The 115,343-nt window shown below is 49.1% G+C and carries 84 protein-coding genes, 9 tRNA genes and 1 pseudogene (2 of these 94 only partly in view); 10 read left to right on the plus strand and 84 right to left on the minus strand.

Annotation, left to right across the window (positions count from 1 at the left end; translation table 11 throughout):
- The 15 genes from AC58P5_RS21725 to AC58P5_RS21795 form a co-directional block, all read right to left on the minus strand.
- A protein-coding gene (locus tag AC58P5_RS21725; RefSeq protein ID WP_497390247.1) for a sulfurtransferase TusA family protein crosses the window boundary here: on the minus strand, positions 1-292 show its 5' portion. It extends 287 nt beyond the left edge of the window; the window shows 292 of its 579 coding nt (coding positions 1-292); its start codon is at positions 290-292; its stop codon lies beyond the left edge, outside the window.
- A gap of 416 nt (positions 293-708) precedes the next feature.
- Positions 709-1,683 carry a ring-cleaving dioxygenase gene (locus tag AC58P5_RS21730; RefSeq protein ID WP_497390249.1) on the minus strand — a complete coding sequence of 325 codons (975 nt, stop codon included), beginning with the start codon at positions 1,681-1,683 and terminating at the stop codon, positions 709-711.
- A 25-nt stretch (positions 1,684-1,708) separates the two neighbouring features.
- Positions 1,709-2,158, minus strand: coding sequence for a MarR family winged helix-turn-helix transcriptional regulator (locus tag AC58P5_RS21735; protein ID WP_497390251.1), 450 nt, complete (start codon positions 2,156-2,158; stop codon positions 1,709-1,711).
- Positions 2,159-2,359: 201 nt separating this feature from the next.
- Positions 2,360-3,394 carry a hypothetical protein gene (locus tag AC58P5_RS21740; protein WP_497390253.1) on the minus strand — a complete coding sequence of 345 codons (1,035 nt, stop codon included), beginning with the start codon at positions 3,392-3,394 and terminating at the stop codon, positions 2,360-2,362.
- A 191-nt stretch (positions 3,395-3,585) separates the two neighbouring features.
- Complete coding sequence (locus tag AC58P5_RS21745; protein WP_497390255.1) at positions 3,586-5,364, minus strand: hypothetical protein; 1,779 nt, start codon at positions 5,362-5,364, stop codon at positions 3,586-3,588.
- A gap of 343 nt (positions 5,365-5,707) precedes the next feature.
- Positions 5,708-6,601 carry a Vgb family protein gene (locus AC58P5_RS21750; RefSeq protein ID WP_497390257.1) on the minus strand — a complete coding sequence of 298 codons (894 nt, stop codon included), beginning with the start codon at positions 6,599-6,601 and terminating at the stop codon, positions 5,708-5,710.
- A 272-nt stretch (positions 6,602-6,873) separates the two neighbouring features.
- A complete protein-coding gene (locus AC58P5_RS21755; RefSeq protein ID WP_497390259.1) occupies positions 6,874-8,256 on the minus strand; it encodes an MFS transporter in 1,383 nt (460 codons plus the stop codon).
- Between the two features lie 107 nt (positions 8,257-8,363).
- The gene (locus tag AC58P5_RS21760; protein ID WP_497390261.1) at positions 8,364-8,960 is read right to left on the minus strand and encodes a TetR/AcrR family transcriptional regulator; all 597 of its coding nucleotides are present in this window, start codon (positions 8,958-8,960) and stop codon (positions 8,364-8,366) included.
- A gap of 292 nt (positions 8,961-9,252) precedes the next feature.
- Positions 9,253-10,554 (minus strand): pyrimidine-nucleoside phosphorylase, encoded by a 1,302-nt coding sequence (locus AC58P5_RS21765; RefSeq protein ID WP_497390263.1) that lies wholly within the window; start codon positions 10,552-10,554, stop codon positions 9,253-9,255.
- A gap of 205 nt (positions 10,555-10,759) precedes the next feature.
- The gene (gene deoD / locus AC58P5_RS21770) at positions 10,760-11,467 is read right to left on the minus strand and encodes a purine-nucleoside phosphorylase (protein ID WP_497390265.1); all 708 of its coding nucleotides are present in this window, start codon (positions 11,465-11,467) and stop codon (positions 10,760-10,762) included.
- Positions 11,468-11,522: 55 nt separating this feature from the next.
- A complete protein-coding gene (gene deoB, locus AC58P5_RS21775) occupies positions 11,523-12,704 on the minus strand; it encodes a phosphopentomutase (protein ID WP_497390267.1) in 1,182 nt (393 codons plus the stop codon).
- Between the two features lie 26 nt (positions 12,705-12,730).
- Positions 12,731-13,909: a NupC/NupG family nucleoside CNT transporter gene (locus tag AC58P5_RS21780; protein ID WP_497390269.1), complete on the minus strand. Its 1,179-nt coding sequence runs from the start codon at positions 13,907-13,909 to the stop codon at positions 12,731-12,733.
- Positions 13,910-14,031: 122 nt separating this feature from the next.
- On the minus strand, positions 14,032-14,433 hold the full coding sequence (locus AC58P5_RS21785; RefSeq protein ID WP_497390271.1) for a cytidine deaminase: 402 nt from the start codon (positions 14,431-14,433) through the stop codon (positions 14,032-14,034).
- Between the two features lie 27 nt (positions 14,434-14,460).
- Positions 14,461-15,126 (minus strand): deoxyribose-phosphate aldolase, encoded by a 666-nt coding sequence (gene deoC, locus AC58P5_RS21790; protein ID WP_497390273.1) that lies wholly within the window; start codon positions 15,124-15,126, stop codon positions 14,461-14,463.
- A 266-nt stretch (positions 15,127-15,392) separates the two neighbouring features.
- Positions 15,393-15,974, minus strand: coding sequence for an LOG family protein (locus AC58P5_RS21795; RefSeq protein ID WP_497390275.1), 582 nt, complete (start codon positions 15,972-15,974; stop codon positions 15,393-15,395).
- Positions 15,975-16,200: 226 nt separating this feature from the next.
- Between AC58P5_RS21795 and AC58P5_RS21800 the strand changes: the two genes are divergently transcribed.
- The 3 genes from AC58P5_RS21800 (at position 16,201) to AC58P5_RS21810 (ending at position 18,386) form a co-directional block, all read left to right on the plus strand.
- A complete protein-coding gene (locus tag AC58P5_RS21800) occupies positions 16,201-16,770 on the plus strand; it encodes a bifunctional transcriptional activator/DNA repair enzyme AdaA (protein ID WP_497390277.1) in 570 nt (189 codons plus the stop codon).
- A 97-nt stretch (positions 16,771-16,867) separates the two neighbouring features.
- Positions 16,868-17,434: a methylated-DNA--[protein]-cysteine S-methyltransferase gene (locus tag AC58P5_RS21805; protein ID WP_497390279.1), complete on the plus strand. Its 567-nt coding sequence runs from the start codon at positions 16,868-16,870 to the stop codon at positions 17,432-17,434.
- Positions 17,394-18,386 (plus strand): DNA-3-methyladenine glycosylase family protein, encoded by a 993-nt coding sequence (locus tag AC58P5_RS21810; protein ID WP_497390281.1) that lies wholly within the window; start codon positions 17,394-17,396, stop codon positions 18,384-18,386. Before AC58P5_RS21805 ends, AC58P5_RS21810 begins: the two co-directional genes overlap by 41 nt.
- Here the strand turns inward: AC58P5_RS21810 and AC58P5_RS21815 are convergent.
- The 12 genes from AC58P5_RS21815 to deoR all read right to left on the minus strand — a co-directional run bounded on the left by AC58P5_RS21815 (position 18,349) and on the right by deoR (position 28,971).
- Entirely contained in the window at positions 18,349-19,029 is a 681-nt protein-coding gene (locus AC58P5_RS21815) for a 4'-phosphopantetheinyl transferase family protein (protein ID WP_497390283.1), read from the minus strand. The genes AC58P5_RS21810 and AC58P5_RS21815 overlap by 38 nt on opposite strands.
- Before the next feature lie 535 nt (positions 19,030-19,564).
- A complete protein-coding gene (locus AC58P5_RS21820; protein ID WP_497390285.1) occupies positions 19,565-20,221 on the minus strand; it encodes a GAP family protein in 657 nt (218 codons plus the stop codon).
- Complete coding sequence (locus AC58P5_RS21825) at positions 20,218-20,991, minus strand: MerR family transcriptional regulator (RefSeq protein WP_497390287.1); 774 nt, start codon at positions 20,989-20,991, stop codon at positions 20,218-20,220. Before AC58P5_RS21825 ends, AC58P5_RS21820 begins: the two co-directional genes overlap by 4 nt.
- Positions 20,992-21,017: 26 nt before the next feature.
- Positions 21,018-21,167, minus strand: coding sequence for a hypothetical protein (locus AC58P5_RS21830; protein WP_497390289.1), 150 nt, complete (start codon positions 21,165-21,167; stop codon positions 21,018-21,020).
- A gap of 294 nt (positions 21,168-21,461) precedes the next feature.
- A complete protein-coding gene (locus tag AC58P5_RS21835; protein WP_497390291.1) occupies positions 21,462-21,701 on the minus strand; it encodes a hypothetical protein in 240 nt (79 codons plus the stop codon).
- Positions 21,702-21,714: 13 nt separating this feature from the next.
- Positions 21,715-22,068: a winged helix-turn-helix domain-containing protein gene (locus AC58P5_RS21840; RefSeq protein ID WP_497390431.1), complete on the minus strand. Its 354-nt coding sequence runs from the start codon at positions 22,066-22,068 to the stop codon at positions 21,715-21,717.
- Between the two features lie 20 nt (positions 22,069-22,088).
- Complete coding sequence (locus AC58P5_RS21845) at positions 22,089-22,463, minus strand: VOC family protein (RefSeq protein WP_497390293.1); 375 nt, start codon at positions 22,461-22,463, stop codon at positions 22,089-22,091.
- A 65-nt stretch (positions 22,464-22,528) separates the two neighbouring features.
- The gene (locus AC58P5_RS21850) at positions 22,529-23,287 is read right to left on the minus strand and encodes a DUF3891 family protein (RefSeq protein ID WP_497390295.1); all 759 of its coding nucleotides are present in this window, start codon (positions 23,285-23,287) and stop codon (positions 22,529-22,531) included.
- Positions 23,288-23,869: 582 nt separating this feature from the next.
- Positions 23,870-25,156: an NCS2 family permease gene (locus AC58P5_RS21855; protein WP_497390297.1), complete on the minus strand. Its 1,287-nt coding sequence runs from the start codon at positions 25,154-25,156 to the stop codon at positions 23,870-23,872.
- 352 nt (positions 25,157-25,508) lie between these two features.
- Positions 25,509-26,822 carry an amidohydrolase family protein gene (locus AC58P5_RS21860; protein WP_497390299.1) on the minus strand — a complete coding sequence of 438 codons (1,314 nt, stop codon included), beginning with the start codon at positions 26,820-26,822 and terminating at the stop codon, positions 25,509-25,511.
- A 273-nt stretch (positions 26,823-27,095) separates the two neighbouring features.
- The gene (locus tag AC58P5_RS21865) at positions 27,096-27,929 is read right to left on the minus strand and encodes a purine-nucleoside phosphorylase (protein ID WP_497390301.1); all 834 of its coding nucleotides are present in this window, start codon (positions 27,927-27,929) and stop codon (positions 27,096-27,098) included.
- Positions 27,930-28,005: 76 nt separating this feature from the next.
- Positions 28,006-28,971: a DNA-binding transcriptional repressor DeoR gene (gene deoR / locus AC58P5_RS21870; RefSeq protein ID WP_413006276.1), complete on the minus strand. Its 966-nt coding sequence runs from the start codon at positions 28,969-28,971 to the stop codon at positions 28,006-28,008.
- 286 nt (positions 28,972-29,257) lie between these two features.
- On the opposite strand from deoR, the gene AC58P5_RS21875 reads away from it, so the two are divergent.
- Positions 29,258-31,135, plus strand: a complete 1,878-nt coding sequence (locus tag AC58P5_RS21875) for a bifunctional metallophosphatase/5'-nucleotidase (protein WP_497390303.1) — start codon at positions 29,258-29,260, stop codon at positions 31,133-31,135.
- Positions 31,136-31,479: 344 nt separating this feature from the next.
- On the opposite strand, the gene AC58P5_RS21880 is transcribed toward AC58P5_RS21875, so the two are convergent.
- From AC58P5_RS21880 to AC58P5_RS21900, 5 genes are all read right to left on the minus strand, one after another.
- Complete coding sequence (locus AC58P5_RS21880; protein WP_497390305.1) at positions 31,480-31,884, minus strand: VOC family protein; 405 nt, start codon at positions 31,882-31,884, stop codon at positions 31,480-31,482.
- Between the two features lie 166 nt (positions 31,885-32,050).
- Positions 32,051-32,347: a putative quinol monooxygenase gene (locus AC58P5_RS21885; protein ID WP_497390307.1), complete on the minus strand. Its 297-nt coding sequence runs from the start codon at positions 32,345-32,347 to the stop codon at positions 32,051-32,053.
- A gap of 205 nt (positions 32,348-32,552) precedes the next feature.
- Positions 32,553-34,010 carry a 4-hydroxyphenylacetate 3-monooxygenase, oxygenase component gene (gene hpaB / locus AC58P5_RS21890; RefSeq protein ID WP_497390309.1) on the minus strand — a complete coding sequence of 486 codons (1,458 nt, stop codon included), beginning with the start codon at positions 34,008-34,010 and terminating at the stop codon, positions 32,553-32,555.
- Positions 34,011-34,216: 206 nt separating this feature from the next.
- A complete protein-coding gene (locus AC58P5_RS21895) occupies positions 34,217-36,058 on the minus strand; it encodes a response regulator (protein WP_497390311.1) in 1,842 nt (613 codons plus the stop codon).
- Positions 36,059-36,139: 81 nt separating this feature from the next.
- The gene (locus AC58P5_RS21900) at positions 36,140-36,727 is read right to left on the minus strand and encodes a sensor domain-containing protein (protein ID WP_497390313.1); all 588 of its coding nucleotides are present in this window, start codon (positions 36,725-36,727) and stop codon (positions 36,140-36,142) included.
- A 291-nt stretch (positions 36,728-37,018) separates the two neighbouring features.
- On the opposite strand from AC58P5_RS21900, the gene AC58P5_RS21905 reads away from it, so the two are divergent.
- The gene (locus AC58P5_RS21905) at positions 37,019-39,016 is read left to right on the plus strand and encodes a serine hydrolase domain-containing protein (RefSeq protein WP_497390315.1); all 1,998 of its coding nucleotides are present in this window, start codon (positions 37,019-37,021) and stop codon (positions 39,014-39,016) included.
- A 722-nt stretch (positions 39,017-39,738) separates the two neighbouring features.
- On the opposite strand, the gene AC58P5_RS21910 is transcribed toward AC58P5_RS21905, so the two are convergent.
- The gene (locus tag AC58P5_RS21910) at positions 39,739-43,314 is read right to left on the minus strand and encodes an OmpL47-type beta-barrel domain-containing protein (protein WP_497390317.1); all 3,576 of its coding nucleotides are present in this window, start codon (positions 43,312-43,314) and stop codon (positions 39,739-39,741) included.
- Positions 43,315-43,568: 254 nt separating this feature from the next.
- Positions 43,569-45,242 (minus strand): family 14 glycosylhydrolase, encoded by a 1,674-nt coding sequence (locus AC58P5_RS21915; RefSeq protein WP_497390319.1) that lies wholly within the window; start codon positions 45,240-45,242, stop codon positions 43,569-43,571.
- Between the two features lie 494 nt (positions 45,243-45,736).
- On the opposite strand from AC58P5_RS21915, the gene AC58P5_RS21920 reads away from it, so the two are divergent.
- From AC58P5_RS21920 to AC58P5_RS21930, 3 genes are all read left to right on the plus strand, one after another.
- Entirely contained in the window at positions 45,737-46,741 is a 1,005-nt protein-coding gene (locus AC58P5_RS21920) for a metallophosphoesterase family protein (RefSeq protein ID WP_497390321.1), read from the plus strand.
- A 199-nt stretch (positions 46,742-46,940) separates the two neighbouring features.
- Positions 46,941-47,684 carry a spermidine synthase gene (locus tag AC58P5_RS21925; RefSeq protein ID WP_497390323.1) on the plus strand — a complete coding sequence of 248 codons (744 nt, stop codon included), beginning with the start codon at positions 46,941-46,943 and terminating at the stop codon, positions 47,682-47,684.
- A 136-nt stretch (positions 47,685-47,820) separates the two neighbouring features.
- Complete coding sequence (locus AC58P5_RS21930; protein WP_497390325.1) at positions 47,821-48,333, plus strand: hypothetical protein; 513 nt, start codon at positions 47,821-47,823, stop codon at positions 48,331-48,333.
- Between the two features lie 119 nt (positions 48,334-48,452).
- Here AC58P5_RS21930 and AC58P5_RS21935 read toward each other — a convergent pair whose 3' ends face one another.
- The 20 genes from AC58P5_RS21935 to AC58P5_RS22030 all read right to left on the minus strand — a co-directional run bounded on the left by AC58P5_RS21935 (position 48,453) and on the right by AC58P5_RS22030 (position 88,354).
- Positions 48,453-49,124 (minus strand): MBL fold metallo-hydrolase, encoded by a 672-nt coding sequence (locus AC58P5_RS21935; RefSeq protein ID WP_497390327.1) that lies wholly within the window; start codon positions 49,122-49,124, stop codon positions 48,453-48,455.
- 47 nt (positions 49,125-49,171) lie between these two features.
- Entirely contained in the window at positions 49,172-50,449 is a 1,278-nt protein-coding gene (locus AC58P5_RS21940; RefSeq protein WP_497390329.1) for an MFS transporter, read from the minus strand.
- 57 nt (positions 50,450-50,506) lie between these two features.
- A complete protein-coding gene (locus AC58P5_RS21945) occupies positions 50,507-51,721 on the minus strand; it encodes an LLM class flavin-dependent oxidoreductase (RefSeq protein WP_497390331.1) in 1,215 nt (404 codons plus the stop codon).
- A gap of 39 nt (positions 51,722-51,760) precedes the next feature.
- Positions 51,761-52,270: a sterol desaturase family protein gene (locus AC58P5_RS21950; RefSeq protein WP_497390333.1), complete on the minus strand. Its 510-nt coding sequence runs from the start codon at positions 52,268-52,270 to the stop codon at positions 51,761-51,763.
- Between the two features lies 1 nt (position 52,271).
- Positions 52,272-56,309 (minus strand): non-ribosomal peptide synthetase, encoded by a 4,038-nt coding sequence (locus AC58P5_RS21955; protein WP_497390335.1) that lies wholly within the window; start codon positions 56,307-56,309, stop codon positions 52,272-52,274.
- A 139-nt stretch (positions 56,310-56,448) separates the two neighbouring features.
- Positions 56,449-56,922, minus strand: coding sequence for a GNAT family N-acetyltransferase (locus tag AC58P5_RS21960; RefSeq protein WP_497390433.1), 474 nt, complete (start codon positions 56,920-56,922; stop codon positions 56,449-56,451).
- A gap of 32 nt (positions 56,923-56,954) precedes the next feature.
- Positions 56,955-60,071, minus strand: a complete 3,117-nt coding sequence (locus AC58P5_RS21965; RefSeq protein ID WP_497390337.1) for a type I polyketide synthase — start codon at positions 60,069-60,071, stop codon at positions 56,955-56,957.
- A 10-nt stretch (positions 60,072-60,081) separates the two neighbouring features.
- Positions 60,082-68,322, minus strand: coding sequence for an amino acid adenylation domain-containing protein (locus AC58P5_RS21970; protein WP_497390339.1), 8,241 nt, complete (start codon positions 68,320-68,322; stop codon positions 60,082-60,084).
- Positions 68,323-68,360: 38 nt separating this feature from the next.
- Complete coding sequence (locus AC58P5_RS21975) at positions 68,361-73,760, minus strand: amino acid adenylation domain-containing protein (RefSeq protein ID WP_497390341.1); 5,400 nt, start codon at positions 73,758-73,760, stop codon at positions 68,361-68,363.
- A gap of 645 nt (positions 73,761-74,405) precedes the next feature.
- Positions 74,406-75,371: a formylglycine-generating enzyme family protein gene (locus AC58P5_RS21980; protein ID WP_497390343.1), complete on the minus strand. Its 966-nt coding sequence runs from the start codon at positions 75,369-75,371 to the stop codon at positions 74,406-74,408.
- Between the two features lie 288 nt (positions 75,372-75,659).
- Positions 75,660-77,408, minus strand: a complete 1,749-nt coding sequence (locus AC58P5_RS21985) for a sulfatase (protein WP_497390345.1) — start codon at positions 77,406-77,408, stop codon at positions 75,660-75,662.
- A gap of 63 nt (positions 77,409-77,471) precedes the next feature.
- Positions 77,472-79,106 carry a sulfatase family protein gene (locus AC58P5_RS21990; RefSeq protein ID WP_497390347.1) on the minus strand — a complete coding sequence of 545 codons (1,635 nt, stop codon included), beginning with the start codon at positions 79,104-79,106 and terminating at the stop codon, positions 77,472-77,474.
- Positions 79,106-79,762, minus strand: a complete 657-nt coding sequence (pgmB, locus tag AC58P5_RS21995; protein WP_497390349.1) for a beta-phosphoglucomutase — start codon at positions 79,760-79,762, stop codon at positions 79,106-79,108. Before pgmB ends, AC58P5_RS21990 begins: the two co-directional genes overlap by 1 nt.
- A 26-nt stretch (positions 79,763-79,788) precedes the next feature.
- Complete coding sequence (locus AC58P5_RS22000) at positions 79,789-81,486, minus strand: glycoside hydrolase family 3 protein (RefSeq protein WP_497390351.1); 1,698 nt, start codon at positions 81,484-81,486, stop codon at positions 79,789-79,791.
- Between the two features lie 14 nt (positions 81,487-81,500).
- On the minus strand, positions 81,501-82,307 hold the full coding sequence (locus tag AC58P5_RS22005) for a tyrosine-protein phosphatase (protein ID WP_497390353.1): 807 nt from the start codon (positions 82,305-82,307) through the stop codon (positions 81,501-81,503).
- A 144-nt stretch (positions 82,308-82,451) separates the two neighbouring features.
- A complete protein-coding gene (locus AC58P5_RS22010; RefSeq protein ID WP_497390355.1) occupies positions 82,452-83,996 on the minus strand; it encodes a sulfatase family protein in 1,545 nt (514 codons plus the stop codon).
- A gap of 90 nt (positions 83,997-84,086) precedes the next feature.
- On the minus strand, positions 84,087-85,589 hold the full coding sequence (locus tag AC58P5_RS22015) for an ABC transporter substrate-binding protein (RefSeq protein WP_497390357.1): 1,503 nt from the start codon (positions 85,587-85,589) through the stop codon (positions 84,087-84,089).
- A gap of 80 nt (positions 85,590-85,669) precedes the next feature.
- Positions 85,670-86,557, minus strand: coding sequence for a carbohydrate ABC transporter permease (locus AC58P5_RS22020; RefSeq protein ID WP_497390359.1), 888 nt, complete (start codon positions 86,555-86,557; stop codon positions 85,670-85,672).
- Positions 86,558-86,572: 15 nt separating this feature from the next.
- On the minus strand, positions 86,573-87,505 hold the full coding sequence (locus AC58P5_RS22025; protein WP_497390361.1) for an ABC transporter permease: 933 nt from the start codon (positions 87,503-87,505) through the stop codon (positions 86,573-86,575).
- Positions 87,506-87,700: 195 nt separating this feature from the next.
- A complete protein-coding gene (locus AC58P5_RS22030) occupies positions 87,701-88,354 on the minus strand; it encodes a TetR/AcrR family transcriptional regulator (protein ID WP_497390363.1) in 654 nt (217 codons plus the stop codon).
- A 427-nt stretch (positions 88,355-88,781) separates the two neighbouring features.
- Between AC58P5_RS22030 and AC58P5_RS22035 the strand changes: the two genes are divergently transcribed.
- Together AC58P5_RS22035 and AC58P5_RS22040 are read left to right on the plus strand one after the other, a co-directional pair.
- Complete coding sequence (locus AC58P5_RS22035; protein WP_497390365.1) at positions 88,782-89,486, plus strand: IS3 family transposase; 705 nt, start codon at positions 88,782-88,784, stop codon at positions 89,484-89,486.
- A 44-nt stretch (positions 89,487-89,530) separates the two neighbouring features.
- The gene (locus tag AC58P5_RS22040; protein ID WP_497390435.1) at positions 89,531-89,638 is read left to right on the plus strand and encodes an IS3 family transposase; all 108 of its coding nucleotides are present in this window, start codon (positions 89,531-89,533) and stop codon (positions 89,636-89,638) included.
- 804 nt (positions 89,639-90,442) lie between these two features.
- Here AC58P5_RS22040 and AC58P5_RS22045 read toward each other — a convergent pair.
- From AC58P5_RS22045 to AC58P5_RS22190, 30 genes and pseudogenes are all read right to left on the minus strand, one after another.
- Positions 90,443-91,261, minus strand: a complete 819-nt coding sequence (locus AC58P5_RS22045) for an ABC transporter permease (RefSeq protein ID WP_497390367.1) — start codon at positions 91,259-91,261, stop codon at positions 90,443-90,445.
- Between the two features lie 3 nt (positions 91,262-91,264).
- Positions 91,265-92,245, minus strand: coding sequence for an ABC transporter ATP-binding protein (locus tag AC58P5_RS22050; RefSeq protein ID WP_497390369.1), 981 nt, complete (start codon positions 92,243-92,245; stop codon positions 91,265-91,267).
- A 15-nt stretch (positions 92,246-92,260) separates the two neighbouring features.
- On the minus strand, positions 92,261-93,061 hold the full coding sequence (locus tag AC58P5_RS22055) for an ABC transporter permease (RefSeq protein ID WP_497390371.1): 801 nt from the start codon (positions 93,059-93,061) through the stop codon (positions 92,261-92,263).
- 18 nt (positions 93,062-93,079) lie between these two features.
- Complete coding sequence (locus AC58P5_RS22060; RefSeq protein WP_497390437.1) at positions 93,080-93,421, minus strand: CPBP family intramembrane glutamic endopeptidase; 342 nt, start codon at positions 93,419-93,421, stop codon at positions 93,080-93,082.
- Between the two features lie 488 nt (positions 93,422-93,909).
- Positions 93,910-94,164 carry a PqqD family protein gene (locus AC58P5_RS22065; protein ID WP_497390373.1) on the minus strand — a complete coding sequence of 85 codons (255 nt, stop codon included), beginning with the start codon at positions 94,162-94,164 and terminating at the stop codon, positions 93,910-93,912.
- Positions 94,165-94,178: 14 nt separating this feature from the next.
- Entirely contained in the window at positions 94,179-94,985 is an 807-nt protein-coding gene (locus AC58P5_RS22070) for a hypothetical protein (protein ID WP_497390375.1), read from the minus strand.
- 41 nt (positions 94,986-95,026) lie between these two features.
- Positions 95,027-95,623: an adenylyl-sulfate kinase gene (gene cysC, locus AC58P5_RS22075; RefSeq protein ID WP_497390377.1), complete on the minus strand. Its 597-nt coding sequence runs from the start codon at positions 95,621-95,623 to the stop codon at positions 95,027-95,029.
- Positions 95,624-95,640: 17 nt separating this feature from the next.
- The gene (locus AC58P5_RS22080) at positions 95,641-96,300 is read right to left on the minus strand and encodes a hypothetical protein (RefSeq protein ID WP_497390379.1); all 660 of its coding nucleotides are present in this window, start codon (positions 96,298-96,300) and stop codon (positions 95,641-95,643) included.
- Positions 96,301-96,322: 22 nt separating this feature from the next.
- The gene (locus tag AC58P5_RS22085) at positions 96,323-97,579 is read right to left on the minus strand and encodes a DegT/DnrJ/EryC1/StrS family aminotransferase (RefSeq protein WP_497390381.1); all 1,257 of its coding nucleotides are present in this window, start codon (positions 97,577-97,579) and stop codon (positions 96,323-96,325) included.
- Positions 97,576-98,292, minus strand: coding sequence for a sulfotransferase family 2 domain-containing protein (locus AC58P5_RS22090; protein ID WP_497390383.1), 717 nt, complete (start codon positions 98,290-98,292; stop codon positions 97,576-97,578). The genes AC58P5_RS22085 and AC58P5_RS22090 overlap by 4 nt, the downstream gene beginning before the upstream one ends.
- Before the next feature lie 13 nt (positions 98,293-98,305).
- The gene (aroA, locus tag AC58P5_RS22095) at positions 98,306-99,598 is read right to left on the minus strand and encodes a 3-phosphoshikimate 1-carboxyvinyltransferase (RefSeq protein WP_497390385.1); all 1,293 of its coding nucleotides are present in this window, start codon (positions 99,596-99,598) and stop codon (positions 98,306-98,308) included.
- A 113-nt stretch (positions 99,599-99,711) separates the two neighbouring features.
- On the minus strand, positions 99,712-100,821 hold the full coding sequence (locus AC58P5_RS22100) for an NADH:flavin oxidoreductase/NADH oxidase (RefSeq protein ID WP_497390387.1): 1,110 nt from the start codon (positions 100,819-100,821) through the stop codon (positions 99,712-99,714).
- A complete protein-coding gene (locus AC58P5_RS22105) occupies positions 100,818-101,732 on the minus strand; it encodes an ATP-grasp domain-containing protein (RefSeq protein ID WP_497390389.1) in 915 nt (304 codons plus the stop codon). The genes AC58P5_RS22100 and AC58P5_RS22105 overlap by 4 nt, the downstream gene beginning before the upstream one ends.
- 463 nt (positions 101,733-102,195) lie before the next feature.
- Positions 102,196-102,363 (minus strand): annotated as a pseudogene (locus AC58P5_RS22110) (IS1595 family transposase); the annotation flags it as partial.
- An 833-nt stretch (positions 102,364-103,196) separates the two neighbouring features.
- Complete coding sequence (gene glmS / locus AC58P5_RS22115; protein ID WP_497390391.1) at positions 103,197-105,026, minus strand: glutamine--fructose-6-phosphate transaminase (isomerizing); 1,830 nt, start codon at positions 105,024-105,026, stop codon at positions 103,197-103,199.
- A gap of 1,439 nt (positions 105,027-106,465) precedes the next feature.
- Positions 106,466-107,806 carry a phosphoglucosamine mutase gene (gene glmM / locus AC58P5_RS22120; protein WP_497390393.1) on the minus strand — a complete coding sequence of 447 codons (1,341 nt, stop codon included), beginning with the start codon at positions 107,804-107,806 and terminating at the stop codon, positions 106,466-106,468.
- 127 nt (positions 107,807-107,933) lie between these two features.
- On the minus strand, positions 107,934-109,256 hold the full coding sequence (locus AC58P5_RS22125) for a CdaR family protein (RefSeq protein WP_497390395.1): 1,323 nt from the start codon (positions 109,254-109,256) through the stop codon (positions 107,934-107,936).
- Entirely contained in the window at positions 109,249-110,064 is an 816-nt protein-coding gene (cdaA, locus tag AC58P5_RS22130; protein WP_497390397.1) for a diadenylate cyclase CdaA, read from the minus strand. Before cdaA ends, AC58P5_RS22125 begins: the two co-directional genes overlap by 8 nt.
- Before the next feature lie 195 nt (positions 110,065-110,259).
- On the minus strand, positions 110,260-110,859 hold the full coding sequence (locus AC58P5_RS22135) for a zf-HC2 domain-containing protein (RefSeq protein ID WP_497390399.1): 600 nt from the start codon (positions 110,857-110,859) through the stop codon (positions 110,260-110,262).
- Between the two features lie 81 nt (positions 110,860-110,940).
- Complete coding sequence (gene sigW / locus AC58P5_RS22140) at positions 110,941-111,519, minus strand: RNA polymerase sigma factor SigW (RefSeq protein WP_497390401.1); 579 nt, start codon at positions 111,517-111,519, stop codon at positions 110,941-110,943.
- A 128-nt stretch (positions 111,520-111,647) separates the two neighbouring features.
- A complete protein-coding gene (ppc, locus tag AC58P5_RS22145; protein ID WP_497390403.1) occupies positions 111,648-114,434 on the minus strand; it encodes a phosphoenolpyruvate carboxylase in 2,787 nt (928 codons plus the stop codon).
- A 210-nt stretch (positions 114,435-114,644) separates the two neighbouring features.
- Positions 114,645-114,718: transfer RNA gene (locus AC58P5_RS22150), tRNA-Gly, on the minus strand.
- A 7-nt stretch (positions 114,719-114,725) separates the two neighbouring features.
- Positions 114,726-114,802, minus strand: a tRNA-Pro gene (locus AC58P5_RS22155).
- 9 nt (positions 114,803-114,811) lie between these two features.
- A tRNA-Arg gene (locus AC58P5_RS22160) sits at positions 114,812-114,888 on the minus strand.
- Between the two features lie 11 nt (positions 114,889-114,899).
- Positions 114,900-114,974, minus strand: a tRNA-Gly gene (locus tag AC58P5_RS22165).
- A gap of 10 nt (positions 114,975-114,984) precedes the next feature.
- Positions 114,985-115,065 (minus strand) — tRNA-Leu (locus AC58P5_RS22170).
- Between the two features lie 12 nt (positions 115,066-115,077).
- Positions 115,078-115,153 (minus strand) — tRNA-Lys (locus AC58P5_RS22175).
- Between the two features lie 9 nt (positions 115,154-115,162).
- Positions 115,163-115,237 (minus strand) — tRNA-Gln (locus AC58P5_RS22180).
- Positions 115,238-115,245: 8 nt separating this feature from the next.
- Positions 115,246-115,321, minus strand: a tRNA-Thr gene (locus AC58P5_RS22185).
- 4 nt (positions 115,322-115,325) lie between these two features.
- A tRNA-Val gene (locus AC58P5_RS22190) sits at positions 115,326-115,343 on the minus strand; it runs 58 nt beyond the window's last position.

The raw sequence follows: 115,343 nt of genomic DNA on the forward strand, positions 1-115,343 counted from the left end.
CCAGTTCATCGTTGGTTGCGGTATGCGGAAATTGCCGCTCTTCTTTGACCTCGGCAGGATCGGATTTGCGGATAAAATGGTGCAGCACCTTCCCTTCTTCGGTGGAGCCCAGGTACTGGTGGCCCGTCGTTTTGGCCCAGCTCCGGATATCGGCCAAAGAACCTTTGTCCGTAGCCAGAATCTCCAGCACCTGGCCGGAAGCCATCTGCTCCAGAGCTTGCTTCGTCCGTACGATCGGCATCGGACAGGCCAGTCCTTTAGCGTCCAGTATTTGATGAGTTTGAATATTCATAACGTTGAGTACCTCCCTGATGTTATTCCGCGGCGGCATAGCCTCCGCCGTTTTGTCCTCCCCGAGTTCATTCGGGATTTTTTATCGGCGGATCGGGATTCGCTTTATACTTATACCCGTATAGGTATATTGATACTATAACTTCTTTACAATAGTTCGTCAATCACCGTGTCCCTGGTTATGTTTGTAAACGGCAAAACCACGTCTGTCCGCTAAGTATGATGGCGTAAGAACTGCGGTGTTTGCAAGACATCAAGATTCATTTTCACTTAAATGTCGTTGTCGTGCTCGTACATCGCTCCCCCAAAAAACCTAAAGCGCGTACCAGCCGACTGAACTAAAAAAGCCTCCCGATGAACCTTTCGGTCCAAAGAGAGGCTTACACAAGCATTCACAGCGATGTCAAACGGGCGCGCTTAGTCCGTTTTCGTGTTGAGCGGCTTCAAACCCGCTTCAATCTGCGGACGCTTGGATTCCAGAAACGGCGGAAGCGCCAGCGACTCGCCCAGATGACGGATATCCTCGTCCGTATCGAAGCCCGGACCGTCCGTCGCAAGCTCGAACAGAATACCGTTCGGCTCGCGGAAGTACAAGGACCGGAAATAAAACCGGTCCACGAAGCCGGAATTCGGAAACCGGACCTGCCGGACCCGGTTGATCCAGGCGCGCAGCTCTTCCTCGTTATCCACACGGAAAGCGACATGGTGTACGCCGCCGCGGCCGAGCTGTTCACGGGAGAGATCGTTCCTCTGCTCGATATGAACCTCGGCCCCGCTGCCGCCTTCGCCGGTTTCGTACACGACGATGTCTGGCTGTCCCGGCACGTCGGCCGCGTAGCGGCCTTTTTCGCGGAAGCCCAAAAGCTCCGTCAGCACAATTACCGTCGGTTCCGGGTCCTGTACCGTCAATTTGACAGGGCCGAGTCCGAGGATGCCGTATTCGGCGGGAACCGGGCTTCTGTCCCATGGCGTGCCGCCCGGGACCCCTTTGTTGTCTTGGTCGGACACCAGGATCAGGCGCTGGCCCTCGAAATCACGGAATGCCAGTGTTGCGCGTCCCGCACGGTCTTGAATCTCGTCGTGATCGACGCCGAATTCGTTGAACCGTTTTTTCCACCAGCTCAGAGCTTCATCGCTGGCAACACGCAGGGACGCGGCCGAAATGCTGCTGACCCCCTCGCGGTTCCGTGCGGCCATCGGAATTTCGAAGAACGTCAATTCCGTCCCCGGGCTGCCCTTCTCGTCCCCGTAAAACAAGTGATACACGCTAATATCGTCCTGATTGACCGTCTTCTTCACCAGACGGAGTCCCAGAACCTTCGTGTAAAATTCGAAATTTTCCGGTGCCTGTGCGGTAATGGCCGATACGTGGTGGATGCCTTTAAGTTCCATGATGATGCCCTCCCCGGTTGTGTGTTCAGGATTGTTTCTGGACTTTTTTCAGCAGCTCCAGAAGCTGCTTCTTCTCTTCCCGGTCCAAAGCCTCAAATTGGGAAGCCTGAAACTGTTCCTGCTGCGGAACGACTTCGTCAAACAAAGCTTGTCCTTCCGCCGTCAGGGAAATATATTTGGTCTTCCATTCCTGCTCACGCCTGATCCAGCCCAGCTCCTCCATTTTACCCAGCAGCTGCGTAATATTTCCCTTGGTGACCAGCAGCTTGTCCGCCAATTCCTGCTGAGTCAGCCGCTCGTGCGCGCCGACCTGAGCCAACACATCGAACTGCGCGGCCGATAAGTTCCAGCCTTTCAAATGCTGGTTGGACTGCCGGATGCTCTGATTGTACACGCGCGACAGCCGGAACCAGATCAGCACCCCGAGCTTTTCCTCCTGCTTGGAGAGAAGCGGCTCCTTCTGATTCTTTTCCATGGGCTCACCCCGCTTCCGTTGATGACTTAAGTTTAGTACTAAACTGATAAAAAGTCAACGGCTCACTGCCGTCTCTGGGCAAACTAAAAACCGTTCCGGGTTGGAACGGTTTTTAAGGGAATAGGGCCGCCAGTGTCTTCGCCGATTTTCCCGCTCCCTACTTTGGGCTTCCTTTCGGATTTAGCCATTCCCGCGCTTCTCCTAGCCGTTTTTCTTGCCGCGCTTTTGCTTCTTGGATTCCTGCTGTTCCGGGTATGACGAGGTAACTATCACCTTCACTTGATCATCGTGATCGGAAGCCGGCCTGGTTTTAACGATCGGGTCGATGCTTGCCGCCATACGATGGATGGCATCGAACACAAGCCCCTTGTCCATCAGCCTTTTTACTTCATCCAGATCAATTGGCTCCGCAGAATCTTGCCGTGTTACGTGTACCGAAGACGTTTGCGCGTCATCTTTGTTGTCTCGGGGCTCTTCTTCCTTTTTCAGCCCGGACGCCCTCATCGCCCGTTCCATTTGAGCACGCACCGCCTCGACTTGATCTTCGATCTCTTCTCCCGGCTGGTCTTGTCCCGTCTCGGAATCGGGAGGAAGCGAATCGAGAAGAAGCTCGATTTCGTCCATTTGTGCACGGATCGGCATAAGCGTATCGTGTACGTTGATCAGATCGGTCAGTTGCTTTTCGTCGATGGCTTCGATTAATGCCAGTTGGGCGGCCAGTCCTTTCTGGACCTCTGCGAATTGATAGCTGCCCGACAATGCTTCAAGACGATTCATTAACTGATTTCCCTTTGTCTGGAGCTGTGAAAGAATGCTTTCGTTCTCGTGCTCCATCGCAATCAGCTTCTCTATCTTCTCTTTAAGAGAGTCGTAGCTTGTCTTAAGAGCTTCTATCTCTTCCCGCAATGCTTTTATAAGGATGCGGCTATCCCTCATTAATCTATTCGTAGGAATATCCGCTATTCGGTGTTTAAGTTCCTCCAGCTTTGCCCCGGCTGTATTCATTTCTTCTTTTACCGGACGCAAATTTTTCTCCGTTGCACGGCCTTTATACAAATCTACAAGAGGACTTATCATCTCTTCTAATTGAAAATACTCAAAGTGGAGTTCTTCCGCTCTCTGTGCAAATTTCTTTTTGTTGGATCTTTGAGAAAAAAAGGCAGGCCAGAAAATGCTGGAGTAAAAACCAACAAGAATGACAAAAATCCAGAGTATCCAATCTACTATAATAGACATTCTACTTCCTATCTGCTCCTTTTATCGGCATCGATTTCACAATCGCCATTCCCCGGCACGGAAATGGGCTCGGATTGATATATACGGGCTTCTTCTGCCGCCTTGTCCTGCCCTATTGGATGCGGCGGTCCTTCGGACAGCAGAATCAATATAACCCGTCACAGCACCCAGCCCTCACCCGCCCGCAAAAACTATTTAAAATTCACGTTGATCACAACGTTTTTTCTGTCCTCTTCGTCCTCGTATTCCTCCTGCTGGCCGGCGATTTGCTCGACGCGCGCGCGGTAAGCCTGGACATCGGTAGCCATCGCTTCCGTATCTCGTCTGAGACGATCAAGCTGGATAGGAGGACTGCTCATCCGGCGGTCGATCAGGTCCTTCTGCTCGTGAATTTTGTATTTCAAATCTCCGAGATCACGGGAATGCAGCGCTTCTTCCAAACCTTCCGACGAAATAAACGACACCGTCTCCTGAAAATCCATCCAGCAAGTGTGCACGCTCTCTCTCAGACCGTTCAGTTCCTTATTGGCCGCTTCATACGCCTGAAGGCGGGCATGTTTCTTTTCGGCCAGCTCGTACTGCTCCATCAGAGCGATGAGTTTTTTGCCTCCTTCGTTAAAACGCCCTTGCGCCAGCAGGTTTTCCACTTCGGGAAGCTTTTGAGTGATTTCGCGGAACAAAACTGTAAATTGATCGAATTCGCCGCGCATAAACGACCAGACGGATTCCGCAAAATACGCTTTTACCCGCTTCAGCTCTTCCTTAAAGGCCGGTTCGGGATAATCCAGCTCCCGCATGCCGCTTTTAAGAAGCCGGAGCGTCTTGGACAAGCTTTCCCTGAGCTCAGCCAGTTCTCCCGCAGCGATTATCGAATGCTTGATCAGGCCCGTCACGTCCGAAGAGATACGTGCAGCTTCCCGGATTCTGCCTGCGTTAAGCGCCTCAAGCATAGAGACCGAGACCGCCTCCGCACGATCCAAACTCGCAAAGGAAGTCAAATCCGATGACTCCAGCCCGTGCTCCAGTATGGAACGGTTCACTTCATCCCGCGCGTTCCCGATCTGTCCTTTGAATTTCTGCTGCCGGTTATGCAGCTCAGGCAGGTCCGCAAGCAGCCGTTCGATCTCGGCCAGCTGTTCCCGTTCCGGCGCAAGGTGCTCCTGCACATCAATAAAATCGCTCATCTGCTCCCGGTCGATGATCCCGATCCGCTTTTGCAGACCGAACAGTTCCTCTTCCAGATCGTCCACCCGGTATGAGGCCGAACGGTCCTTCGCCCGGGCCAGAAGGGACTCGATTTTCGCCTGAAGCTCCGCTACGACTTTGTCGTTCTGCTTCTCCAGCTCACAGAGCCTGTCGATGCTGCCTTTCAGACTGCCGTATACCCCTTGATACTGCCTCAACAGCACCCGGCATTCTCCCATCGTTTCTTCCAGCGTTTTGACATTGCCGATAAAAGAAATCTTGATGCCCGAGATCATCCCCGTCATCTCATCCAGAATGGAAGAAACATCTTTCAATTCGGCTTCTACGGGGCAGATGCGTTTTTCGGACGAAGGCCCTTTGTACAAATCGGCCAGCAGCCCGAGGCGCTCGCTGTCCCGATACAGATCCGTGGAATAAGCCTGCGCTTCACGGAGCAGCTTTTCCTTCCTCTTTCGCTGCCGGAAAACACGAATCGATTGATAGATAACGAAAAGGATACCCGCAAAAATCCCGAGTTCCTTAAGCCCTATGTGATTCACGTTCTCATCCTTTTCGTGTGACGCCAGATTCATACCGTCCGCCCAGAAAGGAGCGGCCGAATTCATCTCTCCCGCTTCCCTTATCTTGCCTGACTGTACGGTATAACCGTGAACGGCCGAAGTCCGGGAAGACTCTGCCGCAGCTTCCGGGGTCATAAACGATGTATAGACCATTCCGGTCAAAAGGGAGAACGCAATCAGATTGCGTATCCATATATTTTTCATGATAAACCTCCGCAAATGTGGGATGAACCCTCTATCCTCTGAAATTCCGTATAACTATCCCAAAACAGCGTCCTATCAAGTCTTAACGTTTTAGGCAATCGGTACATTTCCAGATCAGGGCCCGTATGTGAGAAAAAGGCTCATTTTGTCATCTCTATTCATTAAACCATAGGACACAAGCATAAATGCAGTAAATAAATTCCATAATACGAAACCTTTTTATAAAAAAATCCACCTCTAACCAACCTGAATTCAGGGACTTTAGCCCTTATTTCAACAGCAAAAAAAGAGATCACCGCTTACGCGCAGTGATCTCCTTTTCCCGTGCTTCGTCTTTACGAATTTAGAACGAATGGACCGTTAACCGGCCGATCTGGCCGCTCTCCTGTGCAAACCAAACGGTTCCGTCAGGTCCGACGGCAAGTCCGTGCGGCTCCGCCTTCTCTCTGGGGATCGCATATTCCGAGATTTCACCGGCTGTAGTGATCCGGCCGATCTTGTTGCTTCCCCATTCCGTAAACCACAAGTCCCCCTGCGTGCCTGCTGTAATCGCATGCGGCTTTGCTCCCGGCTCCGGAAGAGGGTACTCGGTAATCTCGCCCGTTGTCGAGATCCTCCCGATCCGGTTGCCGTTAATCTCGACAAACCATAGGGCGCCGTCAGGGCCTCCCGTAATCCCCACCGGACCAGCCTGTCCGGACGGGAGCGGATATCCGGTTATCTCTCCCGCAGAAGTAATGCGGCCAATCCGGTTTCCCTGATTTTCCGTAAACCACATCGCTCCGTCCGAACCCCGTGCAATAAAGGAAGGAAAACCCCCAGGCAGGGGCAGTCCGAATTCCGTAATCGTACCGTCCGGTGTGATCCGGCCGATTTTATTTCCCGTCAATTCGGTGAACCACACAGCTCCGTCCGGTCCCTCGGCAAGGCCGAACGGCCCTGAATCCTGCGCGGGCAGCGCAAACTCCGTGATTTCTCCCGTTAAACGGATCCGCCCGACTATACCGGCTTTATAACCGCTGAACCATACCGCACCGTCCGCTGCCGATAGGATCACGGAGAGGCCGGCTTCTTCCGCGGTTACCGGGAACTCCGTCACCGACCCGTCCGGTGCCATGCGGCCGATCCGGTTTCCTTTCTGCTGGGTAAACCAGATCGCTCCGTCTTTGCCGTACGTCAAACCGTACGGGCCCGAGCCCTCATCGGGCAGCGCAAATTCCTCAAACGTATAAGACATATGAGAACCTCCTACATAGACATGATAGGCGTGGCTTTGCATAAGTTGCTTAGGTGCTTCTCCTCCACTATACCGTTTTCCGCAAGGACAAGGTCAGCTAAAAAACAAATTCAACTGTTTTTTCTGAGTTTCTGCACAAAATGATCTGCGCAAGGCCCCTGACCTCGGTGCTTGGCGCCACACGAAAGTGATAAACCACGGGGCTAACGCAAAAAACCGGAATCCCCCTCTAAAGGGCCAATTCCGGTTTTTTCAACACTGCCATACAGCTCTCAAGCTTCCGCTTTTCTGGGAGCTGCATTTGCCGGAGCTCTGCCGAACCGGTAGAAATAAATACCCGCCGCCGCCAGAACGAGAACAGCAAGCCCCAAGTAAATGTTGCTGTACACGGAAGCTCCCTGGTAAAGATTAAAGGGATTCCACGTCACTGTCGCCCCGTTGTCGAGAAGTTTGCTGTAAATAGCCGACGAGGACGCGATTCCGATAAAATTCATCATGGCCATCAGCCCCATCCCCACGCCGACCTGGTCTCTTGCCAGAGATCGCGAAATGGTGTTGGACAGCGCAATCTGCATGAATGTCATGCCTACGTTGCCGAAGATGAGCAGAGCCGACACGAGCACGGGAAGAGCGCCGGACAAGGAGGACAGCAGAACAAAGCTGATAAACAGCAGGAAGGACGCGAGATACACAAGAAAGGAATTGCCCTTCTCATCCGCCAGCCTGCCGCCTCTGAGACCCATCATTGCGGACGCGGCCGCTCCCGGCACCATCATAAAGCCGATCATACCGGGCTCTATATGATTCACGTGCGACATAAGCTGAGGGATCAGGAACGATAAGGAAAAACCGAGGCCGACAATGATCAGGGAAACGATCAGCCCCGTTACATAATGTTTGTTCAAAAACAGCCGGGGCTGGATAAAAGGCTCCTCCGCCTTCAAGATGCGGAGAATAAATAGTCCGAGCAGCACAACTCCGCTGATTACAGTGATCCAGCCGCCGTTCGTAATGCTCAGCAGCAGCAGGCTGACGGTTCCCGCCAGCAGGGCTCCGCCCCACGCATCGATTTTACCGGCCGCCCCGCGCTTGTCGTCCAGCAATTTGCGGTAGGAGGGCAACGTCAGCAGTGTGAGCAGGGACAGACAGAACAGCCAGTGCCAGTCCGCCACGCTCATGATAAAGCCCGATAGCACCGGTCCGAGCGCATTGCCGAGCGCCATGCCGATAGCCGAGATGCCCAGGGCTCTGCCGCGGGTCTCCGGCGGAAAAAACCGGATCGGGATAATCATCGCGGCGGCGGGAATGACCGAGGACCCCACGGCCTGGAATCCCCTTGCCAGAATGACCATCCAATAGGCGGAAGCCGACAGGCCGATAACGGACCCGAGCGCAAAAACGGTAAGCCCGAACGTGATAAGCCGTTTTAACGGATATTTATCCGCGAGCTTGCCGTAAATGACCGATCCGATGGCGTAGACCAGCATGTAAATGGAAGCCACCCAGCTGACCTGGGCCGAATTCAGATGAAACTCCGCACTGATCTGCGGCAGCACGATGTTGAAAATAGAGGCGTTCATAACCGAAATGACCAGAGTGAACGCCAGAACCCGCATAAGTTTATCGCCGGTTGTTTTTTGTACAGCGGTTGACACGGCTTTCGCCTCCTAGCATGCAATTGATATCCGAATACTTCGGTTAATCTCGTTAATCATTAAAGCTTTGTATGGTTGTACTCCCTAACATAACGGGCCGAAAAAAACTAGGGAGCAAGCGCCCTAGTAAAAACCTTTACGCTTTCCCGGATAAAATCATCAAGCGGAATATCGGCGAATGTCCCCTCTCCCCAACCGTCCCGGTTATTCATAAACGCGCCGTAATTCATCCACATGAACGAGACCGCATGGAGCTCGGGATTCGTCGTTGCCATTTTTCCCTGCTCCGCCATCTTCACGAAATAATCCGTCAAAAACTCTCTTAATTGGCGGGGATGCCTCTGCGTCTTTTCCCGGAAACCGGGCAGGCTTCCCGATTCTCTCAGGCTGATCTGGATCATTTTGCGGTTGCGGTTCATGATATCGTGGTAGGTCCGGCTGATCAGAAGAAGATCGGTTTCCAGTTCCCATACCAGCTTTTCCGCAAAAAGCTTCTGCATCTCCCCAGCGTAATGAAACCGGTCGAAAGCGGATTCAATCAAATTCTGCTTACTTCCGAAGTGCCGGAACAGCGTCATTTCACTTAGTCCCGCGGCAGCGGCGATTTCTTTGGTGGTGACGCATTTGTAGCCTTTATCCGCTATAAGATCGATGGCTGCCAGCAGCAGTTTGTCCGAACTGTTTGAAGATGAGCTGCCGCTCATACTTTCCCCTCCTCATGTATCTGTACGTTTCTCTCCATTAAGGAAAGCAAACGAATAATGTTTGTTAGTACTCACTATCATTTTGTTTATTCTATTCCCCTTTCCAATTGCTGTCAACCCCCAAACAAGGAAGCCAAACCGCTCTCTATTTAAGACCGCCCGCAACTCAGCCGCTCAAATGCAAAAAACCGCCGCATTCCCGATGCGACGGTTTCTTCGGCCTGCGGCCGGACTGAAGCCGATTTTTTTCAATCAGCCGTAATTCTGTAAAATTCCAGGCTTCTCGCGGACCCTACTCTGTCACGATGTCGTGAATGAGGACAGGCGCTTCAGCGTGGTCGGAAATACGGATGTTGTCGTAAATCATGGCGATAACATCCTCCACGTTTTCGCGGTTGGCGTGGATGGTTACGAGGGATTCGCCCGACTTGACACTCTCGCCGATCTTCTTGTTCAGCATGAGACCGACGGCCAGATCGATCTCCGACTCCTTCGTGGCGCGTCCCGCTCCGAGCAGCATAGCCGCCGTACCGATTTCATCGGCAACGATCTCGGCTACGACACCGTCTTCGCGCGCCGGCACTTCGATCAGGAACTTCGCTTTAGGCAGCTTCTCGGGATCGTCCACAACCGACGCGTCCCCGCCCTGGTTCGCGATGAATTCCTTGAACTTCTCCAGCGCTTTGCCGTTGCGGATCACTTCTTTGAGCTTCTCTTCCGCTTCTTCCAGGGAAGAAGCTTTGTTTGCCAGGAAGACCATTTGTCTTCCCAGGGCGAGGCAGAGATCTTCCAGATCCTTCGGCCCTTGGCCGCGAAGCGTATCGATGGCCTCCCGCACTTCCAGCGCGTTGCCGATGGCGGCGCCGAGCGGCTGGCTCATATCGGAAATGACGGCCATCGTCTTGCGGCCCACGTTGTTTCCGATGCTGACCATGGCATGCGCCAGTTCCTTCGCGTCCTCGGGAGTTTTCATAAACGCGCCTGCGCCCGTTTTAACGTCGAGCACGATGGCGTCGGAGCCTGCGGCGATTTTCTTGCTCATGATGGAGCTGGCGATAAGCGCGATGGAATCTACGGTCGCCGTTACGTCGCGAAGAGCGTACAGCTTCTTGTCGGCAGGCGTCAGGTTGCCGGTCTGCCCGATCACGGCGATTTTGTGTTCGTTTACCAGGCTTACGAACTCATCCTTGGAAATCTCCACGTGGAAGCCTTCGATCGCTTCCAGCTTGTCGATCGTACCGCCGGTGTGGCCCAGGCCGCGTCCGGACATTTTCGCAACGGGAATATCGAGCGCGGCTACGAGCGGAGCCAGTACCAGGGTCGTCGTGTCGCCCACTCCGCCCGTGGAGTGCTTGTCTACCTTAACCCCTTCGATAGCGGACAGATCAATCGTTTCGCCGGAGTTGACGATTGCCATCGTCAGATCGGCCCGCTCGCGCGCCGTCATGTCCTTGAAGTAGATCGCCATCGCCAGTGCGCTGACCTGATAGTCCGGAATATCCCCTTTCGTGTAGCCTTCGATAATAAAGTTGATTTCTTCCGTCGTCAGTTCCTTGCCGTCACGCTTCTTCGCAATCAAATCGACCATTCTCATCGTCTTTTCTCCTCGCTTTACCAGTAAGTACTCTTAATTAATTCCTATTCACGGGGGTAACCGATCAAAACCTGTGTCCCGTTTATCCGTTATCCGTTTGTTGTTGTCTTACTTGTCTTGTCTGTCTTGTCTGTCTTTTCTGCATATTGTCCAGCAACTATCTTATAGCCCAGCTGTATCTGAGGTCCTCGGCGACTATCCGGTCTTACAGCGAAATCGCCGTATCCAAGGCCACTTCCATCATCTCGTTGAAGGTAGTCTGCCGCTCTTCCGACGAGGTTTCCTCGCCTGTCAGAAGGTGGTCGCTCACGGTCAGAATCGTCAGAGCGTTCGCGCCGAATTTAGCCGCCAGGGTATAAAGGGCGGTCGTCTCCATCTCGACGCCGAGCACGCCGTAATCCATCAGCTTCTGCACGACCGTCTTGTCGTCGCGGTAGAAGATGTCGGAGCTGAAAATGTTGCCGACATGAAGCTTAAGCCCCTTCTCCACGCCGCGCTCGTAAGCGGCCTTAAGCAGCGGGAAGCTCGCGATCGGGGAGTAATCGAAGCCGCCGAAAACATGGCGGTTCGCACTCGAATCCGTGCAGGACGCCTGGGCCAGGATCACATCGCGGACCCGGACATGTTCCTGCATGGCTCCGCACGTGCCGACGCGGAGCAAGTTTTTGACGCCGTACTGGCTGATCAGCTCGTTGACGTAAATGCTGATCGACGGAATCCCCATGCCCGATCCCTGTACCGAAACCCGCTTGCCCCGATACGTGCCCGTAAAGCCCAGCATGCCGCGGACTTCGTTGTAGCAGATTACGTCGGACAAGTAAGTTTCCGCAATGTACTTCGCTCTCAGCGGGTCGCCCGGCAGCAGGATCGTTTCGGCGATATCGCCGGGTTTTGCACCAATATGAACGCTCATGAACGTGTACCTCCGTTATAAATAAGATAGAGCAGGACGGCTTACCGTCCCCGCTTTATTTCAAGTCCGCCAGGAAGCTTGCGCCGTGGGCGGGCAGTGCAACGCCGAAGTTGTCCGCTACGGTAGCGCCGATATCGGCGAACGTGCGGCGCAGCGGCAGCTCTTTGCCGCCATCCGCAAAACGCGGCGAGTAAACGAGCAGCGGCACGTATTCCCGCGTATGGTCCGTCCCGCGATAGGTCGGATCGTTGCCGTGGTCGGCCGTGACAATCAGGAGGTCCTCATCCGTTAATTTGGCGAACACTTCCGGCAGGCGGGCGTCGTACTCCTCCAGCGCTTGTCCGTATCCTTGCGGATCGCGGCGGTGGCCGAAGAGGGCGTCGAAGTCGACGAGATTCAAGAAGCTGAGTCCGGTGAAGGACTCGCCGAGCGTGTCCACCAGTTTGTCCATGCCGTCCATGTTGGAGACGGTCCGGACCGCTTTCGTCACGCCTTCGCCATCGTAGATGTCGGAGATTTTGCCGAGCGCGATCACGTCGAAGCCTTTGTCTTTCAGCTCGTTCATCGTCGTGCGCCCGAAAGGCTTCAAGGCGTAATCGTGACGGTTAGCCGTCCGTTTGAAGCTGCCGGCTTCTCCGATGAACGGACGAGCGATGATACGGCCCAGCATATACGGATCTTCCAGCGTAATTTCGCGGCAGAACTCGCAAATTTCGTAAAGCTCCTTAAGCGGCACCACGTCTTCATGGGCGGCAATCTGCAGCACGGAGTCCGCGGACGTGTAAATGATGAGCGCGCCGGTTTTCACGTGCTCTTCGCCGAGCTCGTCGATGATTTCGGTGCCGCTGGCCGGCTTATTGCCGATCACCTTGCGGCCGGTCTTCTCTTCGATGCGCCCGATTAGTTCATCCGGGAAGCCGTCCGGAAATACACGGAACGGCGTTTCGATGTTAAGGCCCATGATCTCCCAGTGCCCGGTCATCGTATCTTTCCCGTTCGACGCCTCCTGCATCTTCGTAAAGTAAGCCAGCGGCTTGTCCGCCGCAGCCACGCCTTCGATCGGACGGATATTGGAGAGACCCAGCTTGGCCATGTTCGGCATGTTAAGGCCGCCCCTCTCCCGGGCGATATGTCCGAGGGTATCGACATCGAAGTCGTCGAATTTAGCGGCGTCCGGCGCCTCGCCGATACCGACCGAGTCCAGTACAATCAGGTGAATCCGTTTAAACGTAGTCATGTTTCACGCTTCCTTTCCTATTCAGCTTACAGGAACAGCCCCGCAATCGTAGCCGACAGGACGCTGACCAATGTAGCTCCATACAGTAATTTTAAACCAAAACGGGCCACAACGTTGCCCTGCTTTTCGTGAAGCCCTTTGACCGCACCGGCGATGATCCCGATGGAAGAGAAATTCGCGAAGGAAACGAGGAACACCGATACGATTCCGACGGTCCGCGGGGACATGGTCGTATGCTTGGCAAGGTCGAGCATGGCGACGAATTCGTTGGATACCATCTTGGTTGCCATAATGCTTCCGGCTTCGACGGCTTCGGCCCAAGGCACGCCCATTACAAACGCGAACGGAGCGAAAATATACCCGAGCAGGGACTGGAACGAAATGCCGAAAATGCCGCTGAAAATACCGTTGATCAAGGCGATCAGGGCTACGAAACCGATCAGCATGGCCGCCACGATTATGGCGACTTTAAAACCGTCGAGAATATATTCTCCCAGCATTTCGAAGAAAGACTGCTTCTCTTCTTCCTGTACTTCAAGAATATCTTCTTCTTTCGTAACCACGTAAGGGTTAAGAATCGACGAGATAATAAAACCGCCAAACAGGTTCAGCACCAGCGCCGTTACGACAAACTTCGGCTCGATCATCTGCATGTAAGCTCCGACGATGGACATCGAAACCGTGGACATGGCCGAAGCACAAAGCGTGTACAGACGGTGTTTCGGCAGCAGGCCGATTTGCTTCTTCACCGAAATGAATACTTCCGATTGACCCAGAATAGCGGATGCCACGGCGTTGTAAGATTCAAGCTTACCCATGCCGTTGACCTTGCTGAGCACCAGACCGATGTATTTGACGATAAACGGCAAAATTTTAGTATACTGCAAAATCCCGATCAATGCGGAAATAAATACGATAGGGAGCAGCACGTTCAGGAAGAACGGAGACGTCTTGTCGTTCGCTATACCGCCGAACACAAAATTGATCCCTTCAGACGCATAAGCGAGAAGCGATTCGAATACACCCGCGAAGCCGCGGATCAGAAATTCGCCCGCGCTCGTATTCAGAAGGGCGAACGCCAGGACTACCTGCAGGGCGATCATGACGAACAGCGGACGGTACCGGATTTTGTGACGGTTGTTGCTGGCGGCGTAAGTAAGCCCGAACACGACAAGCACGCCCAGAATAGCAACTAAATATTTCATGTTAGTGTTTCCCCCAATGGTTGCTCGGCATTAGCAGATTTGAATGCTGGTACAGGTCTCTGAACCTGCAAATCTATTAAGCGCTTACATTCAGTTTACAAAAAGAAGTTTCATAACCGTTTTTACTTTTTCTCCATATCATCGGCTTGAAAGGCTCCCGGGAGCAGCCGGTCGATCGTCCACTCTTCCGTATTGCCATGAAGATTGGTCAGGTATACTTTCGTGTTGCGGTCGCTGAACTCGGCGATAACCTGTCTGCATGCGCCGCATGGCGATACCGGTCCTTCCGTGTCCGCCACGATGGCGATAGCTTCGATCTTGTGCCCGCCCTCGCCTTCCGAAACTGCTTTAAAAATAGCCGTTCGCTCCGCGCAGTTGGTTAAACCGTAGGATGCATTCTCAACGTTGCATCCCCGGTATACCTTCCCGCCCGTGAGCACGGCCGCTCCGACCTGGAAGCCCGAATAAGGCACATAGGCCTGCTTGCGGGCTTCAATCGCTTCTTGAATCAGCTGGTCTTTCATGGATCCGTCCTCCTTGAAGGTCAGGGTTTAGTAAGAAGAAGCGGACTGGCCGCCTTCCATGATTTTAACGCCCGAGCTCGCCCCGATACGGGTTGCCCCGGCTTCGATCATGCCGTTCATGTCTTCGAGGCTGCGTACGCCGCCCGATGCTTTGACGCCTACGTCGGGACCGACGGTTTTACGCATAAGCGCTACATCCGCAGGTGTCGCTCCGCCGGTCGAGAACCCGGTGGACGTCTTCACGAAGTCCGCTCCCGCTTTAACTGCCAGCTCGCTTGCGCGTACTTTTTCTTCGTCCGTAAGAAGGCTGGTTTCGATGATGACTTTCACAAGTGCCTTGCCCGCGGCCGCGTCGACAACAGCTTTGATGTCGCTTTCGACCCGTGCGTCGTCCCCGGCTTTCAGGGCGCCGATGTTGATGACCATGTCGACTTCCCCGGCTCCGTTTGCGATTGCATCTTTCGTTTCAAACGCTTTCACGGCAGACGTTGTGGCACCTAGAGGGAATCCGATGACCGTACAAACTTTCACGGGCGTTCCCGCGAGCTGTTCGGCCGCATAAACGACCCAGGTCGGATTTACGCAGACGGATGCGAATTCATACTTCTTGGCCTCTTCCGTCAACTTCGTGATTTCAGCCTTTGTCGCATCTGCGCGAAGCAGCGTGTGATCGATTATTCCGGCTATGCTCATGTGTTTACACTCCTTGATTATGAGTTATCATGCCCTTTAAAAAGACAGTGTTCTGTAGGAATTCCATGCCTTCATGATAGCACATGCGTGAACATATGTAAAACACATCGTAAAATTATGTTCATGTCATTTTTGTGTCTTAAGGGCTTCTTACGTTCTTTTTCCGGGCATAAAAAAGAGCCCTTCACAACCTTCTTCACCAAGAAGGCCGTAAACGACTCTAGTATGCTTCTTTTCGGTACGTTTTACTAAGGATACCTGAAATTTCAGGTCTGATCGTTCTTTATGTACGTTTTGACTTCCGGAGCTTTGTAGGAAGCAAACTGTTCCAGCAGCTTGGCCGGGTCTTCGTTCACCAGCACCATCGAGCGGTATTTGTCCTGCATAAACTGCTCCTGATTCATCCGGTCGAAGAGAGCGACGAGGGGATCGTAATACTTGTTGAGATTGACAAGCCCGAACGGCTTCCGGTGAAGACCGAGCTGTCCCCACGTGTAAATTTCCACAAACTCCTCCAGCGTGCCCGGTCCTCCCGGAAGGGCCATAAATCCGTCCGCAAGGTCAGCCATTTTCGCTTTGCGCTCATGCATGGACTCGACGACGATCAGTTCGGTCAGCCCGTGATGGGAAATTTCCCGGTTCTCCAGCATTTTCGGGATCACCCCGATAACTTCACCGCCGGCCTCCAGAACCGCATCGGCCACAGCACCCATCAGCCCGACACTGGCGCCTCCGTATACGAGTGCGAGGCCCCGCTCCGCAAGCTCGCGTCCGAGCCTTACGGCCCCTTCCCTGTAAACCTCGGATGCTCCGTTACTTGATCCGCAGAAAACCGCTATGCGTTTCATTGTCTGATCTCCTCCATCCTTTTTGTACAAAATCTTCCTTCATTATAGTGGAAAGCGGGGCGGAGGAAAACCGAGCGGCACAGCCGCTCATTGTCCTTTTATTCCTTTTGCTTCCATATTCTCGTGTATTCTAGGTCTTAGCGAATTTTTGCTGTCCTATTTCACTCCTATTATCAAGCACCGGGCGGAAGTTTATAATGGGTAGAGAAGGAGGTGCGGTTAACGGATGAACGAGGACGCTATTTTCAAATCCGTCTATGAGACGATTTTAAGCAGAGATACCCGCCATGACGGGCAGTATTATGTGGGCATTACGTCTACGGGCATATTTTGCAGGCCATCCTGCCGGTCCCGGACTCCCAAGCCCGAAAATGTGAGGGTATACGAAAGCATCGAAGGAGCTCTGGCAGCCGGTTTCCGCCCCTGTAAAAGGTGCAAGCCCGAGAATCCGAGTCCCCACGGACCCGATGCGGAGCTGGCGGAAACCGTATTGGGCCTGATCCGCACCCGCTACGGCGAAAATCTGACGCTGCACGGGCTTGCCTCCGAGCTGAACATGAGCCCTTATCATCTGCAGCGTACGTTCAAACGGACGACCGGAATCAGCCCCTCGCGCCAGCTTCTTCTTACCCGCATGGAGGAGGCGAAGCGGCGGCTGTCCCGGAGTGAAGAGGCCATCGGCGAAATCGCGGCATCGGTAGGCTTCCGCAGCGCTTCGCATTTCTCCTCCGCCTTTCAGAAAGCTGCCGGCTGTACGCCGAATGAATATAGGGAACGGAACGCGCGGAACTCCTGAGCGAGAACCGATGCCGAAATAAAGCCAATTCAATTCAATTCATGTTAGTTCAATTCAATTCAAACCAAGAAACCGAGATATACAGGAGGCAAATATAATGAATACTCTTCCAGCGACAGTCGAAATTTATTGGGCGGCCCTGGTGCATCCCCTTTTCCGGAACAAACCTTTATATATAGCCGCCACAGACCGTGGATTGTGCCGCATTACGTGGCCGACCGAGAGTCTGGACACCCTGAAAAGCTGGGCCGCCAGGCAGATTCCCGGAGCCGTGCTGATTGAAGACCAAGAACGGATGGCCGGCTATCTCCTTCAACTGAAAGAGTATCTCGAAGGAACCCGGCAGCAATTCGACGTTCCGCTCGATATGCGGGGTACGGCTTTTCAGACTTCCGTCTGGAACGCTCTTGCCGAAATTCCGTTCGGGGAAACGCGCAGCTACTCCGACATTGCCGCAAGCGTAGGCAGTCCCGCAGCCGTAAGAGCGGTCGGTACGGCCAACGGAGCCAATCCCGTCCCCATCATCGTGCCTTGCCACCGCGTTATCGGCAAGAATGCGGCGCTTACCGGTTTCAGAGGTGGCCTCCAGGTCAAAGAAGAGCTGCTCAGACTGGAGGGATTCCATGACTATACGGCAGAAGGACACGCCCGTTTTCAGTTTTGACGAACACACGGGAATCGCGCAAATCGAAACTCCGGCGGCGTTCAGTTATCCGGAAACGCTCCTGTACCTGACGCGCTCCCCCCTGGAGTGCCTTCACAGCGTGGAGGACCGCCGCATTTACAAGCTTCTTGAGGCGGGAAAGGAGATGCTCCCGGTCGAAATCAGCGAGCCGGGTCCCGGCCGGCTGCAGCTGCGGTTTATGCAGGGCCCGCCCGTCAACCCGGACGCTGTCCGGGAAGCGGCGGCCTACACGGCGGAATGGCTGGACCTCGCCAGAAATATGACGCCCTTCTATGCGCTGGCACAGTCCGACCCGCTGCTCGGGCCGTTAGCTTCCGGGTATTACGGGCTCCGCATTATCGGCGTGCCGCATTTGTTCGAAGCCCTCTGCTGGGCTATCGCCGGGCAGCAGATCAATTTGACGTTCGCTTATACGCTCAAGCGCAGGCTTGTGGAGAATTACGGAAAGAAGTTGGACTGGGAAGGCCGCACATACTGGCTGTTCCCGAAACCGCGGGATTTGGCGGACGTGACCGTGGACGAGCTGAGGCAGCTCCAGTTCACCGGCAAAAAGGCCGAATACATCCTCCATGTGGCGGGTCTGATGGACAGCGGCACGCTGTCGAAGGAAGCGCTTCTCGCCTCCGGTTCCTATGAGGACGCCGAGCGCACCCTGCTCGCCATACGCGGCATCGGTCCGTGGACCGCGCATTATGTGCTGATGCGCTGCCTGCGGAACCCGGCCGCTTTCCCTATCGGGGACGCGGGACTTCACAACGCGCTGAAACAGCTGCTGCACCGCACGCAAAAGCCGGCTCTCGAAGAGATCCGGCGGCTTTTCGCTCCCTGGCGGGGATGGGAGGCTTATGCGGTGTTTTATTTATGGAGAAGCCTCATGCCGGAAGGTTCTCTTTCTATTGAAACACCAGATCTTCCAGACGCAAAAACGTAACCCGATTCGGAAATGCATCCGAAGTCGAGCAAACCGACAATTTGTAAGGCCCCTCAAGCTCATACTGCTTGAAAACATGGGTCGGCTGCGGCTCCAGCCCGAACACGCCGCTTCCCCTCTTGCGGATGGAAAAAGAGTCCAGCGGAATCGACAACCCTTTGCCGACCGCTTTGATGTAGCTCTCCTTCAGCGTCCACAGATCGAAGAAATAATCCAGCCGCTCCTCCGGAGGTAGGCTGAAGAGGTCGTCTTTCTCCGCGGCAGAAAAAAAGCGCTCGGCAATATCCAGATCCACCTGCTGGATCTGCTCTACATCGATGCCAACCTCTTCTTCCGAAACGGCCGCCGCGACCCAGCAGCCCGAATGCGTCACGTTGTAATGGACGCCGGTACGGGGAGCAGTCACGTGGGGCTTGCCGTAGGCATTCGTCCCGAAGCGCAGCTCCGGGTTAGCGGCGGCCAGTTTCCGGCACAGGCACCATCTCGCGAGAGCATCCGCGGCAACCGCCCTTATGCGGTCCTCTTGCCGGTAAAACTTTCGAGCTTTGGCCCGCTTCTCCTCTGACAGATAGACCATCAGCCGGTCCGCATGTTGTACAATCTCTTCTTCGTCGAAACGTATGTTTATCGCAAAAATATCCATCTTCTATCCCCAATAATCGAAGTTGTTGGCTTAACCGAGGCAGACAGGGCTTTATTTTCAAGGGTACCTGTCCTTTCTTCCTTATTGTACCAAATGTAAGAGCTTGTGTGGGACATTCCCCTACGCTCACCATTTCTTTTATAAGGCACGGGTAAAATGTCGCCCGTGACTACTCCCGGCGCGTAATGAGGTGGCATGACAGAGATCACCGAGTGCGATCGACAACGCCTTCTATGCTCCGCGGCCCGGGCCTGGGTCCGGATGCTTCATCGCATGCCAAAAAAGCCTGGCGATACCAAGTATCGTCAGGCTTTTTTTGGTGCCTCCCCTATCGACGCGGCACCTCCCGGAGCGTAGTCCTGCTGTTACTAAAAATGACAGTTCTTCTTTAGCTTTTGATTGAAAAAGTAGATTGTTATGAAACAGCGGCGACCTAAGACCTGATAATAAAGTCTTAGACTGCCGCTGTTATTATTTAACTAACGAACCCGTTAGCTTAACATCTTTAGATAGCAAGCTGAATACATTAAATTCTTTACAGATAATCCAAACTATTAAAAATCAAAATCAGACCAACGATACACATGATCCACGAAATAGCCGATCCTGAATACTTTGAAATCTTGATTTGAAGCTTTTCCAATGGTCTTTGCATCACACGCCCTAATATTAAATGCAAGGAAAACACAATTAATGGCGGAAGTACCATTATGAAATTATAACCGGCTAAAATCGGGAGCCACTGAAAAACTGCTAAATTGGAGGTTGTCATAAGACCAATCGCAGCAAAATATGGAAATGCTGTACCCACTTCAATCAATGATGTCGAAAACCCGAGTGCAATCATGGATGTCTTACTTTTGGACTTCGACCTTGGCAAATCCGTTTTTTTACTCTCTGGGTAGTAAAAGCTGGCTATAAACAGAATTCCCCCAATGATCAGCGTAACCCAACTCACAATCCGATTTTGAAAGATAGAGGAGAACACAGCTAGTAACATATCCATGCCTAACATGAAAGTTACACCTACCAAAAAATAAAATGCCGCTACTGTAACTAAGTAAATCATTAAGCGTGAACATAATCGCTCCTTTTCAGTTAACAGCAAATATACCGTCACCCCTAATGTTGTAGGACTCAGCGTATCTAATAAGGCTAATCCCCCTACCGAAACAAGGAGTTCCGGACTCATGATTCTCCTCCTTGCTCGAAGGAATAGTCCTGTAGGCAAGAAATGTGAATGTCATAGGCTCGTTCCATAAAATCAAGAACTTCCTTATCTATAGGATAAAGTCCGAGTTTCTCAGATTGCTTTGAGGATTTCCTCAAATCCCATAATTTATTTATAAATTCGTTTTCGTCTTTGAATTCTTCCATTTGTTTTTCCAGCATACGGCGTATTATGTTTTGCACTCTTGATGAAGCAGGATCATCTTTCGTATATCGTTTTATCTGACCTAACAAAGCAATCCACTCCAGAGAATCAGGGTCTTCTCCCTTCATTTTGGGGAGCTTTGTCCACAGCTTAATTTCCTTATCGTTAAACATATTTTCCTTAAAGGTTAGCAATCTTTTTTTATTTTGACTCGATAAATGAATAAGTTTCTGTACCGCAAGCCATTCATCCCCGCCTTCGACTGAAATCCCATTTATCAATTCCCTTACAGACGATTCTATTTCTCTTAATCTTTCCTGTTCTTCAAGGATATAAGCTAACTGGCTTTTCAAACTGTTCGACCAATTCCAATTAGAGTCAGATAATATATCTTTAATATATTGCAACTTGTAACCCATTCCTTTGAAGAATTGGATATATTGAAGCTTCTTCATTTCCTCATCAGAATATAGACGATGTCCCCCTTCTGTTTTGGATGAAGCCGTCAATAATCCGATCTGATCATAGTACCGAAGTGTTCTGACCGTGATTTCAGTTTGTTTCGCTACTTCTTTGATATGAATCAAGCTGACACCTCCAACGATGGACAATTCTAGTTTTCTTTATCTTTATATACAGCAGATTTGATTAGATACCCCAATCCTAATCCGACTAATACTCCTGGAAATGCTTGATCCAACATAAGTCCAATTCCTGCTCCTATAATGACACATGCATAAATAATGATATCTCCTTGTTTCATTTTTACACATCCCTTTTGTATAAATCTCTTTTCCCCTGACTTAATGAACATAACTTAAGAGGAGCCTCATCATTTGCTTGATTATACAAGATGACGCAACGTCACTTTCAAGTTTTTTATCATTAGAATATTCTTTGCACAAGTAAGCTTGATGTTGACGCAACGTAATCTTATAGAATCATTTTCACAATATGAAGAAAACGAAGATCTGCAAACTATTTCACTCACAGAAGATCAACAAAAGAAGCCTGCTTTCCATCTTTCTAATGGAACCAGGCTTCTGATATTCTTGATTCATCTGTTAGATGTCGTTGGATGCGGGATGAGCGGCGATACGGTTCCCCTCTCTTCTTGCTTTGGTAAAGCATTGAACACACCTTTTCCATCGTCTTCCGTAAACCAGAAGACGATGTTTTTTATACTCTTGCGATCAGCTTCAACATGAATTTCCTTTATTAGCGCCCGAAGCAACATCCGTTTCTCTTCGTTCGTTGCATCTTCGAACAAGCTGTCAAAGTTCATCAATGCTTCCAAAATGATTTCTTTGTTATTTGCGAAATAATGCTTGGGCATCCGCATCGGCTTTGGCCAGCGAATAGGTCGCTTTGGTAAAACTGAAGTTCATTCGTTTAAGCATCGCGCTGACGCCACGGACACTCATAGTGACGCCAAACGTCAGTTTGATCCACTCGGCTACCAGCGGAAGCGTCCAGGTGTAACGCGCTTCAAAGCCTACATCGGCTGGGGTCTTTTGCTCCAGCCTGGCACCCAATTGACTGCGTTGCTCATCCGTGAGCTTCGTCGGTTGTCCGGGGGAATGATCCATTTCCAGTCCAACAAGTTCTCTAAGCTCCCTACGACAAATAAACCACCTCAGAGTACGGTGGTTTATTTGAATTATCGTTCTTCTTTAGCGTAGTCTTAACCTTTAGATGTAACCCTTATGTAATAACCATCAGGATCTATTATTCTGAAATCCTTTGTCCCCCACGGTCTTTTGGTTAATTCAGAATGAATCGGGTAATTGCAATTTTCGATTCTTTTAAGATATTCTTCAATTTCATCAACTTCTAATACTATTTCAACACAAACACCCTTGCGTTCCGATGCCGTTTTGGGTTTTAAGTAATGACTGTCCCCAAGTTGGGTCATCGCACCAAGACCAATAACGGCATTACCATTCCTCAATGATATATACCTTTCAGATTCTTTTTCTTTTGTAAAACCCAACACGTAATTATAAAATTTTGCTGATTCAGTTAAATTTTCAACGAACAATTCCATTCTCATAAACATAAATGTATTCCCCTTAAATGATTTTAATTTCTTTTTATTTAAACTGCCTGTTATTTCAACCTCACTTACTTACAAAACTTTATTGTATGATCCATGAAATCTACTTTTTTGTAAGCATTGTCAATTCCCTGATTTTTTATTAATTCTTTAGAAACAGTCTTGTATCTTAGCTTTGTTTGAAACTCTTTATCGAAAGGGAAATTACTAACACTAATTTGCTCTTCATCAATCCATTTAGTAAATATTAGACTTTTTTCTTTATTATCAAAGAACTCTGAGTGCCTTATTCCTTCTCTATACCAAAGGTGTTCTCCATTCTTTTCGACTCCTGGTTCATTCAAACAAACATACAACGATAAACGATCACAAAATTGTAATATCCTAAGATGTAATGATATTGTTTCTTGATTTACATTTATTGAATCTAAAATGCTCTTCTGCCGTAAGTTTTCTCTCTCTAGAAACGCTAAACATTCAGGTTGTAGCCCATCTTTAAAAAAAGATGAATAGTGTAAACTACTTAGTAAACACGCATACTTACTGATCTTCTCGATTTCATCTAGCCCTAATTGATATAGGGCTAATTTAGGTAATAAGGGATAATCCATAAACGAATAAGGAACATGTTTCTGATCATTCCACAAGGCTGTATCATCCAGAGAAATCCAACTAGGATCATGCTCATAGGCAACTATTATTAGTTCGTCAATATTATTATCAATATAGAATTCTCCCCGTAAATGCTTCGCTATATCTCCAAAAATAGAAGCATGATCATGTTGCTGTATTATTACAAATTCATCTTTTCTTTCTCGAATTATCAAATAATCACTTGCTACTTCCTAGTAATAGACTCTATAAATACTTAAAACGTCGAACCTCATAAAATCTCTTTTCATTTAAGTATACCATAATTATCCTATTTCATTTTCTTCTTGTTTTAACAATTCCGTCCGTTAGCTTAATTATTGTTTGTGAATTACAAAGGACCGGATATAGCGTCTCTGGTACTTTGTAATTCGCATAATTATATTATTTTAAACTCACCATTAACTCCACTCTCCGCTTTACCACTATTTGTGATACGGTTCACCGTAATTGATCTTATACTAAGAGAACGTGAGTTATTGTGTCTATTAGTTGCTCAATATGCCATTTTGGATAGCCGAACATTGTCTAAGCCCCAAGAGATTGACAATTTGATCAACCAGTCTAATAAATGTGTCGTTCAAAATAAAAAGCCGATTGCTGCGGGGGCAATCGACGCTTGAAGCGAGAAACTTTCCAGGTCACTCACCTTAATATCGTAGCATAGGTACCCGACTCGGACTCTAGTGGATGGCCGCCCGTTTTGCGACGCCGATTATCGGGCTCCGGGAGCTGCATCCCCGTGCGGATTCCCCTTTTTAATGAACGAACAGAGCGGAAGCCACGAAGTTCAGAACAAAGAGCGCGGCAATTGCATACAGCAAAGGCGAGCATTTTCTCCACTGGCCGATGGCCACCTTCGTCAGAGGATACGCAATGAAGCCGAAAGCGAGGCCGTCCGCGATGCTGGACGTCAGCGGAATACACACCACGATCAGAAACGCGGGCAAATATTCCGAGAAATCGTGGAACGGAATGTCCTTCACGCTCATCATCATCAGCGCTCCGATGATAATGAGCACCGGCGCGACGGCGTTGCCGGGAATCAGCCCGATGACGGGCAGCGCCAGAGCGGAGAGCAGGAACAGAACCGCCGTTACGAGCGGAGGGATGCCTGTCCGGCCGCCTTCGGAAATGCCGGAGGTGCTTTCGGCGGAAGCGATGGTCGGGCTGGTCCCGAAAAAGCCGGATACGATCGTGGACACCGCCACGACCCGGTAAGCTTTCGGGAACTTTTGCTTGTCCGGCAGCATCCCGCTGAGCAGCCCCATATTCTCGAACAGGACGATCATCGTCATGGAAAAGACCGCGATCCAGAACGGAATCTGCATGACGCTGAAATCGGCGGCTCCCAGAACCTGCCCGTAAGCCTTAAGATCGACCGCTTTGTCGGCCAGGTCTCCTTTGCCTGCGAGTCCGAGCGTCAAGACGCTCGTAAACCCGATCCCGATGAGCAGGCTTCCTTTTATGTTGCGGACAAACAGCATAAAGGTGACCGCAAGCCCGATAAGCGTCGCCAGCGTAACCGGACTCGTAAAGCTGCCGAGCGCCACGTAGTTGACGGAATCGGGCTGAACGATCTGGCCTTTCTGCAGGCCGATAAACGTAAGCATGAGGCCGATCCCCGCGGTAATCCCGTGCTTCAGCGACGCGGGCACCGCCGATAAAATTTTGCTGCCGAATGAAGACACGCTCGCAAGCAGGAAAATGACACCCGACACGACGACAACGGCAAGCGCCTGCTGCCAGGAAAGTCCCAGCGACTGGACGATCGTGTAGGTAAAGAACGCGTTCAGCCCCATGCCGGGGATGACGATAATGGGCGCATTCGCCCACAGGGCCATCAACAGACAGCCGATAATGGTCGCCGCAATGGTGGCAAGTACTCCCGCGCTCAGCGGCATTCCCGTATCCTGCAGGATGAGGGGATTGACGAGCATAATATACGCACTCGTAAAGAACGAGGTGAGCCCCGCCATCAGCTCTCTTTTCCACGTCGTCCCGTGGGCTTCCAATTGAAAATACCGGTTAAGACCCCGAATCACTTCTATTCCTCCACTCTGCCCCGGACCCGCCCGTTATACCGGATGCTTAATCAAGCTCGGGTATAACCGTAATTGAACGTTCTCTATGATAATAAAAATAACGGGTACCGGCTGTGCGTTCGCTCAACCGGTCGATCGTTACTGAGGTTCTATTATGAAAACTGACGCTGCCCGCTAAACGCTTATCGCATCGAGCACGCTGCCAGCGCGCAGTGCGTGCGCGGCGCATAACCGTGGTCAACCGCACAGCCTCCGAACGCATTGGGCCTCTTTTCAACCCTTTCGCGTCCGGGCGTCTAAAATTCTTGCTTCATTAATATAGCTTCCGCTTTTCGTAGTCCGCGCAGCGGGTTTATTGAAACTCAGCCTGTAAACGGTTGGCTTCCGCAAGGATCTTCTCTTCGTCGATCGTCAGGCAGCTTCCGCCGCGCACAACGGCCGCTCCGCCGACATACACATCGCAGACGTCACGTCCGCTTGCGGCATAGAGCAGATGCGAAAACGCCTGCTCCAGCGGCTGAAGGTGCGGCTTATCCGACGGATCGATGGTGATAAAATCCGCCTTTTTCCCCGGCTCCAGCGATCCCGTATGGCCCATGCCGATAGCCTCGGCACCGACGCGCGTGGCCAGAGACAGCACTGTTTCGGCGGGAAGCTTGCTCGCGTCTTTGTAGATCCCCTTCTGCAGCAGGGCCGCGGTCCTCATCTCCTCGAACATATCGAGGTTGTTGTTGGAGGCCGTGCTGTCCGTGGCGATGCCGACCTTGACTCCCGCATCGAGAAGCGCGGCAACGTCCGCCACACCCGATCCCAGCTTCAAGTTGCTGATGGGATTATGGGCCACCCGCACATCGTATTGATGAAGAATCGATCTTTCTTCATCGTTAAGAACGACCCCGTGGGCCATCACGGTCGGCTGGCCGAACAGGCCGAGGCGGCGAAGGTGCTCCACGGGGCGCACGCCGTAGCGGCTCTCGATGTCGCGGATCTCCAGATCCGTCTCCGACACGTGGATATGCACCATAAGGCCGTTCTCGGCCGCGATTCGCGCACTTTCCTCCAGCGCCGCGGGCGTGCACGCATACGGGCTGTGGGGCGCAACCATCGTCGTCAGACGTCCGTCCGCGAACGTGCGGAAATGTTTCGCGAACCGCTCCGCGCTGGCGATGTTATCCCGCTGCTGCCGCTCCGTGCCCAGGCTGAAAATCGTATGCGAGAACGCGCCGCGTATGCCCGTATCGGCGATTTCCTGCATGATGCCGTCCAGGTCGATGCCGTTCGGATTGAACATATCCGAGAAGGTCGTCGTACCCGACTTCAGCATCTCCAGAATGCCGAGCCGGGTGCTGACAGACGCGATCTCCGGCGTAAATTTTGCTTCCATCGGCCAGATCTTCGTCTCCAGCCAAGGCTTCAGCAGCATATCGTCGCCGATCCCCCGCAGGATGGTCATCACGATATGGGAGTGGACATTGACGAGCCCGGGCATAACCCATTTGCCGCCCAGATCGACGACCCGGTCCGCCGCGGCCAGCCGCTCTCCGGAATGAGCGCCGATGTAATCGATCGCGTCGCCGCTGACGACCATCATTCCGTTTTTGTACTGCCGGCTGTTTTCATCTATCGTAAAAAAGTGACCGTTTACATAAGCTGTATTCAAAACCATCTCTCCAGACTTATCTAAGTTGTAGAAAAAGGTAATGCATCGAAGCCCGTTATGTCAGGGCTAGTATCTGTGAAACCCGAATACATTACACCTATTATAGGTATGATATGAACATATGTAAATATTAATTTGAAATTTATTTTATGTCTGTCTATTCTATTTTATGCCGTCCTTCTTGCAAATCGTTCCACTCCCTTATCCGGGCGCAAAAAAAGAACCCTGGACGGCAATATCCAGGATTCATTGGGTACCGGGCAGGCGGCCGGACTGCCGCTACAGGTCGCTGCGACCGATGATGCCTTTGATCAGCGCCACGAAGTTAGCGCGCACCATCTCAGTCGTCTCCATGACTTCCGCATGGGAAAGCGGCTGCTCCAGGATGCCCGCGGCCATGTTGGAAATGCAGGAGATGCCCAGCACCTCCAGCCCCGCATAGCTTGCGGCGATAGCTTCCGGCACGGTGGACATGCCTACCGCGTCTCCGCCGAGCGCACGCACCATGCGGATTTCGGCCGGCGTTTCGTACGAAGGGCCCGTGAGGCCCGCGTATACGCCTTCTTTCAGGTTCATGTTCAGCGAACCGGCTGTTTCGCGCACCTTTTCGCGCAGCCTTTTCGAGTAAGCCTCCGACATATCCGGAAAACGCGGACCGAGCTGCGCGTCGTTGGGTCCGATCAGCGGGTTGGACGCCATCAGGTTGATGTGATCGGAGATCAGCATGAGATCCCCCGGCTCCAGGCTTACGTCTACTCCGCCTGCGGCATTGGTCAGAAGAAGCGTCTTTACGCCGAGCTGCTTCATAACGAATACGGGAAAAACGACCTTATTCATGGCGTATCCCTCGTAATAGTGAAAACGTCCCTGCATGGCGACAACCGGCTTGCCCTGAAGCATCCCGCAGACGAGCCGTCCGGCATGCCCTTCCACCGTCGATACCGGGAAGCCGGGAATCTCGTGATAAGGAATCACGACCGGATTCTCGATTTCATCGGCGAGAACGCCTAGGCCCGAACCGAGAATAAGGCCGACCTGCGGCGTGAACGTCAGCTTGTCCTTAATAAAGGCAGCCGCCTGCGATACGTGGTTAGTCTGTTTAGTCTGTGTCATCTCATGAAGTCCCCCTGGTATGGTACGGTACAAGACAGCTCGGCCGGGGCACGCCGCGTATCCTGCAGGCCCGCCGTCAGGCTGTTGCCGTCTGCCCGCCGTCATGTTTGGCGATGAGCGCTTTGGCCGTCATCTGGTCGGTTATAAGCGTATTCGCATATCCGCCGCGGAGCGCGCCGTAGATGGCGTTTACCTTTCCCATTCCGCCGGCTACGAGAATCGCTTGTTCTTTCTCCTTTAAATCTTCCAGCTCGATTCCGATGGTGCGGTCGTTCAGGCTGGTATGGCAGATCTGCCCTTTATCGTCGAAATATCGGGAGCAAATGTCGCCCACGGCTCTACTCTGAATAATCTCCAAATCTTCCTCGGTCATGTAATTGGACTGGATCAGCACCGATTCGGCATCCGGCAGCCCGACCGTAAAGATTGCGATATTGGCAAGCTTCCCGAGATCCAGCACGCGGCGGATATGCCGGTCGGACTGAATCGCCTGCTTGACCAGACTGTGATCGACGATAGCCGGAAGATAGAGAAAATACGGCGTGACATGAAACGCCCGGCTGAACAGATAGATGATTTCGGACGGAGAGATCGTAATGTCCGCATGGCTCACGCCCCCGTTCAGCTGCACGACGCGCGAATCCGTCAGCCCCTTCTGCTGGAGGTTCGCCGCCACCTGGTACATCGTGGTTCCCCACGAAGCCCCGATGATATCTTTGTCTTTGACCGTCGTCATCAAGTACTGCGCGGCCGCCTCGCCGATAAATTTCTTGACGATTTCGTCGTCGTAAGTCGGCACGAAAGCGACGACCGCTTTTTTCAGATGGAACTTCTCCCGTAAGGTAACCGCAAGAGCTTCGCAATCTTCCGAAGGGTCCGCGATATGAATCTTCACGATTCCTTCTGTCTTCGCCTGCTGCAGCAAACGCGACACGGTCGGACGGGATAAGCCGAGCATTTGCGCGATCTGGTTCTGATTATAGTCCAGCTGGTAGTATAGTTTGGCTACCTCGATAATCTTTCTGAGCTTTTCATCTTCCATTGGGGCTTTTCCCTGCCTCGCATCATGAAATTATGTTCAATATAAAAGTGACATCATTTCATTCCCTGAGTATAAAACATCCTATTATGAAAATCAATCCAATCCAGGCCGGAAATGAATGAAGATGAGCGTGAATTCAATAAGCACTTCTCTTCATTATACCATTTTTGAGAGCGTTTACGGCGGCATCCGTGCACAAATTGACAAACTATGTTCGCTATACCTCTATTGTTGCCCCGAAAGGCTCATGTTACAATGAGTCTACTTTTGTTAAGGGGGAATTCTTTTGTTCAAAGGCAAATTTGTTTCGGCTATATCTGTAAGCGCAATCATTTCTTCCATTCTGGCAACGTCGATTTACGCCCAGACTGCACCACAGATCACTCATACCGACTGGATGCAAAAGAAAGCGATCATCGAAGGCTACGAAGGCGGCGGCCTGGCACTGGACCGCAGTGTTTCGACAGCGGAGCTTGCGACTATTCTCGCCCGTTCCAAAGGAGCTTCCCTGACGGCGGATGCTTCGATTTCCCACTGGGCTTCGGCTTCCCTGTCCTGGGCCAAAAAGCAGGGACTCCTGAGCGAAACGGAAGCAACTAAGCCGGACGCCGTTCTAAACGCCGCAGCCGTTACCGAAATCGCCAAAAAAGCCGGCTATGACGTCAAACTGACGGCAGGTGCCGACTCCGTATCCCGGAAAGATTTTCTGCAGGCGCTCGGTCAAGCCCTCACCCTACATATTACGATCGGACATACCAACGACGTTCACGGACATATCGAAGAAAACAAATCCCTGAAAGAGTTCGGCTACGCCAAAATCGCAACACTCGTTAAAGAAATGCGGGCGGAAAACCCTAATTTCATGCTGATGGATGCGGGCGACACTTTCCAAGGGACCGTTTTCGCCAACCTGTTCAAAGGCGAGTCCATCGTGCCGCTTCTGAACTACCTCAATTACGACGCGCAGGCGGCGGGCAACCATGAATTCGACTTCGGCTACGAGCAGCTGCTCAAGCTCAAAGGCATGGTCGATCACCCGATCATTTCTTCCAACGTGTTCAAAAAAGAAGACGGCACGGAGCTGCTCCAGCCGGTACATTATGCCGAAATCGGCGGCAAAAAATTCGCCATCCTCGGCTTTACTACCGCAGACACACCTATCGTGACTCATCCGGACAACGTGAAAGCGCTGGAGTTCAAGGACCCGATCGAAGTAGCGAAGCAGCTTGTGCCCGAGCTGAAAAAGAAAGTCGATCACGTCATCGTCGTTTGCCATAACGGCATCGAAGTCGACCGCGAAATGGCCAAGACGGTGCCCGGCATCGACCTGATCATCGGCGGCCACTCTCATACGCAGCTGACGAAGCCGGAGCTCGTGAACGGCACGTACATCGTACAGGACTGGGAATACGGCAAGTCGATGGGCCGGGCGGACTTGTACTATTACAACAAGGAGCTTGTCGGCTTTACCGGCGGCCTGATCGAGTACGACGAGAAAGTAGAGCCCGATGCCGAGATGGCGAAGCTGGTGAAAGATATCGTCGGCCGTGTAGACGGACAGCTTGATGTGAAAATCGCCAAAACCGACGTTCAGCTCGACGGGGAACGCACCCTCGTACGCGCGAAGGAAACCAATCTCGGCAACCTGATCGCCGATGCCATGCTCGCCAAAACCAAGACGATCGGCGGACAGGAAGCCGATGTTGCGCTTATTAACGGCGGCGGTATCCGGACCCAGGTGAATGCCGGAGACATCACGAAGAAAAATCTGTACGACGTTCTCCCGTTCCCGAACACCCTGGTCGTACTGGAACTCAAAGGCAGCGAGCTGAAAGCGGCACTCGAAAACGGAGTCGGCAAAGTGGAGAGCGGCGAAGGGCGCTTCCCGCAAATCGGCGGCATGACGTTCACCTACAACCGCAGCAAGCCTGCAGGCGAACGAGTAGTCGAGCTGAAAGTGAAAGGCGAGCCGGTTGATCCCGACAAGACCTACAAGCTCGCTACGAATGACTTTATCGCGGCCGGCGGTGACGGCTACGCCATGATGAAGGATAAGAAAGTGTTCAACTCCGGCTTCACGCTTTATGATGTCGTGGAAGAAGCCCTAATGAAGCAGGGAACCGTTAATCCGAAGGTTGAAGGACGTATTGTCGAAGTAAAATAAGAACCGAACGCCGCCCCTATCAGGGCCGGCACGTACAAAAAATAGAAAACCCGCAGACAAAGTGTTCTGCGGGTTTTCCTTTTTTCCGGGGCGGCGCGTTCGCCGCCAGATCCGTTGTCCGCAAGGCTCCTTGCGTAACCCGCCTCCGGCGCTATTGCAGGGACCGCCGACGTGAGGCGGCCCGCCTGCGGCGCCATCGAAGGGACCATCGGCGATGAGGCGGCTTCCCCTTGCAAGCATCCGACCCGGCGGTTCAAAATACAGGCCCGCGGACGACCGCGAAGGCTCCGCCAGCGTGAGCCTTCGCATGTCCACCGCGCGTCCCCCGTTAACGGCCGCACCGGTCAGAGCCCTTTTGTATCCCTCAGTTCGATGATCGTCCCTTCGGGCGCCATCAGCTTGCACAGCTTCCCGTTCTCGACGGTGTATATTTCTCCGCCGTTTTTGAGCCTGAATTCCGCTCCCGAATCCTTCAAACGGCGCACCTCTTCTTCAAGATCCCCGGTCCATAAACAAAAATGAACGATTCCCCGCGAACTCGTATTCACCGGTTGAAGCTCTTCACCCGCCTTGCCGGTTTGCAGCTCGATATAGAACTCGCCGAGCCGCAGCCAGGAATTATAAGCCCGTGTATGAAAATCGGGCGTTTCCTGTACAACTTCGAAGCCGAGCGCATCCCGGTAAAATGCCAGAGATTGTTCATAACAGTTCGTCTGAATGCAGATATGGTGGATAACTTTTGCGGTCATGACGCGATTCTCCTTTGCCGCCTGCTTATGAATGTGCGTATGTGTACAGGCTGTGCACAAACCCGATGATAATCCATCTTCAGGACCGCCGCAATGTTTGATCCCCGGTAAAAAGAACAAGCCGCCGTCTGTAAACTACAGACGACAGCTTGTTTTGCAGCATCTTCTAGGCCTTAACCGCTTCGGCCGAGTAAACTTTCACATCGAGCGGTGCGGCGAGAAATTCGCCCGCTTTGCCGGTAAAAGCCGTGAAATGAGCGCTGGAATTATGGCTGGCAACCGCCTGCTGATCTTTCCAGACCTCCACCATTGTGTAAGCATTCTCCTTTTCCGCATGTTTGTACAAATCATACGAAACATTGCCGTTCTCGCCTCTCGAAGCTTCCACGAGCGGAAGAATCTCTTTCAGGAATACCTCATCTTTACCCGGCTGAAGCTGCATGGCCGCGTGAATAATAATCATGACTCGTCATCCTCCTCTTATGTTAGACAGCCTCTCCCGGCAGGGGGCTCTCTTGTATGCTTTCCAAACGCAAGTCTTCTTAATTACTTCAATAATAAAATATTTATCTATAAATAATATAAAAGAAAAAAAACCGAAAAGCAAAAAAGGCCCCGGCCCGCGCCGAAGCTTTTTCAACTTTACCGGCAGTCTTAAACCCTTCCGCTCAGTCGTGTCCCGACAAGAAATCCTGTACCCGGCGTCCCAGCGTTTCCCGTTCTTTGTAGCCTTTGTACAGACGTCCGTTAACCACCGATGAATCTCCGAAGAAAAACCGCTCGTAAACCGCCTGCCTGCCGCCGAACGCGCTGACGCCAAGCTCCCACGCAAGCCGGGATAATTTCACGTTTTCCTCGGCGCTCAGATCAATGCCCTTCAAATAGCGGTTCAGTTGGCCGCCGATTTCGGTTCTAAAATCCGCTTCGTCCGGAATCATGATCAATCCGCTCGCTCCGATCAACTGGATGATTTCCACAAAACGCGGATACACTTTCGGGAAGTAAACGTTAGCCGCAAGCAGAGGCTTCGGATCGGGCAGCATGCTCCCCCATTTATCCCGGGACGCCCCTTTCTCGGCCGCAAGCTGCAGCGCCTTCAGCGTCTCCAAGGCTACGATAACCTCCGTTACTTTCTCGGTCACATGGCTGTGGCTGTCAAGCCCGCCCGCCTCGACCAATCGTTGGAGCGTCCCTAGGATGAACTCCGTTTTGGCGATGTTTTTGCACATAATCTGCATACCGGCGTGGGTATGAAACCGGCTTTCCTCCACAAGCCGCCAGGCCATCCTTTCGTCCCCGCATATAAACACCCGATCCCACGGCACGAGCGCATCCTCGAAAAGAACGAGCGTATCCATTTCCTCATACCGGGAGCTCAGAGGATAGTTGTACGCCGACTCGCCCCCGACGAAGCTCTCTCTGCATACGAAGCTCACGCCGGCCAGATTGCTGGGCACCGCAAAAGCGAACGCATATGGGCTCTCCTCGCTGCCCGCGTACGGAAAAGGGGCCGGAAAAACGAGAATTTCATCCGACGTCGCCCCCTGCGTATCCAGCAGGAACGCGCCCCGTACCACGATCCCCTCTTTATTCTTTTCGACCACCCGGGCGGCGGCGGGTTCCTCGAAGGTCCGCAGAAAAGTGGACATTCTCGCTACTTTCGGCTGAATGAACACGTGAGAGAGCGTCACGTCGTTTTCCCGGCAGTATTCGTAATACCGCCTCAAGTTATCCGCGTACTCGGGATTTTCCTTCTCGATCAGTCCCGCCGCTGCGGAGAACGCCATCAAGGCGGTGTTCATATAATCGGGAGCACGCCCCAGGAAGCCGTGATGCCTGGCTGCCCACGCCTGCATCATCTGCCTGCGCAGCGCAAGATCCTTCTTCGTCTTCGGCTGCAGGAAGGACAATCCGACCGGGTCCCCAGTCAAAGGGGAAGAATACGTCATTTTCGCTTGCCATTCCTCCGCCTGCTGCATATCATACATGGAAGCTTGAGTCGCCATCAGTCCTTTGAAAGCTCTATGCTCCGAAATCAATCCCTGCACCCGTCCCCCCGCAATCCAGACGCCGGGAAGATGCCGGTTAATCCGTTCTATATAGTCGCTGCCATTTTTAACGGGCATTGGAATCGCCTCCTCGCTCTATGGTTACTGTATTCGGACAAAGGCGGTTTGGTATAAACGCATACCTACAGGGCAGGTAACGGAGAAGATTTCCGTCCCTGGACGAGATCGCCGAAAACCTGACGGACAAGCCTGATTCCGTGTAAGCGAAAAAAAGGCTCCCTGTTCCTCACGGAACCGAGAGCCTTTCCTTTCTGAATGCGGCCTTAAAGAAGTCCAGCTTCCGCCGCCTTCTCCACCGCCTCGTCCCGGTTGCGCACGCCGAGCTTGGCGTACACCGTGGACGCATAGTTTCGGACCGTTCCGTCCGACAAGTACAGCTTGGAAGCGATAGCCTTGTAGCGGAGCCCTTTGGACAGCATCCGCAAAATCTCGACTTCGCGCGGAGTGAGGCCGCAGCTCTCTCCGGCAGAGACCGCCGTCTCCGGCAGTCCGGCCGCCTCCGAAGTCCCGGAGGCACCGGACGCCCCCTTAGCTTTGGCCGCTTCCCCGAGCTCGCCGAACAGCCTTGTCGAGAGATCCTGCGCGATCATCGTGCCTCCGCGATGCACGAGGCGGATCGTCTCGGCCAGTTCCCTCGGCTCAATCGACTTGAACAGGTAGCCGTCGGCGCCGCTGCGCAGCACCTCAAGCGCTTTGTCCGGCGCCTGGAAAGTCGTCAGGATGACGACCCGGACATGCGGCCATTTCTGCTTGATCGTCCGGGTAGCGGCGGTGCCGTCCATATTCGGCATATCCAGATCCATCAGCACGAGATGGGGTTCCAGTTCCGCACAAAGCTCGACCGCCTGCTCACCGTCACCGGCAAGTCCCGCAACGGTCATATCCTTCTGTCCCTCGAGGATGGTCCGGAGGCTTTCGCGGATGAACGCCTGGTCGTCGGCGATCAGCAGACGGATCATCTCGCCTCCCGGCTCGGCCTGACGGGGCAGGGTACACGTCACGGTTGTCCCCGCGCCCTTCTCCGAGTAGACGGAGACCTGTCCCTGGAGGCTTGCGGCCCGCTCCTTCATCGCCTTCAGGCCGAAGCCCTCCGTCAGGATCTCGCTGCCCTCGCCGTTATCCCGCACCTCCAGCCGGATCTGCCGGGGTTCGAACTGGAGCGCCGCCTGAACTTCCGTGGCCTTGCCGTGCCTCACCGCATTCGTGAGCGCTTCCTGCAAGCAGCGGTAGAAGGTCATCTTCGCCTGCTGTGGCAGGGTCGTCTCTTCTCCCAGCACCCGCAGACGCACGGTCACCCCGGCGCTGGCCTCGAATTCGCGCACCAGCTGCTCCAGCTCCTCCCGGAGCGAAGACAGCTTCTGCGAAGCGCCCATCTCGTGCAGGAACTCCCGCACATCGCCCATGCTTTTGCGCGTCACCGCCAGAAGAGCCTCCAGCTTGTTCTCGCCTTCCTCAGTCGCGATATCCGGCCGCAGTGTTTCAAGTCCCATAAGGAGCGAAGTGTACGAATGACCCATCGTATCGTGCAGATCCTTCGCGAGCCGGTTCCGCTCTTCAAGCAGGGTGACCCGCTCCACTTGGGACATGTACTGCTCCAGAACGCTGTTCTGGCTGCGGATGATTTCATTTTGCCGGTAATTCACCACCAACAGATGGAACGCGTACCCGATCGCATAAGCCAGCCCGATTTGAGTCATCATTTCCCAAAACGGCTTCGCTTGTTCGGATAATTCATACATCATGAGGGGCACCAGCAGAACGGCGGCCGGTCCCGACCAGCGGTATGTTTTGTCCGCACTGTTGGCTGCGATCAGGGCGGCGGGCACGAGAAAAGTCAAATAGGCCTCGGGAAATAACGAAGTTAAATAAACGCTGACTCCCCCGGACAAAATGAGCTCGGGAATCAAATATGCCGTCGTATTCACCTGCAGCAAAATCCATGGAACCGAGAAAGCGGAGATTTGCCAGCACAGAACCAGCCACAGGGGAAGGTTTAAATCATTTTGAAACTGGATGGTCGTAAGTATGGTGGAAATAAAAATCAACAGACGGATGATAAAGAGCGCCCACTCGTACCAGAACCACTGCTTGACCGCATCGAACATGTCTGTCACCTCTCTGTCTGGCTGCCCGGCTTGTCGCCCGGCTGTTCTTGTTCTTACTATGCCACGGCAAGCTTCGGCTGTCTATGTGTGAAGCCGTTTGAACATATGCCGGATATAGTTTCCGGCCAGCAAAGCCGAGCTCCGGCCGAGTTTTGCTCCCGCATAAGCGAGCAGAACGCCGCCGGCCATCACGAAGAGGGATTTTACAAACGTGTCCACCGGCATTCCCGCAACGTTGATATCCAGGTATGGAACCGCAAGCGGAACCAGAATGAAGATGACAGGCGCGATGTAGCACAAGAAAGCCAATAGAAGGGCAAGCAGGCCAAGCGGGAATTTCAGCATCAGCCAGCCGATGATCGTCCAGTTGCGCCGATCCGCAAGCTCTTCTTTCGCCTGCTGCCATACGGAGCTTCTGTTTTTTTCCGGCCGCTCGTAAGGTTCTATGGAAATATCCGTATAAATTTTGGTTTGTATCCTTTCATAACGGGCAAACGTCCGCGTACTGCGCATAACGTAGGTGATCATCGGCAGCCCGATTAATGTAAAGGCCATGCTTAAGCTGAACACCAGGCTGACTAAATAGAAGCAAAAGTAAAACACTCCTGTAGCGAAAGTAAGCAGCAAAAAGTAAAAAGTTTGAAGACTTTGCACCATTTCTTTTTTCATGGGAATCCCGGTCCTTTCGTGTACGTTCTTTTGATTTTGTTATTCACGCTGACTTATCTATCTGCATCCTAAACCGCCCGCTGTCAGCTGCGCCAGTGAGCAAATGTCATATGACACTCACATCCGAGTAAATGATGGTTTCGTGACGGAAGATCACTGGCTGATTTGACGGGAAGTCTGCGATGCTGGGGATACCACGGCAGGAGACACCCTTTTTTAACGGCACTCCTTGCCTGAACTCAAGCACACAGCGTTCACACAAAAAACAGTACGCGAAAAGGAGAATATACTATGAAAAATACGGTACGCCACGCAAGTCTTGCTCTGCTCGTCCTGTCTTCCTCTATCTTTACGGCCTGTACGCCGGACACGCCTGCCGCCAAGCCGCCCGAAGCGTCGCAGCCCAATAAAGGCGCCTCGCAGGGACCTGTCGACACCAAGGAGGTTGAAGCGTTTGCCGATCCTATATTTGCCGAGAAAATGAAAAAGTTCAGCGTCAACGGTTCCAGCTTCGTGGTCGTCAAAGACGGCAAGGTCGTGTTGAATAAAGGGTACGGCTATGCGGACAAGGAAAAGAACATCCCCGTCGACAAAGACACCGTATTCCAGATCGCCTCGGTCACCAAAACGTTTACCGCCCTGGCCGCCCTGCAGCTTGTGGACGAGGGAAAAATGGAACTGAAGGGTGACATCGAGCCCTACCTGGGCGGCCTGAAGGTGCCCAACAAAACGGGAACGCCGCTCACGTTATTCGATCTTCTCACCTATACAAGCGGGATCGATTATCCGGATATAGCGAATTATGTAGGACCCGATCTCGTCTATCAGGATATCCCCACGAAACCTTTTCTCGCCGAGCACATGCCTACGGTTGTGCGCAAGCCGGGAGAAGCCTACACTTACGACAACTACGCCTTTCTGCTGGCCGGGCATGCCGTTGAGAACGTGAGCGGGCTGCGTTATGACAAATACATGCAGGAAAAGGTGTTTAAACCGCTCGGCATGACTTCCACCAGCGCCCGCTTTACACCCGAGCTGCTTGCGAGAATGGCGGCTCATTACGATCCGAGCGGCAAGCCTGTGCCGACAGACGGGCATGCGCCGACGGACGGACCGCAGGGAAGTATCATCTCGACGGCCGAAGATATGTCCAAATATATGATCATGCAGCTTCAAGAGGGCAAATACGACGGCAAACAGCTCGTCAGTCCCAAGAGCGTGGATCTTATGCACAACTATCAGGTTTTCTCGGAAAAGTCGCTGCCCATGACAACCGTCGGCTTTGAGGGGTATTTTAGGGATCTCATGAACGGCCACCACGTGATAATGAAAGGCGGCAGTATGACGGGACACCAGTCTTTGATGGTTCTGCTTCCCGATAAAAATACGGGATTTTTCATGTCCTATAACAATGACTCCATGATGAGTATCGACGTATTTGAGGAATTCATGGATCACTATTTCCCTGCCGAGAAAGAACCCGAGAAACCGACTTACCTTCCTTTGAATGAAAAAGATGCGCAGCAGTACACGGGCATGTACCAGAATACACGCCTGCTGTTCCTGAAATCTAAATTTTCGTACGATAACGGCAACCTGATCATGGAAACCAATTCTTCGGGCAAGCATACCCTGAAAATGATCAATCCGCTGCTTTTCGAAGACGAGTCCGGAAACAAGTTAGCATTCAAGAAAGACAGCCACGGGCAGATCGAGTACTACTATTACACGAACCGGGCCAGTATGGAGTTCATTTCCGATGCCCAAAAAGTGCATGAGAAAACTCCGTTTGATGATGTCGCTAAAGACAGCCCCTACAAACCTCACATCGATAACTTGAATACGTGGGGAATTATGGGCGCGTCTACAGGAAATTCGTTCCAGCCCCAGAACACGATGACCCAGGGTGAATTTGCGGATGTGCTTCTGAAAGCCCACGGCTGGTACGGCTTTGCATACGCGATCGCAGACAACAAAAAATTGATGGTCGCGGATATCCCGGGCTTCGACCGGAACGCTCCGGTCACACGGCAGATCGCCGCCGCCATGATCCAGAACATGAAGCAGCTTGAGCCTGCGTCGGAAATCAAGCTGACCGGGACGACCGACGAGTGGGCGGTTAAAGCCGTCACCGCTCTTGTGTCGCAGGGTATCGTAGATCCGGGCGCCTCCGTTAAACCGGACGGCTCGGTCGATTTCCGCTCCAAGCAGCCGCTGCTGCGCCAGGAAGCCGCCGTTCTGCTGGATAAAGCGTTCGGCTACTATACGCTGCCGCTTAAAGTGCAGTAAACCCGCAGTTGGAGGCGACGTCCGGTCCGCCGAACCGAGGCCGAGACCGACGCGCCGTGAGGAGCATGGAGCCGCTTTTTCTTGAAAAAGCCCCCCTGTTGCTCTTGTTGAAACCGGTCCTCCGGAGCTTGCGGCTTCTCGCCTCCGAATCCGCAGCGGACCGGACACGCTCGGTTCCCGGCAGACGGAAACAGCATAAGGTCGAGCCCGCACAAGGCTTCCGGTGCGGCGGACTTGGCGTTACAGACCATGGTCATTCACTTTTTTTCTTGTCGCCGGAGGTCTGACGCCGCTCTCTCTCTCTCTCTTAAATGTCCGCCGTCCTGTGTTCTGCCGATATCCTTTGATTCTCAGGCTTCTCCGTGCATGTTCATTGTCTGCCGCCACCCTTAGCATATGACCGTTCTCCTGCGTAATCACCGGACGCGGGACGGAATTCACTCTTCTTCTCCGGCAGATGTCAGCTTCCAAAAAAAGAAAACCCTCCATTTCCGCTTAAGCGGAGTGGAGGGTTTTTGACTTTATGTGCCGGTATACTTGTCCCGAAACTGACGGCTTTCCGCCGTAACCTCTACAGCCTTTCAGCCTCGCAACCTTGCTTGAGCCCGGCGGACAAGGCCGGGAACAGCCGATCCGACGCAAAATCTTCCCGTGTTCGGCCGTTCTTAACAGCTCGTCGATACGGGAACTCACTTGAATGCAGCGTTCGCGGATATACGCATTCAACGGGTTACTTTTACAACCATTTGCTCGCTGGCGGTAACACCCGAAGCATTAATAAGCTCCGCGCGGTATTCATACGTTCCGGGAATCCGGCCCGTAAGGCTGGTTGCAGCGCTCTGGGCACCCGGAGTCGCTTCTTTCAGCGCTTTCGTCTCGATAAGCTGGCCGTTTTCATACAGCCGGTATTCGGAAGCGTTGGTGCCCCACCACATATTCATCGTTACCTTGTAGGCGCCGTCGCCGTCCCAGTTATCCTGGGAAAGAACCGGCTTGCCGGGTGCGGCGTTCGTTACCTTAACGACGAGTGGAGAACTTACCGTCGTCCCGTAAGCGTTGATCAGCTCGGCCGTATACGTGTACGATCCGTTAGCCTTGCCTTGGATGCCGGTTCTGACCGTCTGGGCGGACGGGGAAGCGTCCTTCAGCGTTTGTGTGCCGATCAGCACGCCGTCCTCGTACAGCTTGTACACGGAGCCGTTGGCGCCCCACCACATGTTCATCGTCACGGTAAAGCTGCCGGCCTTAAGACCGTTGTACCCGTTGTCGGACGACAGCACCGGTTTGCCCGGAACGCCCGTTGCCAAAGGCTTGGCGGACGTAACGGTAAACGCGCCCGACACGACGGTGACGCCGCCCAGCGTTACCGATGCCGTCAAGTCGGCGCTTCCTTCGCCGACAGCCGTCAGCCTTCCCTGCGCGTCTACCGTAACCGCCGCTTCATTGCTGCTGCGGTATACCACTTGCGCCACGGTTAAATCGGCTGCGGTGCCGTTGCTCCATGTGCCGCTCACACGGAGGTCGGTCGTTTCACCGGGTTTCAAAACGGTTTTACCCGCCGTAAGCTCGACCTTGCTGAGCGTCAGGCTCGCCTTTACATTGAAGCTGTATGTATCTTCCGCCGTATTGCCGGCAAGATCCGTCACGCGGTACTGGACGGTATGCGGGCCGACAGCCAGCACGCCTGCTTTCAACGTCTCGCCGTCGGCGATTTCCTTGCCGTCCAGAAGCAGCTTCCGGTCTGCAATGCCCGATCCCGCATCCGTACTCAGCAGACGGAAGATTAAGGAATCTTTGTCTGTCACATCGGAGACAGCCTGTCCGTTCAGCGTAAGAGACGCGGCCGGAGCCGTTTTATCCAGCTTAATGCGGAGGGCTTGGGCTTCCTCCTTATTGCCCGCAGCGTCCGTGGAATAGTAACGGATGATGTTCGAGCCTTCGGTTTCGACGGTGAACGGCTCCGAATAGCCTTTTGCCTCTCCGCCGTTGATATCGTACTGTGTCAGAACCGCAGCTCCCTCATTATCCTGAGCCGTTAAAGTAACGGTAACGTTCTTGTTAAACCAGCCCTCCGCGTTAGCCGTTTCGGACAGGCTGGCCACCGTTACGGGAGCCGTCGTATCCGCTTGTGCCGAGAAATCGGACAGTCCTCTCGGTTTCAGTTGGAAAGCTCCTTTGAAAATCGCCGCTGCCCCGCGGATATCCACGGTTTGTCCTTCTTTATAAGGAAAAGAAGCCAGCGTAAGCCCCGTGCGCGCGTCGATGCGGATGTGGTTCACCACGTCTCCTTTGACGGCGTCAAACTCGAAGGAGCCTTCCGGCACCGCGCTTTTGATGGCGCCGATTGTCACCCCGCTCAGCTCGATGAGCTGTCCCTGGTTGACGGCCGTAACGGCATCGGCCTTCACAGGCGCAGGAACGGCCGAAGTACCCGTTTTGGCGACTTCGACCGGATCGGTTAATTCCAGTTCCGAATTGTAGACGGCCGTAGAGGCCGTCACCTTCACTATATCCCCGGCGTGAAATCCGCCGAGGTTCTGGTACACATAAATACCGCCGGTTGCGTCCTGCAGGTAGAAGGACTGGCCGCCGAAGATGCCCGGCTCTGTCGTAACGACGCCTTCCAGCGTCACCAGAGCCCCTTCGCCTTTACCGCGCGCTTCGGCAACGGTAATCTTGGCCGGAATCGGCCCCTGCTCATCCGGCAGTGGCTCGGCCGGCACGTTCGCGATCGACACGGCTTCCGTCTTCAGGTTGGAGCCGTTCTGGCGGAGCCGGAGGTTTGCCGCGCCGGTCGTGCCCGGCTTAATACGGACGGTAAGATCCTTGTAAGCATGACCCTTGCTGTCGGATGTCAGGCTGAAAGCCGCGCTGTATCCGTAAGAGGCGGGCCATGTGCCGTCCGCATTCCGGACCTGCGCCACCTGCGTGCCTCCCGTGGCCATATACACGCCTACGCTGAAGCCCGAAACGGTCGTGTTCGCAGGAAGATTATCCACCACGACGCGGATCTGGAAGTCCGCCGCGTTCGGCAGAGTCGCCTGGCGGACGAAGCTGTACGCCGGGTTGGAAGGCACCGTCGTACCGCCGCCGCTGCCGTAGGAGCCGGACTTGAACGTGCCGCGGTCATACCACTTGTAGCCCGCGGTCGGCGCCGCCCAAGGCTCGGGCTGCGGCTCGGTCGAAGCGGCCGGGGCCTCGAAAGGCAGCAGAGCCGTCGGCTGGTCGAGCTGAAGGCCGCTCACCTGAGACAGGCTCGTGTAGCTTTCTTTCTTCGCCAGCCAGTTGATCGTATTGACGAGCAGCACGCCGTCATTCGCTTCTTTGAAGCCGTCGTAGGTCGTCTTCTTCGCGCCCGTATCCTCGCGCAGATACTTCGGCGTGGCGTCCTCGACCGGAGAGGAATCGCCGATGAAGGCCGCTTTCCCCGCGCCCTTCTTGGCTACGGCCACATAAGGGCCTTCCGCCACTCCGCCGCCGTTGTAGACGCCCTGATCGACCGCGTTGCCCCAAGCCGCTTTCGTCTGCGGCAGATACACGATGCCCTTCGCCTTGGCCGGATCGATAATAGCCAGCGTGGAGCCGGCGTGCATCGCCACCGAGGATACGCCCTTCGTGATGCCGAAGGCCTGCTCCGGAGCTACAATGTTGTTGGCGGTAATATCGCCGAGCGCATTGTAGCGGAAGCGGACGCCGAACTGGGAGCCGAGCCAGTCGGAGCTCACGACGTTCTGCATAGCCTCTGAGCCCGCTTCATCCGCGCTCATGCCTTTCGCCGGATTGTCCCAGGCGCCGCGGCGGTAGCCGTTGAATACTTCGGAGCCGTCCCAGCGGTTCTTGTTGCGGTCCGCGTTGTAGTGGTCGCCGACGAAGAAGATGCTTCCGCCGCCTTCCACATAGGCCGCCATGGCCGCCTGTTCGCTCGCCTTGTATGGAATATTCGCTTCCGCGACTACAAAAACATCGTATCCGCTCAAGTCGGCCAGCGTAATCGGCGTCGTTTTGCGGAGTTCTTTCACGTAGTAGCCGTTACTCGCCAAAGCATTGCCGAAATCGGAGAACCCGCCGTCGATAACCCAGTCCGCGGCTCCCGCCGTTTGGGCGTGGGTGTTGTCGAAAAGCACCTTTTTGCCGGCGTTCTCATTGACGACTTTCGCTTCAATGTAGGGAGCCGGATCGGCCGGCCCTTCCGCCTTTACCTGCCAACCATCGGTCAATACTTGCACGGAAAGCGCCGCGGATAGGGCGAGTGAAGACTTGAACACCTTTGCCTTCCACCCTGCGAATCTCTTCTTCATGAATTTCCTCCTTTATACTGGAAGCTAGTGAAACTTTCGACCTCATTCTACCATGGATAAGTCAGGAGAAGTGGTATTTTTTTGTAAAGATAAACCGCTTTTCTTGCACTTCCTTTCACGGACAAAATATAGAATTTTACCGCATTCCACCCCCTGTTTTCCGCAAAAAACGGCCGATCAGCCTGGGGCTGGCGGCCGCTAAAGAACCATCGGACGGTCCTCTCCTGCTTGTGTTTGCGGGTGCAGGCGGGAAGTTATACGGGCCCTCCGGCTTTAACCGTTCCTGCCGCTCCGCCCGTGCCGGGCGTGTACGTGGAGGTACCGGTGCCGAAGAAATAGTTGTTCATGCCGTTGCTGTCCCAATTGTTGTTCCCGTCGTTAAAAGCCGCTTCCAATTGGGTCGCCGCGCCGATATTGACCGTTATTTTGGCATAGCCGCTACTTTCGGAATCGGCCATTTTCACGCCGGGTACGGCCGTCCAGGTTCCGCCTGCAGGACGGTAATGGATGTACGGACTCGCGTAACCTTTCTTGTAGTACACGGTTACGGTATTGTTCGTCCCGCCGGAACCCGTTCCCGCATGGCTGATGACATACTTCTTGAAGTTCGCCAGCTCGCCGGTTGCGGAACCGTCCGCATTCACGACGTTAGCGAGACGCAGAAGCGTAAAGCCGCTGAATCCGAAGCGGGTCAGCTTTTCCTCGATCTTCTGGAACGCGGCCGTTCCCGAAGCCGGAAGCGCATTTTCCCCGTTGAGGCGGACGCCTTTGGCGCCCGCGATACCCGCGACGGTGTCGACAAGAGTGGATGGCATGGAATAATTCGGCGCGCTTCCGCCGTCGAACATTTCCAGGCAGGTGAACGTCAGATCCAAATTACTGTCCTTGAACTTCTGCAGCAGACGGTTGTAATCGTAATACCCCGCGGCCTGCTCCGCACTGTGCGGCATGGACGGATTCGTCATCTGCCAGTGGACGCCGGATATTTTGGCTCCGATCGGCACAGCGAACACGGGGTCGAAATTTTTGTGCGCGGCACTGCCGATTACGCCCAGATGATTTTCCAGTACGCTCTGGTACCAGGACAGAAAGTCTTTGCCGTAAGCGGTCTTGTAGCCTCCGTTCGTATAGAAGCCGTCTCCGTCATTAGGAGGACTGATCTGATCCACTGAAGTCAGGCTCAGGCCCCACGCGCTGTTGACTCCGCTCAAAGAACCGTATTTGGCCGTCATGGCCGTGCGGAACGCCTTTTTCGCGGTATCCGTGTAAGCCTGAAACTTGCCCCGGGACGGGTAGCTCCATCCGGCAGCCGGATAATAAGAAGGAAATCTCAATTCTCCGGACGGGCCTCCGCTTAAATAGATCTTCGGAATCATATCCCTATAGGAAGCGAAATTAGCCGCAAAAGAAGCGTAAAGCTCGCTGTACTGCGTGCCCAGTCCGCTCCAGAAAGGCGACACGGCTTCATTGTTCACAAAGCCGGTTTCGCTCTTGAACTGCATCTGGTCCGCCGTCCCTTTGGCCCAGAGCCAGCTCGGCAGCGGTATGTTGCAGTCGTCTCCGACATTGCCGCCGCATTTGTGCGTGGACAGGATCGGAACCCACTTAAGCCCCGCTTCCCGCACGGCGCCCGCGTATGTCTGGTAATAGCTCCAGTCGAATTGGTTATCGCCCGCGCTTTCCACCATTCCCCACCAGACATCCGTCGTGACGGCGTAGACTCCGTTGCTTATCAGCGTGCGAAGCTGGTTCTTGAAGGCGTTCCAGTCCGTAACCTTCGTCAGCGGCCCCATCACCGAAGCCTGAAAATCACCGGCGACCGCAGCACCGGCCTTGGCTGGCCCCCAGCCCAGAACCGTAGTAAGTACCAGAATGAAACCGAGCAGCTGCAGGGCCGCTTTTTTCAAGCTTTTGTTCGTCAAACTCATCCCATACACCCTTCCTTTATCGTGCATTTTATCGAGAGTACAAGGGTCCCCGTGCCGCAGCCGGCTGCCTTTTTCCCTCATTCGCTTATCCTTCGTCTTATGTAGTCCGGTTAAGCTGCGGCTTTTCGTATGCGCTGTTTCATAAGGCTCGGTCGGTTATAGAATGTTATTTTCCTCCTTTAAATGAAATCGTTTACAATTTGTATTATAAAGAACGTACAGGCTGCAAAACGACCCCAAAGATTGTCAATAGGGTGGACTATATTGTCTGTTACGAGCCTCACGGCAAAACAAAGACGAGAAAGGCTACCTCTCCCGCCTGCTTTTGCCTGGTCTCATTCCCTATATCGGATCGCCGCGGCTTCCGTAACCTCTTTATTAAAGTAAATGAACGGGCCGCTTTCACAAAACTTATACATAACGACGATCTTCCTCTGACAAATGACAGGTATGGTAAGGAATGTAAAACACATTCCGATAACTGAGGAGGCTCTATGTTACGTAAAACGTTCCTCTCCGCAGCCCTGTCGTTGTCTCTTCTGGCAGCCGCAGTGATTCCTTCCGCAGTCGGCGCGAAACCCGGGAAAGAGAAACCGCTTCTCGCTTTTCCCGTCATCAGCGACATACACATCCAATCCTGGGACCCGCAGTCGCATCAAAAGTTTAAAGCGGCCCTGGCCGATCTCCAAACGCTCGGGCCCGATGCGGACGCGCTCGTCATCAACGGAGATCTTACGAACGGCATGCCGGATGATTACGCTAAACTAAGCGAGCTGATGGAGCAGAATCCCCATCCCCGCAAAGTGTTTTACACGATGGGCAATCATGAATATTACAAAGCCTGGATCGATGGCAATGGCTCCTGGAATGCGGACGCGTTTCCGAACGGGGAGACGGAGCAAGCGTCTATCGGCCGGTTTCTTCGTTTCTCCGACGGCAAAAAAGTCTACGGTGACCGGGTAGTGAACGGCTTCCGCTTCATCTTCCTGGGTTCGGAGCAGTATCGGCAGTCGGATCCGAGCAACTTGGAGGATGCCTGGCTTTCGGCGGAACAGCTTGAATTTCTGAAAGCTTCCCTGCGAAAAGGAGCCGCCAGCGGCAAGCCCGTCTTCGTCTTCCTGCATCAGCCGCTTCCCGGCACCGTATCCGGTACGAGCTTCTGCTGCGTCAATAACCGGGCCATCGTTCAGCATGAGGAACTGAGAAAAATCCTCTCGGCCTATCCCCAGGCGATCTTCTTCTCGGGCCATACCCACTGGGAGCTCAAACTGCCGGGCACCCTCGTCCAAGACAAGTTTACGATGGTGAATTCGTCCTCCGTCATCCAGCCCTGGACCGACAACGGAAACGGCGGCGAAATGCTTACGGGCCCGGATGAAAGCGAAGGCCTCTATGTCGAAGTGTACAAGGACAAAGTCAGCATCAAAGGGCGTGACTTTTACCGGCAGCGCTGGATTCCGGAAGCCCAATTTACCTTGCCCCGGAGCGTACGCGATTAAAAAAACAAAACCGCGGTTCTCCTATCCGCGGTTTTGTTCCGGTTGCGAAGCCTACCGTCCCGGCCGGACTTTCTCGTTATCCATCCCCCGAAAGTAAAAGCACCCGAAGTCCCCAACCAAACCTGAAAGCCCGCCGGAATGGTATACTGGTTAGGACATTTCCGGCGCTTCACGCGTACCGCAAAGGAGAACGAGCATTTTGCAGCTGCTTTATGAAGAAACCGGCCCCTGCCAAGGGATCCGGGTTTACGATACCAACGAACTGTACGGCGAGAAAGGCCGCTTCCGCGTCCTCCAATTCGCGAATGAGGCCATACAAGGGGCGCTCGATCTGAACAATCCCGGACGCATCCTGTTCGAATATCCCAGAGCGATCATCCATCTCATGGAGACGAACCGGCCCGCCTTCGAGAACGTGTTTATGATCGGCCACGGAATCGGCACTTTATCGGGCCACTATCCGCAGAAGCGGTTTACCATAGTGGAATACGATCCTACAGTCGTGGAGCTCAGCAGAACCTATTTCGGATCCGAGCGGGAAAATATTATCCTCGGCGATGGCCGTGAGATTCTGAATGAGGAGCCGCCGGAGGCGTACGATTACGTGATCCTGGATGCCTTTACCGAGAAAGGAACTCCCCGGCACCTGATCACCCGGGAATTCTTCGAGCTCAGCCGCAGCAAACTTCATACAGACGGTGCCTTCTTTATGAATCTGTTCGGCAAAAGCGAGCACGACAATCATATCAGCGCCATTTACACGACGCTCGGCGAAGTTTTTTCTTACAGAAAAGCTTTTTATCTGCCTTCGGAAGGCTCCCGGGATACGCTGAACATCCTTCTGGCTGGCGGCGGCAGCCCCCTGATGTATCAAGCCCGCCACATGGCCGGCTTTGTGGAATTTGAACCGGGACAAGGTTATGTGATTACGGATCGTTTGTAACTACATTGTGACCTTTCCATGCGCATTTTGGTTTATGATGAGAGTAACAGCCCGACAGAGCGTTTTAAACCGGCCCAGCCGGGTAAAGAATCTGTAAGAGCATCCTAACCATTTTTCCGCAAAGGGGTTTACACACATGAAAAAGATGGTTTTTTTCACTACACTCATGATATCTATGCTGGCTTTCGTCACTTCCGCCAATGCAGTCGATTCCGAATATACGCCCGTTCCCAAGAGCGAGGACACCGTAACCGTAATGATTTCTTCCCTGGAGCAGAAGAACGGCGCACTTTACCTCCAAGGAGACCAAATCGAGTGGTACGAAGGCGCAGAAGCCGATCGAAAATTCCTTGAACATGAAACGGACATCGACGATATGACGCACGCTCCCGACGGCTACTATATCGTTAACGATCAAGAGAAGCTCGAAAGCTTCGAAATCGATCCCAACGCGCAGGTCCTCATGCAGCTTTACGATCATGACGGTACTTTCAAAGGCGTGGACATCAAGTGGAACGAAGAAGTTTCGCTCACCAAGTTCCTGGCCATTTATCACAATAATAACCTGCTCGATGTGAGCACATTCCCGTTCCATATAACGATCAAGGACCATAAGGTCGTGAAAATCGTTCAGCAATACATTCCCTAATAAAAGCGCGTTCGACTGAACACATGCTATGAGCTTGCCGTTGCAAAAAAGGACCCGATCAAGATCGGGTCCTTTTTGTATAGAATTGCACTCACGCACCGGATCTCATACCTGGTAAATCATTGAAAAGCCATCGGATTACTTTGATTTTTCCTCATACGAAAACGAACGAAAGGATCTAATGAGTCAATGTTAAAGTAAGCGTTGTTTTTTTCGAGATAGCAGATGGTTTGTCCAGGTTTTTCTCCGAATGAATGTCCCGGATACACCTTTACATGCGAAGAAACCATGTTCTGAATTCTCTTCACGCTATGATACAACTGTACCGGGTCACTTCCGTCTGAGCTGCACATACCGCAACCTTCCGTGAAAATGGTATCTCCGGTAAATAAACTGCCGGAAAGTAGATAACAACACCCCCCTGCCGTATGTCCGGGAGTGAGTAGGCACGTAACGACTGTATCTCCTATGTGCAGCTCTTCCATATCTTCTACAACATACAGACAGGGACAATGATAATCATAATATTCCTTTTCTACTCGCGTCATGTATACCTTGGGATGAAACAAGCTGCACAGTTGGGGGACTAAATGAACATGATCCTTATGTGAATGCGTCAATAGTATGGTTGTCAATTTCGCTTTATGGTAAGCCAGAGCCCGTAAAATAATTTCCAGCTCCCAGGCAGGATCAACAACTGCCGCCATTTTAGTAGTTTGATCAATGATCAGATAGCTGTAGTTGATATATGGTTGGCAGCAGACTCTCATGGATTCAACATAATAAGTCATAAGTCAAACTTCCCCTCAATCGTTTGCTACTTACATGGCTATCGCGTTCAGGCTGCCGTCTTCTTCCCCATATCTACGGTTTTTAAAGGGGATACTACCACCCATAAGAACGAAAAAACTCCTCCACATGCGGCAACGACTATCGTCGGATACAGACCAATTCCTGTACCAAGGATGCCTCCCATCAAGGCCCCCAAAGGAATGATGCCCCATACGACAAAACGCATCGTAGCATTCATTCTTCCGAGCATCTCAGGCTCCGTGATGGATTGCCGAAAGCTGAGTTGCGCTACATTGTATACCGTGGTGGCTAGCGACACGATAAACATGGATACAAAGATCATGCCAAAAGACAATCCCTTACTGCCGACGGCCCCGATCATGAACAGTAAACCTATTCCTTGACCAAAAGAAGATCCCACTATCACCGGGCCAAAACCAAACCTCGCGATTAACCGGTAACCGAACGCGATGCTCAGTATAGCACCGATAGAGCCCAATGTAATGACCAGTCCAATCTCCGCCGGACTGAATCCCAGAATCCTTGTTGTGTACAGGATCATGACAGCCTGGATCATATTGTAAAAGAAATTGAACGTGGCTGAGCACGCGGCGATGGATCGAAGATAAACGCTAGTAAAAACCAAGCGAATCCCTTCCCCTATTTCCTTCCTCATGCCGGACGTGAGCTTCTTTTCTTTATTTCGTTCCGTCTCATTAACAGATACCGTGCAAGTCAGCATTCCTGAAATGAGATACGAGATCGAGTCCAGGATAATGGAAATAACCCCAGTCAACCATTGCACCATCATGCCCGCAAGTCCAGGACCGGAGACTCCCGCTACGGATCGGCTGAATTCCATTTTGGCATTCCCGTCAATCAAGAGATCTTGCTTTAACATGTAAGGAAGAATCGATTGGTACCCAATCGAATAGAAGGTAGTTAATATTCCAACCAGAAACGAAACCAAGCATAAATAAAAGAAGTTCAGCAATCCCATCCAGGCTAGAAGCGGAATCGTGATCAACAAGGCTGCCCGCCCAAAGTCCGCTGTAATAAGAAGGATTCGTTTGGGCATCCTATCTACCCACACTCCCGCCAATAGACCGAATAACAGGAAAGGGGCATATTCGACTGCATGCAGCACTCCCATTTCAAACGGTGTGGCATTCAAAGTCATTGCAGCGATGAGCGGAAGTGCAATCATTGTAATTTGTGAACCGAACATGGATAAGGATTGTCCCGTCCATAATTTCAGAAAATTCCTTTCTCCCCATACTCCACGCGCCTTTCGAGTTGGTTCTACTTCTTGTTGTAATTCCATAATCTCACCTACTCTATATGTGCGGACCCTCTAACCTTTATAACTTGAACAAGGGATCTATACTAAAATCTCTTCCTCAACAGGGGTAAACCATGCTCGTAATTGATTCAAATGCTCCAGCCCATCCATTACCTGCTGAAAATCCAGGCCAAAATCAAGCAGACAGGAAACTTCATCCACTCCAATCCGGTGAAGCCGCTCAATCATGGACGCACATTTTTTCTTGGAACCCATTAATGAACTCATTTGAAAATATTTTTCAAAGGCAAACGTGATGAGCGATTCCCTGCTATTTGTCAGCATGCTGCTCACTTCGGAATTGTCGTCTTTCAACGGATTTAACGTTTCATATTGGTCCAAGAAGGTATCCAAATAATCGCGAAGGGGACCGCGTACAAGTTCTTTCACTTCACTATCCTTCTCCCCTACACAGGTATGCAGCATGACTGATACCATACCGGCTCCTGGATCATGTCCATGCTCTTTACGCTTTTCACGGTAGAGGCGAATCCGATCCTCTAGTGCCTCTATCGTATGCGTGGCCATCGAACATAGAACATTAAATCCCCGCTCCCCTGCCTTGCTCCATGTCGCAGGATTGCCTGAAGCGGTAAGAAAGACGGGAAGCTCAGGCTGTACGGGTTTAGGCAATATGTTTACTCTCGCCTCGTTGCCGGAAATATCTTTGCAAGACACCGATTCACCCCGCCATAGCCTCTGAATGAGATCCAAATGCTCAAGCATGATTTCTTTTCGGTTTTCGTAATGTTCCGGATTTAAAATGAAATCTGCAGGATGCCAACCGGTTGCTACCGAAATGGCCGCTCGTCCTTGTGACAAATTATCAACCACCGACCATTCCTCAGCAACACGCAGAGGATGATGCAGCGGCAAGACGACGCTTCCTGCCCGCAGCTGAATGCGGCTGGTTACAGTAGCAAGCGCGGCACTCAATACCGACGGATTGGGGTACAACCCTCCCACCGCCTGGAAATGGCGCTCTGGGGTCCATACGGCACTAAATCCGTTTCGGTCAGCAAATTTTGCACTTTCGATCAATAGACGGTACTTGTCCAGACTATCTGTAGAACCATCTCCTGAAAAAAAGATCAACGAGAACTTCATCCCTTTTTTCTTTAAGCTTTCCGAAATCTCTACGTGTTCTTTCTGATCAGCAGAAGCATCTGATGATGTTTTTTGCTTTAAGCGTTGTTCCAGCAATAGGCGCTGCTGCGGAGAGAGCGCGGAGAGTCTTTTTTGCAAATCATTCATCGCGTTACCACCATTTCCCGAATTTTTAAATCCCATACGTCACATGGTTTTTCTCCGCTGCTTCAACTTGTTCGTCACGTGGTCATGGTTCGTCTGGAATAAAAAGTCCCACAATGAAATAAAAAACGAGTAATTGCATTTATAGAGCTTATGATGCTTGAGGTGAAATACGCCCACCGGGATATAATTCGTAAACTTGCCCGTAAGATTAGGATTATGATCCAGCACGTTTCGAGACAGAAAAATTTCATAGAAGTAATGGAATACAAAGAGGATTATCCCGTATAGGGGATCAAAGAAAATCAAGACAACGATAGGTAGGGTAAAAGTAAGCCAGACGTCCAGAGTTTCCTTCCATCCTCCGAACCAGAAGAAAAAGTCATGTAAAGGAGGCCATTTGGACTCCCCGTAATCGTACTGATGATGTGCCATATGAATTTTATTCAGGAAGTTTTTCTTGTGCGGGATATGAGCAAGTACATGCATCGTATACGAATAGAGGGTCCATAACAGGAAATACACTACCAACTTACCAGCGAAAATTAACATATTACCCCTCCAATACCACGGGTAAAAGATTTTGATGAATATCGATCCATCTGCCTACTTCCGCATGGTGCACGATAGAAAAATGATCGGCCTGGACGGGATGAATGGATAGATTGGCTACTAGACGTCTCCATTCACCTTCTTCTTCATGAGAATCCTCTGCACGGAACAACTGCACATGCTCAATGTCCAGCGTAGGTCGGGGGCCTGGATTGTACGCTTGAAAAGCATGTACGGTATTCATATAAACGGTAAACAGTCGGTTCAACTCTTCGGTAGTCGTGCCAAGTGGGAGTAACTCCAATGACTGAAGCTCTGCACACAGGGCATCCCTACTCAGATCCAGGGACCTCCAAGACATCAGCATCGTGTCGGAAATATGGCGTCCCGGGACGGCTGCTAACTGCTTGATAAAGTGGTACATGATCGTTTCTTCCGTCGCATCACTCGTCTTGGACAAATAGCTATCAATTAAAGCGAGCTGAATCACGTCATGCCCTGCCTCTTTCAACATTCTGGCTGCCTCGTAGGCAATAAAGCCTCCCATCGACCAGCCGCCTAACCTATACGGCCCCTTAGGCTGTATGGCTACGACTTCTTCGATATAGGCTTCCGCCATCTTTTCAATGGTATCCGGCTCGAGTTGCTCGTTTACCCTATCCTGACATTGGAAGGCGTAGAAAGGCTGATCATTTCCCAGTTGCCGCGAGAGTGTGAAGTAGCAGCTAATGCTTCCTCCCACCGGATGGAAAAAGAAGAGCGGTGTTTTTTCACCCTTTTGCTGAATTTTTACCATGTATTGGCCCAATTCCATAGGGTAGTCTTGCTGCGCTGCTTGATCTTTCAAATTTTCTATTTGCTCAACCCAATCGGCGAGTACAGGGTACTCAAACAAATATTTCAAAGGGATTTGACACTCAAATTGCACCTTTGCCTGAGACATCACTTGAGTGGCCAGCAGCGAATTCCCGCCGATCTCAAAAAAGCTATCCGAAGCGCCCACCGCTGGAACATCCAGCACTTTAGCCCAGATGGCGGCGGCTTTATCTTCCGATTGTGTTCGCGGTGCAATAAATTGTCTATCCCTCCTAGCAATAAGTTCAGGCTTCGGAAGTGCGGCCGTATCCACTTTTCCATTTACGGTCAGCGGAATCTGATCCATTACCACATAATGAGAAGGAAGCATATAGTCGGGCAGCCTGCTCTGTAGGAAACTTTTCAAATCTTCGATGGTGACCGATGGTTCGCTTACTACTATATAGGCGGCAAGCCTGGTTTCCCCATTCGAGCCTTTACAAGGTACGACCACGGACTGTGCGAGTTTGCCGTATTGCTCCAACTGGGAATCGATTTCTCCAATTTCAATGCGGTATCCCCGTACCTTGATCTGATGATCCAAACGGCCCATAAACTCCACATTTCCATCCGGTAAAAACCGAGCCATATCCCCGGTTCTGAACATTTTTCCGTATGGTTCCCCGCAGAATGGATGGAGTACAAACCGTTCTGCTGTACGTTCAGCCTGTCCCCAGTAACCCTGCGCCACTCCAAACCCACCGATGAACAATTCTCCATATACCCCTGTAGGAACCGGCTCCTGTCTATCATTCAGGATATATATCTCTACATTGTCCAAGGGCTGTCCGATGGGCAAGATGTGAGAACTCACTTCCCACTTGATAGGCGGTTCAAACATTGTTGCTGTGATGGTCGTTTCCGTCAATCCGTAGTCATTAATCCACCTCACTTTTCCTTCCGTTATCTTGCTCCAGGTCTGGTAGGTTTCATAAGAAACCTTCTCACCGCCGACAATCACCAATTTCAGTCTGGATGGCAAGCTTGCCCGCTGGTACTTAAGATCAGAAACCAAATTGCTCCAGTGAGCAGTCGTTAAATTGAGTACCGAGATGCTTTCCTGCTCCATCCATTCTAGGAATTCCCCACCTTCGGAAATGTACTTGTCTTTCCAGAGTACCAGTACAGCGCCTGCCAACAAGGTTGGAAATATCTCTTGCACCGCGACATCGAATCCAACGGAAGTAAACTGCAGCACATGATCCTGCGGATCAAGTTGAAAACGTTCAATAATATTGAAACAATGATTTACCACTCCTTGATGAGACACCATGACTCCCTTCGGCTTTCCGGTAGAACCCGAGGTGTAAATGATATACATCAGGTCATCCCGCTGGGTTTTAACGCCGGGCGTTGTGCATGGCTCCTGTAGGATCTCATCCCATACCTTATCGAACGAAATGATCTTGCATGTATCATTTTTCGTAAAGCTTACCGACTCTTTTCTGGCAATCAGCATATGAGCCTGGGAATCCTGCATCATATGCGCCAAGCGATCCGGCGGATAAGACGGGTCTAGAGGAATATAGGCACATCCCGCTTTCAGGACTCCGAGTATCCCAATCACCATTTCAAGCGACCGTTCAAGACAGATACCCACCCGCTTATTCTGCACAAGACCCTTTCGAATCAAGTAGTGGGCCAAGCGATTAGATATTTCATCTAACTCTCGGTATGTGTACTGTTTATCTTTAAACTTGACGGCAATAGCATCCGGTGTACGTTCGGCTTGTCTGGAGAACAACTCGTGTACAGAGGCTTCCGGCAGCTCCCTCACTCTGTTTTTGCCGCTCCATACATCGAGAATCTGGTGTTTCTCCGCCTCCGACATGATAGGCAGTTCAAGTATGCTGCGGTGCGGGTCCAACACCACCTCCTGCAGAAGATTTTCAAAATGTTGAAGCATCCGGCGGATGGTCTCTCCGTTGAAAAGATCCGTATTGTAATCCATGACCGCTTCCATAATGTCTCCGCGCTCTGTAAGGGTGAAAGACAACTCCAACGCACTCGGCTTCTTATTAAACTCAAAGCGTTGGATCGTTACTCCCGGAAGCGCCTGAACATCCACTGTCGGGGCATTAAGGAACGTCAACATCGTCTGGAAGAACGGATTCCGGCTCATGTCTCGGTCCGTCTGCAGTTCATCAATCAGTCTTTCATAAGGAATATCTTGATGGGCAAATGCTCCGAAAGCGGTTTTGCGTGCAAGCTTCAGCACATCAGCAAAGGTGGGTTCTCCAGACAAATTCATGCGTAATATCAGATTATTGACCAACATGCCGATCATATCCTGCAGCTCCGGTTTACTACGCGCACTAATAGATGTGCCTACACAGATGTCCTCTTGACCCGTATAGCGGTATAAAAGGGTTTGATAAGTCGCGAGCAAAGTATTAAAAAGCGTGACACCGTTCTTGCGGCTCAGCTCCTTGAGGTTGGCTGTCAATTCCGAGGAGATAGTCATTCTTATTCTTTCCCCATTATGGGTCATCACAGGTGGACGGGGGCGATCTAGAGGCATTCTTAGTACAGGAAGTTCTCCGCCAAGTTTGTCCCTCCAGTAATTCAGCTGCTTTTCATATACGGAACCTTGCATTTTCATTTTTTGCCAAGAAGCATAATCAGCAAAATGATAAGAAAGCGGTGGAATCTCCGGTATATTTCCTTGAATATAAGCGGTATAGAAGAGTCCTAATTCCTGAATGATTTTCCCTAACGAATCGAAGTCCGCAATAATATGATGAATCGTAAATAACAGAATACGCTCTTCTTCCGCTAATCGGTATATTCTTGCACGCAGAAGGGGTCCCGACTCAAGAGAGAACGGCTGCTGAATTTCTTCATTCATAAGGGAGATGGCTTGAGGTTCACGCCCTTCTTCCTCTAGCATCCTTAAATCCGTTCGAGCAATTGGAATATATACTTCATCGAGAATCACCTGTTCCGGCGCTTGGTCTTTAACTTGAAAAACGGTCCGTAAGGATTCGTGACGGCATACCATCCCATTAAGACTCTTTTCAAAAAGCTCTTCGTTCAAGGTGCCCTGGATGCGGAAAGCCATATTAATATTAAAATGGGTACTGGTGGAATCCAATTGACTGAGGAACCAAAGTCTATACTGCTCGACTGAAAGAGGCAACGGTTGATCGCGTGATACACGCTCTAACACTATTTCCGGTTTCATTTTCCTACACCCTTTCCGCCAAGGAAGCAGCGCTGGTTTCATAAGCTTCTTCGCCTTTAAGCTTTAAGACTTCTACACTCTTTTCTTTCAAAAAGGGTCTGCGGCAGTGGAGCCCTCTGTAAACATGTCACTTTCAAACTCAGATTTCTTTGTAAAAGATAAGGGTCGCATCCAAGTCACCATTGGCTGACTTGGCATATCGGGGAATAGCTCCTACTTCTACATACCCCTCGGATCTGTACAGCCTATTGGACGGGTCGCCCTCGCGGGTATCCAATACCAAAAGAGTTCTGCCTTCCGAGTAGGCTCTAGACTCTACCGTCTTTATCAATGCCCTGCCAATGCCCTTCTGGCGCTGATCGGGATGGACCATTAATTTTGCAATTTCGGCTCTATGCATCCCATTTTCTTTTTGAGACAAGTGCAACTGGATGGTCCCGCATAAACGGTCGTTTTCCTTGGCAATCCATAGAAGGACACCCTCCCCCAATACACCTTCCCAATATTTCTGCGCAGTGTCCTTCCTAAGCGGAGGCAAAAAACCAATGGAGGCCCCTTCGTCAACAACCGCAAGCAGCAAATGGCTCAAATCCTGAAGCAGCGCGGCATCCATACCGTCCACTTCTATCAATTGCAGATTCAAACTCACGACGGACTCACTCCTTCCGCTTTTAATTTCTCAAGCTCCTTCTGGATGTCTTCCAGCGATTGTCCTTCAAGCTCTTTAAGCAGGTCTTCCACGTCTTCCTGATTCTCATCCATGTCTGTTAATGCTTCTTCTACCTGCTTTGAAAGTCCCTGGATCGTCGGTTCGTCAAACATATTTTCTAACTGCAGTTCAATATTGTAGGTAGTACGGATACGGGTCATGAGTTGAATAGCGAGCATCGAATTACCGCCCAGTACAAAGAAGTCTTCGTCAGGGCTGATCGGATGAATTCCGAATAAATCTTCCCAAATCAATGTTATATCCTGGATTATTCCTTGCGGACCTTGTTGTACATTCTTCGCAATTGCCGGCTCCTCGTCATTGTCCCTGGTGATCAACGATTGTTCAGGTACTGCATGTGGTCGCGCTGCCGGTGCACCGGACAGAAAATCCAACGATCCCTTCTCAATCCAATAGCGCTGACGCTGAAACGGGTACGTAGGCAATGGAATGCGGTTTGGTTGCCTTGAGCCATAAAGAGCCTTCCAATCTACAACCACTCCTTCTAGCCATATGCGTCCGATACCTTGAAGCAGGAACAAACGATCAGACTGCCTGTCCTTCGGATGCTTGATCAACGGGATAACTGCCGTTTTACTTCCTTCTATGGTATGCTGCCTGATGAGACTGCTGAGCGTATGCCCCGGGCCAACTTCTATCATGAGGAGGTTCGGATCTGACAACAAAACTTGTGCTCCATCCATAAATCGCACCGTTTGTCTTAAATGTGTTGACCAGTATTTTGGATTAGTCGCCTCTTCCGGCTCGATCCAGCGTCCTGTGACATTCGAGAGATATGGCTTGGATGGAGCTTTCAGATCGACTTGAGATACGATCTCAGCAAATTCATCCAGAATAGGATCCATCATGGCCGAATGGAAGGCGTGTGAGGTATGCAGCATGTAGGTTTCAATGCCTTCGGATTGGAATAGGTTACGCAACTGTTCAATGTCCGTCTTCGATCCTGCTACAACTGTCATCCCCGGAGCGTTGACGGCGGCTATTGCCAATGTGCCGGATACGTACTTACTGACTTGGGCTTCAGACAAGTGTACAGACAACATACTCCCCGGCGGCATGCTCTGCATCAGTCTGCCTCGAGCAGCAACGATATGCAAAGCGTCCTCCAATCCAAACACACCGGCGAGACAAGCCGCTGCATACTCGCCTATGCTGTGGCCAAGCATACAGGAGGGCTCAATGCCGTAAGATTCCAACAGCTTCGCAAGGGAATATTCGATAACGAACAAGGCTGGCTGTGCCATCGCCGTTGCCTGAAGTTGTACCCCAGCCTCTTCCGGGTTCTCCGGATCAAGCCAAAGTGTGCGCAAATCCAGCCCTATCATAGGCTGCAAAATAGCACAGCAGGCATCCATCGTTTCTCGAAATACGGACTCTGTCACGTATAGCCCCTGCGCCATCCCCACATACTGAGCCCCCTGCCCCGGGAACAGGAAAGCGATGCGCCGTCCGTTAGCGGCATATCCCTGGTGCAGTTGCCGGCTTTCTCGATTTTTCAATACCTCAATAGCCTCAGCAGCCGTAGGTACGGTCAGTATCGTGCGATAGGGAAATTCCCGCCTGCCTGCTTGTAAGGTGTAGGCAGCATCGGCCAGGCAAGTATTCGGGTTCTGTTCCAAATAGGACTGTAAGCGGTCCGTTGCCTGATCCAATGCATCTTCAGTGAGAGCAGAGAGAACCAACAGCTCCCCATCCGTTGATTTTGGTGCTTTCTGTTCCATATACTCCAAGCTTTCTTCCAAAATGACATGAGCATTCGTACCGCCCATGCCGAAACTGCTCACACCTGCACGGCGCGGGCAGCCCTCTGGCTCCGACCACTTTCTGGCTGCAGTATTAACAAAGAAGGGGCTGTCATCCAAATTAAGATTAGGATTCGGTTCTTCAAAGTTAAGACTTGGAGGGATCATTTGGTGCTTGAGTGAAAGTGCCGTCTTGATGAGCCCTGCTATGCCGGATGCAGCCCCCAGATGGCCAATATTTGATTTTACAGAGCCTACGGCACAGTAATTTTTGCGGTTCGTTTCTGAGCGGTATACATTGCTCAAAGCGGAGATTTCAATCGGATCCCCCAGCGGTGTGCCCGTGCCATGCGCTTCGACCATTCCGATTGTACTCGGCGGCACATCGGCCATTGCCATCGCATCAGCAATCACATCCGCCTGTCCGTTAACGCTTGGCGCAGTGAAGCTGACCTTGTCCGATCCGTCATTATTTATGGCGCTTCCCTTAATGACCGCATAAAGGGTATCTCCGTCTTCCAGGGCATCATCCAACCGTTTTAACACCACGACTCCTACGCCATTCCCGAAGATAGTTCCGTTAGCTTTGGAGTCAAAAGGACGGCAGTGACCATCAGACGTTAAAATATCGCCTTCCTGATACAAATAGCCTGTTTTCTGTTGAGCTACAATGGACGTGCCTCCTGCGATTGCCATGTCACATTCACCCCCCAACAGATTCTGTACGGCGAGATGAACGGCAACCAGCGATGTAGAGCATGAAGTTTGTACCGTCACACTTGGCCCCTGCAGATTAAACTTGTAGGACATCCGGGTTGCGAAGTAATCCTTCTCATTGCCGTGACGAATAGCAAGCTCCCCTACGGATTCTACTAACCCTGGAGTTGAATAAAGGTTAAACAGGTAGCTGCTTGAGAATACCCCGGCGAATACGCCTATGCGCCCCTTATATTTCTCTGGAGCATACCCTGCAATCTCAAGCGCTTCCCAGCCATTCTCCAGAAAGAGCCGGTGCTGGGGATCAAGTATTTCCGCTTCCCTTGGAGTAAATCCAAAAAACGAAGCATCGAACTTATCAATATTTTCAATAATCGATCCTGCTTTTACATAATTGTGCCTGTTTATTAAAGCTGAACTGACACCCGATTGCTCCAGCTCCTCATCGCTAAAAAAGGTAATGCTTTCTTTTCCTTCCACCAAGTTACTCCAGAACTCCTCCACATTTCGGGCTCCTGGGAAACGGCAGTTCATGCCGACAATCGCAATTTCGGATCCATTCCGTACCTGCATAGACACACCTCTATTTCTTAAGTTTGTTGTCCGTTTTCAACCGCTGCTGCCGGCGCATCTCAAGTGCTTTTTGCCGCATATTTGCCCGGTCACGGTGCAATTCGGTGGAAGGAATCATTTCATTGCCATCTTTACTAAAGTGTTTGGCGAGGGAGGAAATCGTCGGGTACTGAAACAGTTCCACTACGGAAATATCCCGATCCAATGCTTCAGTCAGCATGGTTTTGGCTTGCAGCAGCAGAAGGGAGTGGCCCCCCAAGTCAAAAAAATTATCATGTACACTCACCTGGTGAACGCCGAGCAATTCCGTCCATATCTTTCCTACCGTTTGTTCCAACTCCGTTTCTGGCCGTGCATAAGCAAGCGTAAAACCTTCCGCAAATGCCGCAGTGGGATTAGGGAGCCTGCGCCGGTCTACCTTCCCGTTGGGTGTGAGTGGAATCTGCTTCAATTTAATGAAAGCCCCGGGTACCATATAAGCTGCTAATTTGCTTTTCGCATAGGCCCGCAATTCTGAAACCTCCAAGGTTTCGTCGTCTGAAACGAAGTAGGCAGCCAGTCGTTTGCTTCCATTGGACTCGGGACTGGCTATGACAACCACCTCACGAACCATAGAAAATTTGGAAAGTACGGTTTGTATGTCCCCAAGTTCCACCCGCATACCCCTTATTTTGATTTGATCGTCAAGCCGGCCGGCAATATTCACTAATCCATCCGAACGGTAATGGCCCAGATCTCCACTGTAATACACCTTATCTTCGATCTCATCGGTGAAAGGGTTTGGAGAAAACCGAGCAGTCCCCTGTTCCTCTTCCTTTATATAACCAAGGGTACAGAATGGCGTACGGATGACAATTTCACCCATCTCACCTATACCGCAAAGCTTACGATCTGCGTTCAGAATCAAAATCTGTGTGTCTGGCAAGGGGCTTCCCACGGGCTGAACCGAGGGCAACGTCCCCGTCTTCGGAACACGGTAATAACATTTAGCCAGCGTCGTTTCTGTCGGACCGTAGAAATTAATCATTTCCGCAGAGTTACCAAATGAATTGCGCCATGCTTCCACCATCGATCCTGTGAGGGGTTCTCCGGCAAAAAAGATATAGTTCAAAGTTGCCAGTGACACTTGATTCACCTTGCTCCCAAGCCAAGAATGTGCCAATGCCGGTACGGTGTGCAGATAAGTAATCCGTTCTCTCTCCATCCACGGAAGAATATTGGATGCAGACAAATCCGACTCCTCATCCGGTAGACAAACCGCAGCCCCAGAGGTAAGAGGAAGAAGGATATCCCGGAGAACCACGTCGAAAGCAAGTCCTGTAAGCTGAGCACCTCGGTCTCCAGGCCCTATACCAAAGGTCTCCCGCTGCCAGCAAAGAAAATGGGAAAGTCCCTTATGACAGCCAATGACTCCTTTAGGCGTACCCGTTGTTCCCGAGGTGAAAAAGATATAGGCTGGGTCATTCGGATTCAGATCCGGGAAAGAAATCGACTCCGGCTCTCCCTCATTTGTTGCAACTACCAGGTGGGCCGACATTAGCTCGTCAACAAAATGTACATGTGACCCTTCGAAATTTGAAAGCAGCCACTCGTCCTCAATTCGACGGTTTCCGGCATACATAAGCCGTTTTGCCCCCGACACTTCCAGCATCTGTGCAGCACGCTCCGGCATCACCTTGTGATCCAGCGTCATGATAACACCGCCTGCCTTTAATACACCCAACATGGCAGACATAAGCCCAAAGCTTCGCGGCCCGAAGATTACGACGACTTCACCCTGCTTAATATTTGTCGATAATTGACTATAAGCGATCCTGTTTACAGCCCGCCCCAGTTCCAAATATGTCATCTTCGCTCCCATATGAACAATGGCTTCCGCATCAGGATGCCGTGCAATCACCGTCTCCATCATTTTCGTAACAGACGGATATACAGGTTCTTTCAGCGGTGCGGAAGGATCCGGCAGAACTTTCAAACTTTCCGGTGTAATCAAGGAATAAGAAGAAAGGGGCGCCAATGGATTCATAGACAATTGTTCGAGTAAGACTACGTATTGCTTAGAAATCTCATCGATTCTAGTATCGCTAAACAGGTCTTTTTGATAAACGAATTCCAGCTCTAGTTCTTCTTTCTCACGAATATACAGAGTCAGTGCGAATTTCGACTGCGGCTCGCCTATATCCATCGGCGTTATCTCGATTCCTTGCAATTCAGCTTCGATGCTTGGCGTGTTCACATGATTAATCATGACATCAAAAATTGGATTACGGCTCAGACTGCGCTCTGGCTGCAGCATTTCAACCAGCTTTTCAAAGGGTAGTTCTTGATGCGCGTAAGCCTCCAAACATACCGTACGGGTACGTTGAAGCACCTCGACAAACGACGGCTTTCCTGACGTATCCATGCGGAGCGCCAGCGTGTTGAGGAAACAGCCGATCAGCGGCTCTGTCTCCATGTAGTTTCGACCCGCAATAGGAGTGCCTATTATCAAATCCTCCTGCTGGCTCAGGCGATTCAACAGCAGGCCAAACGCCGAGAGCAGTGTCATAAAGAGTGTCGCGTTTTCCTTTTGACTGATATGTTTCAATCGTCTATTCACTTGTTGGGATACATGCTGCGTGCGGCGGCCGCCCCGGTAGGTCGGATTTTCGGGCCTCGGGTAATCGGAAGGCAGCTCCAATACGGGAAGTTCCCCGCCCAACTGCTTCAGCCAATAGGCCTGCTGACGCTTCAGATTTTCCCCGTTCAGCATGTGGTTCTGCCAGAGCGCATAATCCGCGTACTGAACAGCCGGCTCCGGTAAATTTGCAGGCATCCCTTTCATACTTGCGGCATACAGCTCGCCCAGCTCCTTCACCAATATACCGATGGACCACGCGTCGGAGATAATATGATGCATGGTAATCAAGAGATCGTATTCCCGTTCATCAATTCGCAGCAGCATGGTGGATAATAACGGACCTTGCTCCAAATCAAAGGACTGCTGTATTTCGGCATGCGCCAATCTTTCTACTTCCGCCGCCCGTACGTCTTGTGCCCTATCGCGCAAATCGATCACGGGCATCTGCAAGTCTACAGCGGCCGCAATCCGCTGAACCGGAGTACGCTCCTCTCCAAAGGTTGTACGAAGCGTTTCATGACGATCAACCAGTTGATAGAGGCAGAGTTTTAAACGTTCCGGCTCCAACGCTCCTCTCATCTTTACCGCTCCAAATATGTTGTAAGCCGAGCTTCCCGGCTGCATCCGATCCAGGAACCATAACCGATGCTGCGCAAACGAAAGCGGCATCCCCCCCTCCCGCGGCACCTTTTCCATTACCGTGCTCTTGACCATTGGTTGAATGATTTTAGCAGCTTTCCCGCTTTCGGCGATCAACTCGGCAAGTTCAGCAATTGTCGGGTTTTCAAATAGGCTGCGAAGAGGGAAATCTATTTGGAATGCGGAACGAATTCTAGAGGCCCCTTGTGTAGCAAGGAGAGAATGACCTCCGATCTCGAAGAAATGATCGTGAATACCGATCGGCTTTATTGCCAGAATGTCCTGCCATATATCTACCAGCAGCCTCTCCGCTTTATTGCGTGGAGCGGCGTATCCTTTGGGGCGCCGGGCCCCAGCATCCGTCCGAAGCTTGTCCGCCGTGACTTCTCCTACTGCTTCCAAACGGTGTAGATCAACCGGAGAGCCCTTTGTTTCCAAGCGTTCCCTTTCCTCTAAACTCATGATTTCCAGATCACGCAGAGCTTGGGATGGATAGTGTGCCATAACTTCAAGCAGTCGCTTGAAATGCAGGGACATGCTTTCAACCGTTTCCTTTATAAATAAGGAAGTGTTGTATTCCAATTGAAGCATCAATCCCGACAGCACTTCCGTAACTTCCAACGTTAAATCGAACTTGGCTGTACCATGATCCATCAAACGGAACCGCACCGGCATGCCGTCCAATAAAAGCTGCTCCGACTCCATATTTTGCATAACGAACATGGTATCAAACAGCGGATTACGGCTTAAGTCACGTTGTACATTGATCTTTCTGACTAGTTCCTCGAAGGGATAAGCCGCGTGCTCAAGGGCTTGGAGTATCGTGGTTCTAACCTTTTTTACGAACTCGATAACGCTCAGCTCTCCCTGTGGCTGGCTGCGGATGGCGAGTGTATTAACGAACATTCCAATCGTACCTTCGGTATCAACATGATTTCTATTTGCAACGGCTGTCCCGACGATAATATCTTCCTGACCAGAATATTTGGCTAGAAGGATATTGTAAGCAGCCATCAAGACCATGAACAATGTGCTTCCTGTCTGCTCCCCCAACTGACGGAGACCTGAAGTGACTTCCGAGGACACCTCGAAGCTTATCCGATCACCGGCGAATGTAAAAATCGAAGGGCGCACCCATGCATCGCTCAAAGAAAGAGAAGGAATATCCCCTTGCAGTTGATTGAGCCAGTAAGCTTCACTTACCTGCATCTCCATCCCTTTTAAATGATCCAGATACCAGATCGTGTAATCCTTATACTGGATATTCAGATTCGGTAATGACTTCTCCTCGTACAAGTGCATGAAATCTTTCATTAACAAAGACATGGAAACACCATCAGATACGATGTGGTGCATGTCGAACAGAATCCGGATTTCCCCATTATCCAATTCAATCATGACGATTCGCATCAACGGAGCATGGGTGAGTTCAAATGGTCGTATCCATGACTGGATGAATTGCTCCGCCTCTTCCGCTGTCGCACACTCCATCACATCAATGTTCAATATGACTTCATCATCAATCCGCTGTATCAACTCGCCTTCAACCATTACAAAAGAGGTTCGCAGACTTTCATGACGCTCCATCAAGCGTGTAAAGGCGAACCGAAGGCGGGACCTATCAAGAGAACCAGATACCTCCAGAACCATAGGCATGTTATACACGGTAGCCTGAGGATCCAGTTCATGCAGCACATATAGACGTTTTTGAGCCGGCGACAACGGATAATAGGCGCTTTCCTCTGCTTTTTGAATAGGTTCAAAGGCTGTCCTTTCACCCTGTTCCAGAACTTTAGCGAACCCGGCAATGGATGGTTGGGCAAAAAACTGACTCAGCGTTACTTGTGCTTCCAGCGACTTGTTCATTTTGCTGAGAAGACTCATAGCCGTAAGTGAATGACCTCCACGTTCAAAAAAGTTATCATGAATCCCTATCTTCTCCACCTGTAGAACCTCTGCCCAGATTTGGGCCATAGCCGTCTCCATGCTATTGCGCGGAGCCACATACGTCGATTCCGGCTGGCCAGAATCTTCCCGAGCCTGGAGCGCCTTTCGATCCACCTTGCCGTTGGGCGACAGCGGAAGCTCCGACAGCAGAACGAACGACCAAGGCACCATATATTCCGGCAGCTTCTGACGGAGTTCTTCCCGCCAGTTCATCTTTTGTTCTTCCGGGACACCTTCGGCTTCCGGCACCACATAGGCCGCCAGCTTCTTCTCACCCGCCCGGTCTTCCCTTGCCAGTACTACGGCGTCTTTCACTTCTCTACAGTCCCGAAGAGCAGCTTCAACCTCGCCTAGCTCGATACGATATCCCCGAATTTTCACCTGATGGTCCATCCGCCCTAAATACACAACGGTTCCATCCGGTAAATATTTGGCCAAATCCCCTGTCCGGTACAGAACCGGTGCTTCCCCGTTTCCGTAAGGATTGCTCACGAATTTCTCTGCGGTCCGCTCGGCATCCCCCACATAGCCACCGCCGACCTGCGCCCCGGCAATACACAACTCTCCCGGCACCCCCGCAGGAACTAGCCCAAGCCCTTCATTCAAAATGTAAAGTTTCGTGTTCGGCGTCGGTCGCCCGATCGGTACTGGTCCCGACTCCAGTGCGCGCATGTCCGGCATTCTGTTGTAGACCGTTACATCCGTACACTCTGTCGGACCATAGGTGTTCACCACCACTGCTTGACAAGCCTCCGCTTCTGTCCAAGACACCAGCCTGTCCGGTGCAATCGGCTCGCCTCCCAGAAAGACATGCCGCAAGGTACTCAGCTGGATATAACCAAGCGGCTCCGTCTCGTCGAGCAGGGGGTAGAAGGCACTGGGCGTTCCATTCAATAGGGTAATGGTGTGCCGCTCAATTAGCCCTGTCACTTCCCGGGGGTCATAGTAGCCTGTCGGCAGCAGCACCAGCTGCCCTCCTGTCATAAGCGGAGCAAAGATGTTTTTCTGCGTCAGGTCAAAGCTTGGCGAAGTGATCAGCAGCACTCGATCGGATTCCGTCATGGCGAATTCTTCGGTGTACCACTGCATCAGACTATTAAAGCCATGCCGGAAAACACTTGCTCCTTTCGGCACTCCCGTTGATCCTGACGTGAAGATCACATACATCAGCTGCCGCGCATCCATCTCCACTTTAGGATTCGCTTCGCTCTCTTCCTCCAGCCTCGCATCCACGTCATCCAAGCACAGAATTCTCCTGCCTGCCTCCGTGTTCATGCCTTTAGCCCAAGCTTGTTTGGTCGCCAGCACGTTGACATTCGCTCGCTCCATCATGTACTGGAGCCGATCCTGCGGCAGCGCCGGGTCCAAAGGCACATACGCACCACCCGCCTTAAGAACCGCCAACAAGCTGATCACTAGCTCTGGACTTCGGTCCAAGCATACCCCGACGAGACGACCCGGCCGGGTGCCCAGTGCCATAAGCCGGTGAGCCAATTGGTTGGACTGCCGGTTTAGCTCCCCGTACGTTAGTCTCTCTTCTCCGTACAGAAGCGCTGTTGCCTCCGGTACCCGGGCTGCCTGCTCTTCGAAGCGTGCAAGAATATCGTCCGGAGGAAGGGACAGCCCCGTCTCATTCCAGTCCCCGATCTGCTGCCGGACTTCGTCTTTACTCAGCATATCAAGACGCCCTACACTCTGATCCGGATTCTCGGCGGCGCTTATCAGAAGCTGCTGAAAGTGCACGGCCATGCGCTCGATCGCCTCTTGAGTGAATAGGTCGGTACGATATTCCAAAGTCCCGACAAATTCTTCACCCGAATCAACCAGCTCCATTAGCAGGTCGAATTTGGATGTTCCCCGTTCGATGCAAACAATTTCCGATTCCAGTCCATCTAGTTTTACCGTTATAGCTTGTTGCTGAAAAGCGAACATCGACTGAAAAATCGGTGTGATCCCAGTACCCCGGTTCGGCTGGACAGCTTCCACTACTTTTTCAAATGGCACCTCCTGATGAGGATACGCCTCCACTACCGTTTTCTTAACCTGCTCAAGAAAACGGCTGAACGACGCTGTGGCATCCATAGAACTGCGAATAACCAGGTTATTAACGAAGAACCCGATAAGCCCCTCCACTTCTTCTGAATCCCGTCCTGCCACTGGCGTACCTACCAACAGATCCATCTGGCTGGAATATCGGTACATCCACACCTTAAACAGGGCCAGTAAAGCCATGAAAGGCGTTACGCCTTGTTTCTGGCTTAGTTCTTTTATAGCTTGGCTTGCCCCACTATTCACCGTGAACTTATACGTGCGCCCTTCATTCCCCGTTTGTTCGGGGCGCAGCGGAGAAGTATGCAGTTCCAGCACCGGTAGTTCCCCGGATAACTTCTCTTTCCAGTATTCCAGATGCTCATGGAGCATTTCACCCTGCATCCACTCTTTCTGGTAGTGGGAGTAATCCGCATATTGGACAGGAAGCTCTGGGAGCTCGGCCTCAATTCCATTGATAAACGCCCTGTAAAATTCAGATAGCTCGCTGACCAGAATCCCCGTCGACCATCCATCCGAAATAATATGATGCAGGTTGATCAGAAGAAGATGATCGCTCTCGGCAAGGTGAATCAAGGAAATGCGAAATAAGGGGCCGGCTTCTAAATCAAACGGTGTTGCTGCTTCCATTTCAGCAATCCCTACAGCTCGCATCCAGCGTATAGGTTCGGGAAATACGGATAAATCGACAACCGGAAGCTTCCATCCCAGCCCTTCCTCAACAATTTGTGTAACTTCTCCATCTGATTCTTTGAAGGTCGTCCTCAAGGTATCATGCCGATTAATCATGCACTGAAAGGCTCTCTCAAGTGCTTCGTACTGAAGAGAACCCTTGAGTCTGATCGCCGCCGGAATGTTGTATACAGATTTGTCTGTGAGTAATTGATGGACAAGCCATAATCTCTGCTGGGCAAATGAAGCTTCGAAGGCATACCTCGCAAGGCTGGAATCCTCGCTCGAAACTTTTATCGGTGAACTTGACTCTGAATTGTTCATTCTAATCCTCCTCTAACCCATGCCCAGAATTAATGAAATCAGTTTATCCGATGCTTGCCACGAGAAAGTTTAGTCATCTTCGGTCTGGAAGCTGCACCCGCAGGTATCGATTGCAGTTGTTCAGTTAAGTAAGCGATGGTAGGACTTTCAAAAAAATGTTGAATCGGTAATTCCACTTCAAGTTGAGAACGAACTTTGGAGGCTACCTGTACAGCCAAAATCGAATGGCCTCCACGTTCAAAAAAGTTATCATGAATCCCTATCTTCTCTACCTGTAGAACCTCTGCCCAGATTTGGGCCATAGCCGTCTCCATGCTATTGCGCGGAGCCACGTACGTCGATTCCGGCTGGCCAGAATCTTCTCGAGCCTGGAGCGCTTTTCGATCCACCTTGCCGTTGGGTGACAGCGGAAGCTCCGACAGCAGAACGAACGACCAAGGCACCATATATTCCGGCAGCTTCTGACGGAGTTCTTCCCGCCAGTTCATCTTTTGTTCTTCCGGGACACCTTCGGCTTCCGGCACCACATAGGCCGCCAGCTTCTTCTCACCCGCCCGGTCTTCCCTTGCCAGTACTACGGCGTCTTTCACTTCTCTACAATCCCGAAGAGCAGCTTCAATCTCGCCCAGCTCGATACGATATCCCCGAATCTTCACCTGATGGTCCATCCGTCCTAAATACACAACGGTTCCATCTGGTAAATATTTGGCCAAATCCCCCGTCCGGTACAGAATCGATGCTTCCCCGTTTCCGTAAGGATTGCTCACGAATTTCTCTGTGGTCCGCTCGGCATCCCCCACATAGCCACCGCCGACCTGCGCCCCGGCAATACACAACTCTCCCGGCACCCCCGCAGGGACCAGCCCAAACCCTTCATTCAAAATGTAGAGTTTCGTGTTCGGCGTCGGTCGCCCGATCGGTACTGGTCCCGACTCCAGTGCACGCATGTCCGGCATTCTGCCGTAGACCGTTACATCCGTACACTCTGTCGGACCATAGGTGTTCACCACCTCTGCATGACAAGCTTCCGATTCTGTCCAAGACACCAGCCTGTCCGGTGCAATCGGCTCGCCTCCCAGAAAGACATGCCGCAAGGTACTCAGCTGGATATAACCAAGCGGCTCCGTCTCGTCGAGCAGGGGGTAGAAGGCACTGGGCGTTCCATTCAATAGGGTAATGGTGTGCTGCTCAATTAGCCCTGTCACTTCCCGGGGGTCATAGTAGCCTGTCGGCAGCAGCACCAGCTGCCCTCCTGTCATAAGCGGAGCAAAGATATTTTTCTGCGTCAGGTCAAAGCTTGGCGAAGTGATCAGCAGCACTCGATCGGATTCCGTCATGGCGAATTCTCCGGTGTACCACTGCATCAGACTATTAAAGCCATGCCGGAAAACACTTGCCCCTTTCGGCACTCCCGTTGATCCTGACGTGAAGATCACATACATCAACTGCCGCGCATCCATGTCCGCTTTAGGATTCGCTTCGCTCTCTTCTTCCAGCCTCGCATCCACGTCATCCAAGCATAGGATTCTCCTGCCTGCCTCCGTGTTCATGCCTTTAGCCCAAGCTTGTTTAGTCACCAGCACGTTGACATTCGCTCGCTCCATCATGTACTGGAGCCGGTCCTGCGGCAGCGCGGGGTCCAAAGGCACATACGCACCACCCGCCTTAAGAACCGCCAACAAGCTGATCACTAGCTCTGGACTTCGGTCCAAGCATACCCCGACGAGACGACCCGGCCGGGTGCCCAGTGCGATAAGCCGGTGAGCCAATTGGTTGGACTGCCGGTTTAGCTCCCCGTACGTTAGTCTCTCTTCTCCGTACAGAAGCGCTGTTGCCTCCGGTATCCGGGCTGCCTGCTCTTCGAAGCGTGCAAGAATGTCGTCCGGAGGAAGGGACAGCCCCGTCTCATTCCAGTCCCCGATCTGCTGCCGGACTTCGTTTTTACTCAACATATCAAGACGCCCTACACTCTGATCCGGATTCTCGGCGGCGCTTATCAGAAGCTGCCGGAACAACGCTGATATCCGTTTTACGGTCTCATCATCAAGCTGGAACGAATCGTATTCCATACAGGCATGAAGTTCGTCTCCAACTTGGCCCATCGTTAAGGCAAGGTCAAATTGAGGCATAGAATCAACGACATCCAAAAGCTCCATCTCCAGCGTCCCCAACTTGATCTTAGTCCCCGGGACACCAATCGCCGCAGCCACCAACGCATCACTTTGATCCAATACAGATGAATGTACAGAAAACATAACGTTAAACAACGGGTTGCCCTGCCCTCGCTTGGACTGCAGACGTTCCACAATATAAGAGAACGGATACTCTTGGTGCTTCAACGCGTCCGTAACTCCTTGCTGAACCCGCTTCATCAAATTCCGGAATGACTCCTCTGGAACAAAAGCATTCGATAGGACGATCGGGTTTGCAAAGTAACCGAAAGTTCCCATGAAATGATTATGTAATCTGCCTGATGTCGGACTTCCGAGCGATACATGTTCCTGAGGCAAGCAGCGGTGAAATACTGTAAGTAAAGCAGAAAGCAAACAAGTGTATAAGGAAACCTCTGAACTCCTAGCTAATTGCCGGATTTGCCCGAAGGAACTTGACGGTATATGAAAAATCATCTTTTTGCTAGTAACACCGTTCCCGTTCTCTAACGGCGGCTTGCCCAGTACAAGTGGCTCCAGATTTGTTAACCGCTCTTTCCAAAATAAATATAATTGCTCACCTTCGTGCTCCAGAGCCTTTTGTTGTCTATACACAAATTCTTTGTATTCGCTTCGTATCGCAGGCAAAGAATAGGACTTACCTTCCGATAAGGAAACATAAATCTCACTGAATTCTCTAGCAAATATAGCAAATGACCAAAAGTCGCTGATGATATGATGGAACGTAAACGAAAGGATGTATTCAGCATCGTCGCATACCATCAACTGAATCCGGTACAGGGGGCCTTTTTCGAAATCAAATGGCCTTCCCATATCCCTCCTGATTTGTTCCCACCTGTGCTCCTTAGACCACCCTTGGGTATTTATAATAGCAATCTCAGCTTCCAACTGTTCTTCAATTCGAAAAACAGGTCTTTCATCGGTCTCTTTGATAGAAGCCCGAAGCAGAGAATGACGGTTCTGGAAGATATTCATGGAGCGGATAAATATATCTTGATTGAAATTTCGCAGTATCCGAAAGGTCTTCGTAATCTGATACATTCGGCTTTCCGGATGTAACTTTTGGATAAACCAAAGCGCTTGTTGACCCGCCGAGAGTGAAAACTCCACATCCGTTGTGGTCTTTTTGATAGATACATCCAACATTGGAGTATGAGTAAGGGGAGATAGGATTAACCGTTCCACGATCAGTGACAGTTCTTGCACCGTCGGCCCATCCAGCAAGCAGTCCAGTGATAAGCTGATTTGAAAAGCATCTTCAATCTCGGCTTTAAGCTCCACAATTTTCATTGAATCTAATCCGAGAGCCTGCAGTGGAAGATCCTGATCCCATGGAATAGAGAGATTTAATAACCTGGAGATTTTGGAGTTCAACAGATCGGCGATGTATTGCATCCGCTCCACTTCTGTTAGTTGCCTAAGTGAAACACCGTCTAGCGGGGAGACTTCCTTGCTTGAAATGCGTTCCTGCTGATCATCTCTTTCTTGCCCGGTTGAAGCATTCCCTTCGCTTAGGGACGAGATGCCAGCATCCTGTGTTTGATAGACTGCAACCGATTCAAGCGTTCCATCCAGATAGGACTGCCTGCACAAGCTTCGTTGAATTTTTCCACTCGATGTTTTGTGAATGGAGGCTGGTTTAATAAGTACAATAGCGTATACCTCTAACTCGAAATATTCTGAGGTAGCTTGTCTGATCGATTGAAACACTTCGTAAGGATCTGTTTTACGATACGTGCGCTCCAGCTCACATACAATAACCAAACGTTCACTGCCCTGTACATCGACAGAGAATGCGGCACTGTTTCCCGAACTTACCGCAAGATGGCTCTTGGTTATCGTATACTCTATGTCTTGGGGATAGTAATTCCGTCCGCGGATAATAATCAAATCTTTCATTCGTCCTGTAATATAAAGTTCTTCGGAAGAAATGAATCCTAGGTCTCCTGTCCTAAGAAACGGGCCTTCTCCTGTATCAGACAAGTAGGCACCAAACGTTTTTTGGGTCTGTTCCTCCTTATTCCAATAGCCTTGAGCGACGCTAATCCCCGATATCCAAATCTCACCGATCTTATTCGGTTCTTGCCTGGTTGCACTCACCGGATCTGCGATGACAACAGCGGGATCCGAATACATGAGCCTTCCCGAACTGATCAAGCTGCGGGTATCAGATGACAAGGAAGCCGCTCCATCCACTTCCCCCTCCTCTAATAATTTACTATCAAAACTATTTTCTACAGGTCCGGTATCTCTCTTCGTTCCCGATACAAACAGCGTTGCCTCTGCCAAACCGTAGCAAGGATAAAAGGATGAATATCGGAATCCGCTGGAATGGAAGGCATCTGCAAAACGTCTCAACGTTTCAGCCTGTATCGGTTCAGCCCCCGTAAACGCGCAAGTCCACCCGCTCAAATCGAGCTTATCACTCTCTTCCTTCGATATTCTCTTAAGGCAATGCTCATACGCAAAGTTTGAGCCTCCACTGACGGTAGCTCCCGTATCAGCGATAGCTTTCAACCAATGTATAGGATGTTGGATAAAATGAGCGGGGGACATCAGAACAACAGGATATCCGGTGTATAATGGCTGAAGAATGCCGCCTATCAATCCCATATCATGATAAGGAGGCAACCAGATGACACTTCTATCGTTAGGGCTCAATTGGAATGATTGCTGGATTAGCTGGAGATTGTGCAAAATATTTTGATGGCTCAACATTACCCCTTTGGGTGCTGAAGTCGAACCAGAGGTGTATTGGAGAAATGCTAGACGTTTACTATCTATCGGGGTAGGTTCTTGCCAGTCGTGTGTGCTCTGCGATATCCAAGAATCGGTTACAACCCATTGTAGCCGGGAAAGTATAGGATGTTCCGGGAATTTAGCTTGAAGCCGGGACAGGATTATAGCGTCTGTTAGGGCAAAGCTAGCGTCACAGTCGGCAATAATAGATTCGACACGAAGAAGATTGGCGTTGAGACGTGGTGGGTAAGCCGGTACAGCAACAACCCCGGCATACAGACATCCGAAAAAAGCTACAATATAGTCTAGACCTGGGGGGTACAACAGCAAAGCTCGTCTTCCTTGAGCCTGGTGCTGGGTTAGCCAAGCTGCTAGCAAGCGTGCTCTGCTGTCCAATTCACCATAAGTTAGCCAATCTTCTTCTCCACTCTCTGTCAGAAAGCGATAGACCACGCTATCTCTTTGACTTTTTGCTCGCCATGAAAGCAAATCTGTTAACGTGTTAATCTCCTTTAAGCTATGTATCACAAGCTATCCCCCCATCCTATTTACCACAAGATTTATAGGTGCTGTTTCATTTTGAATCAGCCAAAACCTTGTTACGGACTAAACTTGTTATGCGGAATTCCTTTTTGTTATTCTACCTTCCAAAGGATCTCCGCCAACAAACACACTAGCTTGACGTATTATAGCCCTATGCGATTAACTCACAAATTTTATCCATGGATATCTCACTTTAACTTAACGGAGTCATGTACAATGAACTAAAAGATATAGGTATATATTCGATATCCATTAAGGAAATCCTGCACATTTAACATAATTCTTCCAAAAAAGACAAAACCTAGTACAAAACTGAAAAGGATGCACAGGGCGATTAGATCTCGCTCTGTGCATCCTTTTTTATAAAAGATCATTTAGCTATGGTTTTACCGTGTCCCCGGCTTATGCATGGCAACGTACATTAACATGGTTTTCCAATAAGCTGGAAGCTTCCCGATAAAGCTCCATAAACGATTCTCATTCATGTAAGGGTGTCTCTAGAATTTAGAAACTTAAATTTAGCCTAAAGATTTAATACTCTACCACACTTTGTTTGCTGACATAACTCAATAGCTTCGCAAAATCCATTTTCAATAGATTGATCGGAACTTTTAGTCCTTCTCGAATATCTTAAGCATCCGCAACACAGCGAAATCCCATATTTCCTGCCGAGCTATCCGGCGTATTCTTACTTCTTGCCGCTACGCGGTATCGGTTACAATATGACCTATGGCATAAATAGGAGCCCCCACGCATCACGCGTGCTTCTCCCGTCGGCGGCCCGGTTGGATTATCTTTTGTCGCATGGATATTATAGGTGGGGTGAAACCAATCGGCACACCATTCCCACACATTGCCTACAACGTTATATAATCCGAAGCCATTCGGCTCAAACGACTTGACCGGCGCAGTACCGGCATATCCATCACTCTGATTGTTTTTCTCGGGAAACTTTCCCTGCCAAATATTGCAGCGATGCTGCCCCCCCGGCTTAAGCTCGTCCCCCCAAGGATATCTTTTTTGGCCTAGACCGCCACGAGCCGCATATTCCCATTCCGCTTCGGTAGGAAGCCGCTTTCCCGACCATGAACAGTAAGCCATAGCATCGTTCCACGATATATGGATGACCGGGTGATCCATCCGATCCCTTATATCGGAATCAGGACCTTCCGGGTGCCTCCAATCCGCCCCATCAACGATCCACCACCAAGGAGTGCCCATAGGGGAATTTTTCACGTGCAATGAAGTTTCCTTCGAAACAAATAGATGAAACACATAAGACCATCCGAATTTCTCCGCTTCCGTCAAATACCCCGTCTGGTTGACAAACGTGCTGAACTCTTCGTTGGAAACAGCACAAGCGTCTATATAAAAAGGTTTTACGGAAACAGTGCGGATCGGCCCTTCCCCATCGAAGGGAAATCCTTCACGATCCTCCGTACCCATAAGAAACTCTCCGCCGGGCAAATAAACCATGTCCTGTATGTTTTTTCTTTGACTCGTTAATGAGGGGACTTCCTTAGATATGAATTTCTTTATAGGAATGTTACGACTAACCGAGCAGCACGAAGGCTTTTTTTCGTTGGAATTGTTCATATGACGCTCCTCTAGTTTCATTACTTAAACAAGGCAAGCTGAAGCCAAGATTTTCAAAAAAACCGCAGCAGATTGCTACGGTTCATCTTTACCTACATTCATTCAACAATCGGAAGCCGAGTCGCTTCTTCTGGTACAGGCCAACGTTCGGGCGCCAGAACATCGACCGCTTTCCCCCCACTTAGCCAGTAACACATGATGTTCTTTCTTCTCAAGGTATTTCTCCATAATAACGGCAATATTCCAGGTTTCATGAAGACCTTCCTGTAATCACAAAAAACCTCACGCCTAGATTAAAATTCTTATTAACATAGGAGCACGGGCGCCGAACAGTTCGTTTGCGAGTTGAAGGACGACCTGCTCGTTTACTTCATTCGTCGAATTTTTGTGCATGATTTCAGCCAGCTTATCGTTTAACATCGCTCGAATCGGAGCTGGAGCAACACATTGCAAAGCGAAGAATATTTCCGCTGCTTTACCTGTCCACTCCTCACCTTGACCCAAATTTACCTTTAAGCGCCGCTGCCTGAGCGCCTTGACTTGCTCTATATCAGCAATATCTGCAAGTCCATCCTCAGGAATACCGATACGTTCGAATTGTTCATCTGGAGCATTATGTTCAATCATCAGCTTAGCTAAAAGGCGGATCATTTTGAGCTCCGTTTCCGGATCGTCTATCGCGTTTTCCTGCTTGGGATCTCTCTCGAGATCAAACAATAAATGGCCGTACAGATAAGGATTGATGAAATTATTAGCCTTTATTTTCAAAGTCGGACACCCATTACTATGGGGAGAAGGTTCAACTAATTCCATTCCTATGAATTCTTTGACATCAAACATCCTATTCATATGTGTGGGCATCAATGTGTACTCGTACAAGGGTCCGTTATTGATGTCCTTCGGCCCTCGCATATAGACGTAACGTCCATCCGTACAGTTGATATGACCGCCATGAATACCGAATAGTGCTCCATCCCTGACATGTGCGTCGCTTTCGATCACGGCATGCAGCGATTGACCTTGCATCGTATCCGGTATCGGAATATCGAAGAAATGAAGCAGCGTAGGCGCCAAGTCAATCGTCTGAACCAAAGCGTCACTGCGTTTATTTTTGACCCCGAATTTCGGATCCCATAAAAAGAAAGGAATATTTACGATTTCATTGTAAAATGGTTGAATATTTTTCCCCCACCATTCATGTTCGCCTAGCAGGAAACCATGATCGGTATTGACGATCAGCATAGTATCTTTCCACAGATCATAACGATCGAAGGTATCCAGTACTTTTCCTAAATATGCATCGCACATACTTACTAATGCCGCATATTCAAAGATCATATGCTGGATTTCTTCCGGCTTTTGCGTCACCTTCGCATAATCCGGCCAGTCATAGTGCTTCCCGTTATAATCATGCGGATACAAGTCCTTATATTTTTGTTGGGTGAAAAAGGGCTCATGAGGATCGAATGCTTCAATTTGTAAAAACCATCGGTCCTGCTTGTAATTTCTCTCGATGAATTCGATTCCTCTTGATACCGTGACAGCAAGAGGCATGTCGTCCTCTTCCTTCAATAATTGACGGTTTACCCAGTCTTGCCGCCATTTATCGCCCGACTTCGGATTGCTTAACGTCTCCGGAATAGGCGGCGCTTCTACTTGTCCTTTCCACGCATCGCCTTCTTGTCCTCTGGCAAGCTCCCATGAGTTATATTTCGTATGGTAGGTGGCTCCGCCGTCTTCGAAATAATGATAATGATCCGTCGTCAGATGAGTGTATACCTTATTCTTTTTCAACAATTCGATCGCAGAAACGTCATACGGTTCCAAAGGTCCCCAGCTTCGGTGCAAAAAATTATATCGCCCTGTATGCAGTTCTCTGCGTGCGGGCATGCAAGGCAAACTGCCTGCGTAGCACTTATCGAACGTGACCATTTTTTCCGATAGCCTCTCGAAGTTCGGAGCTTTGATCCAATCGCATCCGTAATTCGGAAGCATCCTTTTATTCAACGAATCGAACATTAGCATGACCGCTCGCATTCCTGTCAACCATCCTTTCGCTTAACTGATCCATTATCTTCAGTGTGACTCTTTACCATCTACCTATACTACAACAAACGTAGCGGTTGCCTCCTCGCTATCTTGATATCCGATCCGAACCGCTTTAGCCAGAATTCGAATCGTGCCGGCGTTTACCGTGATCGGCTCCGTGTACAGCTTCCAACGGGGATTCGGGTCTTCATCGGTCGTATAAGTGATGGAAGCCCCCTGCGTTGCCGAGTGAAGAATGATCGCGGTCGGCTCATTAAAGGTTCCTTTATACACAGCATCCTTGCCCGGCATCCGGCTGTTGATCGGGATGATGAGCGGTTTGGCGGTTCGCGGCTGCACCCCGTTCGGCCACATGCGGGCAACCATCTGCTCTTCGGGAATATCTCCCCAGGTATCATATTGGCCGCACCAATCTTCGAGCAGCTTTCGCAGTCGAAGCAATTGCCCTAGGAAAGCCGGGTCGTCCGCCAAATTATGCAGTTCGTAAGGATCGTTCAAACAATCGTACAATTCTTCCGGAGGACGCTGGTTTTGCATAAGCAGCTGTTGATCGCCGGTCAATTCGCCTGCCAAATTCAGCCTCCATAGCTCCTGCCACATCGGGTGATCATGACTGAATGGAATCCATTGCAGATAAGGCTGCAGCGGATAATCGTTGCGAATGTATTTGAATCTCTTATCGCGAACGGTGCGCACCTTATCGTAAGCCTCATCGTAACGGTCGCGAGTAGCAAAGATGCAGTCTCTCGGTTCGGCATGATTCCCCATGAACGGTTGTCCTTGCATATATCTCGGAACGGGAATGCTCGCCAGTGAAAGCACCGTCGGGCCAAGATCGATCATGCTAACCATCTGTTCGCTGATTTGTCCTTGATCCACATAACCGGGCCAACGTACGATAAGCGGAACGCGAATTCCCGCATCGTACGTCCAACGTTTGGCTCGCGGCAGCCCTTCGCCGTGATCGCTCCATAACATGACGATCGTATTATTCGTCAAGCCATCCTCTTCAAGCTGCTGAAGGAGTCGACCAACGTACTGGTCCGCGTTTGCCACAAGGTCATAATGTTTCGCAAGTGCAAGACGCGATTTCGGTGTGTCGGGAATGTACGGAGGAACGATAACCCGATCCGGATCGGTTTGGAGCGGCTTCTCGCCATGGATCTTGCGGATTGCTTCCGTTATCTCCTTCCTCCATATGCCGCTTTCATGGGTAAACATATAGTTGAATACCGAGAAGAAAGGCTGTCCGGGTTCCCGGTTCCGCCAGTGCGCTTCCATTCCGTTTTCGTCCCACGCTGTTAAAGGCGCCTCGAACTGGTAATCCGTCTTCCAGTTGTTCGTGCAGTAATAGCCGCTTGCACGCATCATTTCGGGAATCGTCTTGACATGAGCGGGAGGAACCGCAGAATAGGGTGTAGGCAGCTCCGGCGTTAAAGGGTTCGTATGCCCGGTACGCATGTGATGAGTACCGATCGAAGTCGGGTACATCCCCGTAATGACTGACGATCGGCTGGGGGCACACACACCTGCTACGGCAAACGCATTTCGGTACAGCATGCCTTCGCCGGCCAGCTTGTCGATGTTCGGCGTACGTGCCAAGACATCTCCATAGCAGCCCATTCTCGGGCTCGTATCTTCGAGTGTAATCCATAAAATATTCGGTCTTGCTGCTATAGGGCTCATCACCTGTCACTCCCATTCGCTTGCAGTATGGGCAGCAATTCTTCAATCTGGCCAATCTGATAATCCGCTATATCGCATTCACAAGCCTCGCCAATGGCAGCGACCCACATGCCGCCTCTAAACGCCGCTTCTACACCGGCTGCCGCATCCTCTATAACCAGGCAGCGATCAGGGCGTACCCCCAATTTGCTTGCCGCAAGCAAAAATACTTCAGGATCCGGTTTGCTTCTGCAAATATCATTACCGTCCGCAACGGCATCGAACTTACGCGAAAGTCCTAGCCGATCCAGAATGTACGGTGCATTTTTGCTCGAGGATCCGATCGCCAGTTTTATTCGTTTTTGCCGCAAAGTGTCCAGCGTCATTACGATTCCGGAGGGCAAGTCCGCAGCGGATAACGTCCGCAGCATCTCCTTATAGTATCCGTTTTTTCGCTCGGCCAAATCCATTTTCTCCTGCGGCGAATACTTGCGGGCTGCCTTCTCCAAAATGATGTTCACGCAAGCCATACGGCTTACGCCCCGCAACCTGTCGTTTATCGTCTCGTCGAACGGAATGCCCTCTTCGTCGCACATTCGCTTCCATGCCAAATAGTGATGATGGTCGGTATGTACGATCACACCGTCTAAATCGAAAATAACCGCTTCGATGTCCATAGATCCTCCTGACTGAACTATGCTTCTTACAGCTTCGCTTCCCAGCAGCCGCAGAAAGGGTCGACCGGGCTTATTCCCTTGAAATCCGATCTGCCAAGCAGCTTGTCGACAACTGCGTCAACGATCGTTTCGCTGCCCGAATAGGCGTTAATGTACGTTTGGACCCGCGGAACATCCTGTAGATGATAAGGACTTGCAACGGAAACGAACACGGTCGGGAGCTCCCGGACAAACCACGGGACATCCGCGGCGAGCAGCGGCTCCCAATCGATGCGTACCGTGGTCCGGTTACTTGCCGTTTCGATGTTGGCTACATATAACGCCAAATCGTATTGTGCGCTTAGCTCTCCTACCCCGCTGAACACCGCTCTGAAGTCAACATTTTTATTGTCGAAAACGGTGATGTCGAAACCTTCCGCTTTTAATTTTGCCTCCACATAGGAAGAAATCGGGGTACTGCGATGGCCTCCGCCATCTCCAAGAACGTATAGCAAAATACGCTTGTGCGTATCGATGGCAATCGGCAGAAGTTGCTGAGTATCTTTAACGAGCGTAACCGCTTGATCCGCACATTCCTTTGCCCAAACTTTATGTTCTTCACATTGTAATATCGCAAGTTCATCCGAATTCGGAACAAGCGTTCCATCCTGCTGCCGTTTATGCAAGCCGAGAGAAGCTTTGAGCGCCAAAATGCGCGTTACCGCTTCATCCAGTCTTTCTATCGTCAAAATACCGCTTTGGAGACCTTTCATCATAAAACCGAAATCTTCCTGGATATTTTTGTTGAACAGAAACATATCGCAGCCGGCGGCAATCGATTTCGGCACGGCGATTTCCCGCTTCTCCGCCATCATAAAGCCGGCCATCTGCGTAGCGTCCGTTACGACCAGGCCATTAAAACCGAGCTGCTGCCGAAGCAGCGTTTGAATCAGTTCGGGCGCCAGGGTCGCAGGCATTAATTCCTCGTCGATGATGCCGGGAACGAGTTTCCGCGAATAGGCAGGGAGCATAATATGGCCGACCATCACGGTCTCGGCACCTGCTTCGATCAGTTCCCGGTACACCATGCCGAACGATTTGTCCCATTCCTCCACGGAAAGCGAATTGACCGTAGTCAATAAATGCTGGTCGCGCTCGTCCACGCCGTCACCCGGAAAATGCTTGACCGATACGGCCAGTCCGCTTTTTTGAATACCTTCGGTATACGCTTTTGCCATTTTTGCGACTCTAGCCGGATCGGAACCGAACGCTCGAACATTCGTGATCGGATTACGGAAATTGAAATCAATATCGACGACCGGCGCAAACGACCAATTGCAACCGACGGCCCCTCCTTCTCTGCCGGCTACAACCCCTAATTTGTACGCCATTTCTTCATTGTCCGTCGCCGCAACCTGCAGTTGCTTACCGAAATAAGTGCCGTCAGCGGTAATTCCGTTGCCTCCGGACTCAAGATTTGCGGAAATGAGCAATGGCACCTTGGAATGCTCCTGCAAAAAACGGTGCACGTCCTGTACGGCCTTACCCGGCCCCGGCCGAAACATGATGCCGCCAGGCTTTACCCCCTCGATTAATGTTTTCAATTGCTGACGATCGTCGGTCATTCCGATCGGACAAAACAGCTGTCCGATTTTGTCCCTTACCTCCATTGTAGCCAGCGTTTCACGGACCCACTCTATATCTTCTTCCTTTAAATAAAAAGGTTTAGCCGCCAAATTTACCACGCTTATTCTCCCCTTTATTCCAAGCACATGCTTTGCAAAGTTTCCCGCTTTTGCTTCGTGAAGCCAAATTCCTCGGCTAAATAAGTGTCAACATGGCCATACGTCTCCTTGATCGAACCGAAAACGGCTTCCATATATGCTTCTTTTACGCCCATCATATTTTCGATATTTTGCAATTCCTCTTCATTCACATGATCGGCTAGCTGTTTCATGAGTTTCCCGTTGAATACTTTCATCGTTTCGTTGGTCAAAAGATAGTCTTCCATGACCGTTTCTTCCGGAACGCCGAGCGCCAGCAAAATCAAGGCAGCCCCGACTCCCGTGCGATCCTTGCCCGCCGTGCAATGATGCAGAAGCCCCAGGTTATCCGACTGTTGGATGATTTCCATTAACTGTTTATATGACGGATTGTTGATCGGAAGCTTCGTATACAAATCCATCATCATCGTATCTGCGCGAAATTGTTTGAAAAAGCCGCTTTTGACCATATCTATGATAAAATGATTTTTTCGATCAGCGTTCTCCGCATTTCCCGGCATGTTGATTTTCGATACTTGATTCGCTTTAATTGCCGATATGCGAATATTTTTTGCGCCCGCAAAAGCCGGATCCGGTTTTTTTTGCGCTTCATAATCATCGCGGTAGTCAAAGATCGTTTTGATATTCAAGGCTTGAAAAGAGACTAAATCTTGCTCCGACAAACCACTGAGTTCATCAGAACGAAAGAAAAGACCATATTTCACTTTCCGGCCATCGGCAGTTCGATAGCCTCCCATATCGCGAAAATTATGCGATCCTTCAAAAGTAATGACTCGCTGCATAGATAACACCTCATTATGATTTTTGTCCCATTGTCGAGTATCCCCGTTTCCAAACCCAGGACGTATTCGGATATAACATTATTGACCGTGGCCACTTCCTATAAGGCGTTTATGGTTCATTTGCGATTTATCTGCCACGTCTCTCTACCCCTTCATTTTTTGCATAATTTGCTTTTGAAGCATAACCATCGCCGCTTTCATATTTTCCGGGAACTCTTGCGGATGCTTTTGGATCAGTTCCTCCGCATATTGCCCTCTGCCGGTTTCCTCCAAGCGCTTCACGTAACCTTTCAGGTAGCCTTTGGCATGATAAGGGCCTCCCTCTTTCATGACGGTCCATAAGGGGTCTCTGTCATCGCCGGCTCTGCTCATCATCTCGTCATGCCACTCCGTTAAATAGTAGACGGCCTTCATGCAAACTTCTTTGTTGACGGCTGCGACATTGTGCTGTTCTTGGGGATCCTCGGCCAGGTTGTACAGCATTTCTTTATCGAACAAATGAAATCCATCATGATAGGTTCGAATATACATCCAGTCTCCGAAACGGACACTTCGTTGAGCTACGTGAGCGCATTGCGACAAGACGGCGAATTCTCGTCCACAGCTTGCGCCGTTTTTCAGAACAGAAGCATAACTTACGCCATCCCACTGCGGTATCATCGGACCTCCGGTCATCTCCGCCAGTGTCGGAGCCAAGTCCAGATGAAGATGCAGACCGTCATCGACAATTCCCTGCTTCATCCCCGGCCAGCGAATGATCATCGGCAGGCGGCACGTTCCCTGATCGGCCGTGGCGTGCTCGCCGTATATTCCAAGCTGCCCCATATTCTCGCCATGATCGGCGGTGATGATAATGATCAAGTCATCCAGTACGCCCTGCCGCTCCAACGCTGCAAATAAACGCCCGAGATGTTCATCCATGTATCGGATTCCACAATCGTATCCGTCGATCATCTTTCTTAACCCGTCCATGTCCTGAATCTCGCCGGGTTGACGCGGATAGCCCGAATGAGTTTGGTTGTCGAAGGTTTTATTCATATAATTGATAGTTAACTCATGGACGCAGTGCGGACCGACTTTTTGCTTATGTCTTTCTAATACTTCCTCAGTCAGCCACTCCGGCAGCGGGTCGTTCTCAAAAGGATTTCCATATTCCAACGGAACCCGGTAAGGCGTGTGAGGATCCCAGTAATTGATATACAGGAACCAATCTTCCTTCTGCGCGTTTCGCGCGATCCAATCAAGCGCTACCGGTGTGACATGCTCGGCAGATTCATGGCCGTGTTTGCCGGTATTGATAATCTCGTTAAACCCCGCATAAAAGTGAAAGGTGGAATGGCGCTGGGCAAACGGGCTGATGAGAACCGTATTCAGATTTCCAACCATATTGAGATATGAGGGCAGCGAACCGGCGTACGTAAGCCTACCCATCAATTCTCGCTTTTCCCCCTCAAGTTTCATGTCCCCCGCAGTACCGCCATGCCCCACCAAACCGTTTCTAATGCCGAATTGCCCGCTCATCAGCGCTGTCCTGGAGGGAGCGCAAGGTGCGTCCGAGGTGTAATAATTCGTAAAGCGAACACCTTCTGCCGCAATCTTGTCAATATTGGGAGACGTGTTCCGATGATAGCCGTAGCATCCCAAGTGATCGGGGCTTGTCGAGTCCAGATCCAGAAATAATATTCTCATTTTTTAAACCCATTCCTTTCGCTTCGATCAAGGTACAAACGGAATGAAATCCGTAAACTTGGAGCCATGTTTTTGTAGAGCTTACAACCGCTATTTCTGGGTATTCGCCCATTCATCAAGCTGCCTCTGCTTCTCGCTTATGATTTTATCGATACCTGCAGACTTCAATTTGGCGATAAACTTCGGCAAATGTTCCGCAGGATCGAGTGTCCCCGTATCCAACCCCAGGCCATATTCGGATACAACGTTATTGACCGCTGCCAATTCCGTTTTTACCTTATCAACGCTAAAAGTAAATCCCAGCGCCTTCGATTTCTTCGCACTCTTGTTGAACTCATCTACTTTCTTCCAAATATTAGGATCATTTGCAGGCCATGTGTAGGACAGAAATTGATTGCCAAACATATACGGCGTATTAAAGTTGTAGCCATTATTTGTGATGTCTACGCCTGCCGGATAATCGATCACATTCTCCGACTTCTTCACGTAATTCTTTCCTTCGATCCCCCAAGCTAATGTGTTGTACAACTGTTTATCCGAATAGAGCAGATTGAGAACCATCATCGATCTTTCCGGATCTTTTGAGTTTTTTGGAATTCCCCACATCATGCTCGTGATATGGTCTGTGGTCGTGTATGCCGGCGTCATCGGCACCACCGTCATTTCCTTGCCGGCTTTCCTGGAAGCTTCAATTTCGGATTCAGGCTTTAAATTCGAGAAATAGGCAAATGCTTTTCCCGCCTTCACGAGTTCCCTGCCATCCGTCTTGCTTGTAGCGGCATCCTTCAGCAAATAACCGGCTTGATACCATCTTCTCAATATGTTCAATTGGTCTGCATATTGCGCGGTTTCGTACCAGTTAACCACTTTCATGTTATTGTCATAGTCCGGCAATACGCCTGCGCCGCCGTTCAAACCGTCGTAAGTAACATAGCCCGCATAAAAAGGACCGGTTCCGGGGTTCTTGGCAACAAGCGGAGTCATATTCGGCTCATTGTCTTTAATCGTCTGGAAGACGGAGTCCAAATCATCCAACGTTTTGATTTTGCCCAAATCGACTTTGTATTTGTCGACAAGATCTTTGCGCATCAGAATTCCATAGTAGGATCCCATTTCTTTTACCGCAGGTATCGAATAGGTCTTGCCGTTTATTTTGGAGGCTGAAAGCTGATAGGGCTCAAGCGCTTTTTTAATACTGTCCCCGTATTTTTCAACCAGATCGTCGAGCGGAAGCAATTGCCCTTTCGCCACCTGCGTGCCGTAATTGAATCCGGCCGACGTGAACATCAGATCGACCTTCTCGTTGCCCGCGAGCATCAGATTCGTTTGCTGCTGCCATGCGCTGATGCTGATCGGGGTTAATTTGACGGTTGTGTTGATCTTCTCCTTCAAAATTTTGTTCATTTCGTCCTGTACGGCTTGCAGGTCTTTTTGATCGTTTCCATAGAAAGCCATCGTCACCTCGTAGGGTGCCAAGTCCTTACCGCTCTTCGCCGCGGACGGGGTCGAATCGGTCGCTCCGCTTCCGTTTTTTGCACTGCAGCCTGCCAGCAGCATGCCTGATGCAAGAATGATCGCTACCCCTGATTTCATCCTGTTTTTTTTCCTATTCATTCTTCAAACCCTCTCCAATTTTAGGTTTTATGTTAACCAGCCGATTACTGGGTAATGCCTTATCCTTTTACCGCCCCAATCGTAAGTCCTTTCACGAAAAACTTTTGAAAGAAAGGATATGCGATCAGAATAGGGATAATCCCGATAACAGCCATCGCCATGCGCGTCGTTTCCGTCGGAATGTTTGCCGCCGAATCGCTCTGAGTTCCCGAGAAATTGCCGCTGCTCAAAAATTGGATGTCAAGCAAAATCCGGTTTAACATGTTTTGCAAACTATACAGTTTGCTGTCGGTTATATAAATCATGCCGTTAAACCAGTCGTTCCAATAATGGATCGTTTGAAATAATCCGACGGTCGCCAATATCGGAAGGGACAGCGGCAACACGATTCGAACAAACGTGATGAATTCTCCTGCGCCGTCAATTTTGGCTGATTCCATAACGGGAGCAGGAATTGAAGTCGTAAAAAATGTTCTCATCAGCATGACGTAAAAGGCGTTTGTCAAAAGTCCGGGCACGATGAGCGCGAGCAATGTGTTTTTCAAATCGAACAATTGGGTGTACACCAAATACGTAGGCACGAGACCACCGTTAAATAACATCGTGAAGAAGACGAAGAATGCCCAAAATTTATTCATCGGCATATCCTTTCGCGATAACGGGTATGCAAGCAGTGAGGTTATGATCAGGCTGACCACAGTCCCGATCACCGTGACGATAATCGTGATTCCATAAGCGCGAAATATTCTGTCCGCATCCTGCCATAAATATCGATAAGCGGATAAGCTGTATGCCTCTGGAAAAAATGAATACCCATGACGAACAATCGACTGCTCATCGGTTATGGAAGAAATAAAGAGCAAGATAAACGGCAGGATACACGAGATCGCGACGATCAGCAGAATGACGTTAACGCCCCATTGCCATATCAAATTTTTAACTTTCAAGCAGTTTTCCCCCCTTTAAATTAATGCGTTGTCGCTGTTGATTTTTCTGACGATATAGTTTGACAACAAGACGAGCACAAAACCGACGAACGATTGATACAATCCGGCTGCCGAGGACATACCTACATCGCCCAGCGTCATGAGCGCGCGGTATACGTACGTATCGATCACGTTAGTCGTTGATTGCAATGCTCCTGCATTAAGCGGTACTTGATAGAACAGGCCGAAGTCGGAGTAAAAGATGCGTCCGATCTGAAGCAGTGTCATGACCGTAATAACCGGCGTGATGAGCGGAAGCGTGATGCTTTTGATCTGCTCCCATTTGCTTGCCCCGTCAATGGTTGCCGCCTCGTAATATTCGGGATCAATCCCGATAATCGCGGCTAAATAAATGACGCACAAATAACCGGCGCTTTTCCAAATGTGGACGAACGTCAAAATGTAGGGCCAGTATTTTGATTCGCTGTACCATGAAATATCCGACATTCCGAATAACGGCATGATCGTCTTGTTCACGAAGCCCGTTTCCAGACTCAACATCGCAAACACCAGATAGCCCACGATGACCATGGAAATCAGGTAAGGCAGCAATATAACGCTTTGATACAAACGGGATAAGAACTTTTTCTTCACCTCATGAAGAAGGATGGCGATACCCACCGCAATGACCAGGTTAAGAAGAATAAAAACAACATTATACAAAATGGTGTTTCTGGTAATAATGAGAGCGTCCGTCGTCTTGAACAAATACTCGAAATTTTTAAGCCCAACCCAATCGCTGCCCATAATTCCTTTGCTGTAATTATAATCTTTGAAGGCAATAGTCAGGCCGAACATAGGCAAGTAATTATTGATCACGATATAGATGAGTCCCGGCAACATCATCAGATAAAGCGCAATGAATTGTCTTCGATTGCTTGTCCTCTTCGTTGCAATTATTGATTTCATGTCCTTTTTCCTTCCTGTTGTTGTCATCTGTATTCGATAGTCATTTACCTATGATTAATACTAGTTAACCGCTAGTAAACACCTTTATTATAAAGTCCAATTATTCGAAAATTATCAAATACATATAATGAAATTGTAAAAGAAAAACATAAAAAAGATGCTTTCCACTTGAGAAGAGCATCCTGATTTCTCTATTCATTCATTTCCTTGCGGTTTCAGATACACTAGTGCCATATCCAGCATACGTTCCAGAATTGCAGCAGGTTCGACTCCTTGGTCCAAATGCAGCACCTTTCCTCTAACGATCATACGTTGCAAGGTAGCCATTACAACATTGCTTAATGTAAATGTTAAGACATGAATATCGATATCGCTTCGAATCGATCCATCCCGAATCCCTTCTTCAAGCAGCGCGTAAAATGGATGAGTGCCGCTTCTCAAGAAGGATATATACCGGCCTTCAAGCTCTGCATTCACATAATTTTCCTGATATAAAGTATCGAACATGGCAATGAACCGAACATAGTTGGCATGTTGTTTCGAAACGCTTATCATGTGCTCCAGCAGGTGCCGAATCTTTTCAAAGCCATTGTTTCCCTCGGGGGAACTGAGATTGACAGCGTCCCAAAAGGCTATTAAAACGTTCATTTGTACTTCAAAAACAATCTCATCAAGTGATCGGAAATATTTATATAGCGTTACTTTGCTAATGCCGCAGAACTCGACAACATCTTTGAGAGTTACCGCGGACAAGCCCCGTTGGACGAACAACTGCTGCGCACCTTGAATAATATCTTCACGCCGCTTATTCCTGTGCTGCTCCAATTGTTCCTTCCATCTTCGGTCCACGAAGATTCACCCTTCCTTGAAACATTGATTATTTCGTCATTTTAGCATGTTTAGGAATCATGAACCAAGTCAGGTCCAAGAAACAAAAGATTAATATTTTGTAAACAATTTTGATAGTCCGTTCACCGAAAAGACAAGCACGACACTAATCAAGCTCTTCAGCATACTGATTGCGACGGAAACGGAATAGCTGCCGCCACCCCGAGGAGAACGTGTCTTATCGAGAAGCTGCCAAAGAACTGGGCATACGCAATAAGAGTCAGGTAATCGTCTGGGTCCAGCGATATCGAGAGGGGCAGCCCCTTGTACAAGAGACCGCTCGTGAGGGACAACCGAAGACCGAGTTTGCGAATATGGAAGAAGAAATGGCTTATCTAAGAGCGGAGATTGCATACTTAAAAAAGCGGTATCCAAATCTACACGGGGAGTGACGAACAAAGGCAGTCGATGTGAGATTATCGAGGAAATGAGACGAGAGTATCCGCTGAAGTGGCTGCTTCACCTGGCGGACATTTCACGGGCCGGTTACTACAAGTGGCGAAAGAGATGCTTGAGACCAGATCCACGCAAGGAGCAGGAGTTGCTGCTAGCGGACCACTTGATGGCCATGCACCGTTTGCGTCCCTACTCCGGCTACTCGGCTGCTTTACGAAAGGAGGGGCTGCATGTCAACCACAAACGGGTTTATCGGTTGATGAAGAAGCTCGGCATTCAATCGGTCATCCGAAAGAAGCGCCGCTTTTTCGGTAAGCAGGTATCGGTAGTTCATCCGAATCGATTGGGGCGCGAGTTCCACGCGCAAGCACCGCTGCGCAAACTCGTAAGCGATATTACCTACATTCGTGTAGGGGATCGTTTTGTGTACCTCTCGGCAGTCCAGGATCTCTACAACAACGAGATTGTGTCCTGGCACCTTTCCGGGCGTAATGACCTTGCTCTTGTGACAAAAATGCTGGATAAGCTGCGTGCACAGGCGGACCTTACAGGCGTTCTCCTTCATTCTGACCAAGGCTTCCAGTACACTTCAAGGCCATTCAACGAAAAACTCGCAAAACTGGGGATGGTGGGCAGCCATTCGAGGCGGGGAAACTGCTTGGACAATGCCTCTATAGAATCTTCTTCTCTCACTTAAAAACAGAGAACGTCTATCTTACTTCTCCCCAGACTGTTTCTGAACTGGAACAAACCCTTCATGACTACATCTTGTTTTACAATAATGGTCGTTTCCAGAAAAAATTAAACAACCGTTCCCCGGTTGAATACCGGGAAACGGCTGCTGCTTAATGACATGTCTTTTTATTCGCGTCTACTTGACGGGGGGTTGACCAATCCATTGAATGCAGTCGTCTTTTTAGGAAGCCATGCTCCCGCCGGTCTGTTTCCCCTTATATCTCCGAACCGCTGCGCTCGGAATAACTATTAATTCGGAATCAGCGTCGGCCCCAGAATACAAACGATTAAGTTGTTCTCCATCTGATTAAGCTCCCCGCTAACTTCTTAAGACCTTCTCCGCTTGCTGCATTTCCGAATAAGGGTCATGTTGCATTTACGTTAAACTCCTTAATCCTTGCCAAAATTGTCTCCAGCGACGTATTGTATTGGTTTTGCTCTAATTCGCTCAAAGTTCCTTGAGACAACCTACCCGAGTTGAAGATTCCGTTTGGTTCATCTGGATTTTTTTCTAATCTCATGAATTTGCTCCCCGAGCATTGGCTACAATCCCTTCTAAATAAAAATATCCCGATGACCTGACCAAGCATCATCGGGACTGTTCTAGCGGTTCCACACTTTTTATCGGTTCCACACTTTTATTACGGGTTCCATAAATCTTTATCACCGAACAAAATGGTAGTAAATTTAGAAAAACAAGAAAATAAAGTGTTAGACTGATTCTCTTGTCTAATTACTAAGATTACTGATTTCGGAAGGACGATGAACCTTCCATGATTACTTCACTGATGATGCATTGACTTTTGAAGGGAAATAAAAGCTGAAATGAGAAGTAATATAGAAATCGGAATACATTCTTATTTATTTAGTATTTTTTCCAAACGCGAATGTCCATTCTGATAGTATTAAGTAAAGTAATTAATAAAAAGATAATGTCCCTTTGATTCTCGCATTTTTTTCAGCTTTTTTTAAGAGAAACGATGTGAGAATAACCATGATAAAAATCCAAATGATCAATGCAACAGATGAAAAAATAATAGTCGAGTTACTGCTGGTACCGATTACTAGCCCACGAAATATAATCAAAATGAAGGAAAGTGGAAATAATGACGAAACAATTCTCGCCCAAACAGGCATTGAGACAATAGGGATTTTCGTTCCTGAGAATAATTCCATCGGGTCTTGAAGAATCATGTATAGCAATCCGGAATCTCTAGAAAACAAAAATAATACGTTTAAAAAACCTCCCCATATAATTGCTACAAAAACGAGTACAATAAAAGCAATGGGAAAGTATAGTAGTTTACCGATTATAATTCCCTTAAAACAAATAAGAACAGCTATCGTAAAAACAAAAAACATCCAAATATTTTCAAACAGTGATCCTGCTGCCCTACCATAAACGATTGCCATTCTATTGGCAGGGCTTAAAAAAACGGTTTCGATCGTTCCATACTGTCTTTCAAACCCCATTTGCCAAGCACTTTGTGAAAGCGAACTGAACGTGATTAACCCCAAATGCCCAATAATTAAAAAAGTAATTAGACTGGATTTTTCGCCATTAACCATTAAATATGAAGAACTCAAGAAAGGTAAAAAACTAAAATAAGAACTAACAAACAGCAAAATGGGCCATATAAGAAGTGAAAAATAAATTAATGCTGAATGAAAATTATGATAATGTTGTTTTTTGATTTCGGCATTTATGACGTATAAATTCCTAAGTATCTTTGACATGTTTCATTCTCCTGATGCAAGCTTTAATAGAGCGTTTTCCAAACGAGGTTCTTTTGCAATAAAACTAAGGATTTTTACCTTTTCGTTTAATACTGCCATATATACGGAGGTTGTTATATCTTGTGACGTACTGATTTGCACACAAATGCCGTTATCTCGAGCAATATAATTTATTTTCCCCTTCACATTCTGAATCAATTTGTTCAATTCATCTTTTAATTTACTGGTTAATTCAGATAATTCAAATTCTATTTCTATTTCAGGGTAAAGCGATCTAGCAAGATCTTTGGGTCGCCCTGAAATTATTATCTCGCCTTGACTCATCACATAAATATAATCGCATAACTCTTCGGCTTCCACTAGATAATGTGTGGTAAGTAATATTCCTTTATTCATGTCTTGCGATAACTTTTTAATATATCCTCTTATTTCCTTTGATATTGATATATCCAAACCTAACGTCGGCTCATCAAGGAAAAGGTATCGTGGGTCATTAATAAGCCCTCTTGCGATTTGCAATCTCTGTTTCATTCCCTTGGAGAAACGCTCAACAGGGACGTTTATAACTTCGTGAAGACCTACCATCTCAATCAGGTTTGTAATTAATTGTTTCTGTTCTTTTTTGGGTATATGATATAAAGAACAAAAATATTCCAAATTTTCTCGGGGAGTAAGTCTCCAGTATATATTTCGTTCCCCACCTGTAATAACGTTTATTAAAGGTTTCACCTTTCTTGGATTATTAATAACATCGATTTGATCCAAATATATAGACCCCGAGGAAGGTTGAATTTGAGTCGACAGCATCTTAATCGTTGTGGACTTTCCCGCACCATTGATCCCCAGTAAGCCTACAATTTGACCTGGTTGAATGCATAACGATACATCCTTAACAGCTTGAATTTTGGTTTGACTACTTGGCAAATACCATTTATTTTTATTTTTTTGAATATAGAATTTTCCGATGTTTTCAGCTATTAACATCTATTATCCTCTTTTCTAACTAAATGAATTTTCCATTATTTTCCTCTCTATTTTTTTCAACAGAAATATTGCGAATAAAAAATATACTAAAGTAAGAATTGTTAATTCAATAAGAGCAGATTGGTATTGTCCACCATATAAAACGTTACGAAAAACTTTTAATGCTGATGTTAACGGAAAAGTGTGTCCAATAACTTGTACCCATTCAGGCAAATAATTTACAGGAAAAGTCACCCCTGAAACGATATACATAAGAAGAAAAACAGTATTCTGAGTTAAAAAAGTTTCGCGTATAGCTAGCATTATTGTAGCTAACATCATACCCATAGCTAAAAAACTTAATAAGATTAATACAAGTATAAGTATAACTAGTGGTAAATTAGAAAATTGAATATCAGCTCCAAAAATAATACCAATGATAAAAATAACAATAACTTCAACGATTGTCCTTGATAATTGTTCTAGGAATATTCCAATAAAATACCCAGTCCTAGAGGAGGGAGAAATCAAAAGTGGTTCTAACGTGCCTTCTCGTAATTCTCGAATGAGTGAGCGCCCAATGGCTAATAAATTCGAAATGCATAGGGTATAAAATATCGTACCTAATACAATAAATGACATATAGTTATTTGTTCCGGTATATTCAAGAAAATTAGCATTTAAATTTGTTTTGAACACATAATGATAAATAAAAAAAGCAGACAGAATCGTAAAAAAACCTGTAATAATATTTGATAAGAAAAAGGATAGAGGAAAAGCTCGTCTCGAGACAATAAAATTACGCATAAAATTAGCCTTGACTGATTTGAGTATCATTACATCTCCTATTTTTTGTTATTGATTATTCCTTGATAATAAATATCTGAATACATTAATAACTAATGTTAGAGAATTATAAAGCAGGTGTCCAAGGATAGCCGGCCAAATGGATGAACTTTCAATATAAGTTAAATACCAAACTAAGCTCAAAGAAAAAAGAACAATATATGACTTAAGATTAAATCTATTTCTCGTAAGTGGTTGGATCCAATGCGCCATACAAAATAATAATCCACTTAAGACTGCACTAAAATAACCATTAAATATATCTGGAAGAAATGATCTATAAAATAATTCTTCAAGGAATGCGCTCGAAATAAGGGAATACTGTACGATAACAAAATGCTTCGTGCTCATTGGACTTAAGACATAGTAAAATTCTCTAGTAAAGAATGGTTTATAATCATTCCATTGCACCAATAACCCAACAATGGACGCGAGAGCTGTCAGCACGTAAACCCAATTTTTTTCAAGTAAATTTAGATGGAATTCTGGAAAAGAAAAAACCGATCCTGGCAATAAATAAATAAATGCAAGTAGAAGAAGCCTAACAAAATCCTTCAATAGACTACCTCTTATTTTTAATATAAATGCTTGTCCATAAATAATAAGAAAAAAGAATCCAATATATAAGAAAAAATTTGTATAAATAGAATTTCGCCACCTGTGCTTGAGAGTAAACTATATAGGAGAAGGGCACCTTGTCTTCTTTTGAATCATTGGACTACACTACATATTAAAGCTTAGTGTTTGAAAATTGCTACAGGAGTAGCCACTTTTTTCAATTGGGGCTTTTTGTACATGCACTCACCTCCTCTCCTTAAGATGCCCTTCTCCTACGAAGCTTAACTTACTTGGACTAATCCGTTTTTAATTAGATCGTCAATAAACTCTCTTATATCTTTTTCCACTTCATTACTGCAAACACTATATTGATTTGCAATTCTTTCAATTATTCCTTCCAATGAAACTTGGCCATCGATTAGTTCCCAAACAAAAATACCTACCTCATCTAATTGATATGTTTCATTACGCAAGCCGATATAACCGACTTTATTAACTACTCTATAATTTGCAAACATATTTCTTTTTAATAACATGAGATGGTTCCTCCTTACAATTGTTGTTTATTTCTTAAATACTCTTGTACCTTGATGTTTAAATGATGACAATAGTCCATTACTTCCCTGATGTAGGATTCAAATCTATCAACGATAAACGGTTGATTTTGCAATTTCAGGTACGCTTGGGGCAAAATCTGACTTCCTGCTTGCTCTGAATATCGTGAAAGCATTCTATAAAGCCATTTGGGATTTGGATTCGTTTCACCATAAGTGGCAAGGAATCCGGAAGTAACAATGTTTATCAGTTGCCTGCTCATAAAAAATGCAGTGCCAAGGTCGTTCGATTGATATGCACCTTGAAGATCTTCTAGAAGGGCATCGAATAGTTCCGACTTTTTAACGGCGACATAATAGCTCAAGTTATCCTTTCGTATTTGACTAATTGTCTCGGTGAAAAGGCATTCATTGAAGATACATTTTCCGTATTTAATTCGATGCAATAGATCCAATTCTTTATCTCCGAACTTTTCCAAATACTTTTCGGAATTCATTTCGATTGCATTGATTTTGTTTATAATTTTTTGGAAATTATTCTTCGTCCAATATTCAACATCGTAGCGTTGATTATTCATAATGAAATTATGAATAATTTGATCTTTTGTTTTAATCACTGCATCCTTCTCTGAAAATGCATTGTTGTCGAAAAAGTTTTCAGTGCAAATAATGTAAACGTCAATATCCGATGTCGAGTTACCAAACCCCTCCAAGGTCGAGCCTGCTATGTACCCAAAACAGGATTTATCTTTCGTTATATCTCCCAACAAATTTAATAGCTCTAGTCTTGTAGAAGCTTCCAACCTCCAACACCTATCTTTCTTTTCTGTTTGAAAATCATGATTCAATTAATTATCTGATTACTTTTCAATAAGTTATAAATCAAACTCACCGATTCTTGGATTAAATATTTCTCGGTATTGATTACGATATCCGGTAAAATAGGTTCCTCATACACACTGGAGATCCCTGTGAAATTATTGATTATGCCAGACCTTGCTTTCTGATAAAGACCTTTTGGATCTCTTCGTTCGCATTCTTTAAGTGAGCATTCAATGTATACTTCAAAGAATTCTTTCTCTTTAAACTTTTTTCGTATGGCGTCCCTTTCTTCTCTAATCGGAGAAATGGAAGATACAATGGTAATAACACCAGCATCAAAGAAAAGTCTGCACACCTCGCCGATGCGGCGAATATTTTCTTTTCTACCTTCAATTGAAAAGTTTAAATCACTATTTAGTCCATGACGAATATTGTCGCCATCTAATACAAAGGATCTTATCTGATTGTCGAATAATAACCTTTCAAGCTCCATAGCAATAGTTGACTTTCCAGACGAGGAAAGGCCTGTAAGCCAAACTATGCAACTCTTATGTTTGTTCAGAGTATATCTTTCATCTATTTCTACTTTATGTAGGTACTGATAACAGAAATCTTCCATTAGATCAACCTTATTCGTTATTTATTTTGGTTCAATAGTTTATGAAAGTGCGAATATTCCGGTCTCTTTTTCGTGAAATCTAAGGCGACACTTTTTATGGCATTGAAAGTTTCATTAGGATGGCCTTCTGTATTAATATGATGTGTTGGATATTTAATGTATTGATCGGCTTCTTCAAATGCTTCTTTGTATATTTCCAACTTTTTCTTGTTGCCGAAACTCAAAATATGATCACCTTTGTCTCGTTCTAATATCCTTTGATGAGCCACTTCAATCGAAACATCTAGAGAATATGAGATATCTGGGAACTGTATGAAATTAAAAATTTCCTCCAAGCGTTCGGTTCCCGAAAACTTCCATTGGATGGCGGTTGCAATCCACCTTCTCGTATATGTATCCGTAATTATTACTTGCGAAATATCATTGATAGGCTTAATATTGATCAGAACTTGGTTGACCATTTCCAAAGCATGTGCGATTTCAACTTCGTTGGCTGAAAAATAATCCAACCAATGTTTGTGTTGTTTTTTATTGGCTACCATCGCTAGTATCCGTTTATATGTGCTTCTTAAGGTTCTTTGGTAACATGGAATACCATTTTCATTAAAATACCTGAAAAGTTTATCCATCTGTGATGTCTTACCAGATCCGTCTATTCCCGAAAATTCAATAAGCATATAAACCCCCAAATATATTGCATTAATATGAATAGAGTTTGGAAAAGTTATCTCTTACTTTGCAAAATACCTTCTTGTATTGTTCGATAATATGTTCTGCCGGTTCATAAAACTCTCTGGTATCCCAACCAAGCAACGAACGCAACAATTTATCACTTTGTGAAAAGTTCTTGGTATTTATTGTCGACAGCAAATCGGAGGATTGATAAGAAGTTAACGGTGACTGGTCTGTGAAAAGAAGTTGCTTGTGCAAAAACTCCCTTGGCTTGGTGACATTAACACCCTCAGCCTTCAACACATTCATGATCACATCTCTCTTAATTTCCTTATTTTCCCAAGAACAAAAATAATTATACCAAGTTCCTGATGTGAATTTTTCATGTCTAGAAGGTGGTATTAATTCGGGAAGTGTGCTTTTTATCACCTCCTCAAGCTGGTTAAGGTTCGAGTTTTTAACGTTTATTGTTTCTGGCAATCGAAATAAGTGATCCAATGCAAGCGCAGCAGCGATTGGTGTCCCCCTTAGGTTCGCGCCAAATCCAGTTCCTAAATATTTTCTTAAATTTTCGTTACTAATTTGAATCTTGGCTCTATGTTTTGGTTGACCGAATACTAATGCTCTTTCATATACTTCACGATTGCGAGTAACTAGAATACCAGCCATTCCACCGGATATCATTTTTTTTGTTCCGATGCTAAATGCTGCTACATCACCGAATGTCCCAACATTCTGTCCATTCCAACTAGCACCATGAGAATGGGAACAATCTTCGATGAGCGCCAAATTATACTTTCTTGCAATCTCGCAAACTCGATCCATATTTGCGGGATGACCCCAAATGTGGGTAACGACAATCGCCTGAGTTTTGAAAGTAATTTTGGATTCTGCGTCATCCATATCCATGCACCCTGTTTGGATATCCGAATCACAAAGTACTGGCCTTAAGTTTAATAAGAAAAGAGGTGTCGCCGTGGCACGAAAGGTATTAGTTGGAACCAGTACTTCGGCACCATAATCAAGTCCGAGCGCAAAATAAGCTGAAAACAACGCCGCCGTTCCTGAACTACAAAATATACCGTAATGCCCTTTGCAGTAATTCGCCGTGAATTTTGTTTCAAACTCTTCAATTAATGGATCAATCTCGGTTGCTTCAATGTTTCCAGTTCTAATTCTCTCCAAAACTTTTTGTTCTACTTGTTCACTATAGAAAGGCCATTTTCGAAATGATAAGTTTTTTATCGCAGGCTCTCCACCATCGATTGCCAACTTTCCGCTCATATATCGGCGCGCCTCCAACGACTGAATGAATTGAATTGATAATGAAATTGATTGATTTCCTTAACGAATATTTCATTGATACGATGCGCTTCATGGTCATTTAGTATTTCGTGATAGGGCCTTCTATCTACCCTAAACTGAGTTTTAGCTCTTGGTAAGACTGGTGTTATCGGGAGTTTGAGTTTTTTGCAAATAAAGTCAAAGTCTTTTTCAAGCGATTCGAATTTTCCAATATAATCAACGACCACTTCATCGTCGATTGTGTAAAGTTTGTAATTTAACGCGTCTGCGCTTTCACCCGAATCAATGAAATCAATCATGCTTGGACGTGGTTCCGATTTATACCTATGAAAATATAAAGAAACGACTTTATCCCATGGATTTCTCTCAAAACAAAATTTGAAATAGTTATTCCATATTTCTGGTCTTAGGTGTTGTCTTATTTCTTGAGCAGGCATGTGGTTATAGAATTTCAGTTTTTTTTTACCTAGAATTCGATTTTTAACATCATGTAATTTATATTCATGCCATGAAGCAAAACAATTTTGCGGTCGTAATCCATTATTTTTTTTTCGAATCTCTTCATCCCGAGGGCTGATTGGAGTAATAATATCATTCTTATCAAGCAAGCCAGATAGCGCAATTTCCATGCTCGTACTGGCTGTTTTTCTGCTTCTAATAAAAATAAATTGATATTTGTGTGAAATAATCATGAATCAATCATCCTCAATAAAGTTTATTAAGATCCTCCCAAAAATGAGGGTACGTTTTTTCTACGCACTGTGGATCCAAAATCTTTAAATATCCGATCTTGGAAGCTAAAACGGCAAAGCTCATGGCCATTCTATGATCATCATACGTTTCAATTTCTATATAATCCTGATTCGCCGGGATATTTTGTTTATTGATGATGACGTAATCGTCACCTTCTATTATTTCAAAGCCTATTTTCCTTAACTCCTTCACTGGTGCAGCAATTCTGTCACACTCTTTAATTCTAAGTGTCGATAAGCCTGTTATTTTCGTTGTTTCAGGAATTAGCGGAGAAATTGCGATGAGTGTTAAAGCAACGTCCGGCATTGTTTCCATGTCAATCTCATGTAACGGGTTTAATACTCCTCCTTTAGGCCCGATAACGGTTGTTGTGTCTTTTGTTGATATTATTGTCGCCCCTAGCCTATCAAGAACTTGAAAAAAACCATAATCCCCTTGGAAAGTAGAGTTTCCTAAGTTTCTAAATGTTACTTTGCCTCCATGAATCGTTGCGAGAGAACTGAAGTAAGAGGCGGCAGAGGCGTCTCCTTCAACCATAATATTGACGGGTTGATACTTTTGCGGCTTTACGGTAAATTTCTGATAGTTCTCATTTTTGATATGGACGCCAAATTTATTCATTTCATTAATCGTTATATCTATGTATGGTTTGCTCACCAACTCCCCCTCAACATTCAATTCAATTCCGTCCGGAAGCAACGGCGCGATTTGAAGAATCGCTGAAAAGTATTGACTCGATCTGTCACCTTTTAATGTTAGTTCTTTATTGAAAGATTTTGGGCCTGAAATAGAGAGTGGAAGGTACCCATCATTTCTAGAACTAACATCTGCTCCCATTTGACGTATCGCTTCTATTAGATATTTATTGGGTCGGGCTCTTAGCGATTCATGGCCATCTAGATGCGTAACTGCACTACGTAAAACTGACAAGGCAATCAGGAATCTAGTGGATGTTCCGCTATATCCAATATCAAGATCTGCTTCATGGGTACCAAAATCACCATTTGTTCCAGTTACAATCCACTTATCGACTTCACTATCATTAATGCTTACACCCAACCTTCTAAGCGCTTCCTTCATTCTGGATGTATCATCGCAAATACCTGGAGAGTATACCTCACTTACCCCATCGGCTAATGAAGCTAAAATTAAATCGCGTAGTGTTATAGACTTACTCCCAGGGATATTCATAGTAATATCAAAAGATTTTTCGAGTAATTTTACTTCCTTTGGCAAGTTATTCATAGCCATATCTCCTTGTATTGTTTTCTTGAATTGATTAATCTTTTCATTCGCTTGTTGGCAGGAGGGTACCCTTCAAAATGCTGCAAATTGTTATTTGAAATTTAAATACTGACTTATAATTCAGGAATTAGTTCATTCGTGACTTTTCGATTAGACTCATATGCTCGTTGGTACTGCAGAGGAACCAAACTTTTATCAAATCCATATGTTTTTGCCATATCGAGCGGCAAATATGGATTCATAAGCATTTTCCTTCCGAATAAAATAATATCCGCCTCGCCAGCTTCAATAATCGAATTAGCATGCTCAGAATTATTAATTAACCCTACAGCCGCACTTAAACAGCCTGTCCTTTGCTTAATACCTTTTGCAAATGGAACTTGATACCCTGGATATGTCTCTTTATTTAATGGACGAGTTATTCCACCTGAAGAACAATCAATAATATCCACGCCCAACTCATTTAAAAGACTTGATAATTTAATCGTATCTTCTAAATTCCATCCATTTTCAACCCAATCCACGCAAGACAATCTAACCATTAGTGGAAGTTCTGCTGGCCATACACTACGAATCCCATTAATTACTTCCAGCAAAAATCTTACACGATTATAGAAACTTCCACCGTACTCATCTGTGCGTGTATTTGAAATAGGAGAGTAAAAGCTATGAAATAACCTTCCATGACCAGCATGAATCTCCAAGACCTTAAAACCAGATTTGTAAGCACGCTTTGCTGCTTCAATAAATTCATTCGTTATTGTAGAGATTTCTTCTTTACTCAAGAAATTCGGGGTCGGATACCCTTTTGAGAAAGAGATAGCACTAGGTCCATAAACTGGCCAGCCACCATCATCAGGTTCAATCCATAAGTCTCCATCCCATGGACGTGATCTACTAGACTTCCTTCCACCATGACTAAGTTGAATGCCACTAATCGCACCTTGAGAGTGAATAAAGGATGTCAACCTTTGAAACGAAGAAATAAATTCATCGCTCCAAAGCCCTAAATCATGTGGAGTGACCCTTCCTATCTCAGAAACAGCCGTTGCTTCGACAAGGACTAAACCAGTTCCTTGCGACCTTGAACCATAATGAACAAAATGCCAGTCAGTTAGCTTGCCTTTATCTGCACAATACATTGTCATTGGGGCTAAGCCGATTCTATTTCTGAACTTTATTCCTCGAACAGATAATTCATCGAATATCTTCTTATTATTCATAATGAAACCTCCTCATTTTCACAAGAACCCGCTAGTTCTATATAATTTAATATGTAATCAACAACTGTTGTTACTGTCTCTTCATGCGGACTGGTGATTGCAGGCGCAACATTAATCTCAATAATTTTATAACCTTGTTCTCCATCTTCAACTACATCAATGCCGGCAATTGATGCGTTGAAAACTCTGCTACAAGACTCAGATATTTCTATTAATTCACGATTTAAAGGGCACGGCTCCCATTTTGCTCCTCTTGACAATTTGGTAAGAAAACCAGATTTATCAGTGTAGCGATAATAAGCATATATCGCCTTGTTATTTATTACTCTTACTCTAATATCTCTTCCTGGTTTATCAATGAATTTTTGTAAAAATAGCGATTGATTGTCACTCATATAGAAAGGAGCAATATTTTTTAGAGCCGCTAAATCATCAACCTTTATTACTTTATCACTCTTAGATCCAATAATTGGTTTCAGGACTAAAGGGAATTTTAATATGGATGCTGCCGCTTCAATCTGATCAATATCATTAATAATGCACGAAGGAATGTGTGGTATATTATTTTTCGTCAACAATATTGTGGATAAAAATTTATTTTGTCCAATTTCGAATAGGTCAGTGCTGTTAATTACCGGTATACCTTCTATTTCAAATGCTCTTAATATCCAGAGACCTCTATTCCTCTGATTCATTGCAAAATTTTCATTGCTTACTGATAACCATCCTATAATCAAACAGGGGACAATTTCTCTATTGTGAATAACAAATTTATTTTTACCATCAATACATTCAATAGTAATATTTTGAGGTCTAGCGACTATTACATTTAAATCTCTATTTTTCATTTCCTTATATAACGCTTGAACGTGTTTAGTTTCCTCTCTACATAGAAGAAGTATCGCTTTCATGTTCCCCTCCTTATAATTAAGGCAATGGAAGTTTAGTAACATACGATTACTAGGACTCAGTTTAACTTGAAGTTCGGAAATAGAATCTGGTGTTAGAAGTGCTCGTGGAGTAAGTTCAAATCATGAGAGATCATCCAAAGCCACATAACTATTAATCCCTCGCAATAGTATATCACCTATTTATTGGTATTGTATACAACATTTTGTCGAATAATGAGTCTTAAGTCACACTATAACCTGCAAAAACAGCTTTTATGACATCATTTGTACAATAGAGAAAGGCTTAATGTCTCTGACATAATAAATAAATGATATGCAGGAGTAATTTTCTATTTATTTTGAAGCTGAAGAGCAAAAGTCCAACTACGATGTCGTTCTATGGAATATAAGCCATTGAAATCGCCTTGGAACATTCGTTATAATCCGATAATGTAAGAACAAACGTTCTAACTATGCGCATATCTTAGGATTTCGGTTTAACCGTGGTTAAAGTACAAGCATTAAGCAAGCCATCAAAGATTTCTTTTAGATTAAAGAGGCAGTTGAAACGGAAACAAAACTCATTAAAATAGGATTGAATATAGGTTACTCCCAGACCATGAAAGGTGCCCTCGATGAAAGCTTTGTCGTTGCAATAAGATTGACACATTGACTTTTTATATCATTTTGATAATGCTTCACTTTATCAGATAATTAGCTTATGTCACCGATTTAATATATTTTGATCCCAACGACCGCTTTTTAATACAAGACTCTGTCGAGATAACGGATGAAAAAAACGCAAGAAAAGTGCTGAACACAATGCATTCTAAGATGATTGGCAAGTTACGTTCCGATACATCTACCCGAAGCACAAATTCACTTTGGTTTAACTCATTGGACTTTTAAATGTATCTAGCCTTTTCTCAAAGGATTATCCGGATTAGTTCCAAAAAACAAAAATACCCCATGACAAGTTACGGGGTTCATGCTCAGGATGTCTGTTTTCTCTTGTCTATATGTGCCGAAGCATCCATGAGAGTGTAATACTCTATTTTCGCAGTCTACAATTTTATTCTCACTGAACAAATGTATATCCCGAAAATAAAGTTATATCGCCACTTACAAACCATCTCAACTCATCTAAACCCTTGTCCCGACTGGTTCTTCTCGCTCTTCCCTTCATTTGACGAGAACTTGAGCAAATTAAAGTCGTATCAAAGGGTAGGAAAAAGATCGGACTAAAGGGTCAGAAAATAGCCTGGGTTAGACACCCCCTCCAACGCCTGATAAAAGCCTCTGAGATATGATTTAAGAAGAACCCTACATTATTTCTGCTTCCCCAATCTCCTCTTCCCTGAATCAAAAGAAAAGCCGAGCAGATATCAGGAAATGATCCTGGATATGCTCGACTCTAATACGAGTTTAAATTACTGGCGAACGACTTTATTTGCTGGCTACAAACTGCTGTCTAACGCTTCCGCCTTACTCCACCGTCACACTCTTCGCCAGGTTGCGCGGTTTATCCACATCATTCCCGCGTGCCAATGACGCATAGTACGAAAGCAGCTGAAGCGGAATCACAGTCAGCGCAGGGGACAGCACATCCAGCGTCCGCGGAATGCTGAACATCTGATCCACAGACTTCGCGAACTCGGTGTCTCCCTCGTAAGCAATCCCCAGCACTTTGCCGCCCCGCGCCGTGACTTCCTTGACGTTGCTCACCGTCTTCTCCTGAAGGTCGGATTGCAGTCCCAGGGCAATCACCGGCACATCATCCTCGATCAGCGCGAGGGTTCCGTGCTTCAGCTCGCCGGCCGGATAAGCTTCGGAGTGAATATACGAGATCTCCTTCAGCTTAAGCGAGCCTTCCAGCGCTACCGCATAGTCGATGCCGCGGCCGATGAAGAACAAATGCTCCTTCGGAGCAATCTGCTCCGCATAAGCTTGGATCTCTTCACCGCGCGCCAGAATGCTTTCCACCTGCTCCGGCAGGCTCTGCATAGCCGCCAGGGTGTGGCGGATTTCGGCCGGCTCCACGCTTTCCAGCGTCTGCGCGAGGAACAAGCCCAGCAGATAGAACGCCATCAGCTGTGTCGTGTAAGCCTTCGTCGAAGCCACGGCAATCTCCGGCCCCGCCCACGTCACGATCACATCGTCCGCTTCCCGGGATACGGAACTGCCGACTACGTTGGTGATCGCCAGCACGCGCGCACCGTTTCTTTTTGCTTCGCGCAGCGCGGCCAGCGTATCCGCCGTTTCGCCGGATTGACTCACGACAATGACCAGCGTATCCGGGGTGATGATCGGCGACCGGTAACGGTACTCCGAAGCTACATCCGTTTCAACCAAGATGCGCGCCAGCTTTTCGATCACGCTTTTACCGACAAGCCCGGCATGATATGCCGTTCCGCAGGCTACGATCTGGATATTCCGAATATTCCGAATTTGATCGGCCGTCATCGAAATTTCATCCAAAATTACGCGGTCGCCCGCTTCGGAAATACGGCTGCCGATCGTATCGCGGTAAGCTTTCGGCTGATCATAAATTTCCTTCATCATGAAGTGATCGAAGCCCGCTTTTTCAGCTGTTACCAAATCCCAGTCCACGCGGAACATTTCCCGAGAAATAAAATTCCCCTCGATTGTCATTAATTCGACACCGTCCCGTGTAAGCAGCGCCATTTCGCCATCGTTCAAAATGTACACATTGCGTGTATATTCCAGAATCGCCGGGATGTCCGAGCCGATGAAGTTCTCTCCCTCGCCTACCCCGATGATCAATGGACTGGCCAAACGTACGGCCACAAGCCGATCCGGCTCATACTCCGTCAGTACGCCAAGGGCAAAAGCGCCCCGCATCTGTTTAACCGCCTGCTGAACCGCTTTGACGATATCTCCTTCGTACAGGTCGGCAATCAAATGGGAGATCACTTCCGTATCCGTCTCCGAAACGAATGTGTGCCCTTTAGCGATCAGCTCATCTTTCAGCGTCATGTAATTTTCAATAATCCCGTTGTGAACCACCGAAAATTTCATCGAATTGTCCGTGTGCGGGTGCGAATTCTCATCCGAAGGCTTGCCATGAGTCGCCCAGCGCGTATGGCCGATTCCCACCGTCCCGTTCAAAGGCGCATCGCTAAGCTGCGATTCCAACACCGCCAGACGGCCTTTCGACTTCTTGATTTGAAGCCCGCCCTCCGTGTAAACGGCCACTCCTGCCGAGTCGTATCCGCGATACTCCAGCTTTTTCAATCCCTCGATCAACACTTCCTGAGAATCACGTTTACCGATATATCCAACGATTCCGCACATACAAAAATACCCCCATTATTTGAGCTCCATGACCCGCTCCGCATCCTGCGAATAACGTTCATAGGCTGTTTGTCAAAGATCGGCGGAACACTGAACGGAGCTACTCTCCTGAATTCAAACTCCTACCGTCTGCCCTGCTTATTTATTTGCGATTTCTTATCTCGTCTAAAAAATGATTTCATAAAACCGTACAAGAAACACGATCACAAATCCTGTTTGGATGCCCGGTTAAGTCTACAACGAATCAATGCCGATACATAACGTATCATCTACTATCTTTTACAAATGCCTTGCAACCAGCCGATTCAAAAAATAAAAGGGCATCTTACACCCGTAAATGCTCCAAATACCCTGAAATCATCTATCAGGCGCACTTAAAAAAGCTTCCGAGTTCGCGTTTTTCAAAACGCAGCCCACTCGTATAAGCCGAAACGATTATGGTACGTCACACGTGACGATATAAGCTGCCCGCGCAGCATTTTCAATCAAAAAACAGAACTCAAGAAAGCAGGCGCTCCTCGGAAGTCGCCCGTCACAGAGCGCTGCATAGCGCCTCCGTATACATCGATCCTTGCACAAGCGTCTCCGCGCTGCATAGATCATATCTTCCTGTCTAAAAACGACTGCTCCGTTCGTCCGCCTAAGCGGTTTCCGTCGACCCGTCTGCAGCCTCAACCAGAACCATCCTGCTCTATAAACTAAGCATGCGGCCCTGAACCTTATCTATGAATCATTCGGCTGGATTCTTGTGTGCCCGGTCACCCGGACAGTTTGCTCTCCAGCTTGTCGGTAGGAATGAACTACCGGAAGGTCCCCGCCGAAAATTCGAACACCTTCACCTCGTCAACTTGCCGGCTCCGCGTTATCTTTGCCATACCGGTCGATTAACCCGCATGTACAATTCAGACGCTTCCCGCGCAAGTTCTGGCGCTTGTTGTTGCTGAAATTCTATCCACCTTTCTCTGCATGAGTAAAAAAACATATACCCATCATATTCATTTTGACTCCGCTTTGCAACTCTCATGCTGCAAAATGAGATACAAGCCCCATAATAGCCGGCTAAATCTTGTGTAAATTCACGTTATGAGCCCTTACCTTCCCTGTGCATCCCTGTGCTTCCCTGTGCTTCCCTGTGCCTTTCCTGTGCCTTTCCTGTGCCTCCCCCATGCCACTGTTGCCCTATCTGGACGCGTACCTTGCTTATGCCTTCCCTGTACCTTTCCCTCCGCCTCCACATCCTCTCCCCTTGTGAAACTGAGCCTTCCCTTACTCCCTTCCCTATATAGACTCGTGCCTTTCCCCTCCTGACCGCTCACCATTCCCTTTATCCTCATGCAAAAAGGCCGCTCCTCTCTGAAGAGATAAGCGGCCTGAACCGTTCCTTACAGCAATTTGTAACCTTATATACCGGGCAAATAACCCCGCAAGCACCAGCGGAATTAACCGAGCTCCCGCTTCACGACCTCCACGATGTCGTTAACGTAGCCTTCCACCGTGTCTTTGTCCGGCCCTTCCGCCATAACGCGGATAAGAGACTCCGTCCCGGACGGACGCACCAGCACACGGCCGTTGTCGCCCAGTTGGCTCTCTACGGCACTAATCGCGCCTGCAATGGCTGCATTATCCTGCAGCTTGCTTTTATCCGCTACACGTACGTTGACGAGCACCTGCGGGAACTTCCGCATAATCCGCTTTACTTCGCTAAGCGGACGACCTCCCGCCACGAGGGTGTCAGCGAGCTGCAAGCCCGTAAGAATACCGTCTCCGGTCGTATTGTAATCGAGGAAAATAACATGCCCGGATTGTTCGCCGCCCAGATTGTAGCCGCCCTTGCGCATCTCTTCCATCACGTAACGGTCTCCTACAGCCGTCTGCGTCGCTTTCAGCCCATGGCCCTCGATTCCCTTAAAGAAGCCGATGTTGGCCATGACCGTCGTCACAATCGTACTGTGATTGAGCTTGCCCGCACGGTTCATCGCATCGCCGCAGATGCTCAAGATGAAGTCTCCGTCGACTTCATCCCCGTTCTCGTCAATCGCGATGAGTCGGTCCGCGTCGCCGTCGAATGCAAGGCCGAGGTTCGCGCCGTGCTCCATGACAGCCTTCTGGAGATTCTCCGGATGAGTCGAACCGCAGCCTTCATTGATGTTGCGGCCGTTCGGCTCCGCTCCGAGCGTGATCACTTCCGCTCCCAGCTCGCGGAAAATCTTAGGCGCCAGCTCGTAAGCGGCTCCGTTCGCGCAGTCCATCACAATCTTCATGCCGCCGAACGAATGCTGCACGGTCGACTTAACGAAGTCGGCGTACAGGAACTTCGCCTTCGGATCATCCGACACGGAACCGATCTCGCCGCCCACCGGCCGCGGCAGTTCGTCGCCGTCCGCGTCGAGGAGGCGCTCGATTTCGAGCTCCGTCTCATCGAGCAGCTTAAACCCGTCTCCGCCGAAAAATTTGATCCCGTTGTCTTCCACGGGATTATGGGAGGCGGAGATCATAACGCCGGCGTCGGCACCTAGCACGCGCGTCAAATACGCGACGGCAGGCGTGGATACGACGCCGAGGCGGATCACGTTCGCTCCGATCGACAGGAGACCTGCGACCAGCGCCGCTTCCAGCATAGGACCCGAAATACGCGTGTCCTGGCCGATGACTACTTTCGGATGCTGAGCCTGACGTGTCAGCACATACCCTCCACAGCGTCCGATTTCAAAAGCCAGCTCCGGTGTCAGCTCCTGATTGGCTACTCCGCGAACTCCATCCGTTCCAAAATATTTCCCCATCGTTCTCTTCCCCTCTTCTCATAAACTACACGTAAATGCCATATCGGCTTCTTTATAAATCCTGGTAACTTGTCATGATTTTAACATATCCCTTATAACTTACGAAGGAAAATTACCGTTTAGGGGGTTACGGCTCCTTTTTAGGAACCGTTTCATCCTCAGCATCCGGTTTCTGGGTTGGAGTCGGAATCGGTGTAGGACTCGGATTTTTCGACTCGGTTTGTGTCTGAGCCGCCGAAATGACAACCTTGGCCTTCGTGACCTGTGTCCCGCCATCTTTGATGTACGGCGGCAGATTGAGAGTGATCGGCAGTTCGTGCGTCCCCGGAGGCAAATTGCTCACATCCACGATAGCCTGGATATCTTCTGGTTTAACGGCTTCCATTTGAGGCGCCGCTCCTTCCAAGGTCAGCGTAATACTGCCGTTAGGAGGGTCCGTGAACTTCACTTCCGTTCCTTCCGCCTGTCCCACTATTTTCAAGGGGATTCCCGGATATTCCTTTTTGATGGAAGAGACGATTTCGACGGTTACCTGCACCTTCGTCGGCTCAATCTGAGTCACCCCTTTTTGCAAAGGAATGTCCAGTGTAAATTCTTTCGTTTCCTTGAGCCCGTCGATCTTCAGCGTAACTCCCGGATAAAAGTCCATGCCGTCCAGCACGTTTTGAGCCCCGTAGACCATGATCTTGTCCGGATTCTGCTTGAGCGATCCGATGCTGTAACCGGGAGGCAGACTGCCCGTCAGTTGAATCTGCAGAGGCACCGTTTTAAATGGACTCGTGACGGGAACATCCACATCCACTACGGCCGGCCTTATATCGTAAGGCAGCTCACGGCCTTCTTTGTTGTATACCTTCAGCTTCACCTGTTTGGTTACCGCGGAATCCGCTTTATCCACCGAGATTTCGCCTTGGACCGTTGCCACCTCGTCCGCCTTGCTTGCCGGAACGGTTACGTGCACTTTGCTCGGTTTGGCGATAGGGTCACCGGATTTATAACCCGGCTGAGGGGTTCCCTTTACATTAATCTTCACGGGAACCTCTTTCATCTCCTGCTCTTCGACGACTACCTTCACGTTCCGCGGTACGATGTCCACCTGCAAAGATGACGGGAAGCCGACCGCTTCCAGAGGAAGTACGTATTCCCCTTTTCCGCCGGCCTTGGTCAGATCGAGCACGATTTTATATTCACTCGTACTCACCCGCTTAAGCGCGGAGTCTTTCCCTTTCAAAATCACCTGTACCCGGCTGGGCTCGATCGAAGAAATATAATATTTATCCGAATCATATTTCGGCGTAATTTGCACATTGCTGATCGGCAGTTCTCTAATTCCCGCCGTTGTCGAATTGGTCACAGTAGTGCCTTCCATCCGGACAACCGCCCATAAAAGAATGCCGATAATGACCGCGATCACCCGGACGACATTTGTATTTCTCAGCCATCTATCCACGTTTGCGTCCCTCCCACCATTTCTTGAAAGGGTTTTGACGGTCTTTGGCCTTTGGCTTCAATTCAACAAAAAGCTTCGAGATTAAAGATTCTTCCTTGATGTCCCGGACGACCTGCCCGTTCAGCGACAGCGAGATTTGCCCCGTCTCCTCGGACACGATCAAACAAACGGCATCCGAAACCTCACTCATTCCGATAGCCGCCCTGTGGCGGGTGCCAAGCTCTTTACTGATAAAAGGGTTTTCCGAAAGGGGCAAATAGCAACCGGCCGCCATCAGTTGGTTGTTCCGGATAATAACCGCACCGTCGTGCAGAGGCGTGTTCGGGATAAAAATATTAATCAGCAGCTCGGAACTGATCCGTCCGCCTATGGAGATTCCCGACTCAATGTAATCAGTCAGCCCGGTTTCTTTTTCAAATACGATCAAAGCCCCGATTTTTCGCCGGGACAAGTAATTCATCGCTTTAATCACTTCACCGATCCGGATGTTGACATCCTGGTCCACGTCCATCGAACTGCGCGAGAAAAGCCGGCCGCGGCCGAGCTGTTCCAAGGCTCTTCTAAGCTCCGGCTGAAAAATAATAATAATGGCAATCAGACCCACCGTAAACATCTGGTTCATGATCCACTGGAGCGTGTTCAAGTTAAAAGCAACACTCAGGGCCCAGGCGACCAGTACGACAATAATCCCCTTCATGAGCTGTACGGCTCTTGTCCCGCGCAGCAGCATAATTAATTTATAAACCACATAGCTGACAATCGAGATATCTATAATATCTGTGATGGAAATATCTGCGAATAATTCCACTGGAGTTCCCCCAAATCAACGCGTAAAAATCCGGATTTTTTTTCTTATCTTTATCTGTCTATTCCTTGATAATACCACAATCCGAACAATTCTTCTATTCTACCCATTTCCCGTTTCCAAAGAAAAAAGCCCTCCGGGGTACCCCCTCGAGGACTTTAGCTGTATGAGATATGCATGCTGTTTGGTTTAAGCAGGTCAATGCATAAGATCGTTCAGTTTAAACCAGATCCAGCTTAAAGCTTCGTCAATGCGTATTTTTTGTCCGGTTATATGAGCCGTCGAAGCCAAATTCATATTTCCGTCGATAACCACCAGGTTTCCTTCCACATTGGCGTCGTCTTCTACAACCAGTTGGCCGTTCTCGACCACCAGATTGCCTTTAACCGTCTCTCCTTTGGGCACGATCACTTTATCCCCCTGGATGATTACCCGTTCCAGGTCTGCACCCCGTACCATTAACTCGGTGTTGTTATTCCACAAGGTCATAAAGCTGCCCGCCATCGTTAACAGAAAAACAGCCGCTACCGATACCGCAGGATGTCTGCGGATCCACTGCGTCCACGGCTTCCGATTCTTAACGGGAGGGAGACTGCCCATAATACGGTTCGTGAGATCGCTTGACACCGTTGGGGTAGGGATGGAACGAACGAGCGCATCCGCCGTTTCCATCTGCCGGAACAGCGTATTGCATTCCGGACATGACAAAAGGTGCTGCTTTAGCTCCAGCGCCTGGGCCCCCTGCAAGTCCCCATCCAAATATTCGTGCATCAAAGGGAGGGCCTGTTTGCAATTCATCGAAGCCACTCCTTTCTCGTTCTTGGCCGATAGTATAGTACCATACGTATGGCGGGAGAAGATGTTTCAAAAAAATCGGACTTACAGAGAAAAATTTGCATCCGTGTCTAATTTCTTTCGTAAATACTCCCGGCCGCGGTGAACCCGTGTCTTGACGGTCGTAACGGGCATACCGAGTACATCTCCGACTTCCTGGAGCGACATATCGTGGAGATAGCGCAGGATCACGACGGATTTGTATTTTTCAGGCAAAGTTTGAATGGCTCTGCGAATTACCTGCTGTGTTTCCGAAAGAACGATCTGATCCTCGGGCAGCTCATCTTTGCTCGCAAGCATGGCGTAAAAATCGTTCCCTTCACTGTCCGGCATTTCGGCGTCGAGGGAATAGGTCGGTTTGCGTTTGCGCAGCCGGTCTATGCATAAGTTGGTTCCGATACGGAAGATCCAGGTCGAAAACTTCTGGTTCTCGTCATACCGGTCTAAGTTGTTGTAGACGCGCAGGAAAGTATCCTGCACAGCATCTTCGGCTTCCTGCTTGTTACCGAGCATTCTGTAGGCCAGGTGAAATATTTTATCTTTATACAAATTCACCAGTTCCTCAAAAGCACCACGATCTCCATTCCTTGCAAGCTTGGCTAATCGTGTTTCTACTAAATTCAAGATAACTCCTCCAACCCTAGGAAGTACGGGGCTTCTTTTCACTTATGTTCGGTAAAACACATAAAGTCGAGCCGCCCGGAAGGACGGCTTGACTCTTTGTTTCAGTGCCTATGCGATGTTGTCCGTTATCAGCCTGTATTGCGGAGTCCGGCTGCAATGCCGTTGATCGTAAGAAGAACTTCACGCAGCAGGAAGCTGTCGTCTTCGTTATTCTCGCGTGCCCCCCGCAGTTCTTTGAGCAAATCTACCTGAAGGTAGCTCAGCGGATCGACGTACGGATTGCGAAGCCGGATAGATTCTTGAATAACCGGTACGTTGTCGAGAATCTCCTGCTGTCCGGTAATATCCAGAATCAGCTTGGAAGTCAGGTCGTATTCTTCGCTGATCAGCTCGTAAATGCGTTTTGCGATGCTGCCTTCCTTAAGCAGGCTGCCGTACTCTTTAGCGATGAGAAGATCCGCTTTGGCCAAAGCCATTTGCAAACCGTCGATCATTGATTTGAAGAAAGGCCAGTTCTCATACATGTTCTTAAGAACCGACATGTTTTCTTCCTTATTCTGATAAAAGTCCTGAAGCGCCGTACCGGCAGCGTACCATGCCGGAAGGAGATAACGACTTTGCGTCCATGCAAATACCCATGGAATCGCGCGAAGATCTTCAAAACGGTCGCTGTTGTTCCGCTTGGAAGGACGCGAACCGATATTCAGTTCTCCGACCTCCGGCAGAGGCGTCGACTGTTTGAAGAAAGTCATGAAATCCGGATCGCGGAAAATAAGGTCCTGATACTTATTCTGCGCTTTTTCCGAAATTCCTTTCATAATGCCTTCCCATTCCGTTTCAAGCGGATGTTTTTGCGGATTACGGGCCAACACGGCTCCTTTAATCAACGCAAACGTTGCCTGCTCCAGACTGCGGTAAGCAATGCCTTGCAGCGAATAGCGGGAAGAAAGCACTTCGCCCTGCTCCGTAATCTTAATACCGCCGCCGATCGTATCCACCGGCTGTGCCAGAATACTCCGGTTCAGCGGCATACCACCACGTCCCAGCGAACCGCCACGTCCGTGGAAAAACTTCAGCTTGACGCCGTTTTGGTTTCCGGTATCCGTCAATGCACGCAGCGCGACGCGCAGCTCCCAGTTGGCGGTAATAACGCCGCCGTCTTTGTTGCTGTCGGAATACCCCAGCATGATTTCATGCATAGGCGCCGCAGGATCCAAGCTTGCACGGTAAGCCGGAATTTTAAAGAGAGTATCCATAATTTCCGGAGCCGCATGCAGATCGTCGATCGTTTCAAAAAGCGGCACCGATTGAATGGTGCTCACAACCGTACCGTCGGCTTCCTTGCGGTAGAGCCCTACTTCCTTGGCAAAAACCATAACCTCCAGCATGTCGCTCGCGCCCTGAGTCATACTAATCAGATAGCTGTTCAAGCAATAGCGTCCAAACTCATGCTGGGCCTTATAAATATTTCTATATACGTCCAGACATTCCTGAGTAGACTCGGAGTATTTCATGTAAGGAGATGTAATCGGCCGCGGCTCATCGAGAAGCTTGCTCAACAGTTCAATCTTCTCATTCTCCTGGAGATTGCTATAATCATCCACGATTCCGATCCGGTTTAGGATTTCCGTCATAGCCAGCTCATGCTCGCGGCTGTGCTGACGAATGTCGAGGGTGGCCAGATGAAACCCGAATAATTCTACCTGACGAATCAGCTTCTTAATATACCGGTCCGCCGCATAGTCGGCGAAATGGCTCCGCAAGCTTCTTTCGATCACATAGAGATCCGCAATCATTTCGTCCGGCGAAGTGTACTTCTGGAAGTTCGCTACTTGCGAATTACCCGCGTTTCTGACTTTCTCGATCATGTAAGCAATCTTCTTGCGGTACGGCTCGTCATCATTGCTCCAGAAATCATTGTGGGGACCAAAAACTTCATGATCGGCCTCAATAGATTTCTGCAGCTCATCACTGATCTCAGCTAGATTCTTGCTGAAGCTTAAGTGATACATGACATCGACGAGAATCGTTTCGTACTTCTTCAAGGCTAGGCCGCGGTGCAGCTCCAGCGTCTCCCACGTAACATGAGAGGTAACCGAAGGGTTGCCGTCACGGTCTCCACCGATCCAGGAACCGAATTTGAGGAAACTAGGTACATGCCAAGTCTCATTCGGGTAGTATTTATCCAAACAACGTTCCAATTCTTGATAAACTTCAGGAAGAACATCGAATAAGGTTTCATCAAAATAATAAAGGCCATTCTGAACTTCGTCGATAACCGTCGGTTTCCGGTTGCGCAACTCATCCGTTTGCCAAAGTGTCATAACCTCGGCCAGAAGCTTTTCTCTAAGCTGCTCTCTCTCCCTGTAAGTTAGCGTAGGATTATCCAGGTACATCACGTCTTGGGAAATACGCTGGTGAATATCCAGAACCGCACGGCGTGTAGCTTCTGTAGGATGGGCAGTCATAACAAGTTCAAGCGAGATCGTCTGCAAAATTTCCTGAACCTCTTGGTAAGAAATCTGATTCTGCTTCAGCTGCTGAACGATGCTTTCGATTGAGCCAGGCTGAACCGTTTCTCCCGAGGAACGCTCATAATCGCGTTTTCTGCGAATACGGTGGGTTTGCTCGGCAATATTAACGAGTTGAAAGTAAATCGCAAAAGCACGAATAACCCGGTGACGAGTTTCAGGCTGCAGCCCGTCGATTGTCGCCTTAAACTCCGCATAAATGGCTGGGTCATATTGAGCCCGAAGGGATTTACTCAGTTCGCGGATCTTCTCTACGACTGCCAGAAGCTCATTGCCTCCCTGATGGACCAGTACTTCCCCAAGTATATGCCCAAGAAACCGCACATCTCTGCGAAGCAAGTTGTTCGTAGAATTTTTCTGAACGATTGTTTCGTTATCCGACATGTCCTCGCCTCTTCTCTCTACTGATAATCACACCAAACTTCGTCTGATTTCATACTCATTTCAGAATATTTTACCACATTCACGCGTTGCATTATAGCTATTTTTGACGAAATATGCCTGAGAATTAAAGGAAAGCTGAGTAAGATTTAACTCATACCCGGATGTAGATAAATAAAAAAAGACCTCTATGAGATCTTTGTTAGTTATGTATGGAGCGGGTGATGGGAATCGAACCCACGCTACCAGCTTGGAAGGCTGGAGTTCTACCATTGAACTACACCCGCATACATATGGTCGGGACGACACGATTTGAACATGCGACCCCCTGGTCCCAAACCAGGTGCTCTACCAAGCTGAGCTACGTCCCGAAATATGAATGGCGTGCCCTGAGAGATTCGAACTCCCGGCCTTTTGATTCGTAGTCAAACGCTCTATCCAGCTGAGCTAAGGGCACATATGAAATTATGGAGCGGAAGACGGGAATCGAACCCGCGACCCTCGCCTTGGCAAGGCGATGCTCTACCGCTGAGCCACTTCCGCATAAAACTGATGCGCGTGGAGGGACTTGAACCCCCACGTCAAAGACGCTAGATCCTAAGTCTAGTGCGTCTGCCAATTCCGCCACACGCGCAAGTTGGAAAAATGGTGAGCCATGAAGGACTCGAACCTTCGACACCCTGATTAAAAGTCAGGTGCTCTACCAACTGAGCTAATGGCTCGTACTAAAATGGCTGGGGGTATAGGATTTGAACCTATGCATGACGGAGTCAAAGTCCGTTGCCTTACCGCTTGGCTAACCCCCATTAAAACATGGTGCCGTCGAGAGGACTTGAACCCCCAACCTACTGATTACAAGTCAGTTGCTCTACCAATTGAGCTACAACGGCATGGTGGTGGACGCTGACGGGA

Source organism: Paenibacillus sp. JT31N7 (assembly GCF_059692095.1).

Excerpts from the sequence above, each read along its gene's own strand:
- AC58P5_RS22045 (WP_497390367.1), bottom strand. The coding sequence starts at position 91,261 with ATGTCAAAGATACTTAGGAATTTATACGTCATAAATGCCGAAATCAAA.
- deoC (WP_497390273.1), bottom strand. The coding sequence starts at position 15,126 with ATGAGCATAGCCGGAATAATCGATCACACGCTGCTTCGCGCAGATGCG.
- AC58P5_RS21815 (WP_497390283.1), bottom strand. The coding sequence starts at position 19,029 with ATGGATATTTTTGCGATAAACATACGTTTCGACGAAGAAGAGATTGTA.
- AC58P5_RS21800 (WP_497390277.1), top strand. The coding sequence starts at position 16,201 with ATGAACGAGGACGCTATTTTCAAATCCGTCTATGAGACGATTTTAAGC.
- AC58P5_RS22080 (WP_497390379.1), bottom strand. The coding sequence starts at position 96,300 with ATGCTTATTGAATTTTCGGGAATAGACGGATCTGGTAAGACATCACAG.
- deoB (WP_497390267.1), bottom strand. The coding sequence starts at position 12,704 with ATGACTACGTTTAAACGGATTCACCTGATTGTACTGGACTCGGTCGGT.
- AC58P5_RS21915 (WP_497390319.1), bottom strand. The coding sequence starts at position 45,242 with ATGAGTTTGACGAACAAAAGCTTGAAAAAAGCGGCCCTGCAGCTGCTC.
- AC58P5_RS21765 (WP_497390263.1), bottom strand. The coding sequence starts at position 10,554 with ATGAGAATGGTCGATTTGATTGCGAAGAAGCGTGACGGCAAGGAACTG.
- AC58P5_RS21845 (WP_497390293.1), bottom strand. The coding sequence starts at position 22,463 with ATGTTTATGAGAATGGAATTGTTCGTTGAAAATTTAACTGAATCAGCA.
- AC58P5_RS21745 (WP_497390255.1), bottom strand. The coding sequence starts at position 5,364 with ATGAAAAATATATGGATACGCAATCTGATTGCGTTCTCCCTTTTGACC.
- AC58P5_RS21950 (WP_497390333.1), bottom strand. The coding sequence starts at position 52,270 with ATGTTAATTTTCGCTGGTAAGTTGGTAGTGTATTTCCTGTTATGGACC.
- AC58P5_RS21900 (WP_497390313.1), bottom strand. The coding sequence starts at position 36,727 with ATGAAAAAAGAAATGGTGCAAAGTCTTCAAACTTTTTACTTTTTGCTG.
- AC58P5_RS21920 (WP_497390321.1), top strand. The coding sequence starts at position 45,737 with ATGTTACGTAAAACGTTCCTCTCCGCAGCCCTGTCGTTGTCTCTTCTG.
- AC58P5_RS22010 (WP_497390355.1), bottom strand. The coding sequence starts at position 83,996 with ATGAGAATATTATTTCTGGATCTGGACTCGACAAGCCCCGATCACTTG.
- AC58P5_RS21990 (WP_497390347.1), bottom strand. The coding sequence starts at position 79,106 with ATGAGCCCTATAGCAGCAAGACCGAATATTTTATGGATTACACTCGAA.
- glmS (WP_497390391.1), bottom strand. The coding sequence starts at position 105,026 with ATGTGCGGAATCGTTGGATATATCGGTAAACGTGATTCTCAGGAAGTG.
- AC58P5_RS21895 (WP_497390311.1), bottom strand. The coding sequence starts at position 36,058 with ATGTTCGATGCGGTCAAGCAGTGGTTCTGGTACGAGTGGGCGCTCTTT.
- AC58P5_RS21860 (WP_497390299.1), bottom strand. The coding sequence starts at position 26,822 with ATGGTTTTGAATACAGCTTATGTAAACGGTCACTTTTTTACGATAGAT.
- deoD (WP_497390265.1), bottom strand. The coding sequence starts at position 11,467 with ATGAGCGTTCATATTGGTGCAAAACCCGGCGATATCGCCGAAACGATC.
- AC58P5_RS22100 (WP_497390387.1), bottom strand. The coding sequence starts at position 100,821 with ATGAATAATAAGAAGATATTCGATGAATTATCTGTTCGAGGAATAAAG.
- AC58P5_RS21985 (WP_497390345.1), bottom strand. The coding sequence starts at position 77,408 with ATGCGAGCGGTCATGCTAATGTTCGATTCGTTGAATAAAAGGATGCTT.
- AC58P5_RS21930 (WP_497390325.1), top strand. The coding sequence starts at position 47,821 with ATGAAAAAGATGGTTTTTTTCACTACACTCATGATATCTATGCTGGCT.
- AC58P5_RS21940 (WP_497390329.1), bottom strand. The coding sequence starts at position 50,449 with ATGGAATTACAACAAGAAGTAGAACCAACTCGAAAGGCGCGTGGAGTA.
- AC58P5_RS21910 (WP_497390317.1), bottom strand. The coding sequence starts at position 43,314 with ATGAAGAAGAGATTCGCAGGGTGGAAGGCAAAGGTGTTCAAGTCTTCA.
- AC58P5_RS21820 (WP_497390285.1), bottom strand. The coding sequence starts at position 20,221 with ATGAGTCCGGAACTCCTTGTTTCGGTAGGGGGATTAGCCTTATTAGAT.
- cysC (WP_497390377.1), bottom strand. The coding sequence starts at position 95,623 with ATGGAAGATTTCTGTTATCAGTACCTACATAAAGTAGAAATAGATGAA.
- AC58P5_RS21980 (WP_497390343.1), bottom strand. The coding sequence starts at position 75,371 with ATGAACAATTCCAACGAAAAAAAGCCTTCGTGCTGCTCGGTTAGTCGT.
- AC58P5_RS22065 (WP_497390373.1), bottom strand. The coding sequence starts at position 94,164 with ATGTTATTAAAAAGAAATATGTTTGCAAATTATAGAGTAGTTAATAAA.
- hpaB (WP_497390309.1), bottom strand. The coding sequence starts at position 34,010 with ATGCCCGTTAAAAATGGCAGCGACTATATAGAACGGATTAACCGGCAT.
- deoR (WP_413006276.1), bottom strand. The coding sequence starts at position 28,971 with ATGGAAGATGAAAAGCTCAGAAAGATTATCGAGGTAGCCAAACTATAC.
- AC58P5_RS21740 (WP_497390253.1), bottom strand. The coding sequence starts at position 3,394 with ATGTCTATTATAGTAGATTGGATACTCTGGATTTTTGTCATTCTTGTT.
- AC58P5_RS21805 (WP_497390279.1), top strand. The coding sequence starts at position 16,868 with ATGAATACTCTTCCAGCGACAGTCGAAATTTATTGGGCGGCCCTGGTG.
- AC58P5_RS21965 (WP_497390337.1), bottom strand. The coding sequence starts at position 60,071 with ATGCAGGTACGGAATGGATCCGAAATTGCGATTGTCGGCATGAACTGC.
- AC58P5_RS21735 (WP_497390251.1), bottom strand. The coding sequence starts at position 2,158 with ATGGAAAAGAATCAGAAGGAGCCGCTTCTCTCCAAGCAGGAGGAAAAG.
- AC58P5_RS21730 (WP_497390249.1), bottom strand. The coding sequence starts at position 1,683 with ATGGAACTTAAAGGCATCCACCACGTATCGGCCATTACCGCACAGGCA.
- AC58P5_RS22105 (WP_497390389.1), bottom strand. The coding sequence starts at position 101,732 with ATGAAAGCGATACTTCTTCTATGTAGAGAGGAAACTAAACACGTTCAA.
- AC58P5_RS21785 (WP_497390271.1), bottom strand. The coding sequence starts at position 14,433 with ATGAAAGACCAGCTGATTCAAGAAGCGATTGAAGCCCGCAAGCAGGCC.
- AC58P5_RS21780 (WP_497390269.1), bottom strand. The coding sequence starts at position 13,909 with ATGAAATATTTAGTTGCTATTCTGGGCGTGCTTGTCGTGTTCGGGCTT.
- AC58P5_RS22005 (WP_497390353.1), bottom strand. The coding sequence starts at position 82,307 with ATGCAGCGAGTCATTACTTTTGAAGGATCGCATAATTTTCGCGATATG.
- AC58P5_RS22135 (WP_497390399.1), bottom strand. The coding sequence starts at position 110,859 with ATGAATTGCAAACAGGCCCTCCCTTTGATGCACGAATATTTGGATGGG.
- AC58P5_RS21945 (WP_497390331.1), bottom strand. The coding sequence starts at position 51,721 with ATGAATGATTTGCAAAAAAGACTCTCCGCGCTCTCTCCGCAGCAGCGC.
- AC58P5_RS21795 (WP_497390275.1), bottom strand. The coding sequence starts at position 15,974 with ATGAAACGCATAGCGGTTTTCTGCGGATCAAGTAACGGAGCATCCGAG.
- pgmB (WP_497390349.1), bottom strand. The coding sequence starts at position 79,762 with ATGGACATCGAAGCGGTTATTTTCGATTTAGACGGTGTGATCGTACAT.
- AC58P5_RS21865 (WP_497390301.1), bottom strand. The coding sequence starts at position 27,929 with ATGACACAGACTAAACAGACTAACCACGTATCGCAGGCGGCTGCCTTT.
- AC58P5_RS22090 (WP_497390383.1), bottom strand. The coding sequence starts at position 98,292 with ATGATTATTTCACACAAATATCAATTTATTTTTATTAGAAGCAGAAAA.
- AC58P5_RS21750 (WP_497390257.1), bottom strand. The coding sequence starts at position 6,601 with ATGTCTTATACGTTTGAGGAATTTGCGCTGCCCGATGAGGGCTCGGGC.
- AC58P5_RS21880 (WP_497390305.1), bottom strand. The coding sequence starts at position 31,884 with ATGACCGCAAAAGTTATCCACCATATCTGCATTCAGACGAACTGTTAT.
- AC58P5_RS22060 (WP_497390437.1), bottom strand. The coding sequence starts at position 93,421 with ATGAGCACGAAGCATTTTGTTATCGTACAGTATTCCCTTATTTCGAGC.
- AC58P5_RS22055 (WP_497390371.1), bottom strand. The coding sequence starts at position 93,061 with ATGATACTCAAATCAGTCAAGGCTAATTTTATGCGTAATTTTATTGTC.
- AC58P5_RS22085 (WP_497390381.1), bottom strand. The coding sequence starts at position 97,579 with ATGAGCGGAAAGTTGGCAATCGATGGTGGAGAGCCTGCGATAAAAAAC.
- AC58P5_RS21960 (WP_497390433.1), bottom strand. The coding sequence starts at position 56,922 with ATGGATGCCGCGCTGCTTCAGGATTTGAGCCATTTGCTGCTTGCGGTT.
- AC58P5_RS21760 (WP_497390261.1), bottom strand. The coding sequence starts at position 8,960 with ATGAGCGGCAGCTCATCTTCAAACAGTTCGGACAAACTGCTGCTGGCA.
- AC58P5_RS21935 (WP_497390327.1), bottom strand. The coding sequence starts at position 49,124 with ATGACTTATTATGTTGAATCCATGAGAGTCTGCTGCCAACCATATATC.
- AC58P5_RS22025 (WP_497390361.1), bottom strand. The coding sequence starts at position 87,505 with ATGAAATCAATAATTGCAACGAAGAGGACAAGCAATCGAAGACAATTC.
- glmM (WP_497390393.1), bottom strand. The coding sequence starts at position 107,806 with ATGGGGAAATATTTTGGAACGGATGGAGTTCGCGGAGTAGCCAATCAG.
- AC58P5_RS21885 (WP_497390307.1), bottom strand. The coding sequence starts at position 32,347 with ATGATTATTATTCACGCGGCCATGCAGCTTCAGCCGGGTAAAGATGAG.
- aroA (WP_497390385.1), bottom strand. The coding sequence starts at position 99,598 with ATGAATAACTTGCCAAAGGAAGTAAAATTACTCGAAAAATCTTTTGAT.
- AC58P5_RS21955 (WP_497390335.1), bottom strand. The coding sequence starts at position 56,309 with ATGAAACCGGAAATAGTGTTAGAGCGTGTATCACGCGATCAACCGTTG.
- AC58P5_RS21970 (WP_497390339.1), bottom strand. The coding sequence starts at position 68,322 with ATGAACAATTCAGAGTCAAGTTCACCGATAAAAGTTTCGAGCGAGGAT.
- AC58P5_RS22015 (WP_497390357.1), bottom strand. The coding sequence starts at position 85,589 with ATGAAATCAGGGGTAGCGATCATTCTTGCATCAGGCATGCTGCTGGCA.
- AC58P5_RS21810 (WP_497390281.1), top strand. The coding sequence starts at position 17,394 with ATGACTATACGGCAGAAGGACACGCCCGTTTTCAGTTTTGACGAACAC.
- AC58P5_RS21905 (WP_497390315.1), top strand. The coding sequence starts at position 37,019 with ATGAAAAATACGGTACGCCACGCAAGTCTTGCTCTGCTCGTCCTGTCT.
- ppc (WP_497390403.1), bottom strand. The coding sequence starts at position 114,434 with ATGTCGGATAACGAAACAATCGTTCAGAAAAATTCTACGAACAACTTG.
- AC58P5_RS22050 (WP_497390369.1), bottom strand. The coding sequence starts at position 92,245 with ATGTTAATAGCTGAAAACATCGGAAAATTCTATATTCAAAAAAATAAA.
- AC58P5_RS21830 (WP_497390289.1), bottom strand. The coding sequence starts at position 21,167 with ATGAAACAAGGAGATATCATTATTTATGCATGTGTCATTATAGGAGCA.